Annotated in this window: 104 protein-coding genes, 1 pseudogene and 2 riboswitches (2 of these 107 running past the window's edge); of the genes and pseudogenes, 46 read left to right on the plus strand and 59 right to left on the minus strand. The window is 71.2% G+C overall.

Annotated elements, in window-relative coordinates:
- Positions 1–343: the beginning of a hypothetical protein gene (locus ACFQVC_RS24280; protein WP_381834101.1), read on the minus strand. 509 nt of this gene lie to the left of the window's left edge; the window shows 343 of its 852 coding nt (coding positions 1–343); the start codon lies at positions 341–343; its stop codon lies off the left edge, out of view.
- A 222-nt stretch (positions 344–565) separates the two neighbouring features.
- On the opposite strand from ACFQVC_RS24280, the gene ACFQVC_RS24285 reads away from it, so the two are divergent.
- Entirely contained in the window at positions 566–3,430 is a 2,865-nt protein-coding gene (locus ACFQVC_RS24285) for an FG-GAP-like repeat-containing protein (RefSeq protein WP_381834104.1), read from the plus strand.
- Positions 3,431–3,637: 207 nt separating this feature from the next.
- Entirely contained in the window at positions 3,638–4,024 is a 387-nt protein-coding gene (locus ACFQVC_RS24290) for a hypothetical protein (RefSeq protein WP_381834107.1), read from the plus strand.
- A 51-nt stretch (positions 4,025–4,075) separates the two neighbouring features.
- On the opposite strand, the gene ACFQVC_RS24295 is transcribed toward ACFQVC_RS24290, so the two are convergent.
- The 5 genes from ACFQVC_RS24295 to ACFQVC_RS24315 all read right to left on the minus strand — a co-directional run bounded on the left by ACFQVC_RS24295 (position 4,076) and on the right by ACFQVC_RS24315 (position 7,955).
- The gene (locus tag ACFQVC_RS24295) at positions 4,076–4,597 is read right to left on the minus strand and encodes a hypothetical protein (RefSeq protein WP_381834110.1); all 522 of its coding nucleotides are present in this window, start codon (positions 4,595–4,597) and stop codon (positions 4,076–4,078) included.
- A gap of 62 nt (positions 4,598–4,659) precedes the next feature.
- Complete coding sequence (locus ACFQVC_RS24300) at positions 4,660–5,157, minus strand: hypothetical protein (protein ID WP_381834112.1); 498 nt, start codon at positions 5,155–5,157, stop codon at positions 4,660–4,662.
- A 114-nt stretch (positions 5,158–5,271) separates the two neighbouring features.
- Positions 5,272–5,958: a DUF4328 domain-containing protein gene (locus ACFQVC_RS24305; RefSeq protein ID WP_381834115.1), complete on the minus strand. Its 687-nt coding sequence runs from the start codon at positions 5,956–5,958 to the stop codon at positions 5,272–5,274.
- A 213-nt stretch (positions 5,959–6,171) separates the two neighbouring features.
- The gene (locus ACFQVC_RS24310; protein WP_381834730.1) at positions 6,172–7,749 is read right to left on the minus strand and encodes a beta-N-acetylhexosaminidase; all 1,578 of its coding nucleotides are present in this window, start codon (positions 7,747–7,749) and stop codon (positions 6,172–6,174) included.
- A 62-nt stretch (positions 7,750–7,811) separates the two neighbouring features.
- Entirely contained in the window at positions 7,812–7,955 is a 144-nt protein-coding gene (locus ACFQVC_RS24315) for a hypothetical protein (RefSeq protein ID WP_381834118.1), read from the minus strand.
- A gap of 313 nt (positions 7,956–8,268) precedes the next feature.
- On the opposite strand from ACFQVC_RS24315, the gene ACFQVC_RS24320 reads away from it, so the two are divergent.
- The 9 genes from ACFQVC_RS24320 (at position 8,269) to ACFQVC_RS24360 (ending at position 14,837) form a co-directional block, all read left to right on the plus strand.
- Positions 8,269–8,817, plus strand: coding sequence for a 2-oxo-4-hydroxy-4-carboxy-5-ureidoimidazoline decarboxylase (locus ACFQVC_RS24320; protein WP_381834121.1), 549 nt, complete (start codon positions 8,269–8,271; stop codon positions 8,815–8,817).
- Between the two features lie 135 nt (positions 8,818–8,952).
- Positions 8,953–9,333: a succinate dehydrogenase, cytochrome b556 subunit gene (gene sdhC, locus ACFQVC_RS24325; RefSeq protein ID WP_381834124.1), complete on the plus strand. Its 381-nt coding sequence runs from the start codon at positions 8,953–8,955 to the stop codon at positions 9,331–9,333.
- Between the two features lie 6 nt (positions 9,334–9,339).
- Positions 9,340–9,825 (plus strand): succinate dehydrogenase hydrophobic membrane anchor subunit, encoded by a 486-nt coding sequence (locus tag ACFQVC_RS24330; protein ID WP_381834126.1) that lies wholly within the window; start codon positions 9,340–9,342, stop codon positions 9,823–9,825.
- Between the two features lie 24 nt (positions 9,826–9,849).
- The gene (gene sdhA / locus ACFQVC_RS24335; protein ID WP_381834129.1) at positions 9,850–11,604 is read left to right on the plus strand and encodes a succinate dehydrogenase flavoprotein subunit; all 1,755 of its coding nucleotides are present in this window, start codon (positions 9,850–9,852) and stop codon (positions 11,602–11,604) included.
- A complete protein-coding gene (locus ACFQVC_RS24340; protein WP_381834132.1) occupies positions 11,604–12,362 on the plus strand; it encodes a succinate dehydrogenase iron-sulfur subunit in 759 nt (252 codons plus the stop codon). Before sdhA ends, ACFQVC_RS24340 begins: the two co-directional genes overlap by 1 nt.
- A 236-nt stretch (positions 12,363–12,598) precedes the next feature.
- Positions 12,599–13,012, plus strand: coding sequence for a VOC family protein (locus ACFQVC_RS24345; RefSeq protein ID WP_381834135.1), 414 nt, complete (start codon positions 12,599–12,601; stop codon positions 13,010–13,012).
- Between the two features lie 80 nt (positions 13,013–13,092).
- Complete coding sequence (locus ACFQVC_RS24350) at positions 13,093–13,518, plus strand: hypothetical protein (protein ID WP_381834138.1); 426 nt, start codon at positions 13,093–13,095, stop codon at positions 13,516–13,518.
- Between the two features lie 3 nt (positions 13,519–13,521).
- Positions 13,522–14,040: a thiol-disulfide oxidoreductase DCC family protein gene (locus tag ACFQVC_RS24355; RefSeq protein ID WP_381834141.1), complete on the plus strand. Its 519-nt coding sequence runs from the start codon at positions 13,522–13,524 to the stop codon at positions 14,038–14,040.
- A gap of 11 nt (positions 14,041–14,051) precedes the next feature.
- Positions 14,052–14,837 carry a TetR/AcrR family transcriptional regulator gene (locus ACFQVC_RS24360; protein ID WP_381834143.1) on the plus strand — a complete coding sequence of 262 codons (786 nt, stop codon included), beginning with the start codon at positions 14,052–14,054 and terminating at the stop codon, positions 14,835–14,837.
- 26 nt (positions 14,838–14,863) lie between these two features.
- Here the strand turns inward: ACFQVC_RS24360 and ACFQVC_RS24365 are convergent, their stop codons facing one another.
- The 5 genes from ACFQVC_RS24365 to ACFQVC_RS24385 all read right to left on the minus strand — a co-directional run bounded on the left by ACFQVC_RS24365 (position 14,864) and on the right by ACFQVC_RS24385 (position 21,390).
- Positions 14,864–17,431 carry an MMPL family transporter gene (locus tag ACFQVC_RS24365; protein WP_381834732.1) on the minus strand — a complete coding sequence of 856 codons (2,568 nt, stop codon included), beginning with the start codon at positions 17,429–17,431 and terminating at the stop codon, positions 14,864–14,866.
- Between the two features lie 123 nt (positions 17,432–17,554).
- Positions 17,555–17,998, minus strand: coding sequence for an ATP-binding protein (locus tag ACFQVC_RS24370; RefSeq protein ID WP_381834146.1), 444 nt, complete (start codon positions 17,996–17,998; stop codon positions 17,555–17,557).
- A gap of 126 nt (positions 17,999–18,124) precedes the next feature.
- Complete coding sequence (locus ACFQVC_RS24375) at positions 18,125–19,678, minus strand: ABC transporter substrate-binding protein (protein ID WP_381834149.1); 1,554 nt, start codon at positions 19,676–19,678, stop codon at positions 18,125–18,127.
- Between the two features lie 131 nt (positions 19,679–19,809).
- Entirely contained in the window at positions 19,810–21,135 is a 1,326-nt protein-coding gene (locus tag ACFQVC_RS24380; protein ID WP_381834152.1) for a metallophosphoesterase, read from the minus strand.
- 12 nt (positions 21,136–21,147) lie between these two features.
- A complete protein-coding gene (locus tag ACFQVC_RS24385; protein ID WP_381834154.1) occupies positions 21,148–21,390 on the minus strand; it encodes an SCO4848 family membrane protein in 243 nt (80 codons plus the stop codon).
- Between the two features lie 178 nt (positions 21,391–21,568).
- On the opposite strand from ACFQVC_RS24385, the gene ACFQVC_RS24390 reads away from it, so the two are divergent.
- Positions 21,569–22,750, plus strand: a complete 1,182-nt coding sequence (locus tag ACFQVC_RS24390) for a D-alanyl-D-alanine carboxypeptidase family protein (RefSeq protein ID WP_381834157.1) — start codon at positions 21,569–21,571, stop codon at positions 22,748–22,750.
- Here the strand turns inward: ACFQVC_RS24390 and ACFQVC_RS24395 are convergent.
- From ACFQVC_RS24395 to ACFQVC_RS24410, 4 genes are all read right to left on the minus strand, one after another.
- Complete coding sequence (locus ACFQVC_RS24395; RefSeq protein ID WP_381834160.1) at positions 22,698–23,687, minus strand: YihY/virulence factor BrkB family protein; 990 nt, start codon at positions 23,685–23,687, stop codon at positions 22,698–22,700. The genes ACFQVC_RS24390 and ACFQVC_RS24395 overlap by 53 nt on opposite strands.
- Positions 23,675–24,145 carry a GtrA family protein gene (locus tag ACFQVC_RS24400; protein WP_381834734.1) on the minus strand — a complete coding sequence of 157 codons (471 nt, stop codon included), beginning with the start codon at positions 24,143–24,145 and terminating at the stop codon, positions 23,675–23,677. Before ACFQVC_RS24400 ends, ACFQVC_RS24395 begins: the two co-directional genes overlap by 13 nt.
- An 89-nt stretch (positions 24,146–24,234) precedes the next feature.
- On the minus strand, positions 24,235–25,248 hold the full coding sequence (locus tag ACFQVC_RS24405; RefSeq protein WP_381834162.1) for a decaprenyl-phosphate phosphoribosyltransferase: 1,014 nt from the start codon (positions 25,246–25,248) through the stop codon (positions 24,235–24,237).
- On the minus strand, positions 25,241–25,750 hold the full coding sequence (locus ACFQVC_RS24410) for a phosphatase PAP2 family protein (protein WP_381834165.1): 510 nt from the start codon (positions 25,748–25,750) through the stop codon (positions 25,241–25,243). The genes ACFQVC_RS24405 and ACFQVC_RS24410 overlap by 8 nt, the downstream gene beginning before the upstream one ends.
- Before the next feature lie 180 nt (positions 25,751–25,930).
- On the opposite strand from ACFQVC_RS24410, the gene ACFQVC_RS24415 reads away from it, so the two are divergent.
- Together ACFQVC_RS24415 and ACFQVC_RS24420 are read left to right on the plus strand one after the other, a co-directional pair.
- Positions 25,931–27,424: an FAD-binding protein gene (locus ACFQVC_RS24415; protein ID WP_381834167.1), complete on the plus strand. Its 1,494-nt coding sequence runs from the start codon at positions 25,931–25,933 to the stop codon at positions 27,422–27,424.
- A gap of 11 nt (positions 27,425–27,435) precedes the next feature.
- Complete coding sequence (locus tag ACFQVC_RS24420) at positions 27,436–28,191, plus strand: decaprenylphospho-beta-D-erythro-pentofuranosid-2-ulose 2-reductase (protein WP_381834170.1); 756 nt, start codon at positions 27,436–27,438, stop codon at positions 28,189–28,191.
- A gap of 68 nt (positions 28,192–28,259) precedes the next feature.
- Here ACFQVC_RS24420 and ACFQVC_RS24425 read toward each other — a convergent pair whose 3' ends face one another.
- Together ACFQVC_RS24425 and trpS are read right to left on the minus strand one after the other, a co-directional pair.
- On the minus strand, positions 28,260–28,841 hold the full coding sequence (locus ACFQVC_RS24425) for a 2'-5' RNA ligase family protein (protein WP_381834172.1): 582 nt from the start codon (positions 28,839–28,841) through the stop codon (positions 28,260–28,262).
- Positions 28,842–28,999: 158 nt separating this feature from the next.
- Complete coding sequence (trpS, locus tag ACFQVC_RS24430; RefSeq protein ID WP_381834175.1) at positions 29,000–30,013, minus strand: tryptophan--tRNA ligase; 1,014 nt, start codon at positions 30,011–30,013, stop codon at positions 29,000–29,002.
- Positions 30,014–30,232: 219 nt separating this feature from the next.
- Between trpS and ACFQVC_RS24435 the strand changes: the two genes are divergently transcribed.
- The 3 genes from ACFQVC_RS24435 (at position 30,233) to ACFQVC_RS24445 (ending at position 32,972) form a co-directional block, all read left to right on the plus strand.
- Positions 30,233–30,835, plus strand: coding sequence for an RNA polymerase sigma factor (locus ACFQVC_RS24435; RefSeq protein ID WP_381834178.1), 603 nt, complete (start codon positions 30,233–30,235; stop codon positions 30,833–30,835).
- A 421-nt stretch (positions 30,836–31,256) separates the two neighbouring features.
- A complete protein-coding gene (locus ACFQVC_RS24440; protein WP_381834181.1) occupies positions 31,257–32,108 on the plus strand; it encodes a hypothetical protein in 852 nt (283 codons plus the stop codon).
- Between the two features lie 81 nt (positions 32,109–32,189).
- Positions 32,190–32,972, plus strand: coding sequence for a hypothetical protein (locus ACFQVC_RS24445; protein WP_381834183.1), 783 nt, complete (start codon positions 32,190–32,192; stop codon positions 32,970–32,972).
- A gap of 60 nt (positions 32,973–33,032) precedes the next feature.
- Here ACFQVC_RS24445 and ACFQVC_RS24450 read toward each other — a convergent pair whose 3' ends face one another.
- Positions 33,033–34,496: a glycine hydroxymethyltransferase gene (locus tag ACFQVC_RS24450; RefSeq protein WP_381834186.1), complete on the minus strand. Its 1,464-nt coding sequence runs from the start codon at positions 34,494–34,496 to the stop codon at positions 33,033–33,035.
- Between the two features lie 32 nt (positions 34,497–34,528).
- Positions 34,529–34,615, minus strand: a riboswitch (ZMP/ZTP riboswitch).
- A gap of 111 nt (positions 34,616–34,726) precedes the next feature.
- Here ACFQVC_RS24450 and rocD point away from each other — a divergent pair.
- Positions 34,727–35,932 (plus strand): ornithine--oxo-acid transaminase, encoded by a 1,206-nt coding sequence (gene rocD, locus ACFQVC_RS24455; protein ID WP_381834189.1) that lies wholly within the window; start codon positions 34,727–34,729, stop codon positions 35,930–35,932.
- 21 nt (positions 35,933–35,953) lie between these two features.
- On the opposite strand, the gene ACFQVC_RS24460 is transcribed toward rocD, so the two are convergent.
- Together ACFQVC_RS24460 and ACFQVC_RS24465 are read right to left on the minus strand one after the other, a co-directional pair.
- On the minus strand, positions 35,954–37,141 hold the full coding sequence (locus ACFQVC_RS24460) for a glutathionylspermidine synthase family protein (RefSeq protein ID WP_381834191.1): 1,188 nt from the start codon (positions 37,139–37,141) through the stop codon (positions 35,954–35,956).
- A 17-nt stretch (positions 37,142–37,158) separates the two neighbouring features.
- Positions 37,159–37,386: a hypothetical protein gene (locus ACFQVC_RS24465; protein ID WP_381834736.1), complete on the minus strand. Its 228-nt coding sequence runs from the start codon at positions 37,384–37,386 to the stop codon at positions 37,159–37,161.
- Between the two features lie 320 nt (positions 37,387–37,706).
- Here ACFQVC_RS24465 and ACFQVC_RS24470 point away from each other — a divergent pair, with 320 nt between their 5' ends.
- The gene (locus ACFQVC_RS24470; RefSeq protein WP_381834738.1) at positions 37,707–38,555 is read left to right on the plus strand and encodes a DMT family protein; all 849 of its coding nucleotides are present in this window, start codon (positions 37,707–37,709) and stop codon (positions 38,553–38,555) included.
- Between the two features lie 47 nt (positions 38,556–38,602).
- On the opposite strand, the gene pdxR is transcribed toward ACFQVC_RS24470, so the two are convergent.
- Positions 38,603–40,027 (minus strand): MocR-like pyridoxine biosynthesis transcription factor PdxR, encoded by a 1,425-nt coding sequence (gene pdxR / locus ACFQVC_RS24475; protein WP_381834194.1) that lies wholly within the window; start codon positions 40,025–40,027, stop codon positions 38,603–38,605.
- A gap of 134 nt (positions 40,028–40,161) precedes the next feature.
- Between pdxR and ACFQVC_RS24480 the strand changes: the two genes are divergently transcribed.
- The 9 genes from ACFQVC_RS24480 (at position 40,162) to ACFQVC_RS24520 (ending at position 45,741) form a co-directional block, all read left to right on the plus strand.
- Positions 40,162–40,614 carry a carboxymuconolactone decarboxylase family protein gene (locus ACFQVC_RS24480; protein ID WP_381834740.1) on the plus strand — a complete coding sequence of 151 codons (453 nt, stop codon included), beginning with the start codon at positions 40,162–40,164 and terminating at the stop codon, positions 40,612–40,614.
- 35 nt (positions 40,615–40,649) lie between these two features.
- Positions 40,650–41,147, plus strand: coding sequence for a carboxymuconolactone decarboxylase family protein (locus ACFQVC_RS24485; protein WP_381834197.1), 498 nt, complete (start codon positions 40,650–40,652; stop codon positions 41,145–41,147).
- Positions 41,138–41,860 carry an isocitrate lyase/PEP mutase family protein gene (locus ACFQVC_RS24490; protein ID WP_381834200.1) on the plus strand — a complete coding sequence of 241 codons (723 nt, stop codon included), beginning with the start codon at positions 41,138–41,140 and terminating at the stop codon, positions 41,858–41,860. Before ACFQVC_RS24485 ends, ACFQVC_RS24490 begins: the two co-directional genes overlap by 10 nt.
- A gap of 173 nt (positions 41,861–42,033) precedes the next feature.
- On the plus strand, positions 42,034–42,363 hold the full coding sequence (locus ACFQVC_RS24495) for a hypothetical protein (protein WP_381834203.1): 330 nt from the start codon (positions 42,034–42,036) through the stop codon (positions 42,361–42,363).
- The gene (locus ACFQVC_RS24500) at positions 42,363–43,601 is read left to right on the plus strand and encodes a putative T7SS-secreted protein (protein WP_381834206.1); all 1,239 of its coding nucleotides are present in this window, start codon (positions 42,363–42,365) and stop codon (positions 43,599–43,601) included. The genes ACFQVC_RS24495 and ACFQVC_RS24500 overlap by 1 nt, the downstream gene beginning before the upstream one ends.
- A 34-nt stretch (positions 43,602–43,635) precedes the next feature.
- Positions 43,636–44,337, plus strand: a complete 702-nt coding sequence (locus ACFQVC_RS24505) for a hypothetical protein (RefSeq protein WP_381834209.1) — start codon at positions 43,636–43,638, stop codon at positions 44,335–44,337.
- A 33-nt stretch (positions 44,338–44,370) separates the two neighbouring features.
- On the plus strand, positions 44,371–45,027 hold the full coding sequence (locus ACFQVC_RS24510; RefSeq protein WP_381834211.1) for a hypothetical protein: 657 nt from the start codon (positions 44,371–44,373) through the stop codon (positions 45,025–45,027).
- A gap of 132 nt (positions 45,028–45,159) precedes the next feature.
- The gene (locus ACFQVC_RS24515) at positions 45,160–45,372 is read left to right on the plus strand and encodes a hypothetical protein (RefSeq protein ID WP_381834214.1); all 213 of its coding nucleotides are present in this window, start codon (positions 45,160–45,162) and stop codon (positions 45,370–45,372) included.
- A gap of 18 nt (positions 45,373–45,390) precedes the next feature.
- Positions 45,391–45,741 (plus strand): hypothetical protein, encoded by a 351-nt coding sequence (locus ACFQVC_RS24520; RefSeq protein WP_381834217.1) that lies wholly within the window; start codon positions 45,391–45,393, stop codon positions 45,739–45,741.
- Positions 45,742–45,922: 181 nt separating this feature from the next.
- On the opposite strand, the gene ACFQVC_RS24525 is transcribed toward ACFQVC_RS24520, so the two are convergent.
- From ACFQVC_RS24525 to ACFQVC_RS24565, 9 genes are all read right to left on the minus strand, one after another.
- A complete protein-coding gene (locus ACFQVC_RS24525; protein WP_381834742.1) occupies positions 45,923–46,828 on the minus strand; it encodes an ABC transporter substrate-binding protein in 906 nt (301 codons plus the stop codon).
- Between the two features lie 129 nt (positions 46,829–46,957).
- Entirely contained in the window at positions 46,958–49,000 is a 2,043-nt protein-coding gene (locus ACFQVC_RS24530) for an ABC transporter permease (RefSeq protein WP_381834220.1), read from the minus strand.
- 43 nt (positions 49,001–49,043) lie between these two features.
- A complete protein-coding gene (locus ACFQVC_RS24535) occupies positions 49,044–50,168 on the minus strand; it encodes a quaternary amine ABC transporter ATP-binding protein (RefSeq protein ID WP_381834223.1) in 1,125 nt (374 codons plus the stop codon).
- Positions 50,165–51,694, minus strand: a complete 1,530-nt coding sequence (locus ACFQVC_RS24540) for a GMC family oxidoreductase (protein WP_381834226.1) — start codon at positions 51,692–51,694, stop codon at positions 50,165–50,167. The genes ACFQVC_RS24535 and ACFQVC_RS24540 overlap by 4 nt, the downstream gene beginning before the upstream one ends.
- Before the next feature lie 125 nt (positions 51,695–51,819).
- On the minus strand, positions 51,820–53,322 hold the full coding sequence (locus ACFQVC_RS24545) for an aldehyde dehydrogenase family protein (RefSeq protein ID WP_381834229.1): 1,503 nt from the start codon (positions 53,320–53,322) through the stop codon (positions 51,820–51,822).
- A gap of 266 nt (positions 53,323–53,588) precedes the next feature.
- Positions 53,589–54,542 carry a hypothetical protein gene (locus tag ACFQVC_RS24550; protein WP_381834231.1) on the minus strand — a complete coding sequence of 318 codons (954 nt, stop codon included), beginning with the start codon at positions 54,540–54,542 and terminating at the stop codon, positions 53,589–53,591.
- 2 nt (positions 54,543–54,544) lie between these two features.
- Positions 54,545–54,946, minus strand: a complete 402-nt coding sequence (locus ACFQVC_RS24555; protein WP_381834234.1) for a hypothetical protein — start codon at positions 54,944–54,946, stop codon at positions 54,545–54,547.
- Positions 54,927–56,723 carry a hypothetical protein gene (locus ACFQVC_RS24560; RefSeq protein ID WP_381834237.1) on the minus strand — a complete coding sequence of 599 codons (1,797 nt, stop codon included), beginning with the start codon at positions 56,721–56,723 and terminating at the stop codon, positions 54,927–54,929. The genes ACFQVC_RS24555 and ACFQVC_RS24560 overlap by 20 nt, the downstream gene beginning before the upstream one ends.
- A gap of 148 nt (positions 56,724–56,871) precedes the next feature.
- Positions 56,872–57,285 (minus strand): hypothetical protein, encoded by a 414-nt coding sequence (locus tag ACFQVC_RS24565; protein WP_381834240.1) that lies wholly within the window; start codon positions 57,283–57,285, stop codon positions 56,872–56,874.
- A 342-nt stretch (positions 57,286–57,627) separates the two neighbouring features.
- Here ACFQVC_RS24565 and ACFQVC_RS24570 point away from each other — a divergent pair, with 342 nt between their 5' ends.
- The 3 genes from ACFQVC_RS24570 to ACFQVC_RS24580 all read left to right on the plus strand — a co-directional run bounded on the left by ACFQVC_RS24570 (position 57,628) and on the right by ACFQVC_RS24580 (position 59,512).
- Positions 57,628–58,092 (plus strand): hypothetical protein, encoded by a 465-nt coding sequence (locus tag ACFQVC_RS24570; RefSeq protein ID WP_381834243.1) that lies wholly within the window; start codon positions 57,628–57,630, stop codon positions 58,090–58,092.
- Between the two features lie 242 nt (positions 58,093–58,334).
- Positions 58,335–58,631, plus strand: a complete 297-nt coding sequence (locus tag ACFQVC_RS24575; protein WP_381834246.1) for a hypothetical protein — start codon at positions 58,335–58,337, stop codon at positions 58,629–58,631.
- Positions 58,632–58,756: 125 nt separating this feature from the next.
- Positions 58,757–59,512, plus strand: coding sequence for a hypothetical protein (locus ACFQVC_RS24580; RefSeq protein ID WP_381834249.1), 756 nt, complete (start codon positions 58,757–58,759; stop codon positions 59,510–59,512).
- A gap of 160 nt (positions 59,513–59,672) precedes the next feature.
- On the opposite strand, the gene ACFQVC_RS24585 is transcribed toward ACFQVC_RS24580, so the two are convergent.
- The 4 genes from ACFQVC_RS24585 to ACFQVC_RS24600 all read right to left on the minus strand — a co-directional run bounded on the left by ACFQVC_RS24585 (position 59,673) and on the right by ACFQVC_RS24600 (position 64,697).
- Complete coding sequence (locus ACFQVC_RS24585) at positions 59,673–60,662, minus strand: malate dehydrogenase (protein WP_381834252.1); 990 nt, start codon at positions 60,660–60,662, stop codon at positions 59,673–59,675.
- A gap of 509 nt (positions 60,663–61,171) precedes the next feature.
- Positions 61,172–62,287: a helix-turn-helix domain-containing protein gene (locus tag ACFQVC_RS24590; protein WP_381834255.1), complete on the minus strand. Its 1,116-nt coding sequence runs from the start codon at positions 62,285–62,287 to the stop codon at positions 61,172–61,174.
- A 602-nt stretch (positions 62,288–62,889) separates the two neighbouring features.
- Positions 62,890–63,864: a helix-turn-helix domain-containing protein gene (locus ACFQVC_RS24595; protein WP_381834258.1), complete on the minus strand. Its 975-nt coding sequence runs from the start codon at positions 63,862–63,864 to the stop codon at positions 62,890–62,892.
- Entirely contained in the window at positions 63,861–64,697 is an 837-nt protein-coding gene (locus ACFQVC_RS24600; RefSeq protein ID WP_381834261.1) for a helix-turn-helix domain-containing protein, read from the minus strand. Before ACFQVC_RS24600 ends, ACFQVC_RS24595 begins: the two co-directional genes overlap by 4 nt.
- Before the next feature lie 373 nt (positions 64,698–65,070).
- Here ACFQVC_RS24600 and ACFQVC_RS24605 point away from each other — a divergent pair, with 373 nt between their 5' ends.
- A complete protein-coding gene (locus ACFQVC_RS24605) occupies positions 65,071–65,535 on the plus strand; it encodes a peptidoglycan-binding domain-containing protein (RefSeq protein ID WP_381834264.1) in 465 nt (154 codons plus the stop codon).
- Between the two features lie 161 nt (positions 65,536–65,696).
- Here the strand turns inward: ACFQVC_RS24605 and ACFQVC_RS24610 are convergent, their stop codons facing one another.
- The 4 genes from ACFQVC_RS24610 to ACFQVC_RS24625 form a co-directional block, all read right to left on the minus strand.
- Positions 65,697–66,380 (minus strand): response regulator, encoded by a 684-nt coding sequence (locus ACFQVC_RS24610; protein ID WP_381834267.1) that lies wholly within the window; start codon positions 66,378–66,380, stop codon positions 65,697–65,699.
- Complete coding sequence (locus ACFQVC_RS24615) at positions 66,377–67,546, minus strand: sensor histidine kinase (RefSeq protein WP_381834270.1); 1,170 nt, start codon at positions 67,544–67,546, stop codon at positions 66,377–66,379. Before ACFQVC_RS24615 ends, ACFQVC_RS24610 begins: the two co-directional genes overlap by 4 nt.
- A gap of 294 nt (positions 67,547–67,840) precedes the next feature.
- Positions 67,841–68,437, minus strand: a complete 597-nt coding sequence (locus tag ACFQVC_RS24620) for a DUF3017 domain-containing protein (RefSeq protein WP_381834273.1) — start codon at positions 68,435–68,437, stop codon at positions 67,841–67,843.
- A 1-nt stretch (position 68,438) separates the two neighbouring features.
- Positions 68,439–69,299 carry a bifunctional methylenetetrahydrofolate dehydrogenase/methenyltetrahydrofolate cyclohydrolase gene (locus ACFQVC_RS24625; protein ID WP_381834276.1) on the minus strand — a complete coding sequence of 287 codons (861 nt, stop codon included), beginning with the start codon at positions 69,297–69,299 and terminating at the stop codon, positions 68,439–68,441.
- Between the two features lie 261 nt (positions 69,300–69,560).
- On the opposite strand from ACFQVC_RS24625, the gene ACFQVC_RS24630 reads away from it, so the two are divergent.
- A complete protein-coding gene (locus ACFQVC_RS24630; RefSeq protein WP_381834278.1) occupies positions 69,561–70,091 on the plus strand; it encodes a hypothetical protein in 531 nt (176 codons plus the stop codon).
- A 57-nt stretch (positions 70,092–70,148) separates the two neighbouring features.
- The gene (locus ACFQVC_RS24635; protein WP_381834281.1) at positions 70,149–70,946 is read left to right on the plus strand and encodes an RDD family protein; all 798 of its coding nucleotides are present in this window, start codon (positions 70,149–70,151) and stop codon (positions 70,944–70,946) included.
- 96 nt (positions 70,947–71,042) lie between these two features.
- On the opposite strand, the gene purH is transcribed toward ACFQVC_RS24635, so the two are convergent.
- Positions 71,043–72,605: a bifunctional phosphoribosylaminoimidazolecarboxamide formyltransferase/IMP cyclohydrolase gene (purH, locus tag ACFQVC_RS24640; protein WP_381834284.1), complete on the minus strand. Its 1,563-nt coding sequence runs from the start codon at positions 72,603–72,605 to the stop codon at positions 71,043–71,045.
- Positions 72,602–73,234 (minus strand): phosphoribosylglycinamide formyltransferase, encoded by a 633-nt coding sequence (gene purN / locus ACFQVC_RS24645; protein ID WP_381834286.1) that lies wholly within the window; start codon positions 73,232–73,234, stop codon positions 72,602–72,604. The genes purH and purN overlap by 4 nt, the downstream gene beginning before the upstream one ends.
- Before the next feature lie 217 nt (positions 73,235–73,451).
- Here purN and ACFQVC_RS24650 point away from each other — a divergent pair, with 217 nt between their 5' ends.
- Entirely contained in the window at positions 73,452–74,276 is an 825-nt protein-coding gene (locus tag ACFQVC_RS24650) for a hypothetical protein (RefSeq protein WP_381834288.1), read from the plus strand.
- A 30-nt stretch (positions 74,277–74,306) separates the two neighbouring features.
- On the opposite strand, the gene ACFQVC_RS24655 is transcribed toward ACFQVC_RS24650, so the two are convergent.
- Positions 74,307–76,073 carry a cell division protein PerM gene (locus tag ACFQVC_RS24655; RefSeq protein WP_381834291.1) on the minus strand — a complete coding sequence of 589 codons (1,767 nt, stop codon included), beginning with the start codon at positions 76,071–76,073 and terminating at the stop codon, positions 74,307–74,309.
- Positions 76,074–76,232: 159 nt separating this feature from the next.
- Here ACFQVC_RS24655 and ACFQVC_RS42555 point away from each other — a divergent pair.
- A pseudogene (locus tag ACFQVC_RS42555) lies at positions 76,233–76,358 on the plus strand (helix-turn-helix transcriptional regulator); the annotation flags it as partial.
- Positions 76,359–77,075: 717 nt separating this feature from the next.
- Positions 77,076–78,143 (plus strand): RNA polymerase sigma factor, encoded by a 1,068-nt coding sequence (locus ACFQVC_RS42560; RefSeq protein ID WP_417851988.1) that lies wholly within the window; start codon positions 77,076–77,078, stop codon positions 78,141–78,143.
- Between the two features lie 81 nt (positions 78,144–78,224).
- Here the strand turns inward: ACFQVC_RS42560 and sucD are convergent, their stop codons facing one another.
- The 8 genes from sucD to ACFQVC_RS24700 form a co-directional block, all read right to left on the minus strand.
- On the minus strand, positions 78,225–79,109 hold the full coding sequence (sucD, locus tag ACFQVC_RS24665) for a succinate--CoA ligase subunit alpha (RefSeq protein ID WP_381834296.1): 885 nt from the start codon (positions 79,107–79,109) through the stop codon (positions 78,225–78,227).
- Positions 79,110–79,130: 21 nt separating this feature from the next.
- The gene (gene sucC / locus ACFQVC_RS24670; RefSeq protein WP_381834299.1) at positions 79,131–80,309 is read right to left on the minus strand and encodes an ADP-forming succinate--CoA ligase subunit beta; all 1,179 of its coding nucleotides are present in this window, start codon (positions 80,307–80,309) and stop codon (positions 79,131–79,133) included.
- Between the two features lie 357 nt (positions 80,310–80,666).
- On the minus strand, positions 80,667–81,947 hold the full coding sequence (locus ACFQVC_RS24675; RefSeq protein ID WP_381834302.1) for a hypothetical protein: 1,281 nt from the start codon (positions 81,945–81,947) through the stop codon (positions 80,667–80,669).
- Positions 81,948–82,068: 121 nt separating this feature from the next.
- On the minus strand, positions 82,069–83,079 hold the full coding sequence (locus ACFQVC_RS24680; protein ID WP_381834305.1) for a hypothetical protein: 1,011 nt from the start codon (positions 83,077–83,079) through the stop codon (positions 82,069–82,071).
- Positions 83,080–83,189: 110 nt separating this feature from the next.
- Positions 83,190–84,467: a vWA domain-containing protein gene (locus tag ACFQVC_RS24685; RefSeq protein WP_381834308.1), complete on the minus strand. Its 1,278-nt coding sequence runs from the start codon at positions 84,465–84,467 to the stop codon at positions 83,190–83,192.
- A complete protein-coding gene (locus ACFQVC_RS24690) occupies positions 84,464–87,205 on the minus strand; it encodes a DUF5682 family protein (RefSeq protein ID WP_381834744.1) in 2,742 nt (913 codons plus the stop codon). Before ACFQVC_RS24690 ends, ACFQVC_RS24685 begins: the two co-directional genes overlap by 4 nt.
- Before the next feature lie 119 nt (positions 87,206–87,324).
- Positions 87,325–88,440: an ATP-binding protein gene (locus ACFQVC_RS24695; protein WP_381834310.1), complete on the minus strand. Its 1,116-nt coding sequence runs from the start codon at positions 88,438–88,440 to the stop codon at positions 87,325–87,327.
- Between the two features lie 312 nt (positions 88,441–88,752).
- Positions 88,753–89,181: an MmpS family transport accessory protein gene (locus tag ACFQVC_RS24700; RefSeq protein ID WP_381834313.1), complete on the minus strand. Its 429-nt coding sequence runs from the start codon at positions 89,179–89,181 to the stop codon at positions 88,753–88,755.
- Positions 89,182–89,319: 138 nt separating this feature from the next.
- Here ACFQVC_RS24700 and ACFQVC_RS24705 point away from each other — a divergent pair, with 138 nt between their 5' ends.
- Positions 89,320–90,723, plus strand: a complete 1,404-nt coding sequence (locus ACFQVC_RS24705; RefSeq protein WP_381834316.1) for an SWIM zinc finger family protein — start codon at positions 89,320–89,322, stop codon at positions 90,721–90,723.
- Positions 90,724–90,825: 102 nt separating this feature from the next.
- Complete coding sequence (locus tag ACFQVC_RS24710) at positions 90,826–92,523, plus strand: DUF5691 domain-containing protein (RefSeq protein WP_381834318.1); 1,698 nt, start codon at positions 90,826–90,828, stop codon at positions 92,521–92,523.
- Positions 92,524–92,613: 90 nt separating this feature from the next.
- On the opposite strand, the gene ACFQVC_RS24715 is transcribed toward ACFQVC_RS24710, so the two are convergent.
- Entirely contained in the window at positions 92,614–93,030 is a 417-nt protein-coding gene (locus tag ACFQVC_RS24715; RefSeq protein ID WP_381834321.1) for a cobalamin B12-binding domain-containing protein, read from the minus strand.
- A 409-nt stretch (positions 93,031–93,439) separates the two neighbouring features.
- Between ACFQVC_RS24715 and ACFQVC_RS24720 the strand changes: the two genes are divergently transcribed.
- Together ACFQVC_RS24720 and ACFQVC_RS24725 are read left to right on the plus strand one after the other, a co-directional pair.
- Complete coding sequence (locus ACFQVC_RS24720) at positions 93,440–94,417, plus strand: esterase/lipase family protein (RefSeq protein ID WP_381834324.1); 978 nt, start codon at positions 93,440–93,442, stop codon at positions 94,415–94,417.
- Between the two features lie 444 nt (positions 94,418–94,861).
- Positions 94,862–96,385 (plus strand): M23 family metallopeptidase, encoded by a 1,524-nt coding sequence (locus tag ACFQVC_RS24725; RefSeq protein WP_381834327.1) that lies wholly within the window; start codon positions 94,862–94,864, stop codon positions 96,383–96,385.
- A 242-nt stretch (positions 96,386–96,627) separates the two neighbouring features.
- Here ACFQVC_RS24725 and pcrA read toward each other — a convergent pair whose 3' ends face one another.
- Complete coding sequence (gene pcrA, locus ACFQVC_RS24730) at positions 96,628–99,132, minus strand: DNA helicase PcrA (protein WP_381834330.1); 2,505 nt, start codon at positions 99,130–99,132, stop codon at positions 96,628–96,630.
- 207 nt (positions 99,133–99,339) lie between these two features.
- Positions 99,340–99,504: riboswitch (cyclic di-AMP (ydaO/yuaA leader) on the plus strand.
- 6 nt (positions 99,505–99,510) lie between these two features.
- Here pcrA and ACFQVC_RS24735 point away from each other — a divergent pair.
- On the plus strand, positions 99,511–100,677 hold the full coding sequence (locus tag ACFQVC_RS24735) for a C40 family peptidase (RefSeq protein WP_381834332.1): 1,167 nt from the start codon (positions 99,511–99,513) through the stop codon (positions 100,675–100,677).
- 126 nt (positions 100,678–100,803) lie between these two features.
- Here the strand turns inward: ACFQVC_RS24735 and ACFQVC_RS24740 are convergent, their stop codons facing one another.
- Positions 100,804–101,157: a hypothetical protein gene (locus tag ACFQVC_RS24740; RefSeq protein WP_381834335.1), complete on the minus strand. Its 354-nt coding sequence runs from the start codon at positions 101,155–101,157 to the stop codon at positions 100,804–100,806.
- A 325-nt stretch (positions 101,158–101,482) separates the two neighbouring features.
- Between ACFQVC_RS24740 and ACFQVC_RS24745 the strand changes: the two genes are divergently transcribed.
- Positions 101,483–102,541 (plus strand): C40 family peptidase, encoded by a 1,059-nt coding sequence (locus tag ACFQVC_RS24745; protein WP_381834338.1) that lies wholly within the window; start codon positions 101,483–101,485, stop codon positions 102,539–102,541.
- 112 nt (positions 102,542–102,653) lie between these two features.
- Here ACFQVC_RS24745 and ACFQVC_RS24750 read toward each other — a convergent pair whose 3' ends face one another.
- The 3 genes from ACFQVC_RS24750 to ACFQVC_RS24760 are packed head-to-tail and all read right to left on the minus strand — an operon-like array spanning position 102,654 to position 105,375.
- Positions 102,654–103,304, minus strand: coding sequence for a GNAT family N-acetyltransferase (locus tag ACFQVC_RS24750; protein ID WP_381834341.1), 651 nt, complete (start codon positions 103,302–103,304; stop codon positions 102,654–102,656).
- 56 nt (positions 103,305–103,360) lie between these two features.
- Positions 103,361–104,095 carry a LuxR C-terminal-related transcriptional regulator gene (locus tag ACFQVC_RS24755; RefSeq protein WP_381834344.1) on the minus strand — a complete coding sequence of 245 codons (735 nt, stop codon included), beginning with the start codon at positions 104,093–104,095 and terminating at the stop codon, positions 103,361–103,363.
- Positions 104,092–105,375: an ATP-binding protein gene (locus ACFQVC_RS24760; protein ID WP_381834347.1), complete on the minus strand. Its 1,284-nt coding sequence runs from the start codon at positions 105,373–105,375 to the stop codon at positions 104,092–104,094. The genes ACFQVC_RS24755 and ACFQVC_RS24760 overlap by 4 nt, the downstream gene beginning before the upstream one ends.
- A 218-nt stretch (positions 105,376–105,593) precedes the next feature.
- Here ACFQVC_RS24760 and ACFQVC_RS24765 point away from each other — a divergent pair, with 218 nt between their 5' ends.
- Together ACFQVC_RS24765 and ACFQVC_RS24770 are read left to right on the plus strand one after the other, a co-directional pair.
- Positions 105,594–106,982 (plus strand): PspC domain-containing protein, encoded by a 1,389-nt coding sequence (locus tag ACFQVC_RS24765; RefSeq protein ID WP_381834350.1) that lies wholly within the window; start codon positions 105,594–105,596, stop codon positions 106,980–106,982.
- 497 nt (positions 106,983–107,479) lie between these two features.
- Entirely contained in the window at positions 107,480–107,743 is a 264-nt protein-coding gene (locus ACFQVC_RS24770) for a hypothetical protein (RefSeq protein WP_381834353.1), read from the plus strand.
- On the opposite strand, the gene ACFQVC_RS24775 is transcribed toward ACFQVC_RS24770, so the two are convergent.
- The 4 genes from ACFQVC_RS24775 to ACFQVC_RS24790 all read right to left on the minus strand — a co-directional run bounded on the left by ACFQVC_RS24775 (position 107,650) and on the right by ACFQVC_RS24790 (position 111,818).
- Positions 107,650–108,171, minus strand: coding sequence for a DoxX family protein (locus ACFQVC_RS24775; RefSeq protein WP_381834356.1), 522 nt, complete (start codon positions 108,169–108,171; stop codon positions 107,650–107,652). The genes ACFQVC_RS24770 and ACFQVC_RS24775 overlap by 94 nt on opposite strands.
- Positions 108,172–108,365: 194 nt before the next feature.
- On the minus strand, positions 108,366–109,631 hold the full coding sequence (locus ACFQVC_RS24780; protein WP_381834359.1) for a hypothetical protein: 1,266 nt from the start codon (positions 109,629–109,631) through the stop codon (positions 108,366–108,368).
- A gap of 94 nt (positions 109,632–109,725) precedes the next feature.
- Positions 109,726–110,880 (minus strand): hypothetical protein, encoded by a 1,155-nt coding sequence (locus ACFQVC_RS24785; protein ID WP_381834362.1) that lies wholly within the window; start codon positions 110,878–110,880, stop codon positions 109,726–109,728.
- Positions 110,881–111,020: 140 nt separating this feature from the next.
- Complete coding sequence (locus ACFQVC_RS24790; protein ID WP_381834365.1) at positions 111,021–111,818, minus strand: class II aldolase/adducin family protein; 798 nt, start codon at positions 111,816–111,818, stop codon at positions 111,021–111,023.
- A gap of 160 nt (positions 111,819–111,978) precedes the next feature.
- Here ACFQVC_RS24790 and ACFQVC_RS24795 point away from each other — a divergent pair, with 160 nt between their 5' ends.
- On the plus strand, positions 111,979–112,518 hold the beginning of the coding sequence (locus tag ACFQVC_RS24795; RefSeq protein WP_381834368.1) for an FG-GAP and VCBS repeat-containing protein. 867 nt of this gene lie beyond the right edge of the window; 540 of the gene's 1,407 nt are visible here — the first part of the coding sequence; the start codon lies at positions 111,979–111,981; its stop codon lies off the right edge, out of view.

Genomic DNA, 112,518 nt, shown 5'->3' on the forward strand with positions numbered 1-112,518 from the left:
TCGGCCCCGCATCGACCGAACCGGTGCAGTTGCCCTCCCGGTCCAGATGCAGCGTGGTGCGCTGCTCGCCGTCCGGCGCCTCCAGGACGGCCGTCATCCGCACCGAGGTGGTTTCGGCGAGCAGGCCGAAGGACTCCTCGACGAGACGCGCGGCCGACCCAGCCCCCTGAGAAGCGGCCCTCTGCGAACCGCCCTTCCCCACCGCCTTCTCGGCCCCTCGCTCCACCGGAAACGCACCGAAGCCACCGCCACCGCCACCGCCGCAGGAAGCAAGCAGCCCCACCACCGCGCAAACTCCCGCCGCGCGGACCCACTTCGGCCGTACGACCCGTACGCCCCCCATGCTCCGTCCCCTCCCCCTCGCCCCCGTCGGCCGCACACACGGCCCCAGCGATTTCAGCGCGGCGCACACCCCCCGTGTCACCGCCTGGCGCTGCGAAGAAAGTCACCCCCGGTTTCGTACAACCATTCGGTGCCGCGACGGGTCATAGGTGCTCGTCCAGTTCTGCGCGCCCTGGGGCGGCAGTGGCGACCGAGACGGCAACTCTCCCAAGGGGTGGGGCAATTGAGCCTGAGAGGCACGAAAAGGACACGAAGAGCCAAGGGTGGAGGTGACGGAACCGCACGGGGCACCACAGGCCATGCCTACAAGCCGCTGAGCCTGAAGCGCCGCGCCTGGCTGACCGTCGGCGCGGTGGTACTGGGGGGCACCGGCGCCGTCACGTACGCCATGGCGGGAACGGGCGAGCAGGCCGCCGATGACCTCACCCGCACCAAGCGTCCCGCCGAGGTGCACGACATCGCCCTGAAGCCGGACGGCTCGGGCGAGGCCGGCGAGCGCGAGCTGCCGCGCACGGGCACCGAGCCGTTCTCGCTGCTCGGCGTCTCCTGGCAGGGCCCGCGCACCACCATCGACGGCAGCGCACAGGTCCGCACCCGTGCCGCCGGCACCGGCACCTGGTCCGACTGGCAGCCCCTGGGCCTCGATCCGCATATCAGCGAGGACGTGGAGCCCGGCATGCGGGGCGCGTCCGAGCCGCTGTGGGTCGGCCCTTCGGACGGCGTCGAGGTCCGGGTCGTCGCCGCCGACGGCAGCTCGACATCCGGTCTCCCCAAGGGACTTGAGGTCAATCTGGTCGACCCGGGCGTGACCGCGAAGGAGGCGAAGAACCCCGCGCTCACCGGGCAGGACCTCGCCCCGGCCGCGTACACCGCAGACAGCGCCGTCACCGCGTACGCCGCCGATGAGACCGTGCCCCCCGTCGAGCCGACGGGCGACGAGTCCTCGGGCCCCACCGACGAGCCGAGCGAGCCGGGCACTCCCGGGCCCACCGCCCCCACGGGCGCGCCGGACCCGACGGACACACCGGACCCGACGGCCACACCGGGCCCGACCGGCACGGAGTCCCCGACCGCCTCCCCCGACCCGACCCCTACGAAGCCGCCCGCGCCGCCGTCCACCGTCAAGCGTCCGCCGATCACCGGCCGGGCCGCGTGGGGCGCCGACGAGTCGAAGGTGAAGGACCCGGCCGAGTACATCGAGAGGATCCAGGCGGTCTTCGTCCACCACACGGTCGGCGGGAACAACTACAGCTGCGCCGAGTCCGCCGCGCTGGTGCGCGGCATCATGACGTACCACGTGGACGTCGAGGGCTGGAACGACCTGGGCTACAACTTCCTGGTCGACAAGTGCGGCCAGATCTTCGAGGGCCGCGGCGGCGGCGCCGACCTGCCGGTCAAGGGCGCGCACACCTACGGCTACAACAAGTACTCCACGGGCATCGCCTTCCTCGGCGACTTCGAGGGCTATGTCGACCCCGTCGACTCCTCCAAGAACCGCCCGGCGGGCAAGCCGACGCGTGCCGCGCTCGAAGCGGCGTCCCGCGTCGCGGCCTGGAAGCTCGGCCAGTACGGCGGCAACCCGGGCGGCACGGTCACGCTGCAGCAGATCCTGACCAAGCCCGACGGCACCGAATACAACGGCGTGCTCAAGGACTTCAACGTCATCTCGGGCCACAAGGACGGCTTCAACACCGCGTGCCCCGGCAAGAACCTCTACCCGAAGCTCGCCGAGATCCGCCGCTACGCCGCGAGCGCGGGCCGCAACTCGGCGCTCCCCACGGCCGACTTCAACCGTGACGGCATCCCCGACCTGGTGGCCGGAACACCCCAGGCGTCCGGCGGCGTGGGCGCCCTCACGGTCGTACCCGGCGGCGTGGACGGGCCGGTCGCGACCGCGAAGAAGACCCTCACCCAGTCGAGCCCCGGCGTCCCCGGAGCCTCCGAGTCCGGTGACAACTGGGGTGCGTCCAACGCCTGGGGCGACATCAACGGCGACGGCTACGCGGACCTCGTGGTGGGTGCGCCCGGCGAGGACGACACCAGCGGCCACAAGGACCGCGGCGCGGTCACGGTCCTCTACGGCCCGGCCCTGAACACCGGCACGTCCTTCACGACGGACGAGGGCGACTACGCGACCGGAGCGAAGTTCGGCAGCGCGGTGGCGGCCGGGGACTTCAACGCCGACGGCAAGGCCGATGTGTTCACCGCCTCGACCGGCACCGGCGGCACCTGGTTCGCCCGCACCGGCGACTCCAGCGGCATGGGCGGCGACCTGACGACCGGCTCGGGCGCGCTCGCCTACGCGGACGCCGCCTCCGGCGACTTCAACCGGGACGGCTACGCGGACGTGGCCCTCAACTACCGCGACCAGTCCGGCACCGGACGCGTCGTCTGGTTCAAGGGCACACGCACGGGCCTGACGAAGGTCGGCGCCCTGTCGGTGAAGGGCGGCCGCTCGATCGCGGCGGGCGACTTCAACGGCAACGGCTACGACGACATCGCCGTCGGCCAGCCGTACACGGCGGAGTCGGGCGCGCACGCGGGCGGCCAGATCACCATGGTGCCCGGCACCTCCACCGGCTTCACGACCACGGGCCTGCGCACGATCCACCAGGCCACGTCGGGAGTCCCCGGCGCCGCGGAGTCGGGCGACGCCATGGGCTGGTCGGTCGCGGCGGGCGATGTGAACGGCGACGGCTACGCGGACGTCCTGGCCGGCGCTCCCCATGAGGACATCACGCGGGACGGCACCGCCCGTAAGGACGCGGGCACTTCGCTGCTCGTACCGGGCTCGTCCACCGGCCTGACCGGCGCGGGCACGCTCGCGGTCTCGCAGGACGAAGCGGGCGTCCCCGGCGCCACGGAGTCCGGCGACCGGCTCGGCTCGGCCGTGGTCCTGAACGACCTGTCCGGCTACGGCCGCGCGGACCTCGCCATCGGCGTCGACGGCGAGGACGCGGGCAACGGCACAATCCTGCAGCTGGACAGCGGCAGCAAGGGAGTGTCCCTGTCCGGCGCCGTGTACTACGGCGTGACCCAACTGGGCACACCGGCGGGCGCGCGCCTGGGCCAGACCCTGGCCCCGTAGCACCACGCGCAGCGCTGTGGCCCCTCGTTCACGACCGGCGAGGGGCCACAGTCACGTACGGACGGACGGGCGGACGCGCATCAGCCGGACGCGAATCGGCGCCACCCGTGATGATTGAGCAAACCCCTTGCGACGTGCCTGTGAGAGTTCGAAGGAACCGCCCCACAACCCGTAATGGTCCCTGCTCTCCGTGCGCTGTACCCGTACATGACCGCACCACAAGCCATACCCACAGCCACCAAGCCCGTGAAGCCCGCGCGTTGGGCCGCGGACACCGTCTCGATGCTCCGTGAGGGCGCCCGGCTCCGCCTCGACCACTCACCGCAGAGCCTGTGGGGCCTGGACCGCGTGATCGCGGAACTCCGCCGTGAACACCCGCCGTACGAGGCCGTCGCCCAGACGCTGCGCGGCTTCGGGGCGTACGCGGGCGAAGTCCTGGTCCGCGCGGGCGGCGCGACCTGGGAGGAGCACAACGGCGACCACTGGATCCGCACCCCCGACGGCCGCCTCTGGGACCCCATCGCCGAGGCCCGCCGCGGCTTCGAGTCGGACGGCTCCCTGCGCCTCCTGTGCAGGGACGCCCTGGGCGTCTGAAGGGCCCGCCCCGGCCCCCGCACCCTCCTGCGCCCGCCCCCTCGGGCCCTCCTACACCCGCCCCCGCGCCCGCCGCGACACCGCCGCGCGCAGGACCCTGCGGCCCTCCGTCGACACCTCGAAGGCCCGGCGCAGGCCGCCCGCCGACGTGTCGTGGGTGGCGGCGAGGAGCTCCAGGATCCTTACCTGGCGGCGGAGTTCGCCCGCGGCCAGCGGCCCGTCCCCGCCCGGCGCGTGCGCCGTGTCGAGCAGCCGGTGCACCTGCAGGGCCGCCACCGAGCAGGCGTCGGCCCAAGCGCGCACCCCCTCGGCGGACGGGGTTTCGGGGGCGGCGCCCAGCATGCGCAGGACCAGGTCGGTCGCCTCGTCGTCGGTGTCGGCGATCGGGTAGGCGGCCCGCGCCCGCGCCAGGCACGCGCCCCAGTCGGCGCCCTGCTCAAGGCTCGCCCACAGCGGCCTGAGCACTTCCTCGTCCCGTCCGCCGAGCAACGGCAGGCACCGGTCGAGGCAGGCCAGGCCACTGGCGGCCAAGTCACGTTCATCGGCCTGAGCGATCAGTTCCACCAGGCTCATAGGGGTCGCCTCCCGTTGCGGACGCATCACTTCCTGTTACTGCGTTCCGATGGCTGGAAACGTCACTCGCCCGGGATGCCGAGCCGGTCGAGGAACCGGAAGAAGAGGAGTTCCGCCGAGGGTTCGGCGGGCCCGGTGAGAACGGCGACCAGATCCGCGGCCGCCGCGGGAACGCACCCCGCCTCCTGCGCCCAGTCCACCGCCCGCTCGGCCGCGTCCCTCGGCGGCAGGAACAGGTCGTCCGGCTCCTTGTCGTCGCCGGCGAGAAATCCGGCCATGGCATCGCGCGCCAGGCACGCGTTCCACGCCCCGCTCTCCGGACCCGCCGCCTCCACGGCCACGCACTCGCTGTTCATCACGAACCCGAACAGCGCGGGCGCCCCCGTGTCCTGCGCGAGCTTGCTCATGGAGCCGACCTCCGGCACGGCGGCCTCCCAGATCTGCCAGCCGCCCGGCCGCCGTTCATGAAGGGAGAGCCCTTCGCGTACGCCGCTCAACGCGTCGAGATCGGCCAGCTGCCGGTCACTGCGCGCGACGATGTAATACCCCCAGAAGCCCATGTCCGCTTCCCCCTTGCCCCCTAGACGGCTCTCGGCTCTCCGAGTGAATCCAACACATCTGCAAGGGAGTTCGCCACCCATAACGCGCAGATCATGGCCGTGAAGCACCAGAGGTCAGACGGCGCCCGGCACGGGCTCCTGCTCCGCGAGGCGCCGCACCTTGTCCTCCTGCATCCGCACGAGACGCCGCACCCACAGCACGGCGAGGGCGGCGGCGACGAGATCGAGGGCGTCGGTGGCCATGATGACGGCGAGGGAGAACCGCATTTCGCCCAGGGTCATGACTTCCAGATACGGAGTCCTGCCGTACCTGGACACGAGGAAGCTCAGCAGCCACGCCGCCCACCACCAGTTGATCAGCGCGGCGGAGATCCGGCGGGATCCGACGGTGCTCGCCTCCCAGATGTCGAGGGCGATACGGCGCGGGAACCAGAGGTTGACCACCGGCACGATCCAGCTCCACACCACCCAGGCGCGCTTCTTCGCGTGGTACTCGGGCGCGAAGAGCTCGGCGTTGACCCGGACGCGGTGCAACCAGATCACGAACACGACGGCGGTCGCGAGGAGGAGGTACAGCTGCGCCATGCCGACCACCGTGTACACCGTGCCGGTCCCGTCCACCTCACTGGCGGAGGCGGAGGCGGAGGCGGCGTCGAGCCGGGTCGCCACTTCGTACATCCGGAAACCCGACCACAGCGCGAACAGATCGACGCAGACGTGCACGCACAGCATCACGACGACGGCCGTCGAAAGCCCCGCCGACGAGCGATACGACGACAGCGACGGTGGTGCCACAGGCATGACGGACACAGGAAACCCCCCACGGGTTCGGACAACGCGATGGTTCGCCGTCGGCTGCGCAGAACACGCGGGCGGGCCGTCCCTCCCCAGGACGGCCCGCCCGCAAGCAGCTCGGCCAGCGGAACTTATGCGCTTGCGGCCCGGACGTCCACAGCATTTCGGCCATTCACCGAACAGTCCGAAGTGTCCGCCCGCACCGGAAGGCGCATCCGCTCAGCCCAGCTTCTTCGCCAGATCCTCGAACTCCCGCCAGGACAGCGCCGGTTTCCGCTCGTCCCACACCTTCTGCGCCAGCGCCCGCAACGGCAGCCTGATGCCGGCCGCCACCTGGTCCTGGGTCTGCGAACCCGCCAGGTCGCACCACACCGCGAGCCGCCCGCCCAGGATCTGCGCGTCGTACTTCTCCGGGACCGGCTTGCTGCCGCGTACGACGAGCGGCGTCCACTCCTCGTAGATGCGCTGGCCCGTGGGGTAGCGGAAGGTGTTGGGCTGGCCGAGGACGTAGTAGAGGTACTCGTCGTTGAGGTTCACCAGCTTGCGGCCCGCGCTCAGATACTCCACGGGCTCACGCGCCGAGTACTCCTTGCCGGTCCAGTACTCGATCTCGATGTCCTCGTCCGCCTTGACGGTGCCGCCGCGGAAGAACCCGTCGTTCCAGGCCTTCAGCTTCTTGCCGGTCGGACGGACCGTCTCCGCCCGGTCGTTGAGCCACCCGGTCGCGAGGTCCTGCACCTTCGCCGCGCCCCCGTACTTCTGCTGCGCGGCCCGGACGAGCTGGGGGTACGAGGCCTCCGGGTCCGGCACCATCAGGGCGCGGTACTCATCGGCGCCCAGATGCCAGTAACGGCCGGGGAAGAGCTCCGCGTACTCCTCCAGGAGCTCGTCGACGATCCGTGCCGCACCCGGCTTGGAGATGTCGACGGCACCGCGCGACGGCACCCCGCGCGTGTCCCGCAGCTGCAGATCGGGATGCGCCTTGATCACCGCGCCCAAGTGGCCCGGCGAGTCAATCTCCGGCACGACGGTGATGTGCAGCTGCCCGGCCAGCTTCACGATCCGCCGCACCTCCGCCTTCGACAGGCGCTCCTGCGACACCACTTCGGGGTGCGAGTCGGACTCGATACGGAAGCCCTGGTCGTCGGAGAAGTGCAGGCCCAGCTGGTTGTACTTGAGGTCGGCGAGCTCACGCACCCGCTCCTCGATCCACTCGGCCGAGAAGTGCTTGCGCGCGGTGTCGAGCATGAACCCGCGCTGCGGCTTGGCGGGCGCGTCCCGCACGACACCCTCGGGCGCCGTGCCGTCGGCGCGCACCATCTGCTTGAGCGTGCGGGTGCCGTAGAAGACCCCGGCGTCGTCGGTGGCCGCGATGCGTACGCGCCGGTCGCTCACATCCAGCGAGTACGCCTCGGCACCCGCCTTGCCCGAGGTGAGGGCCAGCTCCACATCACCCGCCTTCGCCTTCGCGCCCTGCGCGTACCGCAGCTCCAGCTCACCGGCGAGCAGCCGCGCCTCGTCGGCCAGTACGTCCGCGTCCTGGCGGGCGACGACGACCCGGCCCTCGGGCGAGGGCTGCCAGCCGGGACCGCGGGCCGCCCTGTGCTCGGCGACCGCCGGAATCGTCCGCGGCGCCTTGGACAGGGGGTAGCTCCGGCTCGGGCTCGGCTCGGCGGAGGTCGCGGGCGGACTGTCGTCGGCGCGGTCCGCACCGCCGCCGCCCGGCCCGCCGCCGGGCCAGAGCGCCACGGCGAGCACCACGGCCCCGCCGGCCACGACGCCGCCGGCGGCGATCATCCCCTTGCGCCCGGCGCGGCCGTCGCCCCCGCCGCCCCCGGCCGTGGACCCGTGCCGCCCGGTCACCGTCCCACCGCCCCGGCCACTGCCTCGGCCCGCCGCCGCCGCGCCGTCACCGCACGCACCGTCGCCACCGTCACACCCGCACTGGGTTCGGCCGCGGCCACGTCACCGGGGACGCCCACGCCGAAGATCATCCGCATCACGGCAGCAACCTCCCACGCGGAACGGAGTTTTGGCCTCGCATTCGTCCCCGTCGTCCACCACACGTTCCGAAACTCTCCCGTCCGGGTGAAATTCGTGCATCCGTCGGACAGCTCCCATCACGCGTCGATAGCGTGACGTCACTCCCCCACCTTCTTCCTCCGCTCTCCCTGTCGTCACGCCGTCGGCCACAGTCGTCGGAACAGCCTCACCGAGGAGCGCACGCTGCCCACGCCCCTGCCACCCCGAGCCCCGCGACCGCCCGAGCATGTCGCCATACCGGTCCAGGGGCGCGGCCCCGCCGCCGCACCCACCGTGCACCGCGGGCTCGAGCTCTTCAACCGCGCACCGGCGGCCACCGCGCGCGGCCACCTGCTGACCTGCTGCGCCGCACACCAGTGGGCCGGGCGGCTCACCACCCACCGCCCGTACCCCGACCTGGACTCCGCCCTCGCCGCCGCCGACGAGGCGAGTTACGACCTGGCGCCCACCGATCTCGTCGAGGCCCTCGCCGCCGAGCAGCCGCACGGCCCGCACCCGCTGGGCGTCCCGCCCGCCGCGCTCACCGCACTGCGGGCCGCGCACGCCGCGTACGAAAGCCGCTTCGGCCATGTCTTCGTCATCGCCCTCGACGGCTACCGCCCGGACGAACATCTCGACCAGACCCTCGCGGGACTGCGCGGCCGCCTCGGCAACGCGCCCGAGGAGGAACGCGTCATCGCCGCCGACGAACTGCGCCGCGTGGCCCGCGCCCGCCTGGCCCAGCTCCTCGCGCGGCTGGGTGAGCCGGCCGCCGAGAAAGCCGAGAAATCGCGGGAATTTCCGGATTCCGGCCCCACTGATAGCCCGTACGTGCCTGTTTGATCACACCTGACGACCCCGCGCGGGCGTACCGACACTTGGTCGATACGATGACGGACGGCCGGTGGACCGTACCCGGCCGGGCCTGACCGACAACAAGCCGGCCGGCCCCAATCCCCGCTCCCGGAGGGTTCTTCCGTGCCGGCTGGAACGCTGTACCGCGGCCGGGAAGGAATGTGGTCCTGGGTGGCTCACCGAGTCACCGGCGTCCTCATCTTCTTCTTCCTGTTCGTACACGTCCTCGACACCGCTCTCGTCCGCGTCTCCCCCGAGGCGTACGACGACGTCGTGGCCACCTACAAGACGCCCCTTGTCGCACTCCTCGAGTACGGCCTGGTCGCGGCCATCCTCTTCCACGCGCTCAATGGCCTGCGCGTCGTCGCCGTCGACTTCTGGTCGAAGGGCGCGCGCTACCAGAAGCAGATGCTGTGGACCGTCATGGCCGTCTGGTTCGTCCTGATGGTCGGCGCCCTCTACCCCGTGCTCGGCCACGCCGTCCGCGCAGTCTTCGGGAGCTGACGCCCTATGTCCGCTGAGACCACTTCCGCCAGCACCGCCGGCACCTCCGTCGACGAGGTGACGCTCTACGACGTGGACAACCCCGCTCCCGTCATCGAGCCGCCGCGCAAGCGCACCAAGAAGACGCCGAAGGCGACCCGCGGCAACTTCGAGATGTACGGCTGGCTGTTCATGCGCCTGTCCGGCATCGTCCTGGTCGTCCTCGTCCTCGGCCACCTGCTGATCCAGCTGGTGCTCGACGGCGGCGTCAGCAAGATCGGCTTCGCGTTCGTGGCCGGCCGCTGGGCCTCGCCGTTCTGGCAGGCCTGGGACCTGATCATGCTCTGGCTCGCCATGCTGCACGGCGCCAACGGCCTGCGCACGATCATCAACGACTACGCGGAACGGGACAACACCCGCTTCTGGCTCAAGATGCTGCTGTACACCGCCACGGTGTTCACCGTCCTTCTGGGCACGCTGGTGATCTTCACCTTCGACCCGAACATCCGCTAGGCCCCGGGGCTGAGGTAACCACTCATGAAGATCCACAAGTACGACACCGTCATCGTCGGCGCCGGCGGCGCCGGCATGCGCGCCGCCATCGAGGCGACGAAGCGCAGCCGCACCGCGGTGCTCACCAAGCTCTACCCCACGCGTTCCCACACGGGCGCGGCGCAGGGCGGCATGGCCGCCGCGCTCGCCAACGTGGAGGAGGACAACTGGGAGTGGCACACCTTCGACACGATCAAGGGCGGCGACTACCTGGTCGACCAGGACGCCGCCGAGATCCTCGCGAAGGAAGCCATCGACGCGGTCCTGGACCTCGAGAAGATGGGCCTGCCGTTCGGCCGTACGCCCAAGGGCGAGATCGACCAGCGACGTTTCGGCGGTCACTCCCGCAACCACGGCGAGGCTCCGGTCCGCCGTGCGTGCTACTCGGGCGACCGCACCGGCCACATGATCCTCCAGACGCTGTACCAGAACTGCATCAAGGAAGGCGTGGAGTTCTTCAACGAGTTCTACGTCCTCGACCAGCTCATCGTCGAGGAGGACGGCGTCAAGAAGAGCGCCGGCGTCGTCGCGTACGAGCTGGCCACCGGCGAGATCCATGTCTTCCAGGCGAAGGCCGTGATCTACGCGTCCGGCGGCACCGGCAAGTTCTTCAAGGTGACCTCCAACGCGCACACCCTCACCGGTGACGGCCAGGCGGCCTGCTACCGGCGCGGACTGCCGCTGGAGGACATGGAGTTCTTCCAGTTCCACCCGACCGGCATCTGGCGCATGGGCATCCTTCTCACGGAAGGCGCCCGTGGTGAGGGCGGCATCCTCCGTAACAAGGACGGCGAGCGCTTCATGGAGAAGTACGCGCCGGTCATGAAGGACCTCGCGTCCCGTGACGTCGTCTCCCGCGCCATCTACACCGAGATCCGTGAGGGCCGCGGCTGCGGTCCCGAGGGCGACCACGTCTACCTCGACCTGACGCACCTGCCGCCGGAGCAGCTGGACGCCAAGCTCCCGGACATCACCGAGTTCGCGCGTACGTACCTCGGCATCGAGCCCTACACGGACCCGATCCCGATCCAGCCCACCGCGCACTACGCCATGGGCGGCATCCCGACCAACGTCGAGGGTGAGGTCCTCGCGGACAACACCACCGTCGTGCCCGGCCTGTACGCGGCGGGCGAGGTGGCCTGTGTCTCCGTCCACGGCGCCAACCGCCTGGGCACCAACTCGCTGCTCGACATCAATGTCTTCGGCAAGCGCTCCGGCATCGCCGCCGCCGAGTACTCCGCGAAGTCCGACTTCGTCGAACTCCCGGAGAACCCGGCCCAGTTGGTGCAGGAGCAGGTCGAGCGCCTGCGTGACTCCACGGGCACCGAGAGCGTGTCGGTGATCCGCAAGGAGCTGCAGGACACCATGGACGCCAACGTCATGGTGTTCCGCACCGAGCAGACCATCAAGACGGCGGTCGAGAAGATCGGCGAGCTGCGCGCCCGCTACAAGAACGTGTCCGTCCAGGACAAGGGCAAGCGCTTCAACACCGACCTCCTGGAGGCCATCGAGCTGGGCAACCTGCTCGACCTGGCCGAGGTCATGGCCGTGTCCGCGCTCGCCCGCAAGGAGTCCCGCGGCGGTCACTACCGCGAGGACTTCCCCAACCGCGACGACGTGAACTTCATGCGCCACACCATGGCGTACCGCGAGGTCACCGACGACGGCCAGGACCAGATCCGGCTCGACTACAAGCCGGTCGTCCAGACCCGCTACCAGCCGATGGAGCGTAAGTACTGATGGCAACCCCCGTACTGGACAAGGTCGAGGCCGAATCCGCCGCCTCGCCGTACATCACGGCCACGTTCCGGATCCGCCGCTTCAACCCGGAGATCTCGGACGAGGCGACCTGGGAAGACTTCCAGGTGGAGATCGACCCGAAGGAGCGCGTCCTCGACGCCCTCCACAAGATCAAGTGGGACCTGGACGGTTCGCTGACCTTCCGGCGCTCCTGCGCGCACGGCATCTGCGGCTCCGACGCGATGCGGATCAACGGCCGGAACAGGCTCGCCTGCAAGACGCTGATCAAGGACATCAACCCGGAGAAGCCCATCACGGTCGAGGCCATCAAGGGCCTGACGGTCCTCAAGGACCTGGTCGTGGACATGGAACCGTTCTTCCAGGCGTACCGCGACGTGATGCCGTTCCTCATCACCGAGGGCAACGAGCCGACGCGTGAGCGTCTGCAGTCCCCCGAGGACCGCGAGCGCTTCGACGACACGACCAAGTGCATCCTGTGCGCCGCGTGCACGTCCTCGTGCCCGGTGTTCTGGAACGACGGGCAGTACTTCGGCCCGGCCGCGATCGTCAACGCGCACCGCTTCATCTTCGACTCGCGCGACGAGGCCGGCGAGCAGCGCCTGGAGATCCTCAACGACCGTGACGGCGTGTGGCGTTGCCGCACCACCTTCAACTGCACGGACGCCTGCCCGCGCGGTATCGAGGTCACGAAGGCGATCCAGGAAGTCAAGCGCGCCCTGATCACGCGCCGCTTCTGAGGCACACGTACGTCTCTGTACGTACCTGTACGCACACCAAGGCCCCGTCTCCCCTCCGGGAGGCGGGGCCTTGTGCGTGCCCGGGTTTCACCGTGCCCGGGTTTCACCGTGCCCGGGTTTCACCGGGCTCGGGTTTCACCGTGCCCGGGCTTCGCTGTGCCCGGGTTTCACCGTGCCCGGGCTTCGCTGTGCCCGGCCTCCGGAAGTATGGCGTCTTTGGCGCTTAATCTGACGGTATGTCACTTTCACTGCTCGGCTTCGACAACATCCTGCTCCCCGTGGGCGACCTGGGCGAGGCCGTGGACTTCTACGAGCGGGCGGGATTCCCGCTCGCCTTCCGTCTCGACGAGGCGGGTATCGCCATCCTGAAGGTGGGCGACGAGACACCCGGCGTGCTCCTTCGCCAGGAGGACGGCCTCTCCCCGCGCCCGCCCGGCGCCTGGTCGCCGCGCATCTGGCTGGAGGTCGAGGACGCCCGCGCCACCGCCGGGCACCTCGCCGGCGCCGGCTTCGCACCCGACCCGCCGTTCTCCGTCTCGACGGGCTGGACCGTCGAACTGGCCGACCCCTGGGGGAACATCGTCGGCTTCACGGACTACCTGAAGCGCCCCTCCCTCGCCCGGAAGGCGACCGCCGCCACTTCGGCTTGAACGCGTTCAAAAATAAGTCTACAGTCCATGACAACAGCTTTTGAACACGTTCAAAGAACGGTTCGAGAAGGGGCGGGATCATGGACCTCACAGTCCTCGCGTACGTCGTCTACCTGGCCGTCAGCATCGGCCTCACCGTCTGGGTCGCACGCACCCTCAGCCGCAACGGCCGGATCTTCCTCGCCGACGTCCTGCACGGCAACGAGAAGCTCGCGGACGCCGTCAACCACCTCCTGGTCGTCGGCTTCTACCTGGTCAACCTCGGCTTCGTCGCGCTGTACCTGAGCGGCGACGAGGAGATCGGCAACGCCCGCGCGGTGTTCGAGGCCCTGTCGGTGAAGCTCGGCGTCGTCCTGCTCGTCCTCGGCGTGATGCACCTCGGCAACGTCTGGGTGCTCAACAAGATCCGCCGCCGGGGCATCATGGAGCGCGAGCAGGTGCCGCCGGTGCCGGCCCAGGGATTCAGCGGTGAGCAGGGCGCGTGGGCCACGCCCACCGGGGCCTGAGACATGACCGCCGCCACCGCCGCCGGCCGGGACGCGCACCGCGTCCCGGTCCGCCGGCTCACCGTCCTGTACGACCCCGACTGTCCGCTGTGCGCCCACATACGCCAGTGGCTCGGCCGGCAGCGCCAGTTGGTGCCGCTCGACCTGGTACCGGCCGACCGCGATGAGGCCCGCCGGCGCTTCCCCGGCCTCGATCACGCGGCCACCCTCGACGAGATCACCGTCGTCGGCGACGGCGGGCAGATCTACCGCGGCCCCGCCGCCTGGGTCGTGGTCCTCTGGGCGCTCGCCGAGCACCGGCCCCTCGCCCACCGGCTCTCCACCCCGGCCGGGGCGCGGCTCGCCCGCGGCGCGGCCCTCGCCGCCGCCAAGTGGCGCACGGGGCACAAGTCCGTCGGCTGGGGCGGCGGGGTCTACCGCACGGCGGACGGCTGGACGTACGACCCGCAGCAGGGCTGGAGACGGGATATGGCGCAGGGCTCCTCGCCGGCCTGTACCGACGGCGCCTGCGGCAGTCGTTAGGCTCTGTCATCGTGCCAGCGACGAACGACGAAGGACCGCCGCCCTCCGACGGCCGGTCCCCCGCCCCCGCCAAGAGCGAGCAGACCCGCACCCTGATCCTGGAGACGGCGATGCGCCTGTTCCAGGAGCGGGGCTACGACAAGACCACGATGCGGGCCATCGCCAAGGAGGCGGGGGTGTCCGTCGGCAACGCGTACTACTACTTCGCCGGCAAGGAACACCTCATCCAGGGGTTCTACGACCGGATCGCCACCGAGCACCAGGCGGCGGTCCGGCCGGTCCTGGACCGTGAGACCGATCTGGAGGCACGGCTCGCCGGGGTGCTTCGCTGCTGGCTGGAGATCGCCGCGCCGTACCACGAGTTCGCGTCCCAGTTCTTCAAGAACGCCGCCGACCCGGAGTCGCCGCTCAGCCCGTTCTCTGCCGAGTCGGAGCACGCGCGCGAGGCGGCCATCGACATCCACCGGGAAGTGCTGTCCGGCTCCAAGGCCAAGGTGCCCGACGAACTGGCCCAGATCCTCCCGGAGTTGATGTGGCTCTCCCAGATGGGCCTCGTCCTGTACTGGGTCTTCGACCGCTCGGCCGGCAGCAGACGCAGCTACGGCCTCGCCGCGCGCGGCGCCCGGCTCACCGCGCGCGGTGTGGCGCTCGCCCGCTTCCGGGTGCTGCGCCCGCTGGTCCGTGAAGTGCACGAGCTGTTCTCCGACTTCCTGCCGGGGATGACCAACGCCGAACCCGCCGAACCCGCCGAACCCGCCGAGCCCGCCCGGCCCGCCGCCGCCGAGCGGAAGCCCTGAGAGCCGGGCCGGGCCCGTGTTTGCGGTCAGTTCACGGCGTCCACCTCGTCGTCGGCCAGCTCCAAGTCGAACGCCAGCGGCCGCTCACCGACCATGACATGACGGGCGCGCGGGGTGTGGTGGGGGGACGAGGCCGCCAGGAGGTACGAGCCGGGGGCCGGGGCCGCGAGGGCGTACGAGCCGTCGGCGCGTGAGGTCACCCGGTCCAGCTGGCGGCCGCCCTTGGAGACCAGCGTGAGCACCGCGCCCGCCACCGGCTCCCCGCGGGGGGTGCGGATGAAGCCGTGCACGGCCGAGGCGGCGGGAGCGGGGGCCGAGGCCGCGGGAGTGAGGGCCGAGGCCGCTGGGTGCGTGGCGGTCCGGGGCCCGGGCAGCTCGACGCCCGCGCCCTCGGGGGACGGCGCCACGGCGGCCTCTTCCGCGTGGTCCTTCGGCTCCACCGCCAGCTGCGGCAGCCACCGGTCGAGCCACCCCGGCAGCCACCAGTTGGAGCGGCCGAGAAGCTGCATCGCCGCCGGCACCAGGGCCGTACGCAGGATGAAGGCGTCGAGCGCCACCGCCGCGGCCAGGCCGATGCCCGCCATCGCGCCCTCCATGTCGCCGCTCAGGACGAACGCCGAGAAGACACAGATCATGATCAGGGCCGCGCAGTTGATGACCCGGCTGGTCTCGGCAAGGCCCACCCGGACCGCGCGCGCGTTGTCCTGCGTATGCACCCACTCCTCGTGCATACGGCTGACCAGGAACACCTGGTAGTCCATCGACAGGCCGAACAGCAGCGAGAGCATGATCACCGGCAGGAACGCCGTGATCGGGCCCTCCTTGCCGATGCCGAGCGCCTGCGCGCCCCAGCCCCACTGGAAGACCGCGACCAGGACGCCGAAGGACGCGGCCGCGGCGATCAGATTCATCAGGCCCGCCGTCAGCGGGACCACCACCGAACGGAAGGCGATCATCAGAAGCAGAAAGCCCAGGCCGATGATCGCGCCCACGAAGTACGGCAGACGCTCGCCCGTGACCGCCGCGAAGTCCTTGAAGACGGCGGTGATCCCGCCGACGTGGGTGTCCGTGCCGGCCGCCGGGATGACATCGGCGCGCAGGCGGTCGATCAGGTCGTCCGTCGCCTCGGACTGCGGTGAGCTGGTCGGCACGACCTGGATGAGGGAGATACGGGAGTCCGGCGGGGTCGGCAGTTCGGCAGCCCCGGCCACGCCGTCCGTGGCACGGACGCGCTTCAACAGGCCCTTGATGTCACCCTGTTGGCTGCCTTCACCGGCCTCACCGGCCTCTCTGGCCTCTCTGGCCTCTCTGGCCTCTCCGACTTTGCTGACCAGCTGCAGCGGGCCGTTGAAGCCCGGCCCGAAGCCCTCGGCGAGCAGGTCGTAGGCCTTCCTGGTCGTCGTCGACTCCTGGTGGTTGCCCTGGTCCGTGGCGCCGAGGCGGAGCGAGAGGACCGGCACCGCCAGGGCCGCCATCACCACGACGGCGAGCAGCGCGACCGGCCTCGGCCGCTTCTGGACGTACGCCGACCAGCGCGCCGCCGCGCCGCCCGCCTCCGCCGGCTCGGGTCCCTGCGCGGCCAGGCGGCGCCGCTGCCGGCGGCTCAGGACGCGCATACCGAGCAGTCCGAGCAGCGCGGGCAGGAGGGTGATCGCGGCGAGCACGCTGAGCACGACGGTCAGCGAGGTGGCGATCACCACGCCGTCCAGGAACCGCATGTTCATCACGAGCATCCCGGCGAGCGCGATACAGACCGTGCCGCCCGCGAACAGCACCGCGCGGCCCGAGGTGTTGAGGGAGACCTCCGCCGACTCCTCGGGGTCCACGCCGCGCAGGATGGTGCGGCGGTGCCGGGTCACGATGAACAGCGCGTAGTCGATGCCGACGCCGAGGCCGATCAACGAGCCGAGCAGCGGCGCGACTTCGGGCACATCGGTGACATGGCTGAGCAGCGCGGTGCCCGTCATGCCGAGACCCACGCCGAACACCGCGACGACGATCGGCAGAAGCATCGCGAAGAACGAGCCGAACGCCAGGAACAGCACCACGGCGGCCGCCGCGACCCCGACCAGCTCCGCGATCCCGGCCGGCGGCTCCTGCGCACGGGAGATCGCCTGGCCGCCCAACTCCACCTGCAGATCGTCCCGTTCGGCCGCCTTCGCGATGTCGACGACCTTCGCGACGAGCTCCTGCTCCACGCCGTTGGCCTGCTCGCCGAAGGTCATCCGGGCATAGGCGATCCGCCCGTCCTCGCTGATCTGGGCGGCGCCGCCCTTCGCGTAGGGCGAGGAGACATCGCCCACGCCCTTGAGGTCCGCGATCTCCTTCAGTGCGGGCCCGATGCGCTCGCGGACGTCCTCGGCGCGCACGGACCCCTCGTCCCCGACCCGCCACACCACGGTGTCCTGGTCCCCGGCGCTCTCCGGGAAGGCCGCGGCCATCCGGTCGTAGGCACGCCTGGAGTCGGTGTCCGGGAGACTGAACACGTTCGCGTAGTCCGTGCCCGCCGCGCTGCCCGCGGCGCCCGCCCCGAGCAGCGCACCCACCCACAGCAACAGGACCACGATGCGGTGCCGGCAGCACCACCGTGCCAATGCGGCCACGATCTCCGCCCCCTTCGTCGGTACGCCCGTACAACGAGCGCCCCGATGCCGAGGACATGAGTGCCGCGGGTCCCGGTCACGAAGAAGGGGAGGTACGGGCCGCGGCCGCCGCCGTCACCTCCCTGCCGCCCCGCCCCCCACAAGGACCCACACCGTCTTGCCGTACCGGCCCCGCTGCCACACCCCCCAGGCGTTCGCCACGGACTCGACCAGGCGCAGGCCGCGGCCGTCGTCGTGACCCGCGGTGGTGGCGCCGCCGAGCCCGACCAACAGGCCCGGTCCCGCCCGCAGTTCGGGCCCCGCGCCGGACTCGTCGGAGACCTCGATGAAGCACGAACCGTCCGCGAGCACCGTCACGGCGACCTCGAACTCCCGCTCCGTCAAAGGCCCGCCCCGTACGAGCAGCGTGGCGAGCTCCGACACGAGCAGCACGGCGTCGGCGACCGTACCGCCGGCGTCCGTGTGCCCCCAGGCCACCATGTGGTCGCGTACCCGAAGCCGGGCAAGGCCCACGGACGCCGGATGCCGCGGCAGCCGGAAGGCTTCGCGTCTGAGCACCGCCCCGCCACCTCCCCCGGATCCCCGCAGTTGCACACGCGTTCGGCACACGATGCTGCGGTGTGGAGGCGAGTGATGCCAATGGGACGGGTGCGCGGCGACGGCTTCCGGCCGCTCCCTGTGGCGTCAGATCCAGCCGAGTTCCCAGACCCGGAAGGCGCCCGTGCCGTCCGACAGATACTGGCCGCCCGAGATGTCCTGGCCGCTGAGCACGTACTCCTTGCGCTGCCACAGCGGCACCAGCGGCACATCGCGGGCCACGATGTCCTGCAGCCTGCGGAAGTCTTCGGTCGACCTGCCGCGGTCGTCGTAGCGCTGACTGGCCAGAATGAGACGGTCCACGTCCGGGTTCCGGTAGCCGTTCTTGAGTGTGCCGCCGGAGCCCACGAGCGGCGCGGCGTAGGTATCGGGGTCCGGGAAGTCGGGGAACCAGCCGACGGCGTACGCGTCGAAGTCGCCCTTGGCGTACCCCGCCTGGAACGCCGACCACTCGTAGTACGCGGTGTCCACCTCGAAGAGACCCGACTTCTCCAGCTGCTTCTTCAGGAGCGCGGCCTCGGCCGTGGTCGCCGAGCCCCGCGAGTACGCGAAGGAGAGCCGGACCGGAAGCCGCGCCCCCGCCTCCCGCAGCAGCCGCTCCGCGCGGGCGCGGTCGGGCTGCGGGTAGGTGTCGAAGAAGGACACGGTGTGCCCCGTGATCCCGCTCGGCACCAGCGAGTACAGCGGCTCCACCGTCCCGTGGTAGGTCCGTTCGGCCAGCTCCCCGCGGTCGACGAGCGCGGCGACGGCCTGCCGCACCCGCCGGTCGTGCAGCGGCGAACCCTTGCGGGTGTTGAGCACGAGGTTGCGGATCTCCGCGCTGCCGACCTCGGTGACCCGGATGTCCTTGCTCGCCGGTGACAGGCTCGCGACCAGGGCGGGCGGCAGCTGCCGCGCGGCGACGTCGAGCCGGCCCGCATCCCAGGCCTCGGCGAGCGCCGCGGAGTCCTTGTAGTAACGCAGCACGGCGGGGCTCGCGTTCCCGCGGTCGGCGCCCCGGTAGCGGGAGTTGGGCCGCAGCTCGGCGCGCTCGCCCTTGCTGTAGGAGGCCAGGGTGTACGGGCCCGTGCCGTCGACGCGGGTGCCGGTGCGCAGCGCGTCGTCCGGGTACTTGGTGCGGTCCACGATGGACGCGGCGCCGGTGGCGAGCTTGTGCGGGAAGGTCGCGTCGGGGGCGGCCAGGCGGAAGGTGACGGTGCGCCCCGCGGCCTCGACGGTGCGAAGGCCGCCGAACAGCGGGGCCGGGCCGACCTCGGCGTGGATCTTGCGCAGCCGGTCGAAGGAGTGCTTCACGTCCCGCGCGGTGACGGCCCGTCCGCTCGGGAAGGACAGACCGGTGCGCAACGTGCAGCGGTACGTCATGGCCTTCGGGCCGATGAACCCGCAGCGCTCGGCCGCGTCGGGCACCGGCTCGACCCCGCCCGGCTCGAAGGTGAGCAGTGTCTGGAACACATTGCTGTAGAGCGCCCAGGACCCGGCGTCGTACGCACCGGCCGGGTCTAGCGACGTCACCGCGTCCGTCGTCCCCACCGTGATCGTCCGCTCCGCGTCACCGCCCGCGGGAAGCAGTTGCCAGGCACCCGCTCCCGCCGTCGCGAGCACCACGAGCATCGCAAGGATCCGCCAGCCCACCGACCGCATGTGTCCCTCCCCAGTGACGCACGTCACCCAATCAGAGACGGTCCAGAGGAGGAAGTAGGGAGGCAAGAGACGATAAGAAAGACGGTTTCCGGACCGATCCGTTCAGACCCGGTCGGGCAGGGAACGTGGGTTCAGGCCTGCTTCGAGGCCAGGGTCACCACGGTGATGTCGGACTCCGCCCCCACCCGCACCGGCGGCCCCCAGGCACCGGCGCCCCGCGTCACGTACAGCTGGGTGTCGCCGTACTGCTCAAGCCCGGCGAGGGTCGGATTGGCCAGGCCCGCGATGATGTTGCCCGGCCACATCTGGCCGCCGTGGGTGTGCCCGGACAGCTGCAGGCCGACGCCGTGCCGTACCGCGTCGTGGATCACTACGGGCTGGTGGGCGAGCAGCACCGAGGCCCGTGCCGGATCCCGGTCGCCGAGCGCCCTGCCGAAGTCGGGGCCCTGCCCCTCGCTCTCCCCCTGCACGTCGTTGACGCCGGCGAGATCGAAGCCGGCGATCTCCACCCGCTCGTTCTGCAGCGGCCTGAGCCCCAACTCCCTTACGTGGTCGATCCACTGCTCGGCGCCGGAGAAGTACTCGTGGTTGCCGGTGACGAAGAACGACCCGTGCCGCGCCCTGAGCTGCGCGAGCGGCTCGGCGGCGACCCCGAGGTCCGCGACGCTGCCGTCGACCAGATCCCCGACCACGGCGACGAGATCCGGCTGTGCGCCGTTGATCGCGTCCACGATCCGCTGGGTGTGCCCGCGCCCCAGGATCGGCCCGAGGTGGATATCGCTGACGACGGCGATCCGGAAGCCGTGCGCACCGCGCGGCAGCTTGGCCAGCGGCACGGTCACGGCCTTGACCTGAGGACCGCGCAGCACGCCGTAAGTGCCGTATCCGACGGTGGCGAGCGCGGCCGTGGCGGCGGCGCCGCCGACGATCCGGGAGACGAAGAGGCGTCGCGAAGGGGCCGGTTCGCCCTCGCCGGGGCCGGTCTCCGGCACCGTCGCACCACCCCGCGCGGGACCGGCGCCCTCGGCGCCGCCGCGTGCACCGTCCGCACCGCCGACGGTCACGGGCTCGGCCACGGGCTCGGGCTCGGCCTCCGGCACGACCGCCGCCTGCGCCGCCCCTGGCGCCGCCGCGTCCCGCCGGGCGAGCAGCCGCCGCAGCACGGGGCGCACGAACTCCCCCGCCAGCAGCGCGAGGACCAGATAGATGCTGATCGCCAGCCACATGTAGCCGGGCCAGGCGAGCACCTGCTGCACCGGGAACGGCGCCCCCGCACGCCCGCTGACGAACGCCGCCACCATCAGCAGCGGACCGGCCACGAACACCACGGTCCCGGCCCGCCTGGCACGCCCTCGCGGCGCGGTCGTGTCCCGTACGACCCGGCGCCACGCGTACCACTGCAGCCCTGCGAACGCGGCGACGACGCCGAGCGCCACCAGGACGAAGACCACGACCACGGCAGCAGCTCCCTATGACGTACGGCGCAGTGCACGCACTCCGCGGAACCCGATGACCCCTACAACCGTCCCCAAGACAAAGGACACCACCGCGAGCAGCAGATGAACCCAGAAGTACCCGGTCGGGTCACCGGCGTCGTCGAAGGCGAGCCCGCTTCCGTCCTTCCAGAGGTTCTTGACGAAAGTGATCCAGATGACCCAGCTCCAGACCCCGAAGGCGAGCAGGAACCAGGAGACAGGGCGGCTGAGCTTCATACGCTCAGTATCCCGACTCCCCCATCCGCACCGTCGCCGGGGTGGTGAGAGTGATGGTCTGAAGACACAGTCGGGCCCGCGGCGCGAGGGTGGCCGAAACCCCTGTACTTTCCTGACCGTGCCTGCCTTGACTGCATCTCTTCAGAGAGCGACCGCGGTAGCGGTTGTTTCCGCCACTTTGCTGACCATTTCTGCCACGGCGCCCGCCCTTGCCGATGACAAACCCGGCGGCAAGCCGGACAAGCCGAAGCCGCCCGCCTCGATGTCGACGGTCGGCGGCACCCAGCTCGGCAAGGCGGGCACCCAGGTCGATCTCAAGAACGGCGCCCCCGTCCTGCCCAAGGACGTCTCGGCCCGCTCGTGGATCGTGACGGACGCCGAGTCCGGTGATGTGCTCGCCGCGCACAACGCGCACTGGCGGCTGCCCCCGGCGAGCACCATGAAGATGCTCTTCGCAGATACGGTTCTGCCGAAGTTCCCGAAGACCCTGGAGCACAAGGTCGAGGACGCCGAGCTGAGGGGCATCGGCGCGGGCAGCAGCCTCGTCGGCGTCAAGGAGAACCAGACCTACTCGGTGCACGATCTCTGGCTCGGCGTCTTCCTGTGCTCCGGCAACGACGCCGTGCACGTCCTGTCCCATATGAACGGCGGCGTCGACAAGACCGTCAAGGACATGCAGCAGCACGCCGAGGAGCTGCAGGCACTCGACACCCATGTGGTCAGCCCGGACGGCTACGACGCCGCGGGCCAGGTCTCCTCGGCGTACGACCTCACGCTGTTCGCGCGCTCGGGCATGCAGAAGAAGGACTTCCGGGAGTACGCCGGCACCGCGACGGCCAAGTTCCCCGGCGAGCGCAAGGGCAAGAAGCGCGAGTCCTTCGACATCCAGAGCACCAACCGGCTCCTCACTGGCGCCGACGGCGTCACCCCGTACAAGGGCATCGCGGGCGTCAAGAACGGCTCCACCACCAACGCGGGCACCACCTTCACCGGGGTCGCCGAGCGCAACGGCAAGGTGCTGCTCGTCACCGTCATGAACCCCGACTCGGACGAGCACATGGCCGTCTACAAGGAGACGGCACGGCTGCTCGACTGGGGCTTCGCGGCCTCGGGCAAGGTCGCCCCGGTCGGTGAGCTGGTGCCGCCGAAGGGCCACGGCAGCGACGCCAAGGGCGCCCCGGCGCCCGCCAAGAGCGGCGGCGCCGCGCTGCAGAAGGCCGCCGCCGACGAGGAGTCGAGCGGTATCGGCATCGCCCTCGCGATCACCGGTGCGGCCCTCGCGCTGATCGGCGCCGGGGTGTTCCTCGTCAACCGCCGCTGGCCGCTGCCCGGCCTGGTGCGGCGGCTGCCCCGCCGCTGAGACCGCCGGTCCCGCCCTTTTCCTCCGAGGGGGCCGTGAAGTCGCCAGCCGGCTCCGCGGCCCCCTCGGCCGTATCCGCCGTCTCCGCGTCCTTGCTGGGCGTGGCCGTCCACGCGGCGCAGAACAGCAGCAGTTTCGCGGTGAAGTTGATCCACAGGAGCAACGCCACCGGGACCCCGAAGGCGCCGTACATCGACTTCGCGGCGACGCCCTTCATATAGCCGCCGAGCAGTGCCTTCAGCAGCTCGAAACCGACGGCGCCGATCAGTGCGGCGACCACCAGACGGCGCCGCTGCGGATGGACGCCGGGCAGCAGCGTGAGGACGTAGAGCAGGATCAGGAAGTCGGCGAGTACGGCGAGCGAGAACACCGCGGCGAGCAGCGGCCAGCCGACCCAGCTCTCCTCGGCGATGCCCAGCTGCCGGGTCAGCCAGACGACGGCGGTGTTGCCGACGGCCGAGGCCGCGAGCGAGGCCAGACCGATCGCGCCGAGCCCGAGGAGCACCCCGGCGTCCTTGAGCTTGCGCAGGAAGGGGTTCTCCTCCTCCTCTTCCTTCTCCCAGACGACCCGCAGGCACTCCCTTATCGAGCCGACCCAGCTGATACCGGTGAACAGCAGCAGGGCGCCCGCGACCAGGCCGACCGTGCCGGCGTTCTGCACCAGGGCGTTGAGGTCGAGCTGGTCGGAGATCCCCGGTACCTGCTTGCTGATCCGCTCCTGGAGATCATGCTGCTGTTGCTTGCTCAGCGTCGCCGCGGCCACGGCGGCGGCGACGGTCAGCAGCGGGAAGAGCGCCAGGAAGCTGGTGAAGGTCATGGCCGCGGCGAGGCGTGACCAGTGCGCGCCGTCGAGCCTCTCGTAGGAACGCCAGGCGTGCGTGGTCATCAGGCGAGTGACGAGCGGCCCGATGACGGGCAGTTTCTTCAGCCAGTCCATGATCTTTGTCTGCCCTTGTTAGAGGAGAAATCCTCCGTGACGAAAGTCCCCTCCCTGGTCTTCGGCGCTTCACCCGTCCCCCTGAAGACCAGGGTTCGAGTACCCCAGAAGCGCAGGGCAGTCGCGAGCACCATGCCCACTCCCGCCCCTGACACGGTGTCGGCGCGCTGGGAGGTGAGGCCGAGGCCGTAGTGGGAGAAGGCAAGACACAGCAGCTGGACCAGGGCACCCGCGATGTTCACCGCGAAGAACACCGCGTACTGCCGCAGCCGGGACACCTCGGCGGTCCTGCTCCGGTAGGTGCCGAGCGCGTTGCCCGCGTACGCCACGGTGCAACCCGCCACGAAACCGGCCGCCTTGGCGGTCAGCGGGTCCCAGTCCATGGGGCCGCGCAGCCATACGAAGAGGGCCAGGTCGGCGGCGTAGGCACACAGGCCCGCGGCGGCGAAGCCGGTCAGCTCGGAGCGGGTGACGCGGGTGGCGGAGGTACCGCGAGTGGCGGAGGTGCCGTGGGTGCCGTGGGTGCCATGGGTGCCGCGGGTGGCGCTCACAGGTCGGCGACCGCTAGGCCGTACATCGCGAGCCACACCAGGGCGATCAGCGCGAGGGGCCGGTCCTTGAGTACGACGTCCTCCGGCGCACCCGCGCTGCCCCGGTCGGCGAAGACCGCGTAGCGCAGCACCGTGAGGATGAAGGCCACCATCGACAGCTGCCGCCACGGCAGCAGCGCCGCGTCCGCGACACCCCCGGACTCCATCGCCCACAGGCAGTACGCGAGTACCGCGACGCCGGCCGCGAGCTGCCAGACGAACCGGAGGTAGCCGGTGGTGTATTCCGTGAGCAACGCGCGCGTGGCGCCGTTTTTGCCCTCCATGTGCACGGCTTCCGAGTAGCGCTTGGCCGCCACCATGAACAGCGCGCCGAAGCCGGTGGTGATCAGGAACCAGCGGGACAGCGGGATCCCGAGCGCCACGCCGCCGATCATCGCCCGCATCAGGAAGCCGGTGGTGACCACGACGAGGTCGACGACGAGGACGTGCTTGAGGCTGATGCAGTACGCGAGTTGCATGCCGACGTACCCGGTCAGGAGGGCCGAGGTCATCGGGGTGCACAGGAACGCCGCGGCGGTCGGGGCGAGGACCGCGAGAAGGCCTCCGGCGGCGTAGGCGACGGGCACCGGGACCTGTCCTGCGGCGACCGGGCGGTGACACTTCTGCGGATGGGCGCGGTCGGCCTCGGCGTCCCGGGCGTCGTTGATCAGGTAGACCGCGGCCGCGGCGGCCGTGAACAGCGCGAACACCACGGCCAGTTGGGCGAAGGTGTCACGCGCGAAGAGCTCCCCCGCGGCCGCCGGAGCGGCCACCACCAGGACGTTCTTGACCCACTGCCGGGGCCGCGCGGTCTTGAGCAGACCGAGCGGCAGGCTGATCGGGCCCGGGCCCTTGCCCCCGGTGGCGGAACGGGCCTTTCCCTGCCTCTGTTCCTGCCCCTGCCCCTGGTCCTGTCCCTGCCCCTGGTCCTTTCCCTGTCCCTGGTCCAGAAGTGCGGTGCGCTCAGCCATGGTTGCCTCCGTTGATCGCCCAGGGGGTGCCCAGACGGGCGGTGAGCGCGCCGAGTGCGGCGCCGGCCGCGACATCGCTCGGGTAGTGCACGCCCACAACCAGGCGCGATACACACATCGCAGCCGCGAGCGGCGGTACGAGACGGGCTCCGGCCGGGCGCAGGGCGCCGTAGACGACGGCGGCAGCCGCGGCCGACGTGGCGTGTGAGCTGGGGAAGGAGTGCCGGCCCGCGGTGCGCACCAGGGGCTCGGCGTCCGGGCGCGGGCGACGCACCACGCGCTTGACGCCCATGCTGGCCAGATGGGCCGCCGCGGTCAGGGCGGTGGCGCGCAGCCAGGCGCCGCGCCGCTCACGGTCGAGCATGGCCCCGGTGAGCCCGGCGGCGAGCCACAGGGCGCCGTGTTCGCCGCTGAAGGACAAGGCGCGGGCGGCGGCCGCCACGCGCCGGTCGCCGCCGCAGTCCCGCATCGCCGCCAGCAGTCTGCGGTCCATGTCGTGCATGTGGTCTCCCATGCCTGTGACCGGTTTTTCCCTTATGCCGCAAATAACTCTTCTGGCAAATAAGGCAAGAACTACGGCAATATTGGGCGACACTCCCTCAATCACCCATTCTGGTGAGGGGATTCATCGCGCTTTCCGGGGTCCCCGAATACGGCCATATGGGGAGATACCGTCGCCGACATGGCTGTCGACTCCGCTTCCGGTCCTGTTTCCGGCTCCAGTTCCGGTCCTGCGGCCGGCCCCGCTGCCGGTCCTGATTCCGCCCCTGCTGCCACCGCCGCCCCGGGCGCTGGTTCCGCCCCGGATTCCGGTGCGGCCCCGGATTCCGGTGCGGCCCTGGCCTTCGTCACCGGCTGGGGCGGCACCGCGCCGACCACGGCCCGTCTGGTTCGCCCTCGTTCGTATGAGGAGGCGGCCGCGGCCGTCCGTGACTGCGGGGCGCGCGGCGGCATCGCCCGCGGGCTGGGGCGTGCCTATGGGGATGCGGCGCAGAACGCGGGTGGTGCTGTCTGGGACATGACCGGGCTGGACCGGATCCGCAGTATCGATGTGGTCGCGGGCACGGTGGTCTGTGATGCGGGTGTGAGTCTGCACCGGCTCATGGAAGTGCTGCTTCCGCTGGGCTGGTTCGTGCCGGTGACCCCCGGCACCCGCTATGTGACGGTCGGCGGCGCGATCGGCGCGGACATCCACGGCAAGAACCACCACGTCTCGGGGGCGTTCTCCCGGCATGTGGCCTCCCTGGAGCTGCTGACCGCGGACGGGGCGGTGCGCACGGTGGCCCGCGGCACTCCGCTGTTCGACGCGACCGCGGGCGGTATGGGCCTGACCGGAGTGATCCTGTCCGCGACCGTTGAACTGCTGCCCGTGGAGACCTCGTTGATGACGGTCGACACCGAACGCGCCACCGACCTGGACGACTTGATGGCCCGCCTGACCGCCACCGATCACCACTACCGCTACTCGGTCGCCTGGATCGATCTGCTCGCCCGCGGCCGCGCCATGGGCCGCTCGGTCCTCACCCGCGGCGACCACGCACCCCTGGACGCCCTGCCCGCACGCGCGCGCAGGACCCCGCTGCGGTTCCGGCCCGGCCAACTGCCGCCCGCGCCCGCCTTCGTCCCCGAAGGCCTGCTCGGCCGCCACTCGGTCGGCCTGTTCAACGAACTCTGGTACCGCAAGGCACCCCGCGCGCGTGCCGGGGAACTGCAGAAGATCTCCACCTTCTTCCACCCCCTGGACGGCGTACCGCACTGGAACCGCATCTACGGCCGCAGCGGCTTCGTGCAATACCAATTCGCCCTCGGCTACGGCCAAGAAGAGGCCCTGCGCCGCATCGTGCGCCGTATCTCCACACGGCGCTGCCCCTCCTTCCTCGCCGTACTCAAACGCTTCGGCCCCGGCGACTCCGGCTGGCTCTCCTTCCCGGTGCCGGGCTGGACCCTCGCCCTGGACATCCCCGCGAACCTGCCGGGCCTTGGCCCCTTTCTCGACGAACTCGACGAAGAAGTAGCCGCGGCCGACGGCCGGATCTACCTCGCCAAAGACTCCCGGCTACGGCCCGAACTGCTCGCCGCCATGTATCCCCGCCTCGATGAATTCCGCGCCCTGCGCGCCGAGTTGGACCCCCACACCGTGTTCACCTCGGACCTCGCCCGCCGCCTGAACCTCTAGGAGACAGCACCATGAAGGACGCCTTCGGCACCCCGCAGTCCCTGCTCGTCCTCGGCGGCAGCTCCGAGATCGGCCTCGCCACCGCCCGCCGCCTCGTCGCCCGCCGCACCCGCACCGTCTGGCTCGCGGGCCGCCCCTCACCGGCCCTCGAAGCGGCCGCCGCGCAGCTGCGCGACATGGGCGCCGACGCCCGCACCGTCGCCTTCGACGCCCTCGACTCCGCCACCCACGAGATGGCCCTGGGCAAGGTCTTCGCCGAAGGCGACATCGACATGGTCCTGCTCGCCTTCGGCATCCTCGGCGACCAGCAACACGACGAGGACCAGCCACTGGCCGCGGTACGGGTCGCGCAGACCAACTACACCGGCGCGGTCTCCGCCGGCCTGGTATGCGCCAACGCCCTGAAAAACCAGGGCCACGGCTCCCTCGTCGTCCTGTCCTCCGTCGCCGGCGAACGCGCCCGACGCGCCAACTACATCTACGGCTCCAGCAAAGCCGGCCTCGACGCCTTCGCCCAGGGCCTCGGCGACGCCCTGCACACCACCGGCGTCCATGTGATGGTGGTCCGCCCCGGCTTCGTCCGCTCCAAAATGACCGCCGGAATGACCGAGGCCCCCCTCGCCACCACCCCCGACGCGGTCGCCGCGGCCATCGAGACGGGCCTGCGGCGCCGCTCGGAGACCGTGTGGGTACCGGGCGCCCTGCGCATCGTCATGTCCGCCCTACGGCATGTGCCGCGGCCGGTGTTCCGCAAACTGCCGGTATAAGTGCGCCGGTATAAGTCGCCGCTATAGGTCGGGGGTTGCCCGGGAGTGGGCACGCGCGGAGAGGGGGCTCAGCGCGTGGGCAGCGTGCCCCGGGACTCCTGCGCCCCGGCCTGCGGCGGCACGGTCGTCGAACCGAAGGCGAACTCGCGCAGCTTGCGCCAGATGCCGTCCGCGCCCTGCTCATAGAGCGCGAATCCGGTGCAGGACCACTCGGCGGCGTACTCCCGCAGCTCTTCGTACGCCCGGTCCATCGCCGCGTCGGAGATGCCGTGCGCCACCGTGACATGCGGGTGGTACGGGAACTGCAGCTCCCGCGCGACGGGGCCGGAGGCGTCCCGCACCTGCTTCTGCAGCCACGTACAGGCCTCGGCGCCCTCGGCCACCCGCACGAACACGACGGGCGACAGCGGACGGAACGTACCGGTGCCGGAGAGGCGCATGGGGAACGGGCGGCCCGCGGCCGCGACCTCCGCCAGATGCGCCTCGATCGCGGGCAGCAGGGCCGAGTCGACCTCGGTCGGCGGCAGCAGCGTGACGTGCGTGGGAATTCCGTGCGCCGCGGTGTCGCCGAAGCCCGCGCGCCGCTCCTGGAGCAGGCTGCCGTGAGGCTCCGGGACCGCGATCGAAACGCCGAGCGTTACGGTCCCCACGTCGTTCTCCTCCGTCATGTGACCGGCAGGGGCTGCCAGTGTGTCGGGCGCATCGCCCGCCCGGCCAGGGTCCTTCGTCCGTGGCTCGGGCGACCGCTGCTCATCGGCTCGGTCCTCGTCCTGTCCGGCGCCGGCCGATGCGCCGGACAGTGCGCCGGTCAGTGCTTCGCGGGGACGAAGCCGACCTTGTCGTACGCGGCGGCGAGCGTCTCCGCCGCGACGGACCGGGCCTTCTCCGCGCCCTTGGCCAGGATCGAGTCCAGCGTCTCCGGGTCGTCGAGGTACGCCTGCGTACGCTCACGGAACGGAGTCACGAACTCGACCATGACCTCGGCCAGGTCGGTCTTCAGCGCACCGTAGCCCTTGCCGGCGTACTTCTCCTCCAGTTCCGGAATTCCCGTTCCGGTCAGCGTGGAGTAGATCGACAGCAGGTTGCTGACACCCGGTTTGGCCTGCGCGTCGTACCGGATCACCGTGTCGGTGTCGGTGACGGCGCTCTTGACCTTCTTGGCCGTCGCCTTGGGCTCGTCGAGCAGATTGATCAAGCCCTTCGGCGTGGAGGCCGACTTGCTCATCTTGATCGACGGGTCCTGCAGATCGAAGATCTTCGCCGTCTCCTTGAGGATGTACGGCTTCGGGACCGTGAACGTCGCGCCCAGGCGGCTGTTGAAGCGCTCGGCGAGGTCACGGGTGAGCTCGATGTGCTGGCGCTGGTCCTCGCCGACCGGAACCTCGTTGGCCTGGTACAGGAGGATGTCGGCGACCTGCAGGATCGGGTACGTGAACAGGCCGACGGAGGCCCGGTCCGCACCCTGCTTCGCGGACTTGTCCTTGAACTGGGTCATGCGGGACGCCTCGCCGAAGCCGGTGAGGCAGTTCATGATCCAGGCGAGCTGGGCGTGCTCGGGTACATGGCTCTGGACGAACAGCGTGCAGCGCTCCGGATCGAGACCGGCGGCGAGCAGCTGGGCGGCCGCGAGCCTGGTGTTGGCGCGCAGCTCGGCGGGGTCCTGCGGAACGGTGATCGCGTGCAGGTCGACGACCATGTAGAAGGCGTCGTGGGTCTCCTGCAGGGCCACCCACTGGCGGACGGCGCCGAGGTAGTTGCCGAGGTGGAACGAGCCGGCGGTCGGCTGGATTCCGGAGAGTACGCGAGGACGGTCAGAGGCCATGTCCCTCATTCTCTCAGGTGCGGCACACAAGTCAGGAACAGGTCAGGAACAGGTCAGTACGGGGCTGGATCGGGAGGGTATCGGGAGGGTGGGCGGACGGGCAGGGCCCGGCCGTGATCCGGGGGAGAGAGCCCGGCCGTGATCCGGGGGGAGAGAGCCCGGCCGTGATCCGGGGGAGAGAAGTGGGAACCCGGCGGCGGCGAGCGGTGTATCAAAGGTGTGAGGACGCGGGAGGGGGACACCGTCGTCGACGATGCCGCGGTGATCGAGCGCGTGCGCTCCGGGGAGGCGGAGGCGTACGCGGAGCTGGTGCGCGCCCACACCCCGGTCGCGCTGCGGGCCGCGGTGGCGCTCGGCGCGGGGGCGGACGCGGAGGACGTGGTGCAGCAGGCCTTCTTCAAGGCGTACCGCACCTTGGAGCGGTTCAGGGACGGTGCGTCGTTCCGGCCCTGGCTGCTGCAGATCGTCGCCAATGAGACGAGGAACACAGTGCGATCGGCCGGCCGCCTGAGAGCGGCCGCCGGCCGTGAGGCCGGCCTGCTCGGTGCCGAGCCGCTGATACCGGAGTCGGCGGACCCGGCGGTCGCAGCCCTGGCGGAGGAGCGGCGCGCGGCCCTGCTGACCGCCCTCGCCCGGCTGAGCGAGGACCACCGCCTGGTCGTCACGTACCGCTATCTCCTGGAGATGGGCGAGGCGGAGACGGCCGAGGCCCTCGGCTGGCCGCGCGGCACGGTGAAGTCCCGCCTCAACCGCGCACTGAAGAAGCTCGGACGCCTGCTGCCCGGGCCCGGAGAGGAGGAGGGAGGTGGACGACATGAGTGACGACCGGGAGGAAGAGGAACGGAGCGAGCCGGGCGGGGGCGGCCCCGGCAGCGGGGACGACTCCGGTGACGGCCGGGGCCCTGGTGGTGGAGGCGAGCGCGGCTCCGGCTGCCGGGGGCGCGGCTCCGATGGCTGGGGACGCGGCTCCGATGGCCGGGGCGGCGCAGGCGGTGCGGCCGGCGGAGAGTCGGACGAAGGCGCTCGGGTGAGCAAGGACTCTTGGTCCAGCGGGGACGCCCGGTCCGGCGGAGACGCTCGGGCCAGTGAGGACGCTCGGGCCAACGAGCACGCTCGGGCCGGCGGAGATGCTCGGTCCAGCGAGCACACTCGGTCCAGTGAGGACGGTCGCGCGCGCGACGATGCGCGGCCCGGAGCAGGCGAACGGCCGTGCGGGGACGCGCACTTGGGCGAGGACACGCAGGTGACCGAAGACACGCAGGTGACCGATGACGCACGGCTGGCCGAGGAGCTGCGGGAACTGGGCCGGAGCCTGCGGATGCCGGACGTGGACGGCGAGACGATGGCCGAGCGGGTCATCGGGCAGCTGCTCGCCGAGGCCACGGCGCCCCCCGCCCCCGCTCCTCCCCGTCGGCGCGAGCGGCTGCGCCTCTGGGTGCGGCGGCACTGGCGGAGGCTGGTCGCCGCCGCCTGCGGGACGCTGACGGTCCTGGCACTCACTCCCCCGGTACGCGCCGCGGTGATCGACTTCTTCGGCTTCGGCGGCGTCGAGGTGCGCTACGACCCGCAGGCCCCTGCGCCACCCCGCAGCCCCGTGCCCGGCTGCGGTACGCCAGTGGGGCTTGCGGACGCGGCCCGCCGGGCCGGTTTCACCCCGGTCTTCCCGGCTCGGCTCGGCTCCCCCGACAGCATCTCGGTCACGACGGGCCCGGCCGGCCGTTCCGTGATCAGCCTGTGCTGGCGCGAGCGCGGCGGGGTGATACGCATGGACGAGTTCCCGGCCCGCCTGGACCCCGCCTTCGGCAAGACGGTCCGCGTCTACCCCGAGTACCTCACGCTCGACGGCGGCGCCGAAGGCACTGCCCTGTGGTTCGCCGAACCGCACCGGCTGACGTTCTGGATGACCGACGACAGCGGCGAGCGCTGGCAGCGGGCGGAACGCCCGGCGGGCCCGACCCTGCTGTGGTCACCGCGCCCCGAGCTGACGGCACGCCTCGAGGGCGAGGCCTCACGCGAGCGAGCGGTCGGCATCGCCAGGTCCACCCGCACCGCACCGGCCACGGATTCCGGGCAATCCAGAGATTCTTCGGGCTAGTTGGGAACCCGGGCGGGCCGAGCGGTGTACCAGGAGTGAATCGGTACGGAGGAGCCGTACCGCCGACGACTGGGGGAACGGATGCGCACGGAAAGAAAAGTCGCCGCACTCCTCGGAGCATCAGCGGCACTGCTCGCCCTGTCCCTGCCCGGCGCCCCGGCCGCCGTGGCCGGCGGATCCACCAGCGTGCTGATCGCCTCACCGACAAGCCGGCAGGCAGCAGCCCTGTACAGCACCGACGACCGCTATACCGAACTGGAGGATTTGCTGCGCGGCTTGACCGAGGGGAGCAACCGGGAGCCCCCGGGCCTGGAGCGGGCCATGGAGAGCTCCCACATGATCAATGTGACCTGGCTGGCTCATGACACGGTTCCCTGGCGCCACAACCAGATCTACACGACCCCGCCGGACGAGAAGGCCGACAAGAAGGCGGACAAGAAGGCGGCCGAAGAGGCCGGCCCGGTCTGGATCCACACCCGGAACAACCCCGAACGCGACACCACAGGCTTCTGGCACAAAGCCGAAGAACCCGAAGAACTGCTCCTGGTGCTGAAGGACCTCGGCGTCATGGGCAGGGCGAAGGCAGGCACGGGCAGCACCAACACCGGCACGGGCACCAACACCGGCACCGGCACCGGCACCGAGGAACAGGACAGCTCACCGACGACGGCCATGGACACGACCACCACCGCGGGCGATGACTTCCCCGCCTGGTGGTGGGCGATAGGCGGTCTCGGCGGCGGAGTCGCCCTGACCCTCGGCCTCGCCCCGGCCTTCCGCCAACTCCCGCACATACCCGCGAGGTTGCGCTCCCGGGCGGAGACAAAGGAGCCGGGCCCGCGTCAGGAACTGATCGACTCCTGACACGGGGCCACGGCCATCGGTATCGGTTACCGGTTACCGGTTACCGGGTATCGGGGACGCTCAGGTGAGGTCGATGCCCGGGTAGAGCGGGAAGCCGCTGAGCAGGTCGTTCGCCCGCTGAGCGACCTCGTCCGCGGTCTTGTCGTCCAGGACGTGCTGGGCCTTGGAAGGAGTGCCCTTGCTGGTCGTGCCCGGCTTGGTGGAGGTGAGCACCGTGTCGATGAGACCGGCGATCTCGTCCATCTCCCGCGTCCCGAGACCACGGGTGGTCAGGGCGGGGGTGCCGATGCGAATGCCGGAGGTGTACCAAGCGCCGTTCGGGTCGGCCGGGATGGCGTTGCGGTTGGTGACGACACCCGAGGCAAGGAGCGCGGCCTCGGCCTGACGGCCGGTGAGGCCATAGGAGGAGGCGACATCGATCAGATTGAGGTGGTTGTCGCTGCCGCCGGTGACCAGCGTGGCGCCACGGCGCATCAACCCCTCCGCCAGGGCACGGGAGTTGTCGACGACCTGGTGCGCGTACTCACGGAAGGAGGGACGGCCGGCCTCGGCGAGCGCCACCGCCTTGGCCGCCATGACATGGGGAAGGGGGCCGCCGAGCACCATCGGGCAGCCACGGTCGACCTGGTCCTTGAGGGAGTCGTCACACAGGACCATGCCGCCGCGAGGTCCGCGCAGCGACTTATGGGTGGTGGTGGTCACGATCTGGGCGTGCGGCACCGGGTCGAAGTCGCCGGTCAGCACCTTGCCCGCGACCAGACCCGCGAAGTGCGCCATATCGACCATCAAGGTCGCGCCCACCTCATCGGCGATCTCCCGCATCAGCCGGAAGTTCACCAGCCGCGGATAGGCGGAGTAACCGGCCACGATCACCAGAGGCTTGAACTCACGGGCGGTGGCGCGCAGGGCGTCATAGTCGAGCAGGCCGGTGGCCGGGTCGGTGCCATAGCTGCGCTGGTCGAACATCTTGCCCGAGATATTGGGCCGGAAGCCGTGGGTGAGGTGGCCGCCCGCGTCCAGGGACATACCGAGCATGCGCTGATTGCCCAGGTCGCGCCGGAGCTGGGCCCAGTCGGCCTCGGACAGGTCGTTGACCTGGCGGGCACCGGCCTTCTCCAGGGCGGGGGCCTCCACACGCTGGGCGAGGACGGCCCAGAAGGCGACCAGATTGGCGTCGATACCGGAGTGCGGCTGGGCGTAGGCGTGCCGGGCACCGAAGAGTTCGCGGGCGTGCTCGGCGGCGAGTGCCTCGACCGTGTCGACATTGCGGCAGCCGGCATAGAAGCGGCGGCCGATGGTGCCCTCGGCGTACTTGTCGCTGAACCAGTTGCCCATGGCGAGGAGGGTCGCCGGGGAGGCGTAGTTCTCGCTGGCGATCAGCTTGAGCATCTCGCGCTGGTCGGCGAGCTCCTGGCCGATCGCGTCCGCGACCCGGGGCTCGACCTCACGGATCACATCAAGAGCACTACGAAAGGCGGTGGAAGCGGTGGCGGCAGTGGAAGCGGTGGACGAAGACTCTGGCATGGGGACCTCCGGACGAGTTCACGTGTCGTTCTCGGTACGGCCCAGGCGCACGGCACACAGTTCACGAGCCGCTCCCCGATGGTTGACCCCATCTCAGCGCGCCAGTCACGGCCCGCTGCTCACCTTACCGGCGTGTGTGACGGGCGAGGTTTCTCCGTCCGGCATGCGAGCGACGATAGGCATGGGGGGTGACACCCCGCCGCCCATGCTTCACGACGAACGGAGATCCCGTGTCCCGTACAGAAGAGGCCATCACCTCCGCGGACGCCCACAGCGCGCACAACTACCACCCGCTGCCCGTGGTGGTCGCCACCGCTGAGGGCGCCTGGATGACCGATGTCGAGGGCCGCCGCTATCTCGACATGCTCGCCGGATACTCGGCGCTCAACTTCGGGCACGGCAACCGCCGCCTGATCGACGCCGCGAAAGCCCAGCTGGAGCGGGTGACGCTGACCTCACGGGCCTTCCACCACGACCGCTTCGCCGACTTCTGCACCCAGCTCGCCGAGCTGTGCGGCAAGGAGATGGTGCTGCCGATGAACACCGGGGCGGAGGCGGTGGAGACCGCCGTGAAGACCGCCAGGAAGTGGGGTTACCGCGTCAAGGGCGTCCCCGACGGCCTGGCGAAGATCGTGGTCGCGGCGGACAACTTCCACGGCCGTACCACCACGATCGTGAGCTTCTCGACGGACCAGGAGGCACGGGCCGACTTCGGTCCATACACACCGGGCTTCGAGATCGTTCCGTACGGCGATCTGGAGGCGATGCGGGCCGCGGTCGACGAGCACACCGTGGCGGTGCTCATCGAGCCGATCCAGGGCGAGGCCGGGGTACTCGTGCCGCCGCCGGGCTATCTGGCGGGGGTGCGGGAGCTGACCCGGGAGCGGGGTGTGCTGTTCATCGCGGACGAGATCCAGTCCGGCCTCGGCCGTACCGGAAAGACCTTCGCGTGTGAGCACGAGGGCGTCGTGCCCGATATGTACGTCCTGGGGAAGGCGCTCGGCGGCGGCGTCGTGCCGGTGTCGGCGGTGGTCGCCTCGGCGGATGTGCTCGGGGTCTACCGACCGGGTGAGCACGGTTCGACATTCGGCGGCAACCCCCTGGCCTGTGCGGTCGCGCTCGAGGTCATCGCGATGCTGAAGACCGGTGAATACCAGCAGCGGGCCACGGAGTTGGGTGAGCATCTGCACCATGAGCTCGGCCTCCTCACGGGCGGCGGCAGCGTCCGTGAGGTGCGCGGGCGCGGCCTGTGGGCGGGCGTCGACATCGACCCGTCGTTCGGCTCGGGACGGGAGATCTCCGAGAAGCTGATGGACCGGGGCGTCCTCGTGAAGGACACCCACGGCTCGACCATCCGTATCGCCCCGCCCCTGGTGATCAGCAAGGAGGATCTGGACTGGGGCCTCGACCAGCTCCGGGAAGTCCTCGGGGCGTAGCCGCTCCCCCAGACCCAGGGGTCAGAGGATCACATGCGGGAGGAAGCGGGCGTATTCATCGGTGATGAGGCCCGCCGACTCCCGGATGCCCAGGCCCGCCGCCTCGTCCTCCACCACCCAGGCGCCAAGGACGACACGGTTGCCGTCGAAGTCGGGCAGCGGGGCGAGCTCCTGATAGCAGCAGGGCTCGTCGTCGCGGACGACCGGCTCCGCGCCCGGCTCGTGCACCGTGACGCCGGCGCCCTCGCGGCCGAGCAGGGGCTTGGCGACATAGCCGGTGGTCGCGGCCAGTTCGCGGGGGCCGTCGAGGTAGGCGGGCAGGAGATTCGGGTGGCCCGGGTGCAGTTCCCAGAGGATGGCCAGGAGCGCCTTGTTGGAAAGGAGCATCTTCCAGGCAGGTTCGATCCAGAGGGTGGAGCCGGTGCCGCCGCCGTTGTCGAGGGTCTCCTGGACATGCGGTCCGAAGCGGTCGCTCGCAAGCCACTCCCACGGATAGAGCTTGAAGCAGCTGCGGATGAAGCGGAGTTTCTCGTCGACGAAGCGGCCGGTGAGGCTGTCCCAGCCGATGTCCTCCATGGCGATGGCCTCGGTGTCGAGACCGGCCTGCTCGGCGGTCTCGCGCAGATAGGCGACCGTCATCAGGTCCTCGCCGAGTTCATCGCCCGTGGAGTGCGCGAAGTACAGCGGACTGCCCAGCGGGAGCAGCGCGGCCTGCTTCTTCCAGGCGTCGACCAGACGCTCGTGCAGTGAGTTCCACTGGTCGGCGCCGGGGAAGCGCTCCTCCATCCAGAACCACTGCGGGCTGGCGGCCTCGACGAGGGAGGTGGGGGTGTCGGCGTTGTACTCGAGCATCTTCGCCGGGCCGGTGCCGTCGTAGCGCAGATCGAACCGGCCGTAGACAGAAGGGAGTTCGGCGCGGCGCCGCCAGGACTCGGCGACCAGAGCGGCCAGCCGCGGATCGGTGATGCCGAGATCGGCGAAGCGGTTGTGCTCGACGATATGCGCGGCCGCGGCCAGGCACATGGCGTGCAGTTCCTCGACGACCTCTTCGAGCGCCTCGACCTCGGGAAGGGAGAAGACATAGTGGGCGGACTCGTCCCAGTAGGGGCGCAGGGAGTCGTCCGGGTAGCGGGTGAGGGGGTAGATGAGGCCCTGTTCCTCGACGGTTGCCTGCCAGCCGTCGCGGGGCTCGATGGTGCGGCGTTCCATGACAGTCGGACCGCCGCTCAGCCGCCGCTGGAGGACGAGCAGCCGAAGCCGCCCCGGTCCACGGACGACTTGTTGAAGCTGCCGCCTTCGACCCGGCCGCCCTTGGAGCTGCCCCCGTAGTAGTACGAGCCGCTGCCGCCGCTCCTGCACTCACGGCTGGGCAGGTTCTTCTGTGTCAGCGGGTCCACGCAGCGCTTGTCGGGCTCGGAGCCACAGGCGCTGAGGGCCGCGGCGAGCACACCCATGCCGCCGAGGATCACGGTGCTGGAGCGCAGCCGCCGTGCTGTGCGCCCCGACGCTTGCGCCGACGCCGGGCTGGCGGCGGCGGGTCCGGCTGTCGCTGTGGGCTCGGCTGTCGCCGCGGGCTCGGTCGCGCTGGCTGATTCGGCTGCCGTCGTCGTCATGTTCCGGCCACTCCCCCGTATGTACGTCCGTGTTGTGTCTCTGTGCATCTGTCGATCGGCTGTCGTCGGCGATCGGCGTTCAGCGTAGAGAAGGACACCCGCGAAGGCGCAAGCGGATCCCGCGTACTGACGTGACCTACAGTCAGTTCGTGGTCATTGGGATGATTTGCGCGCTCGGTTCCGCGGTCTGCTTCGGTACGGCCTCCGTCCTGCAGGCGGCGGCCACCCGCGCCATCGCGCCCGGCACCGGGTCCGGAGTCGACCCCGGGCTGCTTCTTCGCGCCCTGCGGCAGTGGCGATATCTGGTCGGTCTGGCGCTCGACGGTTGCGGATTCCTGCTGCAGATCGTCGCGTTGAGGTCGATTCCGATCTACGCCGTGGGGGCGGCGCTCGCCGCCAGCCTCGCCGTGACCGCGGTGGTCGCCGCGCGTCTGCTGCACGTACGGCTGAGCCGGGTCGAGTGGAGCGCGGTCGGGGTGGTCGTCGCCGGGCTCGCGATGCTCGGACTCGCCTCCGGCGCCGAGGGCGACAGGGCCGGGTCGACGGCGCTCAAGTACGCCATGCTCGGCACCGCCGTGGCCGTGCTCCTGGCCGGCGCGGTCGGCGGCCGGCTGCCGGACAAGCCGCGGGCGCTGCTGCTCGGGCTCGGGGCGGGCTGTGGTTTCGGTGTGGTCGAGGTCGCCGTCCGGCTCATCGACGACATCGCACCGAAGGCGCTGTTCACCAACCCGGCGGCGTACGCCCTGCTGCTCGGCGGCGGCGCCGCTTTCCTGCTGCTCACCTCGGCACTGCAGCGCGGTTCGGTGACGACGGCGACCGCGGGCCTGGTGCTCGGCGAGACCATCGGCCCGGCCCTGGTCGGTGTCGCCTGGCTCGGCGACCGTACGCGCGAGGGCCTGGAGTGGCTGGCGATCGTGGGGTTCGCGGTGGCGGTCGCGGGGGCGTTGGCGCTCGCGCGGTTCGGGGAGGCGCCGGTCACCGAGGACCTGGAGCACGCGACCACCCCCTAGCCGAGGGACTCAGCAGCTGAGGGCCCGGCAGCCGAGGGCCCCGGCGGCTAAGGGCTCAGCGCCCCGCACAGTGCGTCGAGCGCCCCCGCCCAGGCGTGGTCCGGCGGTGTCCCGTACCCCACCACCAGGGCGTCGGACCTGCGGGTGACCGCGTCCGGGTGGCGGAAGCCGCTGAGTCCCGCCACGGACAGGCCGTGCCAGGCGGCGGCGCGGATCGCGGACTGCTCGGTGCCGTCGGGGAGTTCGACCACGGCGTGCAGCCCGGCGGCGATCCCGCTGACCGTCACCCCGGGCGCGCGCTCGGCCAGGGCGGCCACCAGCTGGTCGCGGCGGCGCCGGTAGCGGAGCCGGGCGGCGCGCACATGGCGGTCGTACGCCCCCGAGTTGAGGAACTCGGCGAGCGTCAGCTGGTCCGTCACCCCGCACGCCCAGTCCGACTCCCCCTTGGCCTCGGCCACTTGGGCCGCGAGCCAGGAGGGCAGCACCATCCAGCCGAGCCGGAGCCCCGGTGCGAGGGACTTGCTGGCGGTGCCCAGGTAGACGACGCGGTCGGGGTCGAGGCCCTGCAGGGCGCCGACGGTCTGGCGGTCGTAGCGGAACTCGCCGTCGTAGTCGTCCTCGATGATCAGGCCGTCGCCCGCCCGCGCCCAGGCGACGGCCGCCGCCCGCCGTCCGGGGGACAGCGGCACGCCGGTGGGGAACTGATGGGCGGGCGTGAGCAGCACGGCGCCCACCCGTTTCGCCGCCAGCTCCCCGGTGTCGGCGCCGAGTTCGTCGACCGGCAGGGCCGAAAGGCGCAGGCCCGCCTCGGTGAGACGGGGCCACTGCACATGCAGCCCGTACGACTCCACGGCGATCTCCCGTACGCGCCGGGCGCGCAGCACCTTCGCGAGCAGCATGAGCCCGTGCACGACGCCGGAGCAGATGACGATGCGGTCCGGTTCCGCGTAGACGCCGCGGGCCCGTGCCAGATAGCCGGCGAGCGCGGTGCGCAGTTCGACGCGGCCCTGCGGGTCGCCGTATCCGAAGGCCTCGTTGGGCGCGTCGGCCAGGGCGCGGCGGGCGGCCTTGAGCCACTCGGCGCGCGGGAAGGAGCCGAGGTCGGGGCTGCCGGGTCTCAGGCTGTACGCGGCCGGTCCGGGCCGGCGGCGGGGTGTGGGGGCGGCCACCGGGCTCGGCACGGCGCGTTCGGCGACCCGGGTCCCCGAGCCCTGCCGGGCGGTGAGCCAGCCCTCGGCGACCAGATCGGCGTAGGCGTCGGCGACGGTGTTGCGGGCGATGCCGAGGTCCACGGCGAGGGTGCGCGAGGAGGGCAGGCGGGTGCCCGGGGTGAGGCGGCCGCTGCGGACCGCTTCGCGCAGCGCGTCGGTGAGGCCCTTGCGTACGCCCGATGTGCCGCCGACCTCCACATGCAGGTCGACGCCGCTGCCCGTGGGATCGCCGGCCGGCAAAGTGGCCCAAGTTCTCGCCATGCCAATGGACCATACATCTGGGTTACTTCGCTCGTAGGGTCGAGACCATGACGAACAACGACAACACCTCCGGCAACGCCACGGACAGCGCCGCCACCGTCAGCAGGACATACGCGCCCGAGCAGGCCCCGCGCATGGAGTGGGCCAAGCACGCACCCGAGGTCTACAAGGCGATGCTCCAGCTGGAGAAGGCCGCCAAGAAGGGCGTCGACCCGGTCGTCTACGAGCTGGTCAAGATCCGCGCCTCGCAGCTCAACCACTGCGCGTTCTGCCTCGACATGCACACCAAGGACGCGCTCGCGGCCGGCGAGTCCGTCGAGCGGATCGTGCAGCTCAGCGCGTGGGAGGAGTCGCGGCACTTCTACACGGAGCGGGAACTCGCGGCGATCGAGCTGACCGAGGCGGTCACGGTCCTCACGGATGGCTTCGTCCCGGACGCGGTGTACGAGAAGGCCGCCGCGCACTTCGACGAGGCGGAACTCGCCCAGCTGATCGCGTCGATCACCACGATCAACGCCTGGAACCGGTTCGGCGTGACGACCCGTATGACCCCGGGCCACTACAAGCCGACCGGTCACCAGCACTGAGGATCCGCCCATGACCAAGCACTGAGGATCCACCCATGACCACGACCCGCACCACCCGAATCACCCGTACCACCAGGCTCTCCGCCGAGGTGCGCGACGCGATGCGCGCGGTCGGCGCCGCCGCCAGGAAGGGCCTCGGTGACCCGGCGCTCGCCGAACTCGTCATGATCCGCGCCTCGCAGCTCAACCGCTGCGCGTTCTGCCTCGACATGCACCTGGAACTGGCGCGCAAGAACGGCGAGACGGAGGCCCGCCTCGACCAGCTGCCCGCCTGGGAGGAGGCGCCGGACCGCTTCACCGGACGGGAGCGGGCGGCGCTCGCGCTCACCGAGGCGGTCACGGTCCTGACCGGGGGCACCTCCCGGACGGAGTCCGGGGGAGGCTTCGTCCCGGACGCGGTGTACGAGGAGGCGGCGCGGCACTTCACCGAGCCCGAACTCGCCCATCTCATCGGCGTGATCACCACTGTCAACGGCTGGAACCGGATCATGGTCAGCCGCCGTATCGAGCCAGGAGGCCCAGCGTGGACGTGACGACTTTCCGGGCGCTGCACCAGAACCGCGCCCCCGGTGACCCGCTGGTCCTTCCCGGCCCCTGGGACGCGGCCAGCGCCCGGGTGTTCGCGGAGGCCGGCTTCGCGGCCCTCGCGACGCCGAGCGCGGGGGTCTCGGCGTCGCTCGGGTACGCGGACGGCGAGGCTCCCGCGGACGAGATGTTCGCCGCGGTCACGCGTATCGTCCGCGCGGTGACGGAGTTCGGAGTCCCCGTCTCCGCGGACCTGGAGGGCGGCTACGGCCTCTCCCCCAAGGACCTGGTGGCCCGTGTCCAGGACACCGGCGCGGTCGGCGTGAACCTGGAGGACTCCACCGCCGACGGCCTCAAGGACCCGCACCGGCACGCGGACTGGCTGGCGGAGGTGCGGGCGGCGGCGGGCCCCGCGCTGTTCGTGAACGCGCGGGTCGACACGTACGTACGAGGCATGAAGGACCCGGACGAAACGATCGGGCGAGCCCGTCTCTACGTCGAGGCCGGCGCCGACGGCATCTACCCGATCATGGCCCCGCCGGAGCACCTCCCCACCCTGGCCGCAGCCATCCCGTCCCCCCTCAACGCACTCGCCCTCCCCGGCTCCCCGCCACCACGGGAACTGGGCGAACTCGGCGCGACGCGGGTCACGTTCGGGCCGGGACTCCAGCGGCGGGCGATGGCGGCGGTACGGGACATCGCCCGGGACCTCCTGACGTAGCAATCCGGTCCGGATCAGGTAGCGGCTCCGTGTCGATTCCCGTCCGGATCCGGCCCCCTCGGGCACCCGGACGGGAGGCTTCCACATCGCATGTATGGTGCGGATGAGGCTCCAGACGGCCCGTACATCTGCGTGTGATGCATCGGTAGCGGACACAGGGGAGAAACCGATCCATGGGGGATCACTTCAAGACGGACATCGGGCAACTTCAGCAGTTCCTGACAAATCTGGAGAGATGCGTCGACGAGCTGAACGAGGCCCGGTCCGCTCTGGATCACGTCCGCGCCGACCAGATAGGCACCCCCCGGCTCGACGAGGCCTGTGACAAGTTCCAGGACGAGTGGAAGTACGGGTCCGAAAAGACCAAGGAACTGATCGACGAGATCAAAGAGGGCGTGAAGGCCAACAAGAAGGGCTACGAAGAGGTCGAGGAGGCCTTGGAGAAGGCTCTCAAGCAGATCGCGGAGAAAAGCACTTCCGGTGGCGACGGGGGCGGTAAGTAATGGCCGCGAACCCGTACCCCAACATCGGCTTCAACCCCGTACCGGGCATACCCTCCGAGGTCGCGCAGCTGCAGAAGAAGGTGTCCGCGGCCTCGACGGCGCTCGAGAACACCCACCGGCAGCTGACGAAACTCACCGCCGAGAGCAGCTACTGGCAGGGGGACGCGGCGGAGGAGTTCCGCAAGAACCTTGAGGGCGACCTGCCGAAGTACCTCAAGAAGGCCGCCTCGGCGCTGCGCAGCGCCGCGGCCCAACTGCACAACTGGGACGGCCATCTGACGTCCAACCGCGAACTGGCGCAGAAGTACGACGCGGTGGTCGGCGAGAAGAAGGCCGCGGCGGACAAGGCGCGGAGCGAGTACAACCAGGCCGCGGACCACCCGGACCTGCGGCCCGCGCCGGAGTACCCCAGCCAGGCGGAAGCGGACGCCGCCACGGCCCGGATGCGGGCCGCCGAGCGGAGCCTCAACGAGGCGTCCGCGGCCGTGACCAAGGCCAACGCCGAGTACTCGGACATCAACCGCAAGATCAAGGAACTGGAGTCCCAGCACTCGGACGACGCCGAGATCGTCGCCAAGGCGCTGGAGAGCACGGCCGAGAAGGCTCCCGACAAGGGCTTCTGGGAGAGCGTCGGCGACGTCCTCGCCTCGGTCGGCAAATTCCTGGCGGACCACGCGGGCACCATTGGTGCCATCGCCGGACTGCTCGCACTCTTTCCCGTCCTGACCCCGATCATGGCGCCCATCGCGCTTGCTGCGAGCGCCGTGTCCATGGGCAAGAACCTCATGGACGACGAGTTCAGAAAGAACTTGATGTTCCAGGGCAGCGGAATGGAGATCTTCTCCGCCTACGCGTCCCTCGCCGGTGACGCGGTCGGCATGATTCCGGGCGGAAAGGCCTTGGGCCTCGCGGCCAAGGAGGGCTTCGAAGGCGCGGCCGACGGGGCCAACCTCGCCGCGAAGACCTGGGACGGCGTCAAGGGCGGGTTCTCCGGGATCGGCCGCTCGGCCCTCGACGAGGCCAACGACGCCTGGCGGGTCGCCGGTGAGTCCGCCAAGGGTTCCGCGGTGCTGATGGGAGACATCAGCGTCAACGGCCTCAACGTCGCCGCGAACGTCGTCTCCTCGGCGGAGACCTTCGGCGCCGTGGACGATGACGGCACCGAGCACAACACGGCCGAGGGCACCAAGGCCGCCGCGACAGCACACGGCATCGCCGGACTGCTGGGCCTGGTGTGAACGGCCACTGCGAGAGCGAAGGCACCGCATAACCGTGAACGAACTGATCACCGCACCACGGGACGACCGCAAGCCGTCCTTCTGGTACGGGCTGCCCGTCGGATATGTCTCCCTGGACCTGAATCCGCTGCCCGAGCAGCTCATGGAAGTCGTCAGTCAACTCCGTGGGCTGCACGGGCAGGAACGGGACGAGGCGGACCGGGCGCTGCGCCTGTACGCGGGCATCGTCGGCCTGTTGAACGCCAACCGGGTGCAGGAGTGCGCGCTCGGGGTCCATCCCGGCGAATCCGGTGGCTTCACGACGTCGGTGTTCACCGTGTCGACGCTGCCGACATCGGGGAGTCCGAAGCTTGTGGTGGCCGGGCTCGCGGGCAGCGCCGCGGACGGCGCCGACGAAGGCCTGCGCCCCCTTGAGCTGCCCTGCGGGCTCGGTTACCTCGCCGAGCAGCGCTCCCCCGCCCCGCGGTCGACCCGGCGGCCGGAGGTGAACGACTCGGCCCCGAGTCACCTCTGGCAGGGCACCGTCGCAGTGGCGGCCCAGAGCACCCCTGAGCTCATCGTGCTCCAGATGGTCACCCCGGATCTCGACTCCGCCGACGACTACCGGAACATATTGCTCGGCATCGCCCGCACCTTGACCTTCACCGACCCCACGCGAGCCGGGGCTGCCGACGAGGGCCGGAAGCCGGAAGAGCCGACCGGTGCCGCCGCCGCCATGCGGAACGACTTTGGATAGCACCAGTCACACTGGGCGACTGCAGGAGAATTGATGTCGGAGAACACTCAAAGTGCCCACGCGACGGGGGCGTTGGACACGGCCGCGCTGCGCCGGAAGCTGACCAACGGGATGTGGTGGGCCGGTACCCGCAACACCGCGGTCTACGCACTCATGGCGTTCGGAGGACCGGCAGCGGGTTCCGCGGCCAATCGCGCCGGCATGTCCTGGGTGTTCGTCATCGGAGGGCCGTGCATCCTCATCGGCATCTTCGGTCTGATCGGGTCGCTCAAGAGCATCCCCGTCGCGATCGTCCTCACCAAGAGCTGCCGCAGAACGCTCGCGCAGTACTCCTTCGACACGTTCTGCCCGCGGATCACCAAGGTGGCCGGCGCCGAGGCGACCAAGGGCCGGCCGAAGAGCATGACGCTCACGCTGCACACCGCCGACGGCCAGGAGTCGCCGCTGATGCGGATGAATCCGGTGCCCCGGCGCGGCCCGTGGCGCAACCCGTGGCCCGAAGGCATCGAGAACGGCGTGTACATCGCGGGAGATCTGCACTTCGGCGCGGTCGGCTATGTTCCGAGCAGCGGGGCGTTCTTCCTCATGCAGCCCGACGACTGGGAAGCGACCGAGCCGGGCCGCAAGCAGGCCGGCCCCGACCGCGTCGCCCGCGCGGAGCGGGCCGACCTCACGCGCAGGATCATCTAGGCCTCCACGGAGAGCCCGCCACCCGCGCGCAGACGACCGACCGGCGACCGGCACATACGACAGGAATGACGTCGCGTGACGCGAACTCCCCCGGAACCGGATGCAGCCCAAGTCCTCCAGAACAACCGGAGCATGCGCAACCGGCGCATCGCGGCCCGCGTGGTCCTCGGCGCCGCTCTGATCGCCGTGCCCTTCGCACTGCACTCGGCCGGGCTGCCCGTCTCCTTCTTCACGACGGTGTGGATCGTCCCTGGTCTGCTTGTGCTGGTGTTCCTGCTGCTGCGGCTGTCGCACGGACACCGTCTCAAGGTGTGCGAGAGAGTTCTCGGGACCTATCCGCTCTAGTACCGCACCCGCGTGGACATGCGCCGGAGCAGCACGTTCCTGGTCCTCGGCGAGGTGTACGTCGTGAAGCTGTCCTCCCGGGGGCAGCACGGCGCGAGACGTATGCGGGCCTTGAACGCGTCCACAAGGCGCCGCTGGCCCAAGGGCGCCGAGAACGACGGCGCCTGGTTCGCGGGCGACCCCGCCTTCGGGGGCGTCATGGTGGTGCCGGGCACCAACAACATGCTGTTCCTGCAGCCGGCCGGGTGGGAAAAGTACGCCAGGGAGCGCGCCGAGGCCGATCCGCAGCGCCAGGCACGGGCCGAACAGGCCGGTATTTCCAGGCTGTTGGAGAAGGAGCCGAACGTGATGATCGGCCTCGGCAACTAGGGCCGGCCTCACCGACCTCACGTGGCGAGAACAGCGCTCGTAGCGCATACGACGGTGCCGGCCGCCCCCAAGGAAGGGGTGGCCGGCACCGTCGTCATCGCAGGGCGTCAGCCCGGAGAACCGAGGGATCCGAAGGATCCGCAGGACCCGAAGGACCCGAAGGACCCGAAGGACCCGAAGGTCACTTCTTCGGCAGCCACGCCTGCCACACGTCCTTGTTCTCCTTGACCCACTTCTTCGCGGCTTCCTCGCCGGACATCTTGTCCTTGGCGATCCACTTGGCGACGACGTTCTGCTGCTCGGTGGTCCACTTGAAGTTCTTCAGGAACTGGGCGGCGTCACCGCCGTCCTTCGCGAAGTCCTTGTTGAAGTACTTCTGGAGCGGAGTGTTGGCGTAGCCGCACTCCGTCTTCTCCTTGGGCTCGTTGCAGCCTTCCTTGTACTCGGGGAGCTTGACCTCGACCAGGTCGACGTCCGAGTTGAGCCACTGCGGCTCCCACCAGTAGGTGATGAAGGGCTGCTTGTTCTTGTACTTCTGCTGGATCTCCTTGATCTGAGCGGCCTCGTTGCCGGTCTCCTTGACCTTGAAGTCCAGGTTGTGGTTCTTGATCAGGTACTCGTCGTACGTGGTGTACGAGGGGGCCGCGCCCAGGAACTCGCCCTTGTCGCCGGACTCGGAGGACTTGAAGTCCTTGGCCAGCTTGTTCAGGCCCTCCCAGGTCTTCGCCTCGGGGTGCTTGTCGGCGTAGTACTTCGGGATGAACCAGCCGATGTGGCCGGTCACGCCGAGGTCGCCGCCCTTGACGACGCTCTTCTTCTGGTCGATGTAGAGCTTCTGCTTCTCGGGCTGGCCGTCCCAGTCCTCGAGGATCGCGTCGGCCTCGCCGTTGTTGAGGGCGTCCCAGGCGATGGGCTCGTCCATCGTCTTGAGGTTGACCTTCTTGACGTCCAGCTCCTCTTCGAGGATCACCTTGGCGACCTCGGCGTTGGCCTGGGCGCCGACCCACGACGGGACGGTGATGGTGACCTCGTCGGAGCCACCGGACTTGCCGGTCTCGGCGGCACCGCAGCCGCTGAGGGCGACCATGCCGAGGACACCGGCACCGGCGAACAGAGTGCTTGATATGCGCTTACTGGGCTTCACTTGACGTTCCTTACTTGGCAGGAGATGCGGGAGATGTGAGACGGCGTGGGGGGCGCCAGGGAGTTGGCGGAGTCAGGAAGTGAGGACTCCGCGCTTGGCCGGTTCGCGGAGCTTGGCTGTCTCCGCGGCCGGCTGCGAGATCCGGTCGAGCAGGATGCCGAGGCACACGATCGCGACACCGGCGGTCATGCCGAGCCCGAGGTCACCCTTGGCCAGGCCCTTGACGACATCCACGCCGAGCGCGCCGCCGCCGATCATGCCCGCGATGACGACCATGGAAAGGACGAGGACGACACCCTGGTTCACCGCGAGCAGCAGCGCCTTGCGGGCCAGCGGCAGCTGGACCTGGCGCAGTTGCTGGCCCGTGGTGGCGCCGAGGGAGCGGGAGGCCTCCAGGGCCGCCGGGTCGATGGAGCGGATGCCCTGGTTGGTGATGCGGACGACCGCGGGCAGCGCGTAGATCACCGCAGCCGCGATACCGGCGAAGCGGCCGCCGAGGAACAGCGCCACCATCGGGATGAGATAGATGAACTGCGGCAGCGTCTGCATGGTGTCGAGCACCGGGCGGATCATGCGCTCCACCCAGTCGACGCGGGCGGCGAGAATGCCGATCGCGAAGCCCAGGACGAGGGTCACGACGAGGGCTGCGATGACCTGCGACAGCGTGTCCATGGAACGCGTCCACAGACCCATGCCGCCGACCAGGCCGAGGGCGAGCACCGTGGTGAGCGCCGCGCGCCAGCGGCCCGCCAGATAGGCGAGGACTCCGCCCACGAGCAGCAGCGCCCACCACGGGGTGCCCTGCAGCGCGTCGCGCGTCGGGTTGATGACGTAGTTCGCGAATCCCTGGGCCCAGGTGAGGGTGCCGCCGATGACCGGGATGCCGGAGCCGAGCTCGTTCTCGATCCACTCGGCGACCGTGTTGATCGGGCCCGAGACGGGCAGCACCCAGTTCTCCGGCCACTCCTGCTTGCCGAGGGCCTGGCCCGCCACCGTCGCCACCGCCACCGCGGCCACCAGGGCCCCGTAGCGGATCCAGGCGAACAGCGGGCGGCGGCCGGTCTTCGGCACATCGAGGCCCTCGCCGGCGGCGGCCGTCGTGCGGTCCAGCCAGATGGCCATCAGGACGATCGCGATACCCGCGGACGCGGCCTGGCCGGTGTCGAGGATGGAGAGCGCCTTGAAGATCAGCTCACCGAGTCCGGCGGCGCCGATCATCGCGGCGAGCACGACCATCGAAAGGCACATCATGATCGTCTGGTTGAGGCCCAGCAGCATGTGCTTGCGGGCGAGCGGCAGACGCGCGGTGATGAGCTGCTGCCAGGACGTGGCGCCGAGCGACCGGGACGCCTCCAGGGCGGCCGCGTCCGCGCTGCGCAGGCCGAGCGCGGTGAGCCGGGCCATCGGCGGGGCGGCGTAGATCACCGTGGCGGCGAAGGCCGACGGCACATCGGTGCCGAAGATCAGCACGAAGGGCAGCAGATACGAGAACGCCGGCAGCACCTGCATGGTGTCGAGGACCGGGCGCAGGATGCGCTCGCCGCGGTCCGAAAGCCCGGCGATCAGTCCGAGCAGCACACCGATGAGCGCGGCCACGGCGACGCTGACCACCATCAGGGAGAGCGTCTCCATGGCGCCTTCCCACACGCCGAGCACACCGATGACGGCGAACGTGACGAGCGCCGTGGCCGCGGTGCGCAGCGCGCGGCGGCCCAGGTCGGCGCCGCCCGCGAGCCAGCCGATGGCGACGGCGGCGACCGTGACGCCGATGAAGCCGAGGCTCTCCAGGACTGCGGTCACACCGTCCACCGCGGATGTGGCGGTGTTGCTGATGTGCAGCAGGAAGTACAGGAAGATCCAGTGCCTGTCGCGGTTTTCGACCAGCCACTCGTTGAAGTCCGTCAGCGGTGCCTTCAGGTCGAAGGTCAGGTCGGCGGGCCAGATGCCGCTGCCGCTGACGGCCGCGCTGACGACCGCGACCAGGAGGACCGCGATCAGGAGCAGTGCCTTGGGGTGGGCGGCGATGCGGGCGAGGACACCGGGCGTCTGCGGGACGACCGGGGTGCTCTCGGGCACATCGGCCTTGTCCAGTACGGGAGTCGGGGCGGTACTCATCGGCGGCCCCCTTCCGTACGGGAACGGCTCATATGGTCGGTACTCATACGGCCGCCACCTCCTTGCCCTCGGTGTCGGTGGTGTCGGGCCCCTCGTCGATACCGGCGACCACCGCGAGCAGCCGCGAGTGGTCGACGACGCCGAGGGTGCGGCCGTTCTCGACGACCCGGCAGTGCTCGCCGCTGCGCGCGACGGCCTCGATGGCGTCGACGACCAGGGTGTCGGGGGCGAGCGCGGCGCCCGATTCGGCCTCGTCGGAGTCGGCGGGGCGCATCGCGCGGCGCACCGAGATGACCTGCTCGCGCGGGACGTCACGGACGAAGTCACGGACGTACTCGTCGGCCGGGTTGGCGACGATCTCCTCGGGGGTGCCGAGCTGCACGACGCCGCCGTCCCGCATCAGCATGATGCGGTCGCCGAGGCGCAGGGCCTCGCTGAGGTCGTGGGTGATGAAGACCATCGTGCGGCCCTCTTCGCGGTGCAGCCGGACGACCTCTTCCTGCATGTCCCGGCGGATCAGCGGGTCGAGGGCGCTGAACGGCTCGTCGAAGAGCAGTACTTCGGGGTCGACGGCGAGGGCGCGGGCCAGGCCCACACGCTGCTGCTGACCGCCGGAGAGCTGGGTGGGGCGGCGCTCCTCCAGGCCCTGCAGGCCGACCTTCTCGACGATCTGCAGCGCCTTGGCGCGGCGCTCGGCCTTGCCCATGCCCTGGATCTCCAGGCCGTACGCGACGTTGTCGAGGACGGAGCGGTGCGGCAGCAGGCCGAAGTTCTGGAAGACCATCGCGGTCTGGCGGCGGCGCAGTTCGCGCAGCCGGTTCTTGTCCATGGCGAGGACGTCCTCGCCGTCGATGGCGATGGTGCCGCTGGTCGGCTCGATCAGCCGGGTCAGGGTGCGCACGAGGGTGGACTTGCCGGAGCCGGACAGGCCCATGACGACGAACACCTCGCCGCGCTTCACCTCGAAGCTCACGTCCCGCACGGCGGCGGTGCAGCCGGTGCGCTCACGCAGCTCGGCGCCGGACAGGGCGGCGTACTCCTTGTTGCCCGGTATTCGGTCGGCCTTGGGGCCGAACACCTTCCACAGGTCGCGGACGGCGAACACGGGCGCGGCGGGGTCCTTCGCGGCCTCGGGACTCCCGTGGGTCTTCTCAGTGGCGGCGGTCATCGGACATCACTCCCGGTCAGCAGTTCCGCGCACTTCTCCCCCACCATCAGCACACCGATCATCGGGTTCACGGCGGGCATCGTGGGGAAGACGGACGCATCGGCGATACGGATGCCATCGAGGCCGCGGACCGTCAAGTCCGGGGACACTACGGCAAGTTCATCAGCGGAGGAACCCATTCGGCAGGTGCCCGCAGGGTGGTAGACGGTGTGCGCGACCTTTCGCGCGTACTCGCTCAGCTCTTCGTCGCCGGTGACCTCGGGCCCGGGGCACACCTCACGCTTGAGCCAGTGCGCGAGCGGCTCGGACTTGGCGATCTCACGGGCGATCTTGATGCCGTCGACGAGCGTACGGCCGTCGTAGTCGTCCTCGTCCGTGAAGTAACGGAAGTCCAACGCGGGCTTTACTTCCGGGTCCTTGCTGGTCAGGTAGACACGGCCGCGGCTCTTCGGCTTGGGGATGTTGGGCGTCATGGACACACCGTGCTCGGGGCGCTCGTAGCCGAGGCGCTCCGGGTTGTCCGTGAACGGGATCTGGTAGAAGTGGAACATCAGGTCGGGCCCCTGGAACTCGGGGTCCCGCTGCACGAACAGACCCGCATCCGAGTCCATCGCGGAGTTCTCGGGGATCGGCCCGTTGGTCTCCCACACGATGACCGACTCGGGGTGGTCGAGCAGATTCTCGCCGACGCCCGGCAGATCGTGTACGACCTCGATGCCCAGGGCCTCCAGGTCCTTACGGGGACCGATGCCGGAGTGCATCAGCAGGCGCGGGGTGTCCACGGCGCCCGCGCAGACGAGGACTTCGCGGCCGGCCTCGACCAGCAGCTCCTCGCCGTCCTTGGTGCGCACGTGGACGCCGCGGGCGCGGGTGCCGTCGAGCTCCAGCTTGTACGCCCAGGTCTCCAGCATCAGCGTGAGGTTGGGGCGGTCGCCGGCCTCGATGTGCGGGTGCAGATAGGCGACCGAGGCGCTGGAGCGCTTGTTGTTCTCGGGGTGGTAGGCCAGGTCGAAGAAGCCGACACCGTCCTTGAAGGGCTTCTTGTTGAAGCCCTCCACGCGCGGGACGCCGAGCGCGGCCTGCGCGGCGTCCACGAAGTCGCGGGCGATGGCGTTGCGGTCCTTCTCGTCGACGGCCACGACGTTGTTGCGCAGCTTCGCGAAGTACGGCTCCATGGACGCCGCGTCCCAGCCCTCCGCGCCGTTCGCCGCCCACTCGTCCCAGTCGGACGGCAGCGGCTTGAAGGCGATGAGGGTGTTGTGCGAGGAGCAGCCGCCGAGGACCTTGGCGCGGCTGTGCCGGATGTGCGAGTTGCCGCGCGGCTGCTCGGTCGTCGGGTAGTCGTAGTCGAGGTCCCCGCCGAGCAGGCCCATCCAGCGGCGCAGGGTCAGGACGTCATCGCGGTCGATGTCGCTGGGGCCGCCCTCGATGACGGCGACGGTGACGTCGGGGTTCTCGGTGAGACGGGATGCGATCACCGAACCTGCGGTGCCGCCGCCGATCACGACGTAGTCGTACTGAGGCATGTCTGTCTGCTCCACTTCGTGCAAAAGTGCTTCGCGTAATGGGTGCTTGCGGGGGTGCTTCTTACGTGAGGGGGGGGGTGCCCGGCCCGCGCGGGGCCGGGCTCAGCCCGTGCGCGGGGCCGTGCTCAGCCCGCGAACCAGCGGACCGGCTTCGGGTCCAGGTTCTGGTAGATGTGCTTGGCCTCGCGATACTCGGCGAGCCCCGCGGGGCCCAGTTCACGGCCGACACCCGACTTCCCGAAGCCGCCCCACTCCGCCTGCGGCAGGTAGGGGTGGAAGTCATTGATCCACACGGTGCCGTGGCGCAGACGCGCGGCGACGCGGCGGGCGCGGCCCGGGTCCTGGGTCCACACGGCGCCGGCGAGGCCGTACTCGGTGTCGTTGGCGAGGGCCACGGCCTCGTCCTCGGTGGTGAAGGTCTCCACGGAGAGCACAGGACCGAAGACCTCTTCGCGTACGACACGCATCTCGCGGTGGCAGCCGTCGAGGACGGTCGGCTCGTAGAAGTAGCCCTCGGCGGGCCGTACTTCGCTGGGCTCGGGCCGCTTGCCGCCGGTCAGGAGCTTGGCGCCCTCTTCCAGCGCGGAGGCGACATAGCCCTCGGTCTTGTCCAGCTGCTGCTGCGAGACGAGCGGGCCGCACTCGACGCCGTCCTCGGTGCCGCGGCCGAGCTTGATCTTCGCGGCGCGGCGGGCGAGTTCGGTGACGAAGCGCTCGCGCACCGACTCCTCGATGATGAGGCGGCCGCCGGCCGAGCAGACCTGGCCGCTGTGGATGAACGCGGCGTTCAGGGCCTGGTCGACGGCGGTGTCGAAGTCCTCGTCGGTGGCGCAGGCGTCGGCGAAGACGACGTTGGGGTTCTTGCCGCCGAGTTCGAGGGCGACCTTCTTGACGCTCACGGCGGCGGCCTGGGCGACCTTGGTGCCGCTGACGAGTCCGCCGGTGAAGGAGATCAGGTCGACGTCGGGGTGCTCGGCGAAGCGGGCGCCGACGGTGTGGCCCGGGCCGGTCACGATATTCGCGACGCCGGCCGGGAGTCCGGCCTCGACGAGCAGCTCGATCAGGGCCACCGTGGTCAGCGGGGTGACCTCGCTGGGCTTGATGACGAAGGTGTTGCCGGCGGCGAGCGCCGGGGCGATCTTCCAACTGGCCTGCAGGAGCGGGTAGTTCCAGGGCGTGATCATCGCGCAGACACCGATGGGCTCGTGCACGACGACGCTGTGCACCGTGTCCGTGCCCGCGTCCACGACCCGGCCCGCGCCTTCGCCGATGACGAGGTCGGCGAAGTAGCGGAAGGCGTCGGCGACGCAGTCGACGTCGACACGGCCCTCTTCGACGGTCTTGCCCGCGTCCCGGCTCTCCAGGAGGCCGATCTCCTCGCGGTCACGGACCAGGAGGTCCGCGACCCGGCGCAGGAGCGCGGCCCGCTCGGCGACCGGGGTGTGCCGCCACGGGCCCTGGTCGAACGCCTTGCGTGCGGCGGAGATCGCGGCGTCCGCGTCCTCGGTGCCGCCCTCCGCCACCACGGCGAACGGCTTGGCATCCGCGGGGTCGAGGATCTCGCGCGTGGCTCCGGAGGCGGCGTTACGCCACTCTCCGTCCACGTGGATGGTCTGTTGTGCCGACACTTCGCGTCTTGCCTTCCGTTTACCGATTTGTTCACTGCGAGTCACGCCAGTGATCCGATGCCCCTGCCCTGGGGCCTGAAAAGCATGTCGGTTCCCGTGTGGAAAGTGCCATGAGTCACGCCACATGCGGGCGAAAGGCCCTGGTCATGTGGGTAAGACTGGTTTGTCCGGGCGGTGCGGCGGCGAGATACGTGACACATAAGGCCACTTTCAGCACTCTTGTCGTCACTCTCCGTGCGAGGGCCTCGGCCGGAAGGCGCCGCCGGTCAGAAGTCACCGGGTGTTACGGCGAACGACGTCGCCGCCTCCTCGATGGCCTGGCGCTGTTGCGGCCACTCGTCCGCCGGGCCGATGCTGAGGACCGCGTACAGCGTCGCGGGACTGTCGGACGTCGCCGGGATGATGCGGTCCAGGGTGCGAAGACGCATGTCCCACTGCTCGCTGTCGTAGGAGTAGTCGAGCTCCGCGGCCTCGCCCCGCTCGTCGGAGACCGGGCCCAGGCTTGTGCGTTCGTAGCCGGGCAGCCGCTTGAGGTCCTTCTCAGCCAGCCTCAGGGTGCTCATCGGGGTCGCGTCCGGCTCGGTGACCTGGAAGACCTGGATCCGCTCGGGGCCGTCGGGCGCCTCGTAGTAATAGAGCGTGACGCCGTTCTTGCCGGATTCCGTACGGCGCTGCCAGCCCTGCGGGACCACCAGGGCGAAGCCGTCCTCGGTGACCGTCTCGTAGCCGGGCGGAGGCGGGGTCGGCGAGGGGCTCGCGGTGGGAGTGGTGTCCGAGGGATCCGAGGAGGCGGAGTCCGACGGCGTGGACCCCGGCGAGGACTCGACGGCGCTCGGTGCGGGCTTCGCGTCCGCGGGGGTGTCGTCGCCGCGGCCCCACAGCAGATAGCCGCCGACGCCGGCCGCGACCACGGCCACCACCACGGCGGCCACCACCGCGTTGCCGCGGAACCACGGGCGCCGCGCGGAGCCTGGCTGTCCGTACCGGCCTGACTGTCCGTACTGGCCTGGCTGTCCGTACTGGCCGGGCCCGCCGTACTGCCCTGCGTGCCCCGGCTCTGGCTGCCCCGGCTGCCCAGCCTGTGTCTCGAACTCCACGCCGCCCGGGGCGTGTTCGGGGCGCGGCGGGGGCGGTGGTGTGTACGGCGCCCGGTCGTTCCGGCCGCCGGTCTCCCAGCTCTGTGTGTCGGGGTTCCAGCGGACCTGGCCCTCGTCGGCCACGCTCAGCTCCCCAGGAGCGCGCCGACGGCCTGGCCGACGGCGGCCGCCGAGGCCACGAGCCCGGTCACCGCGCCCGCGTCGGCGAGCGCCTGCCGCAGCCGCACGAGCCTGCCGTCGGCGGCCCGGCCGGTGCGCTCGATCTCGCCCTCGGCACGCTCCAGTTCGGCATCGAGAGTGAGCGTCTGGTCGTTGCGCACAAGCCGGGCGAGGTCGGCCCGGAGCTCCCGCACCGCCCGCAGGAGCTCCTCCTGGTCCGGGTCACGGCGGTCCGCGCCCGGCTGGTGGACCACGCTGTTGCCGTCACCGATGGCGAACGCGCCCTGCACGTTGTGGATATGGATACCGGAAGAGCCCCGCACGGGCCCCTGCCCGTCCTTGCCGCTGTCACCCATGGCCGCTGCCATCCGCGTCTCCCCCGTCCTTGGTGAACGGTGCGCCGGAGGCGGGCTGTGCGCCCGGACTCCCCGTCGCCGCCGCCTGGTTGGTGATGGTGTTGTGGTCGCCCACGGCGAAGGCGCCGCTCGCGTGCTCGATGAGGGTGCCGCCGCCGCTGACGTTCACGATCTTCTGCGCGAACTCGTCGGTGCGGTAGCCCGCGTCCTTGAGCGCGCTGCGGACGCCGTTGGCCACACGGTCCTGGACGGACTTCAGATAGCGGCGTACGTCCATCTCCTGGAAGAGCGAGGCGTCCCCGTCCGAGCCCAGCTCGCGCACCGACACCGCGGGCCCGTCCGGCAGCGCCGCGCCCTGGCCGCCGGTCAGGATGCGCCAGCTGAACGCCAACCCGCGGCCCAGGGTGGCCAGGGCGTCCACGAGCGAGCGCGGGGTGCGGGCGAGCGCCCAGACACCCTTGCCGAACAGGCTGTTGTGGCGGTACTGGTGGGCGATCCGGTCGGCGTTCCCGAAGTCCTTGCGGACCGGGAGCAGCACATGCGGGGCGATCTCCAGCATCAGCATGCCGCCCTGCGTGTGCACCCGTACGAAGACCGTGGTGACGACCTCCTCCTCCCAGCCGCCCACCCTGATCCGCAGGAAGTGCCGCCGGGTCTCGCCGCCCTCCTCCACCGCCTCGGCCCGGTGGACCAGGAAGTCCTGCTCTCCGTAAGGCGCGAGGTCGCGCCGCGGCAGCCCGGCCACCGGCAGGAACACACACTCGTCGACCTGCAGTTGGCGCAGCCGGTCGCGCACCCTGGCCCCGGCGTGCGGTGCGGGCACCCGCAGATCGGCCAGGAGCGGGCGGATGGCGTCCAGGATCACGCGGTTGCCGAGCGGCTTCTGCTCATCGGCCGTCTCTTCGGGCCGCAGTTCGACGGCGAGCGTCCAGGAGTCGTACGGCGTGCCCGCGCCGCAGAACGGGTGCGCCGAGTGGTACATCACCAGCGGAGCGTGCTGTTCGGTCCTGATCCGCCCGCGAAGCCGCTGGAACCGGCCGCCCTCGGCCGCCTCGGCCGGGTCGGCCGCCACGTCGGGGAACCTGCCCGGGTGCAGCTCGGCCGCCAGGGCCCGCGCGAACTGCCCGCGCTTGGCCGCCACACACACCGTCACGAGCAGCAGCGCCGCCAGCGCCGCCCAGGCATGGAAGGGCCTGACCTCGCCTGCGCCGGACGAGCCGGTTTCCAGGAGCAGTTCGTCCAGCGCGTCGGGCAGAAAGGCGCCGGCGACCGAGACGGCGCTCTCGCCCCCGCTCCCGCCGGTGACCACCCGGCCCAGGGCGAGGAGCGCGTAGATCATCAGGATCCGGCCCCACCAGCGCACCCACCAGGCGGGCACCCGGCGCCAGACCGGCGGGCGCTCCTGGGTGCCGCGGATCTTCGCGGCGAGGAACAGCACCACGGACGGCATCAGAAAGACGAAGAGCAGATACTCGCTGAGCACGAAGCCGAGGACCCAGAACAGCAGGATGAGCGCGGACCAGCCGAGTTCGAGACGGCGGGCACGCAGCGCGTGGGCGAGCACCCGGGCGGCGTCGAAGCCGAGCGAGGGCGCGACGATGCGCTCCTCGTGGACGTACAGCTCCTCGATGACCGCGTCCCGGTAGGCCTCGTCGAGATAGCCGCCCGCGCACAGCAGCCGGGTCGCCTCGCTGGCCTCGGGGGGTGCGGGAGGCAGGGCGGCCGGGACTCCCTGGGCCTCCGTCCGCGCCGGACCGGCCTGCGCCGGCACCTGGGTGTGCTGCGTCAACGCTCCCCCTGTGACTCCAACTGCCTTATGAGGCGCATGTGTTGGGACGGAATGTGTGCCGCGTCACAGCATAGGGGAAGCAGTGCCGCCCGGGCGCCCCCCACAGGCACCCGGGCAGCGGTCCCGCCGGACCTCTTTGGGGGTTCTCTCAGAGCTTGATGGCGGGCGTGTTCCCGACGCCCTTGATCTGCGTATAGACCTTGGTCTTGTCGGGGAAGGTCCGGGGCGACGACTTGTAGTCCCACGAGACCCGGTAGACGTTGCTGATCTCGCCCACGAACTTGGCCCGCAGCCACTTGCCGAGCTGCGGCTTCTTGCCGGGCTTCACCACCACGCTGCGCAGGAAGTAGGTCCCCTTCTTCGGGGCGGTGTAGTCGCCCATCAGGTAGTGCAGCTTGTTGGCCTTCTTGTCGGCGACCACGGCCGTGGTGCGGGTGTGGTGGTGACTGTCCGCAACGTAGTGCTTCTTGGCCGCGAACGCCGGTGAGGCGGACAGGAGAACCGCGGCTGCCACACCGGCTGCCAGGGCGCCGGTCGTGGAGGCCTTGCTCAGGGTGCGCATCAGGGGCTCTTTCGTCGCTGGTTGGCGGGTTGCGGATCGCCTGGCCGGAATACGTACGACAGGACCAGGCCGACGCTGGCCGCTCCGACGAGGAGCAGCACTTCGACGGTATTGCTCATGGCATACGGATCCTGCTCCTTCGCGCAGCGGCGGCGCCATTGGCTCTTCGGGCAGTTGCCCGGAGGGGCGTGGTCTCTTCGGGTCATGCCCCAACTGCCAATTGTGAGCGTGCAGTCGAGCGGATTAGAAATGTTCTCGCCAGGCCAACTGCGGCCTTGCTCCCGGGAGTTGTTCGGATCCCCATCCTTTTCCGGGATATCCGCTCAAGAAAGGCTGCATTCCGTGAACCGGAAACTGCGCATAACCGCCGCATCCCTCGTTGCCGCCGTCGCCCTCGGTGTGGCCGCGCCGGCCGCGTCGGCCGCGACCCAGGAGTCCGCCCCCCGCGTCGCCGTGACCCAGACCGCCGGTGGCAACCAGGCCGGTGCCGCCACGCTGTCCCCGAGCATGGCCAAGCTGGTCTCCGAGGCCCAGGCCGCTTCGGCGAACGCCGACACCAAGTCCGGCTCGAACCAGGTCGCCCCCAAGGGCTGGTGGGACAAGCTGAAGAAGAAGGCCCTGAAGAAGGCCTTCAGCAAGCTGCCGAAGAAGTGGCAGAAGAAGATCAAGTCGTGGGCGAAGAAGGGCTACAAGTACCTTCGTGCGCAGCTCGCCAAGCTGCCCAAGCCGGTTCGCTGGGCGATCACCCTCGGTGGCTCGATCACCCTCAAGAACGCTGCCGAGTGGCTGATCGACATCCTGTTCTGATCCCTTCCCTTCGGGGAGCCGGTCGGACGGAATGCTGTGCGCCCCTGGGTCCGCTGCTGCGGCCAGGGGCGCACAGCCGTCTCCGCCGCCACTTCTTTCGCTCCCGAGGCAACGGCCGCGGACCTTCCGGCGTCCCTCAGGGTGCTGACGTGTCCCGGCCACATGGCAGGATGCGCACCTGGCCTTGCGGCGGCGTGGCCAGGCACAACTCTGTTATGAGCACACCGAATTGAGGAGTAGCAATGGTTGACGGAACCTCCGGGACCGCGACGGGCGCCAAGTCCAAGGGAGCGGTGGACCACGCCTGGCCGCCGATCCTTCTGTTCATCGTGGCGAGCATCGGCACCGGAACGCTCTCGGACCGGCCCACCATGTTCTGGATCAATGCGGCCATTGTCGCGGTCGGCCTCGTCTCCGCCGTCGTGAAAATTCCCAAGGTGTGGAAGCTGCGCCGCGAGCAGGGCATCGCCTACCTCCTCATCGTGCTCGTTCTGGGAACTGCGGCATTCGCCGTCGACCGGGTACTCGGCAATATTTAGTGAGCGCAGTATTCAGTGAGCCCTGGCCGCCCCTTGCCCATTGGGGCGGTGCCTGAAAGTCCAATATCGCGTAACTCCCCTTTTCCCTAGGGTGATTGACACGTCCCCCCGGAAAAGGAGTAGCGGTGCACAACGGATTTCCCATGCGGCGCATCGGATCGGCCGCCGTCGCGGGCGCGGCGGCCCTCGCGGTCCTGGCCCCGGCGGCATCGGCCGTCGACCACGCTCCCGTCCGGCAGCAGACGGCGGCCGCCCAAGAGCACGTATCCGCGCAGGAAGGCGCGAAGAAGCGGCTGACCGTCAAGGGATACGTCGGCTATCTGGAGGCCAAGGGCACGCCCGCCGCCAAGGCCACCCTGCGGTCCTTCCGCAAGCTGTCCCCGGCCCAGCAGACCAAGTTCGTGGGCTACTTGCAGAGCCGCGAGGTCTACTCGGCGTTCCTCGGCGCGCTCAAGGGCAGCACGAGCACTCCGCATCTGCGCAAGCCGGTCGCGTACAACAGCGATGTGCGGTTCGTGCGGGACGCCCGTATCACCAAGAAGTCGAGCAGCAGCAGGACCAACACCAGGATCACCTACACGATGACGGAGCAGATCTACGGCATCGCGGTCACCAGCGAGCAGCTCTGGGTCTCGTACCAGACCAAGAGCGGCAAGGTCACCAAGGTCCTGGGCGCCGGCGCCTCGGTGTCCAATGTGAACGCCGCGCTCGCCATCCGCCACGGCAAGGTCGAGCGCCGCAAGCAGGGTCCGGGGGTGTTCGCCGAGACGACCGTGCACGCCTCGCCGCGCTACCCGGGCTTCGGCTCCAGGATCGTCAAGGAGCAGCGGGTGGACGCCGGCTGGAAGGGCACCTGGAAGGCCGTCCTGCGCAACGCCTGACCCGCCGCACTCACCTGTGGCCCACCGCCCCGTCCCCACGGGAAAAGCACTCCGCCCCGGCCGCCGTCTCGTAACGGCCGCCGGGGCGGAGCCAGTTGCGCGTCCGGTACGTACGGACGGCGATGCGTGCGTACGTACCGGAGGACCGGACCGGACCTGCTCAGATCAGGCCGAGGCCCTTGACCGCGTCGCGCTCCTCGGCGAGCTCCTTGACGGAGGCGTCGATACGGGCGCGCGAGAACTCGTTGACGTCCAGGCCCTGGACGATCTCGTACGAGCCGTTCTTCGTGGTGACCGGGAAGGACGAGATCAGGCCCTCCGGGACGCCGTAGGAGCCGTCCGACGGGATACCCATGGAGGTCCAGTCGCCCTCGGCGGTGCCGTTGACCCACGTGTGGACGTGGTCGATCGCGGCGTTGGCGGCGGAGGCGGCCGAGGAGGCGCCACGGGCCTCGATGATCGCGGCACCGCGCTTGGCGACGGTCGGGATGAACTCGTCGGCCAGCCACTTCTCGTCGTTCACGACCTCGGCGGCGTTCTTGCCGCCGACCGTGGCGTGGAAGATGTCCGGGTACTGGGTCGCGGAGTGGTTGCCCCAGATGGTGAGGCGCTTGATGTCCGCGACCGGGGTGCCGGTCTTCTTCGACAGCTGCGACAGGGCGCGGTTGTGGTCGAGGCGGGTCATCGCGGTGAAGCGCTCGGCCGGTACGTCCGGGGCGGCGGCCTGGGCGATCAGGGCGTTGGTGTTGGCCGGGTTGCCCACGACCAGAACCTTCACGTCGTCCGCGGCGTGGTCGTTGATGGCCTTGCCCTGCGGCTTGAAGATGCCGCCGTTGGCCTCGAGCAGGTCACCGCGCTCCATGCCCTTGGTGCGCGGGCGGGCGCCGACGAGCAGGGCGACGTTGGCACCGTCGAAGGCGACGTTCGGGTCGTCGCTGATCTCGATGCCCTGAAGCAGCGGGAAGGCGCAGTCGTCGAGCTCCATGGCGGTGCCCTCGGCGGCGCCGAGGGCCGGCGTGATCTCCAGGAGACGCAGCTTGACCGGCACATCCGGGCCGAGCAGATGGCCGGAGGCGATACGGAAGAGCAGTGCGTAGCCGATCTGGCCGGCCGCGCCGGTGACGGTGACATTCACGGGAGTGCGGGTCATGGCGATCTCCGTAGACAGCTGGCAGTAGCAGTGGGGTGATCGAAACTCGGCGTCCCGATGATCGATCACGGGTGATCGATCCCTTGACGTCAAGAGAGATCCACCGGTCAGGCTATCGCGCCCGGGCCGCCGCTCACCCCCGCACCCATGTGGCCAGGACCACAACCGGCGCGACCGCCCGAGGGGCCACCGGAACCACGACCGGCGCCACAACTACGGCGGCGGCCGCCGGCTCGGGAGAGGAGACGCGGGCGGCCGCCGTCCGGGTGCCGGGGGCCTGGGGCTCGCGTCCCAGTAGACCCGTACTCCCGTGGGGGTACGGTGCGCCTGCCCCGCTGTGAGGCAGGCATTCCCCTTCACCGCCGATTAGTTCAAGTCCCCCGGCGCACCGCACGGTTCACCCTGCTCAGGCCGTCGCGGCCGCACGGTCACGCCGTGCGCTCAGGCCGTCGCGGCGCACGGTCACGCCGTGCGCTCGGGCCGTCGCGGCGCACGGTCACGCCGTGCGCTCAGCCCGTGCAGCCCGTCTGGCCGGACTGCAACGTCGCGCAGGCCTTCGCCGCCGTGGCGCTCTTCGCGGTCACCATCGGGGTGTACGCGTCGCCGTCGGCGTTCACCTTGCCGCTCTCGCGCCCACCCGCCTGCGAGCCGCTGATCTGCACGGTGTCGCCGGGTTGCGCCCCGGTGATACGGGCCCAGGAGGCGCCGCACGTCTTGCTGTAGCGGACCTCCACCAGGGCCGTGCCGACGGTGACGCTGGTGCTGGTCCGCGCGAGCTCACCGCCGCAGCGCATCCGCTCCGGGTCCTTGCCCGCGCAGTCCGTGCCGACGCACTTGACGCCCTTGGGCAGCTCGCGCTCGCTGGTGGTCGGTGACGCGGACGGCTTGGCCTCCGGCTCGTCCTCGCCCGGCAGGCCGGTGAGGAAGATCGCGACCGCGATCACGACGAGGGCACCGACGACACCCGCGAGGAACATCGTCAGCTTCCGGCGCTGCCGTTGCCGGTCGGGAGAGCGGTCGGACGGCGCCGAACCGGGCGTACCGGACTGACCGGGCGGGCCCGGTGGCTGCGCCATCCCCGCGACGGGCGGCCCCGGGGGCGCGGCGACGGACGCCCCGGCACTGCCGGCACCGCCACCGGCCATCGCGCCGCCGGCACCGTCACCGGCCACCGCGCCGCCGGCCGCCGCACCGGGCTGCTGCACCTGGGGCCCGGCAGGACCCGCCTGCGCGGAACCGCCGCGCGCACCGCTCTTCTTGCCCTTGGTGTTCGCCGGCGCCGTGCCCAACTCCCCCAGAGCGGCACGCGCCTGGGATATCCGGATCGCCTCCATGGTCATGTCGTGCCGCATCTCGGAACGGCTCCAGGCGCGCTCCGCGAGCTCCCACATGGTGGTGAGGTGCATCGGATTGGTGCCGGTGACCTCGGCCAGGGCGACGATGGCGCCCTTGGGTGCGAGCAGCCGGCCGTTCAGATACCGCTCCCACGACGTCTTGCTGTAGCCGGTGCGGTCCGCCACCGCGGCGATGCTCAGCCCGCTGCGGTCCACGAGCCTGCGCAACTGGCTCGCGAACTCGCGCACCTGCGGGTCGAGTTCCTCCGGTAGCGCCCTCCAACGAGGCATTGCCTCCCCCTTGTCCCCCCGTGTACGTGCCTGCCGACTCCCCGCGTGATGCCCTGCCTTGCCCGCGTTCTGACTACCCACAGGGATGCTTCGATCCGGGACGTCAGTTCCCCCGACGGGGGCGCACAGGTGCACTTGTGGCCCAGGCCACGCCCCTTCGCGCGGCCACGGAGCCGCGGCCAGTCTCCCATCGCCACCCCGTTCCGCGATACGGAACCCCCCTCAAGGATCTTCAACACTGCACCGTTATGGGTGAGTTAACGGTGAATAGCCTGAGTTGCCGCGTTGCCGCTCCGTGAAGATCGTTGCGCCCCTCGGACACCGTGCCGGAATGGTCACCTCCGCGTCACAGGCCCCAGGCGGCACTTGATCCACCGTTGTCGCGTCCATGACTCTGGAACCCGAGCGGGACACCCGGCCCCACGGGTCGGGCGCCCCGCCCGGCACACCGACGGCGCCCGTCCTCCCTCGGGGGAGAGGACGGGCGCCGTTGTCCCGCCCCGTGTCTCTGCCGTGGACAGGTGCTGAGAGGTACTGCCCTGCCGTGGACAGGTGCTGAGAGGTACTGCCCTGCCGTGGACAGGTTCCGTCACGACTTCCGCTCAGGAGGCCGCCGGGAAGCAGGTCCTCTCCTGTGACCGCACCAGGCAGGCCCGTACATCGGGATGGTCGGCGGCAGCGGCCGCCGCCATCGGCGTCGACAGGGAGCCCTCCTCGTCGAACCGGTCCCGGACCTCGGTCTGCTGGGCCGCGATGCCCGGTGCGGTGATCTCGACGCGGTCGCCCGTCAGGCCCCGGTCGATACGGGCCCACACCGTGCCGCACCTGGCGGAGCGGCGCACCTTGACCACCGTGCCCGAGCCGAAGCGCCGCTCCGCGAGGGTGCTCGGCGGGAACGCGGCACCCGAACAGCGGGTCGCCTCCGGGTCCTTGCCGGTACAGGTCTCTCCCGAGCAGCCGGGCCCCGGCGCGGTGCCGCGCGGCGGTCTCGTCCCTTCCGCGCCGTTTCCGCTGCCGTCGATGCCCCAGACGATCAGGAGCACCCCGGCGGCGACCGCGGCGAGCCCGCCGAGCGCCCCGGCGAAGAATCCCGCGGAGCGAAGGCGCCGGTGCGCGGGGACGCGCGCGTTCGTCCCGTCCCTCTGCCCGTCCGTCGCACCGTCCCCCGGTCCGTCCTTCGGTCCGTCCCTCTGCCCGTCTCCCTGTCCGCCCCTCTGTGTGCCGGCGGGCCCGGCCGGAGCGGGCGCCACGCCCGCGCCCGCATGGCCACTCCCGCCCGCGCGGCCGCTCCAGGTGGGCTCGGCCAGCTCCCACAACGCCAGGGGCCGTCCCGGGCGTTCACCGGCGAGCTTGCACAGCTGCTCCACGGCCTGCCGGGGCGGCAGCACCTTGCCGTTGAGATAGCGCTCCCAAGAGGACTTGCTGTACGGCGTCTTCGCCGCGAGCGCGGCCAGGCTGAGGCCCGTCGCGGTCCGCAGCTCGCGCAGCGCGGCGGCGAGCCGTGCGCACTCCACGGGCAGCGCGGGCTCCGGGCGCCCGCCGCGGCGCCCCTCCTCGACGCGTTCCCGGTGGTTCACTTCCTCAGCACCTTCCAGGTGTCGGGCCCGACCTTGCCGTCGACCGCGATGTTCCCCTGGTCCTGGATCCGCTTGACCGCACGCTCGGTGGCGTTGCCGAACGCGCCGTCGGCCACACCGAGGTTCTGTCCGCGGTACAGCAGCAGGCACTGGGCCTCGACCACGGACCAGCGCGTGGAGAGCCGCTCGATCAGCTCCGTGCGCGTGCGGCTGTAGCCCGCGTACAGCCGGCCGTCGTCGTCACGGCGCACCTCGCAGTCGTAACGCTTGCCCGGTTCGTAGGTGAACTCCCCGTATTCCGGGTGGGGTTCACCGGTGTACGGCTTGTCGGCGTCCGCACTCCCCTCGTCGTCCTCCCAAGGCGCGATCAGGACGAGGGCGCCCAGGATCACCGCGGCGGTGGTGAGGCTCGACACCACGACGGCCACCCAAGGGACCCGCCGCAGACGGCCCGCGGCCGCCCGCGGCTCCACACCGCTTTCACCGGACCGTTCTTCCCGGTCGGTCTCCTGGTCGATCTCTTGGTCGGTCTCCTGCTCGCTCTCCTGGCCGCTCTCCTGGCCGGTGGTCCCCCAGGCCTCCGCCGCCACTTCGCGCTGGGCGAGCAGCCGGGCCGGGTCGGCGGCGCAGGCGCGGGCGAGTGCTTCGACCGCCTCGGCCGGCGGCAGCGCCTTTCCGTTGAGATAGCGGTCCCAGGACGAGCGGCTGTACGCCGTCCTCGCAGCGAGGGTCGCAAGTCCCAGGCCGCTGTGGTCCTTGATCCTGCGCAGTTGCACGACGAACTGCCGCACCCGCGGGTCGAGCGAGTCGGGCAGCTCCTTCCACCGAGACATGTTCCACCCCACGTCTTGGAAGCCCCCGGAAGAAGTCCCGGCCGGAACTTCCCCCACAGGGAGAGGATGCCCCGCTCACCGCGTGCGGTTCCGCGCTTTACGGGGAGCCGCACCCGAACGAGAACCGTCCCAGCGTCCCACCGAAGCCGCCAGGACCCCAAGGTCTGCGCAGGTCAACGTGGAAGGCGTCCCATGCGCGCCGCAACCTGCCGGCGAACCTGGCGGGAGGTGGCCGCGGCCCTTCAGTCTCAGTGGTGCACAACGGGCGGCGCGGTCCACCCCGCGCCGCCCCCACACGCCCCCCGAACGCGGCTCGTCCTCCCCGGGGGAGAGGACGAGCCGTCAGGGGGGGCCGACCGAAGGGGGAATCAGCATGCGCACTCTGACGAGGACACTGGTCGGACTCGGCGCCGCCGCCGGGATCGCCGCGGGCACTCTCGCCACCACGGGCGCGGGCGTCGCGACGGCCGCGCCGGACGTGAAGCCCGCGGCCGCGGTGAGCGTCAAGGACGTCGCGCCGCTCGCGGTGGTCAACCTCGGCCTGAGCAAGCGGGAGGCCGGCTGGGTCCAGTGCTGGCTGCACGACTACTGGGGCTACAACGGCGCGATCGACGGACAGCTCGGCACCAACAGCTGGAAGTCGATGCAGCGCAACCTCAAGGCGCACTGGGGGTACACGGGCGCGATCGACGGCATCGTCGGCAGCGGCACGATCAAGGGACTGCAGCGCAGCCTGAAGGCGCACCAGGACTACAACGGGCCGATCGACGGCATCGCCGGGTCGGGAACCAAGGCCGCGTTCAAGCGGTTCGCCGCGGACAGCAGGCCGTACTGCTGAACCGGTAGGCGCGCGTTCGTAACCGCGAGTTCGTAACCGCGCGTTCGTAACCGCGAGTTCGTAACCGCGCACTCGTAACCGCGAGTTCGTAACCACACACTCGTAACCGCGGGTTCGTGCCGCGAAAGTGCCCTCTCCGGAGGGCACTTTTCGCTTGCGGACTACGCCCCGCCCGGCACCACGAGCCCCGTCTCGTACGCCACCACGACCGCCTGCGCCCGGCTGTCCAGGCGGAGTTTGGTCATGGTGCGGTTGAGATGGGTCTTCACCGTCGCCTCGCTGATGAAGAGCCGCTCGGCGATCTCCGGGTTGGACAGGCCGCGTCCGGTCAGCTCCAGGACCTCCCGCTCGCGCGCGGTCAGCGCGTCGAGTGCGGGCGGCACGCTGCCGCCCTCGGCGGGCACGCCCGGCTGCCGGGCGAAGGCCTCGACCAGACGGCGGGTGACACTCGGCGCGAACAGCGCGTCACCGCCGCCGACGGCGGCCACCGCGGCGAGCAGCCGGTCGGGCCCCGAGTCCTTGAGCAGAAACCCGGAGGCACCCGCGCGCAGCGCCCCGTACACGTACTCGTCGAGGTCGAAGGTGGTCAACACCAGGACGCGCGGGGCGGGTTCGGAGGCAGCCGAGAGAATCTTCTCGGTGGCCGTGATACCGCTCATTCCGGGCATACGGATATCCATCAGGACCACATCGGGCCGGGTGCGGGCCGCGAGCGCCACCGCCTCCGCGCCGTCGCCCGCCTCGCCGACCACCTCGATACCGGGGGCGGCGCGCAGCAGACCGACCAGGCCCGCGCGGATCAGGAACTGGTCGTCGACGACGAGCACCCTGGTGCTTTCGGTCATGCCGAAGTGTCGTCCCCCCGCCGTACGGACCGCGCGGAGGTCGGCAGGTCGAGCCGTACGGCGAATCCGCCGTTCTTGCCACGCGGGCCGATGCTGATCGTCCCGCCGTAGAGCTTGGCCCTCTCCCGCATCCCAATCAAGCCATGGCCGCCACCTCCCTGGACTCTGTCCGGAATCACCCCCTCTCCGTCATCGGTGACGGAGACCGTCACATGGTCCTGTCCATAACGGAGTTCGACCTCGGCGCGGGTCGCGGACCGGGCGTGTTTCAGCACGTTGGTCAGCGCCTCCTGCACCACGCGGTACGCGCACAGGTCGACGCCCGGCGCGAGCGGACGCGGCGTCCCCTCGACGCGCAGCTCGACCGGCAGTCCGCCGGCGCCGACCCGCTCCACCATCTCGCCGAGGCGGCCGAGGCCCGGCATCGGGGCGTCGGGGGCGTCGTCCCCGTCCTCCGCGCGCAGCAGCCGCAGCATCCGGCGCAGCTCCTCGAGGGCCTCGGCACTCGTGCCGGAGATGGTGCTGAGCGCGCCGCGGGCGGTGTCCTTGTCGGACTCGAAGACAAAGCTCGCCAGACCGGCCTGCACGGAGATCACCGACATGTGGTGGGCGACCACGTCGTGCAGTTCACGGGCGATCCGGCCGCGTTCCTCGGCGACCTCGCGTTTGGCGCGTTCCGCCTGTTCCTTGCGGAGCTGGCGGGCGAGTTCGGCCGAGCGGCGCGCCACGTACCCGAAGCGCCAGATCACCGCGGGGAAGACCAGGGCCTGGCCGATGACGGCGGGCATGGAGCCGGTGCCGCTGACCACGCCCGCGTAGATCCACACGGCGGCCATCAGGCCCGCGCAGGCCACGGAGAGCCGGGGCCCGCGCAGCGAGGCCACGGTGTAGACGGCGAGCATCGGGCCGAAGGAGTTGACCACCGGCCAGTATCCGGCGGTGACATACACCAGCCACACGGCGTGCACGGACAGACAGACGGCGACGGGCCACCGGCTGCGCAGCGCCCCGGACAGATTGACCACGGCCACCAGCACATAGCCGTAGAGGTCGAGTTCCGGCCACCCCTGGGCCCTCGACTCCTGGCCGAGCAGCACGGCCACACTGGTCTGCGCGAGCGCGATCAGCGCGTCGGCGACGAGGGAACGAGACGGCCGGATCCGCATCGCCGCAGCGTAACCGGCCCTCGGCGTGGCGGCGTCAAACCCTCGGGGTACAGCGGAAGTTGCAGGAACCGGACAGCTACCACGGGAGTTGCGCCCAGACTCCACCGCTGAGCTGACGACGCAGCCGCCCCAGGTCCGTAGCGTCGTCCCCCGTACCGTGAGCCCGCCGGTTTGGTCACCGGTCGCGGTGCGGCCGGCCGCGGACCCGCGGGGGATTCAGACGGGGGACATGGGGGTCCGCGGCCACGAACCCCCGGCCGGTCCGGGATACCGCCAACTGCTGCCGGAACAGCGCTAACTGCTGATGGTGAAGTGCAGGGTCTCGTCGAGGAACGGGATCTCGAGCCACGGCTCGGGCTGCGCCATCATCGCGAGCAGCGCGATGGCCACCCCCAGGACGCCGTACGTCACCATGTCCGTGAAGCGCGAGCGCACCGCGAGCATCCCCACCGAGGGCAGCACCCGGCGCAGCACCGCCCCGGCGATCAGGGACAGGCCGATGAGAAGCGTGCCGACCCGGAACACGTCGAACGCGGTGAGCAGCAGGCCGAGCCCGGTGCCCCCGAGCACGGCGAGCATCGGCCACTGCCGTGCGGGTGCGGGGGCGTCGCCGCCGGCCGCGCGCCCGCCGCCCTCGGGCCGTGCGGTGTCCTTCGTGATGGACGGGAAGCGCCGGGTCTTCTTCGACATCGCCCCGTCGTGCTCGGACGCCCCGTCGTGCCCGGACGCCCCACCGTGCTCGGACGCCCCACCGTGCTCCGCCGTCTCGACAGACTCCGCCGTCTCGAAAGACTCCGTCGTCTCGCCCGTCTCGCCCGTCTCGCCCGTCTCGGCCACCTCGGCCGCCTCGTTCGCGTTCTTCGCGGGCCCGCTGTTCACCGGCTCACCCATGTCAGCTCACCGCGGCGGTGCGCTCGGCCGCCTCGACCACGTTGACCAGGAGCTGGGCCCGGGTCATCGGGCCCACGCCGCCGGGGTTCGGGGAGATCCAGCCCGCGACCTCCGCGACACCGGGGTGCACATCGCCGACGATCTTGCCGTGCTCGTCACGGCTGACCCCCACGTCGAGCACGGCGGCGCCCGCCCTGACGTCCTCGGGCTTGATCAGATGCGGGGAGCCGGCGGCGGCCACGATGATGTCGGCCTGGCGAAGGTGCCCGGCCAGGTCACGGGTGCCGGTGTGGCACTGCGTCACCGTCGCGTTCTCGGACTTACGGGTCAGAAGCAGCGGGATCGAGCGGCCGATGGTGACACCGCGGCCGACGACCACCACATGCGCGCCGTTGATCTCCACGCCGTACTGCCGCAGGAGCTGGATGACGCCGTACGGAGTGCACGGCAGCGGCGCCGGTTCGTTCAGGACGAGCCGCCCGAGGTTCGTCGGGTGCAGTCCGTCCGCGTCCTTGGCCGGGTCGATCAGCTCCAGGATGCGGTTCTCGTCGATGCCCTTGGGCAAGGGCAGCTGCACGATGTAACCGGTGCACTCCGGATCTTCGTTGAGCTCGCGCACGACCGCCTCGATCTCCTCCTGCGAGGCGGTGGCGGGCAGCTCGCGCTGGATGGAGGCGATGCCCACCTGTGCGCAGTCGCGGTGCTTGCCCGCGACGTACTTCTGGCTGCCGGGGTCCTCCCCGACCAGCACGGTGCCGAGGCCGGGCGTGCTGCCACGGGCCTTGAGCGCCTCCACACGCCGTACGAGATCGGCCTTGATCGCTGCTGCGGTGGCCTTGCCATCGAGAATCTGGGCGGTCATGCCCCCATCCTCGCGGATGAACCGTCCCGGGCTCCAATCCGCGCGCGGCAACGGGTCCCGTATCGCTCCCCCGCAAAGATCGGCCGATGTTGCACTTGCACAACTCATGTGGAACGCGGCTGGACAAATATGCCCGGCTTTTAGAACGATGAGCGGCGCAGTGCCGCGGGCAGTGCACGGGGGGACGGACCGCAATTCAGCTCGACCTCCTCCGTACCACCGCGTCGTCCCCAGCATTTTCACAACGGAGGAAGAACCGCCATGAGCTTCGGCGACCCGAACAACCCCTACGGGCAGCAGCCCGGTCAGGGCTATCCCCAGGCCCCGCCCGTGCAGCAGCCCTACGGCGGGGGTTACCAGGGCGGACCGATGACGATGCCGGGCGGCGTGACAGGCGCCCGCGTGATGCTCTTCGTCATCGCGGGGCTCCAGGTCGTCGGAGCGATACTCATCGGCCTGACCGCCGCGGGGATATCGGCGGCCAAGAACAACGCCGACCTGCAGAACGACGTGCAGTTCCAGCAGCTGCAGGATTACCCGGTCGGCGCCGTCTGGGCCATGGCCGTATTCGCCCTCCTGTGGGGCGGGTTCGCGGTCTTCCTGGGTGCCAAGCTCGGCAGCGGCGGAAACGGCATCCGCATCACCACGATGGTCTTCGGCATCATCACGGCGATTCTCGGCATCTACCCCTTCATCATCGTGGGCCTTGTGCACACCGTGCTCGCCATCCTGATCACGGTCTTCGTCGGCAAGTCCGACGGCAACGCCTGGTTCAACCGCGCCCGTTACTGAGCACTGCCCGACCGCAACGCCGCGCCGTCCCCGCACTCCAACAGAGGAAGAACCGCCATGAGCTTCGGCGACCCGAACAACCCCTACGGCCAGCAGCCCCAGCAGCCCCAACAGCCCCCGCAGGGCAGCCAGCAGCCGTACGGCTACCCCCAGCAGCCGCAGGGGCAGCCCGGCTACGGCTACCCGCAGCAGGCCCCCCAGGGCGTGCCCCCGCAGCAGGGCTACGGCTACCCGCAGCAGCAGCCCCAGCAGCCCGGCTACCCGCAGCAGCAGGCCGGTTACCCCGGCTACCCGCAGCAGCCCGGCACCGTCCAGGCCAACAACGGCTACGTGAACATCCCGGCGCTCGGCACCGTCCAGATCGCCAGCATGGGCGTCCGCTTCGGCGCCCGTGTCATCGACGGCCTCGTCATCGGCGTCATCTACGCGATCTTCATGTTCGCCGGTGTGCTCGGCGCCATGGGTCTGGTGAAGAGCGCCGACGACTGCGGCGACTACCTGGACCCGGGCTACCAGGCCTGCGTGAACGACGCCGCTTCCGGCGTCGTCGCCGTCTTCTTCGGCGCCATCGCGGCGCTCGCCATCATCACGCTGCTCTACGAGTGGCTGATGATCTCCTTCCTCGGCGCGACCCTCGGCAAGATGGCCGTCGGTGTGAAGGTCGTCAAGGAAGAGACCGGCCAGGCCCCCGGCGCCGGCGCCGGCTTCATCCGCTGGATCCTGCCGCAGGTCGGCAGCCTCCTGTGCGGTATCGGCGCGCTGCTCGTCTACCTGTCGCCGCTGTTCGACAACTCCGGCAAGTCGCAGGGCTGGCACGACCGTGCCGCGCACACCCTGGTGATCAAGAAGCCGTAACGCACGGCCCGCGCATACGACTGGCCCCGGTGTCGAAGGACGACACCGGGGCCAGTCGTATGCGGCGACACCTGAGGTGACACCTGCGGTGACACCTCAGTGGAAGAAGTGCCGCGTCCCCGTGAGGTACATCGTGATGCCCGCCTTCTTCGCGGCCTCGATGACCAGCTCGTCACGGACCGAACCGCCCGGCTGCACCACGGCCTTGACCCCGGCGGCGGTCAGGATCTCCAGGCCGTCGGGGAAGGGGAAGAAGGCGTCGGACGCGGCGTACGAACCGGCCGCGCGCTCGGCGCCCGCCCGCTCGACGGCGAGCTTCGCGGAGTCGACACGGTTGACCTGGCCCATGCCGACGCCGACCGAGGCGCTGTCCTTGGCGAGCAGGATCGCGTTGGACTTCACGGCCCGGCAGGCCCGCCAGGCGAAGGCCAGCTCCGCCAACTCCGCGTCGGAGAGGGCTTCTCCGGTGGTCAGGGTCCAGTTCGCCGGGTCGTCGCCCGCGGCCTGGAGGCGGTCCGTGACCTGAAGCAGCGCACCGCCGTCGATGGCCTTGACCTCGACCGTGTCCGCGGGGCCTTCGGCACAGCGCAGGACGCGGATGTTCTTCTTCTTGGTGAGGGCTTCCAGCGCGCCGTCCTCGTAGCCGGGCGCCACGATGACCTCGGTGAAGATCTCCGCGACCTGCTCGGCCAGTTCCTTGGACACCGGCCGGTTCACGGCGATCACACCGCCGTACGCGGACACCGGGTCGCAGGCGTGTGCCTTGCGGTGCGCCTCGGCGACATCCGCGCCGATCGCGATGCCGCACGGATTGGCGTGCTTGATGATCGCGACGCAGGGCTCTGAGTGGTCGTACGCGGCCCGGCGCGCGGCGTCGGTGTCCGTGTAGTTGTTGTACGACATCTCCTTGCCGTGCAGCTGCTCGGCCTCGGCGAGACCGCCCTCGCCGTTCACGTACAGCGCCGCGCCCTGGTGCGGATTCTCGCCGTAGCGCAGGACGTTGGCACGCTCGTACGTCGAGCCGATGAAGTCGGGGAAGTCGCTCTCGTCCACCGCGGCGTACTCGTCCGCGAACCAGCCGGCCACCGCGACGTCGTACGCCGCCGTGTGCCGGAACGCCGCCGCGGCGAACCGCTTGCGCAGCGCCAGCGTGAAGCCGCCCTCCTGCACCGCCTGCAGCACCGCGGCGTACGAGTCCGGGTCCGTGACCACGGCCACCGACGGGTGGTTCTTGGCGGCGGCGCGCACCATCGACGGACCGCCGATGTCGATCTGCTCCACGCACTCGTCGGGCGTCGCCCCCGAGGCGACGGTCTGCTTGAACGGGTACAGGTTCACGACCACCAGGTCGAACGGCTCGACGCCGAGCTCGGCCAGCTGCCGCCGGTGGTCCTCGAGCCGCAGGTCGGCCAGGATGCCCGCGTGCACCTTCGGGTGCAGGGTCTTGACCCGGCCGTCGAGGCACTCGGGGAACCCGGTGAGCTCCTCGACCTTGGTCACCGGCACACCCGCGGCGGCGATCCGGCCGGCCGTGGAGCCGGTCGAAACGAGCTCGACGCCGGCCTCGTGCAGGCCGCGGGCGAGCTCCTCCAGGCCGGTCTTGTCATAGACGCTGATCAGGGCGCGGCGGATGGGCCGCTGGGTACCTTCGGCGGTCACGGGATGGAAACCTTTCGTCCCTCAATGCGGTAGCCGTGCCGGGCCAGACGCCCCACGACCTCGACGAGCAGCGAGCGCTCGACTTCCTTGATGCGCTCATGGAGCGCGGATTCGTCGTCCTCGTCCCGGATGTCGACCACGCCCTGCGCGATGATCGGCCCGGTGTCGACGCCGTCGTCGACGAAGTGGACGGTGCAACCGGTGACCTTCGCGCCGTACGCGAGTGCGTCACGTACGCCATGGGCACCGGGAAAACTGGGCAGCAGAGCAGGGTGGGTGTTCACGAACCGGCCGCCGAACCGTGCGAGGAATTCCTTCCCCACGATCTTCATGAACCCGGCCGAGACGACCAGGTCGGGCTCGTGCGCGGCGGTGGCCTCGGCGAGCGCCCGGTCCCACTCCTCGCGCGAGGCATGGTCCTTCACCCGGCACACGAAGGTCGCGAGGCCCGCGCGCTCGGCCCGCTCAAGGCCGGCGATCCCGGTCCGGTCCGCGCCCACGGCGACGACTTCGGCGCCGTACGCGTCGGCCCCTGCGGCCTCGATCTCGTCGAGCAGGGCCTGCAGATTCGTCCCGGATCCGGAGACGAGCACGACGAGGCGCTTGGGGGCGGCGGCAGATGAGGCCACGACGGGGCCCTTTCATGACTTGCTCGGCTTTGTGCGGTCATACGAATGCTTCATGGTCCCCGATACGGGGAACTCTACGAAGCGCCCGACCGTCAGCAACGATACCGGCACACGCAGCGGCCCCCACGGGACGGGGACGTAGCCGGAAGGTAGCGTCTGGGGAGCAAGCGCTACGCAAGCCCACATCGGGCCTCAACTAGGGGAAGACGCACACCTGATGCCGGACCGACTGCCCACGCCCCCGTCCTCGTCACAGCAGGACCCGAACCAGCAGGGTCCGCGACAGACCACGGACGCGGACTCGCACGCACAGCGAGCCGAGGGCGCGGACCAGGCACGGGAGGAACAGGTGCCGGAGGACCGGACGCCCGGGACGGACAACCCCTTCGCCCCGCCGCCCGAGGGCAGCCCCGACCGCCCGTGGCAGCCGCGCCGCCCCGAGGACGGTGCCGGACAGGAGGACCAGAGCCGCGGCCGCGGTCGCTGGAGCCCCCGCCAGCCCGGCCGCTCATCGGGCCCCTTCGGCCAGCGCCTCGGCGGCGACCAGGAGAAGGACAACCTGGGCGGCGGGCCCGGCGGCCCCGGCTCCGGCCTGCGCTGGGACCCCACCGACCCGGCCCAGCGCCGCGCTCGGTACGCCCTGCTCAGCGGCATGTGGGCGTTCTTCTTCGCGCTGTTCAGCTGGCCTTACGTCGCGCTGCTGCTCGGCGCGCTCGCGGTCTACTGGTCGATCAGCGCCCTGCGCGCCCGCCCCGCCCCCGCCGACCCCACGGCCACGGCCACGCCCCCGGTCCGGACGGAGCCCGAGGCGCAGGCCGCGGCCAAGGCCGCCCAGCCCAAGCCGCAGACGACGGCGGCGGTCAGCGGTCTGGTCACCGCGTGCCTGGCCCTCGCCATGGTCGCCGCCACCTTCACGGCCCAGATCGTGTACCGCGACTACTACACCTGCGTGAGCGACGCCCTGACCACGACCGCCCAGAAGTCCTGCGAGGACAAACTCCCCGAGCAGCTGCGGCCGTTCCTCAGCACGCCGGCGGAGTAGCGGAGCAGCGTTACGGGCGGCCGGGGAACGTCAGGCTGAAGCGGGGGGCTGCGGGTTCGGGTCCGGATTCGGGTCCGGATTCGGGTCCGGCTCCGCCTCCGTTTCCGCTCCCGTTTCCTTCCCCGTCAGGCCTTGAGCCTGCTCCTGCTCCTGCTTCGGGTCACGGTCCCGGCCCTGGTCCCGGCCCTGGTCCCGGTCCTGATCTTGGTCCCGGTCCTCCGGTGCGGAGGTCTCCGCCGTGACCTCGCGCAGCTCCGCCCAGCGCTGCGCGCGGGAGGCCCGTCCGTCCGCCCCCGCCCCGGCCGTCCCGACGGAGAAGTCGTACGGCTCGAAGGCAGCGGCCGAAGCCCCTTCCGCCGGAACGGACCGGCGCCGCCACGGCCACCACCGCCGGGCCCGGCCCCCCGGCTCCTCACCGGCCGGCCGCACCGGGGCGACCGGATCGCGTACCTCACGCTCAAGGACCTCACGCTCACGGACCTCACGTACCCGCACCTCGCGTACGCGCCAGGCCCGTAGTCCAAGGGCTCCCGGCACCCCGACAAGCGCGGACCAGGCGAACGCCGCCCCGCCGGTCGCCCACCACACCGGGCCGAAGTCCGCGAGTTCCGCGTTCCCCAGCGGACCGCCGGCCAGCGCCGCGAGCGCCGCGAGCGCGAGCCCGCACAGGACCGCCGCGAGACCCGCCGTCAGCGCCGTCTCGCCCCGCGACCAGGCCGCGTCCCGCTCCCCGTCCACCGGCGCCGCGGCCCGCACCGTGAACCACGCGACGGCCACGCCCGCGGCCACCGCCACCCCGGCCGCCGACCAGGTGAGCGGCGAACCAGGACCGGCGTCCGGCACCGCGGCGAGCAGCGGGAACGGCGGCAGGAACGGCTCCGAAGGGGCACCGAGCGGCCAGGCGACACTGCCCGTGCCGAGCGCGAACCCGGGCCCGAGCCCGTACGAGGCGCCCCACACCGCGGAGTTGGGCACCAGCGCGAGCGCGAGCAGGAGCACCGCGAACCGCCCCGACCACACCTCCGTGAGCTGCAGATACGCCGACTGCGCGGCCTGCGCGTGCACCACGAGGGACAGCCCGACAAGGAGCGCTCCCCCGCCGAGCAGCACCACGACCCCCGCCGCGGCGGCCCGTGCGGCCGCACCGATCCGGGGCCGTACGGCGAAGCGGCGTACCGCACCGGCGTCGAGGAGACGGCGCAGCACCGCGGGCAGCGGGCCGCGCGGCCGCCCGTACGCGGTCCACACCCCGGCCGCAGCGCCCAGGACCGCCACCACGGGCAGATGCAGGGCCGCGCTCACCGGGTCGGCGGAGAGGGAACCGCCGGCGGCGTACAGCGTCGCGCACCCGCCCACCAGGAGGTAGCCGGCGACCACGCCCCACAGCGCGGAGCGCGCCCCGTCCGCCGAGTCGACGGCGTCACGGGCGGCACGGTGCAGCAGCAGTGCGGGCAGCGCGACGAGGAGCAGCGGCGTGACACCGAGCGGTGCGGCGGCTCCTGACAGGGTGTCGGTCCTGATCAGCTCCGTACCGTGGGCGAGCAGCCAGAGCCCGGCCGCGACCTGCAGCGCACCGCCGGGCCCGCTGTCCGGATACGGCGAACTGATCCACGCCACCATCACCAGGACCGCGAGCGAGCCGAGCCCGAGACCCGCGGCGATCGCGCCGCCGAGCAGACAGGTGGCGAGCGCGGACGTTCTGCGGCGGCTGCTGCGCGCGAGCCCGATGAGCAGGGACGCCGGTGTCGACGGGGCGGACGACGGGCTGCGGTCGGTCATGTGCGTCACGCCCGACATGCTCCCAACGACACGCGCTCCCCACGCGTAACAGGCGAATGCCCGAAGTGTCGCTCAATATACGTTTATGTACTTTTTCGTACGGCGTAGGGCTGCCCGCACCACGGCGGCCTGCCCGGCGAAAGACGGTCCCAAGGCCCACGGTGTGGAGAGTCCGACATGACCCAGAGCCCCGCCACCCCGCTGCCGCCCCCGGAGGAGCGCCGACAGCTGCGCGAGGCGAAGGAGCTGACGCAGGCGCAGGTCGCCGCGAAGGTGGGCGTCACCCGTGAGACGGTCCGGTCCTGGGAGACCGGCCGCACGAATCCACGGGGCCGCAAGCGCGAGGCGTACGCACGGCTCCTCGCCGATATCGCGGCGGAGATACAGCGCCAGTCCACCGAGGGCGCGCCCGCCCCGCAGCGGCCGGCGCCCGACCCCGAGCGGCCGACCCCCGCACTCCTCGCGCGCCTGGCCAAGCGCGCCCCCGCCCGCCCCGCCCCCGAAGAGACGAGGCCCGTGCGCACCCCGTCTTCCCCACCTCAACCGCCCGCCCTCGTCGAGCAGTTGGGGACCACGGAGGCCACGACCGAGAAGACCGTGGTCGAGAAGTCCGTGGCCGAGGTCCCGGTGACCGAGGTCGAGGAGACGGCGGCCGAGGAGCCGGTGACCCAGGAGCCGGTGGCCGAAGTGGCCGAGCCCAGTAAGACCGAAGCCGAAGCCCAGGTGGTGCGGCCCCAGCCGCCCCAGGCCGAGACCGAGACCGAGACCGAAGCCGAGACCGAAGCCGAAGCCCAGGTCGCGCAGCCCCAGCCGCCCGAGGCCGAGACCGAGACCAAGGCGCGGCCCGTGACCGAAGCAGTCGCGGAGCGGCCCGCGCGGGGCGAAGCCGGATCCGAGGAGACCCGCGCCTCGACCCCCCGCACCGGCACCGGCAGCACCAGCTCCAGCAGCAGCACCAGCAACACCAGCAACAGCAACAACCGAGCCCCCAAGCCCCAGCCGTACGTCGAGGCGCGGGTCGTGAAGGGGGCTCCCGCCGCCGCGCGGCCTCTGCCGCTCAAGCCGGCGGCTCGGCAGACGCGGCCCAGGGCCGCGGCCAAGCGGGCCGCGAAACCGCCGGCCGCCATGGCCGTACGGCATGAGTACGGGCCCGCCGCCGTGCCCGCGGGCGCGGGCGCGTGGGGCGGAAAGGGCGGCGGCAAGGGTGACTCGGCCGCCGGTGCCGTACCGGCCGCCCTGTCCGGGGGTGACGGCGGCACCGGCGAGCCCGGGAGCCGGGCCGCCGGCAGCGGCCTGACGCCCGATCAGGCCTTCGACGCGCTGTACGCGTTCAGCGCCCCCGGCCTCGTACGCCAGACGTATCTGCTCACCGGGCGGCGCGCGCTCGCCAAGGAAGCGGTGGAGCGGGCCTTTCAGCAGGCCTGGGAGCGCTGGCCCGAAGTGGCCGTGGACCGGGACCCGGTGGGCTGGGTGCGGGCCGCGGCCTACGAGTACGCGCTCTCGCCCTGGCACCGGCTGCGCCGCAGCCACCGGCAGCCGGACGCGCCGCCCGCCGAGCCCGAGGACCGCAAGCTGCTCGACACGCTGCTCAGCCTCCCGGCCGCGTACCGCAGGACGCTGGTCCTCTACGACGGGGTCGGACTCGATCTGCCCGAGACCGCCGCCGAGACGGAGGCCTCGACCCCGGCCGCGGCGAACCGGCTCCTGCACGCCCGCCAAGCCGTCGCCGAGCAGCTGCCCGAGCTGTCCGAACCCGGTGAACTGCACCGCAGACTCGATGAGTTGGCGCGGGCCGAGAAGCTGAGCGCGGGCAAGGCCACCGTCGTACGGCAGGGCGGAGAACACCGCTCACGGTTCTGGACGCGGGCCGCCATCGCCTTCACCGCGCTCATCATCGGCGCATCGGCCCTGGCCCTCGCCACCTCGCCGACGCACTACGAGCCCGAGCACGCGCCCGGCGAGACGGTCCGCGGGGTGCCGCCGCGGATGGGTCCCGGCAAGCTCACCAAGAAGGAGAAGGTGCTGCGCAAGAAGCTGCGGGAGGAGCCGGCCGCCGGCCCTGAGCGGCTGGTTCCGATGACCGGCTGAGAGCACCCGTACACGCGTGTGGGCCCGCACCCCCGGCAGGAGGGGTACGGGCCCACACGCGGTGAAAAGGCGCGAGGAACCTCAGCCGTTGAGGATGGCGCGCGCCAGCTTGGCGGTCTCGGTCGGGGTCTTGCCGACCTTGACGCCCGCGGCCTCGAGGGCCTCCTTCTTGGCCTGCGCGGTGCCGGAGGAGCCGGAGACGATGGCGCCGGCGTGGCCCATGGTCTTGCCCTCGGGCGCCGTGAAGCCCGCGACGTAGCCGACGACCGGCTTCGTCACATTGGCCTTGATGAAGTCCGCCGCGCGCTCCTCCGCGTCGCCGCCGATCTCGCCGATCATCACGATCAGGTCGGTGTCGGGGTCGGCCTCGAAGGCCTCGAGCGCGTCGATGTGCGTGGTGCCGATGACCGGGTCGCCACCGATACCGACGGCCGACGAGAAGCCGATGTCACGGAGCTCGTACATCATCTGGTACGTCAGCGTGCCGGACTTCGAGACCAGGCCGATACGGCCCGGCTTCGTGATGTCGCCCGGGATGATGCCGGCGTTGGACTGGCCCGGGGTGATGAGACCGGGGCAGTTCGGGCCGATGATGCGGGTCTTGTTGCCCTGCGACTTCGCGTACGCCCAGAAGGCGGCGGAGTCGTGGACGGCGATGCCCTCGGTGATGACGACGGCGAGGGGGATCTCGGCGTCGATGGCCTCGACGACGGCGGCCTTCGAGAAGGCCGGGGGCACGAAGAGGACGGAGACGTTGGCGCCCGTCTTCTCCATGGCCTCCTTGACCGTGCCGAAGACCGGTACGGAGGTGCCGTCGAAGTCGACCTCGGTGCCCGCCTTGCGGGGGTTCACGCCGCCGACGATGTTGGTGCCGTCACCGAGCATCAGCTTGGTGTGCTTCATGCCCGTGGCACCGGTCATGCCCTGGACGATGACCTTGCTGTCCTTGTTGAGGAAGATAGCCATGGCTGTTCTTTCCCTCGTCCCTTACTTCGCGGCCGCGAGCTCGGCGGCCTTGTCGGCCGCGCCGTCCATGGTGTCCACGCGCTGCACGAGCGGGTGGTTGGCGTCGCTCAGGATCTTGCGACCCAGCTCCGCGTTGTTGCCGTCGAGGCGCACGACCAGCGGCTTGGTGACCTCTTCGCCCTTGGACTTGAGCAGCTCCAGGGCCTGGACGATGCCGTTGGCGACCTCGTCGCAGGCGGTGATGCCGCCGAAGACGTTGACGAAGACGGACTTGACGTCCGGGTCACCGAGGATGATCTCCAGGCCGTTCGCCATCACCTCGGCGGAGGCGCCGCCACCGATGTCGAGGAAGTTGGCGGGCTTCACGTTGCTGTGCGCCTCACCGGCGTACGCGACGACGTCGAGGGTCGACATGACCAGACCCGCGCCGTTGCCGATGATGCCGACCTCGCCGTCGAGCTTCACGTAGTTGAGGCCCTTGGCCTTGGCGGCAGCCTCGAGCGGGTTGGCTGCGGCCTTGTCCTCGAGCGCGTCGTGCTCCGGCTGGCGGAAGTCGGCGTTGGCGTCCAGGGACACCTTGCCGTCCAGGGCCAGGATGTCGCCGTTCGCGATCTTGGCGAGCGGGTTGACCTCGACCAGGAGGGCGTCCTCCTTGACGAAGGTGTCCCACAGCGTGACGAGGACCTCGGCGACCTTCTCGGCGACATCGGCCGGGAACTTGGCGGCCGCGACGATCTCGCGCGCCTTCTCGATGGTCACGCCCTCGTTGGAGTCCACCGGCACCTTGGCCAGGGCCTCGGGGGTCTTCTCCGCGACCTCCTCGATGTCCATGCCGCCCTGCACGGAGGCCATGGCGAGGAAGGTGCGGTTGGTGCGGTCGAGGAGGTACGAGACGTAGTACTCCTCGGCGATCTCGGGGGCCATCTCGGCGAGCATCACCTTGTGGACCGTGTGGCCCTTGATGTCCATGCCGAGGATCTGCTGGGCCTTCTCGACCGCGTCCTCAGGGTTGTCGGCGAGCTTGACGCCACCGGCCTTACCGCGGCCGCCGACCTTCACCTGCGCCTTGACGACGGACTTGCCGCCGAGACGCTCGGTCACCTCGCGCGCCGCCTCAGGCGTGTCGATGACTTCACCGGCCAGCACCGGTACACCGTGCTTGGCGAAGAGGTCCCTCGCCTGGTACTCGAACAGGTCCACGCGCGTCCGTCCCTTTTCAGTGGTATCGCGTTCAGTCGCGATCGCGTTCATCGCGTTCGTTGTCTGCGTGGGCGTGCCGCGAAGGGCAACGTGACTGCGCTGTCACTGAGGGAGGCGTGCACGGTGTCCGTGGACGCGGCATGTCCGTCTCGCAGGTTATCGCCGTGGGACGTAGGTCCCTAAATCGCAGATCACACTGCGGCGGTGATTACGGTCACAGACAGCGGGCCGGGCGGCGCTTCGCGTTGCTTCCGGGTCCCCACCGGTCGCGGTGCGTATGCGTCTGCCGCCCGGCCCGAGTCCTGGGGGTGACCGTGTCGGGTACGGCCGGTGGCTCCGGCCGTACCGACGGCGGGATCAGATGCCGGTGACGTAACCCGGCGTGACGGACGCGGCGGTGTCCTGGACCCCGGCCACGGCGTTGCCCGCCAGCGGCCCCGCGTCCTCGGTGACCGAGCCCGTCAGGTCCTGGGCGAACGGCCGGACATCGGCCGTCACGTCCTGGGTGAGGCCGGTGGCGCTGCCGCCGACGCCCTGCGCGAGGGTCTTCACCTCACCGGTCACGTTCCGCACGGCCGGCTCGGCGTCCTCGACGACCGCGCCCGCGAACGGCTGCACGTCGTCGCTCACCACGCCCGCCGCGAAGGGCTGGACATCGGCGTGCACGTCCTGGACGAGCACGCCCGCGTCACCCGCGGCCTGCTGCGCGACCGGAAGGACCGACTCCACCGCGGTGGCGGCGACCGGCGGAAGGACGGACTTGGAGGTCTCGTCGACGATCGGCGCGGCCTGGCCGAGCGCACCCTGCGCCTGGGCCGGAGCCTGCGCGGCCAGGCCCTGGACCTGGCCCTGCGCCTCGGCGACGCCACCCTGCACCTGCTGCGCCTGCTGCTGCGTCTGCTGCTTCGCGTGGTCCGTGGCCTGGTCCGCACGGTCCGTGGCCTGGTCGGCGAAGCCGGGCGCGAAGGCGGAGAGCGGACCGAAGAGGTAGTCGATCTGGTCCTGCGCCTGGCCGAGCCGGTCCTGGGCCTGACCGATCCGGTCCTGCGCCTGGCCGAGGTCCGGGTTGGCCGGGAGCTCGCCGTCGATGTACTGGCGGGCGGCCTGGTCGGCGGCGGCCTGCACGTCACCGGCCTGGACGTCCTTGAGGTCACCGACCTTGCCCTTGACCTGCCCTGCGGCGCCCTTGAGCTGTCCTGCGGCGCCCTTGACCTTGCCGGTCGCGGACTCGGCCTTGCCGGTGAGACTGTGCGCCTTGCCCTTGAGGCCCTGGGCGTGGGCGGTGACGTCCTGCTGGACGTGGCCGGTGACGCCCGCGAGGCTCTCGGCGCCCGAAGTGACGCTCCCGGCCTTCGCCTTGGCGTCGGCGACGGTGGACCCGGCCTTGCCGGTGAGGCCGCCGACGGCGCCCTTGTCGAGGTCGGTGGCGTCGACACCGGTGGCGTCGGCGACCTTGTCCTGGGCGCCCGCGACCGCGTCGACGTCCAGGTCGGGCGTACTGATCGGGGTGGAGGCGGGGAGCTCGGCGGCACCCGCACCCGCCGCGCCCATCGCGAGCATGCCGGTGGCGCCGGCCGCTATGACGATGGAACGGCGGATGGACTTGCTGCTCGTGCTCGGCTTGCTGTGCTTGCTCATGCTGGTGTCGGTTCCTTCGAATTCGAGGGTGCGGAGGCGCACGGGATGAGGCGCTCTCCGTCGGCGGGCAGACCTGTCCCGCCCCCGCGCGGCAGGTCTCAGGCGGGGGGAACGGCCTGCCCTAGCCGGGGAATTCGAGGATGTCGCGGTGTCTGTCGCGGACCGGGTAGTACGCCGTGGCCGCACCGCCTGCGGCCACGAGCCGGAAGGCCGCACCGCCGGAGAACGCCACGGCACCCGGGTCACCGTGCCGCTGCGAACCACAGTCGGAGGCCGAGTGGCCCGCGATGCCGTACGGCGGCGCCGGGGCGTCGGAGGGCAGCGGCGGCTGGTGATGGCGGGCGGCACGCGCGAAGCCGCCGTCCTGTGCGATGTGCCGCGTGACGGCGATGCCCGCGCTCCAACTGCGCTGCTTGTACGTGGAGTCGGGGCGCGGCTTGTGAGGCTTGTGGATGGTGTGGGCGCCGCCGTCGGCACCCGGGCGCACTGTGTGACCGCCGTCGCCGGTGCCCGGCGCGGTGCCCGGAAGAACCGGCTCCGGGAGCGGGATACCGGTGCCCGGCAGTGCCGGCCGGGGGAAGTCCTCCGGCTTCGGCAGCGCTTCGGCGGCACCCTCGGTGAGGTTCCTGAGGGACTCTTCGGCCGTGCGGACCGTGCGGACCGTGCGGGTCACTGTCGTGGCCGTGGAGCGGATGGGCTCGGCGGTGCCGGTGCCGGTGCCGGTCTTGTCGGCGGCCGTGCCGGTTGCGTCGGCGGCGATGCCGGTTGCGTTGGAGGCCGTGTCGGCCGTCGTACCGGTGGTGTCGGCGGCTGTCCGTACAGCCTTACGTACCGGCTCGACGTCGACGGCCTTACGTACCGGCTCGACGTCGACGGCCTTGCGTACCGGCTCGGCCGCGTCTGCGGGTTCGACAGCGTCTGCGGGTTCGGCCGGGGCCGACGCCGATGCCGATGCCGATGTGAGGTCCGCGGGGACCTCCGGAGCCACCTCCGCCGCCTGCGCCCTTCCACCGAACAGCAGCCCGAGGGCGAGGAGTCCGCCGAGGAACAGCGTCACCTGCAGCGCACGCCGCGCGGCCGCCGAGCGCACCAGGCGCTGGGCGGCTACGGGAAACGCGGCTGCGGCAGTCAAGTTCGGGGGCCCTCCTAGTAGGCGGCACTCGATCCTTGCATGTGACGCCTGGCGTTGCGCAAGTCCCCTGTGACTGATGGGTAGCCATGTCCGGAATGGGCCGACCGGCTTCAGGCCGCCTCCGGAATCGGCAGGGGCCGCTTCTCGATCGCCGCGGCCATCACCTCGGGGAAGAGATCGGGCGTACAGGCGAACGCCGGTGCGCCGAGCCCCGCCAGCGCCGCCGCGTGCTCCCGGTCGTACGAGGGCGCCCCTTCGTCCGAGAGCGCGAGCAGCGTCACGAACTGCACGCCGGAGGCCTTCATCGCCGCGACCCGCTTCAGCATCTCGTTACGTATGCCGCCTTCGTACAGGTCCGAGATGAGAACCACCACGGTGTCGGCGGGGCGGGTGATCTGCGACTGGCAGTACGCGAGCGCGCGGTTGATGTCCGTGCCGCCGCCGAGCTGCGTACCGAACAACACATCCACCGGATCGTCGAGTTGGTCGGTGAGGTCGACAACGGCCGTGTCGAAGACGACGAGCCGGGTGGCGATCGACCGCATGGACGCCAGGACCGCGCCGAACACCGAGGCGTACACGACGGACGCGGCCATCGACCCCGACTGGTCGATGCAGAGCACCACTTCCTTCTTCACGGACTGCGACGCCCGGCCGTATCCGATCAGCCGCTCGGGCACGACGGTCCGGTGGTCCGGCAGGTAGTTCTTGAGGTTGGCCGCGATCGTGCGGTTCCAGTCGATGTCGTGGTGGCGCGGCCTGCTGATCCGGGCACTGCGGTCGAGGGCCCCGGTGAGTGTCGCGCGCGTGCGGGTGGCGAGGCGCTTCTCCAGGTCGTCGACGACCTTGCGCACCACCGCTCTCGCGGTCTCCTTCGTGGTCTCCGGCATCGCTTTGTTGAGGGAGAGCAAGGTGCCGACCAGGTGGACGTCCGCCTCGACCGCCGTCAACATCTCCGGTTCGAGAAGCAGCGCGGACAGACCGAGCCGGTCGATGGCGTCACGCTGCATGACCTGCACGACGGAGGACGGGAAGTACGTCCTGATGTCGCCGAGCCACCGCGCGACGGACGGCGCCGACGCGCCGAGCCCGGCGGAACGGTCCCGGCCCGCCGCCCTTTTGTCGCCCTTTCCGTACAGCGAACCGAGCGCGCCGTCCATCGCGGCGTCCTTGCCCTGCAGTTGGCAGCCGGTGCCGTCGGCCGCGTCACCGCCGAGGAAGAGCCGCCAGCGCCGCAGCCGCTCGTCGCTGCCGGTTCCGGTGCCGGTGTTGGTGTTCGCTTTCGGGTCGGTGCCGGTGTTGGTGTTCGCTTTCGGGTCGGTGCCGGTGTTCGCGGTCGTGTCCGTGTCCGTGTCCGCCGTCGAGTCCGTGTACGCGTCGGCCGTCATGTGCCCGCCCCCACAAGGTCGTTGTCGTCGAGGCCGAGCAGCAGGCTCAGCACCGGCAGTACGGCGTCGGCGCGCTCGGTGTCCAGGTCCGGTGCGAAACCGGGGATGCCCGCCGAGCCGGGCGCGGTGGCGGGTGTGCCCGCGGGGCCGCGGCGGACCAGCTCACCCAGGGTGCGGCGCACTCCTGGTTCGTACGCCGAGAACGTGCGCCGCAGCAGTGGCAGTACGTCTGTGAAGGCGGTGTCCGTGACTCCGGTCAGCCAGGTGTCGACCAGGCCGAGGAGGCGCTCGTCATGCACCAGGAGCATGCCGCCGCCCGAGCCTCCCCCGACGAAGCCCTCGATCCAGGCCGCGGCATCGGCCGGCGGTGTGCCCGGCGAGAGGGCGAGGCCCATGAGCCGGGCGGTCTCCGCCTCCTCCAACTCGCCCTCGTCGAGCAGCAGTCGCACCGCGCGGCCGCGGATCTCCCCCGGGACGGTGTCCCGCGCGGTGAGCACGCGCAGGACGGCGTACCAGCGCTTGCGCATACCGGACGGCGGGCTTCCGTCCACTGCGGCGGGCTCGGCGAGCAGGCCCACCGCCGTGTGCACGGCGTCCACATGGCCGCGCAAATCGGCCGCGCCTTCGGCGTCGAGGGCGGCGCATGCGGGCGGCAGGCCGACGAAGACCCGCTCGGCGAGACCCGCGGCGACCTCGGCGAGTGCTCCGGTGCCGGTGCCGCGTACGTCGCCGTAGCGCAGCGAGCGGACCAGGGCGGGCAGGGCTCTGGCGAGATGGCCGACGTCCGCGTCCAGGGCGGCGCGGTCGGAGAGCACGCGCATCACCGTCGGCAGCGCGTCGGGCAGTTCGGCGAGCAGGCAGCGCTCGGCGAGTGCGGTGACATCGGCGAGGGCCGGGGCGCCGATCGCGTCCGTCTCGGCCTTCGCGGTGGCGGCGGCGAGCACCGTGGTGCCCCAGACTCCGGCTTCGGCGACGCGTACCGCGAGCTCGGGCTCCCAGCGCAGGCTCCAGGTCTCCCGGAAGGTGCCGGTGGACCCGCGGGAGGCCGCCGCCGGCTCGCCCCAGGCGATACCGAGCAGCCGCAGCCGGTGCAGGAGGCGGCTGCGCGCCGCGTCGGTGTCCTTGCGCAGATCGAGCTCCAACTCCCGCTCGTGCGCCTCGGGTTTGAGACGCAGGCTCCGCTGGAGCCGGGTCAGGTCGCGCTGCAGTGGTACGGCGGGCGCCGTGGCCGGCACCTCGCCGAGCACATCGCCGACGACGAGCCGGTCCTGCACAAGCGCCAAGGGGACGTCCGAGCCCTCGCACATCACCGCGCGGATCGCGTCGGTCGTCTCCGTGAGGCCGGGCAGCGGGCGGCCGCGCATCGTGGCGAGAGTGTCGGCGAGGCGGACGGCCTCGATGACGTGGGCGGACGAGACCGTCCTGTCCTCGTCCCTGAGGAGGCCCGCGACCTTGGTCATCCAGCGCGTCACGGGCCGGTCGGGGGCACGGAACAGATGCGCGTACCAGCCGGGCGAGGCGATGCCCGCTCCGTATCCGCTCGCACGAGCGAGGCGGCGGTGGGTCCAGGGCACCCAGGTCATGTCGACCTTGGCCTTGGGCAGGCCCTTGAGCAGCGCACGGTCGGCGGAGACGGCGGCCCCGGCGCGCAGGGCGGGCACGTGCCAGGCACCGCAGACGACGGCCACCTCGTCCCCGAACTCCCTTCGTGCGGCGCGCAGTTGAAGACGCATATACGCCTCGCGCACCGCATCGCGCGCGTGCCCGCCGTCGCCGTACGTCTCACGCAGCGCCCCCATGGCGTCGGCCAGCGCGGCAAAGGGAGCGAGCGCGTCCGCGACGGCACCGCGATGCTCCACCACGTCCTCCCACCAGCGCTCGGGATCGTCGTAACCGGCGGTTTCGGCGAGTACGGCGAGGGGGTCGATACGGAGGTCCTCCGGCTCACCACCCACTCCGGAACCCGGACCGCCGCCCGGATCGGCATCCGTTTGAGCAGCGGCGGGCTCGGCATCCGCTTGAGCACCGGGCGCGGCATCCGGCTCGGCGCCCGCTTGAGCAGCGACGGGCTCGGCATCCGCTTGACCACCGGGCGCGGCATCCGGCTCGGCATCCGCTTGAGCACCGGGCGCGGCATCCGGCTCGGCGCCCGCTTGAGCAGCGACGGGCTCGGCATCCGCTTGAGCACCGGGCGCGGCATCCGGCCCGGCGCCCGGCTCGGCGCCCGTCCCGGCACCCGGCCCGGCACCCGGCTCCGCGTCCGTCCCGGCACCCGGCTCCGCGGGGCCGGCTTCGGGACCGGGGGCCGGCGCATCCGCGCCACGAGGGCCGGTCACCGCCCCCGGCGCGCGGGGTGCCTCCAACTCCTCGTCCCGGTCCGGCCTTTCGGCCAGGGTGTGGGACGCGGGCAGGTCGATGAAGCGGGCCGGTACGCCGTGCTCCACGGCCCAGCGCAACGCGACCCACTCCGGCGAGAACTCGGCGAGCGGCCAGAACGCCGAGCGCGCCGGGTCGTCCGTGACATGGGCGAGCAGCGCGACCGGCGGGCTCATTCCCGGGTCACCTACGAGCCCCACCAGCGCGTCGGCCTCGGGCGGCCCTTCGATCAGGACGGCGCGCGGGGCGAGCGCATCGAGGGCGGCCCGCACGGCCCGCGCGGATCCTGGCCCGTGGTGACGCACCCCCAACAGCCAGGGTCCGTCGTCCCGTTCGGCCCCCGCGCCGCTCGCACTCGGCATGCCCTCCGCACCCCCTGCATCCCCCGAGTAATGCAGGGCGCCGCCCTCACCCCCGTGCAGGGCGGCGCCCTGGTTCGCGGGCCGGGAGGGGGGTCCCGGCTCGGCCGCCGCGAGGCCGCTCACGCGGTCACCTCGCGACAGGCGCGGTAGAAGTCCTTCCAGCCGTCACGCTCGCGGACGACCGCTTCGAGGTATTCCTGCCAGACGACGCGGTCGGCGGCCGGGTCGCGTACGACCGCGCCGAGGATTCCTGCGGCCACGTCGCCGGGCCGCAGCACTCCGTCACCGAAGTGGGCCGCCAGGGCCAGGCCGCTGGTGACGACCGAGATCGCTTCGGCGGTGGACAGGGTGCCGCTGGGCGACTTCACCTTCGTACGGCCGTCGCTCGTCACGCCGTCGCGCAGTTCACGGAAGACCGTGACGACCCGGCGGATCTCGTCGATGCCGTCCGGGCCCGCGGGCAGATCGAGGGAGCGGCCGACCTGGTCGACACGGCGCGAGACGATCTCGACCTCCGCCTCGGGGCTCTCCGGCAGCGGCAGCACCACCGTGTTGAAGCGGCGGCGCAGGGCGCTCGACAGCTCGTTCACCCCCCGGTCGCGGTCATTGGCCGTCGCGATCAGGTTGAAGCCGCGGACGGCCTGCACCTCCTGGCCCAACTCCGGGATGGGCAGGGTCTTTTCGGACAGGATCGTGATCAGTGAGTCCTGCACGTCGGCCGGGATGCGCGTGAGTTCCTCGACCCGCGCGGTCATGCCCTCGGCCATGGCCCGCATGACAGGGCTGGGCACGAGGGCGTCCCGGCTGGGTCCGTGGGCGAGGAGCTGGGCGTAGTTCCAGCCGTACCGGATCGCCTCTTCGGGCGTGCCCGCCGTGCCCTGCACGAGCAGCGTGGAGTCACCGCTGACGGCCGCGGCCAGATGCTCGGACACCCAGGTCTTCGCGGTGCCGGGGACGCCGAGAAGGAGCAGGGCGCGGTCGGTGGCGAGGGTGGTGACGGCGACCTCGACGATCCGGCGCGGGCCCACGTACTTCGGCGTGATCACGGTGCCGTCGGGCAGGGTGCCGCCGAGCAGATACGTCGCCACGGCCCACGGCGAGAGCCGCCAACGGGCCGGGCGCGTCCGGTCGTCGGCGGCCGCGAGCGCCTTGAGCTCCGCCGCGAACGCGTCCTCGGCGTGCGGCCGCAGGGCCTCGGTCGGCTCGGCCCCGGCGGTGGTGTCGGGCACGGTCATGGATCCCCCTCCAGATGCGCAGGACGAACAGCGCGGAAGATGTCCGGGAGTTCGCCCGGGCCGTCCTCCGGCTGTGGATCCCACCGTGCACCACGCCACTGACAATCGACCGTCGCCGCAGGTCGGAGCAGCTTGGAGCAAGCCGACGCGGACCGGCGGCAAGCCGACGCGGACCGGCGGCAAGCCGGCGCGGACCGGCGGCGAGCCACGGCGGGCCGGGGACCAAAGCCGGGAACCAGAGCCGGGAACCAAAAACGTGGGCGGCCAAGGCGGTTGAACCGCCTTGGCCGCCCGCGGGGCCGGTGGTGGCGCCTACTGCTCCACGATCGGCGACACCGCGACGCAGCCACCGCCGGAGATCACGCCCTCGCCGGACGCCTCCTTGATCACCTTGCCCTTGTAGGTGATCTTGCACGTCACGTCGGTGCCCTTGATGTCGGCCGCGATGGGCAGGACGGTCGGCGGCTCGATGCCGCGCAGGGTCACCGTCTTCTTCCACGGCAGCTCGGGCTTGGTGATCTTCTCGATCTTCGGGTCGGTGGCCGACTTGCCCCCGCCGCCGTTGAACTGGATCTCGTCGACGCCGTTACCGGTGACCTCGTACGTGACGTCGTACTTCTCATTTACGGCCTTGTCGACGGCGCCGTCCGCGACCTTCTGGGCCTCGGAGCAGGCGGTCAGACCGAAGGCGAGCCCGGCGGCCGCGAACGCGCAGACAGCCGTGCGGAAGGTGCGATTCATGAGTCGTCTCCCAGTTTCGGATGAGAGATACACCCAAACGTAAAGAAACGTTAAAGTCAAATCGTCCGGCGACCCCGGCGAGCGTCAAGAAGCCCCAGGTCAGGGCGATTGTCAGTGGGGGGACCTAACGTCGCAGACATGACTCAGCAGGGGGTGCGCTGGACGGCGGACCAGGTGCTTGCACTGGCTCCTGACGCCTCGTCACGCAAAGCGGGAAGCAAGCTCGGCGCGGCCGGTCCGTGGTCCGAGGCGGGGAGTTCGGGAGAGGGGGCGGTGTGGGGTCTGTGCAAGGGCAGCGGCAGCAAGCCGTATCGGACGGTGGTGGACACCACCGGGCCCGCGTACAAGTGCAGTTGCCCGAGCCGGAAGTTCCCGTGCAAGCACGCGCTCGGCCTGCTGCTCCTCTGGGCGGGCTCCGACGACACGGTCGGCCCCATCGGCACGGAGCCGGACGCCTCGGCACCCCCGTGGGCACAGGAGTGGCTGGCCGGCCGCCGCCGGCGCGCGGAGCAGCAGGACCGGCCAGCTCCGGTCGCGGGCAAGGGCGGTGACACCGAGGCGGCCCGGCGCAGGGCCGAGCGCCGCGCCGAGCGCGCCACCGCAGGTGTCACCGAGCTCGAACAGCGCCTGACCGACCTCCTGCGCGGCGGCCTCGCGGGCGCCGAGCAGGCGGGGTACGCACTGTGGGAGGAGACGGCGCGGCGCATGGTGGACGCGCAGGTTCCGGGACTCGCCGCGCGCGTGCAGGAGTTGGGCGCCATCCCGGCCTCGGGCCCCGGCTGGCCCGTGCGCCTCCTCGAAGAGTGCGCGCTGATCCATCTGCTCGACCTGGCCTGGCTGCGCCGCGAGCGGCTGCCCGGGCCGCTGGCCGCCACGGTCCGCGCCCGGATCGGGCTGCCCGTGTCGGCCGACGGAGCGCCGATGCGCGACCGCTGGCAGGTCCTCGCCCAGTACGACACGGCGGACACCAAGCTGACCACGCGCCGTATATGGGTGCATGGCGCGGAGACGGACCGCACCGCGCTGCTCCTCTCCTTCGGCGCGGCCGGCCGTGCACCCGAACTCGCCCTGCCGGTAGGCCTCTCCATAGACGCCGAGCTGTCCGCGTACCCGGGCGCGGGCCAGCTGCGCGCCGCCCTCGGCGAGCGTCACTCGGCTCCGGAGCCGACGTCCGCGAGGCCGCGCGGAGTGCGCACCCATGAGGCCGCCGCGGCCTATGGCACGGCGCTGCGCGACGACCCCTGGCTCGACTCCTGGCCGGTCACCCTGCGCGAGGTGATACCCGTGCCCGCCCCTGAGGGCCGGGGCGGCTGGCAGCTCGCCGACGCGGACGGCCGCTGTGCCCTGCCCCTCACCGCCGCTGCCACCGCGCGCCCCGGCCTGTGGAAACTCGCCGCGCTCTCCGGCGGCGCGCCGGTCACGGTGTTCGGCGAGTGCGGCCACCGCGGCTTCACCCCGCTCACGGCCTGGCCCGCGGCCCCCGAGGGCACCGGCGCCGCCGACGCTTCGGACGCGGCGCCCCAAGCAACGGCACTGGCCTGAGCGGCCCCACGCGGCGCACGGCTCACGGCGCACGGCACGGCCACAACTCGGGCACCAGACATCTCCTACGCGATACGCCAATCCCTGTACGGGAGGCCCCTCATGGACCACGCCACCGACACGGCGGACGCCACGACAACGACAACGACCAGCACCTCCACCACCGACTCCGCCTCCACGGCCACCTCCGCCGCCTGGGAAGAGCTCGTCACCTGCGCCCTCCTCGGCACCGACCGCCGCAGGCCACCGCTCGCCCCGCTCGGCAAGAACGCCGACAGGAACGCCGGAGAGGTCGCCGGCAAGGACGCCCCCGCCGCCCTCCTCGACGCGGCCGCCGCCGCGACCGTGCGGCGCCGCGCGGGACTGCGCCCCGCTGCCGCCGCACCGCTGCCCGAGCCGTCCGCGCCCGACCCCAGACCGGCCCTCCCGGCGGCGGCCAGGCGGCGCCTCGCCCTGCTCCTGGCCGACCGCCCCGGCCCGGGCGGCGGCCGCCGCGGCACCGCACCCGACCTCACCGAGCTCCTGCCCCAGTGGCTGACCGCCGCGAACGACCGGGGGTACGCGGCACCGCCCGAGCTGCTGCCCGCCCTCCTGGACGCGGCCCGCGGCCGCACCGACCTGCGGCCGCAGGCACTCCGTTTCGCCGGGCCGCGCGCCCTGTGGCTCGCGGGGCTCAACCCGGACTGGAAGTTCGCCCTGCGCAGCGCTCCCGGCGGCACCGCGCTGCCCGCACCCGACGACACCGAAGGTGCCCAACGCCTGTGGCAGGAGGGCCTGTTCGCGGAGCGCGTCACCCTCCTCGCGACCCTGCGCGGGCACGATCCGGAGGCCGCCCGCGAGCTGCTGTCCGGCACCTGGGCCACGGAGCGCGCGGAGGACCGTCTGATGTTCCTCGACTCACTGCGCGCCCGGCTCTCCGACGCCGACGAGCCCTTCCTCGAACAGGCCCTGGGCGACCGCAGCCGCAATGTAAGGGCGACGGCGGCGGAACTCCTCTCGTCCCTGCCCGCCTCGGCCCTCGCCGCCCGCATGGCGCAGCGCGCCGTCTCCTGTGTGGCGTACGACAGGGAGCGCGCCGGCATCGTCGTAGAGGCTCCGTACGAGTGCGATGCCGCGATGGAGCGGGACGGCGTGGTGGCGAACGCCCCGGCGGGCCGTGGTCAACGCTCCTGGTGGCTCGGCCAGTTGGTGGAGGCGGCGCCCCTGTCCGCGTGGTCCGCGCGGCTCGGCGGACGTGACCCCCGGCAGATCGCGGCGCTGCCCGTCCTGGACGACTGGCAGCTCGAACTGCACGCCGCGTGGTGCCGGGCGGCGGTGCGCCAGCGCGACACCGCCTGGTCCCGGGCCCTGCTCGGCTCGCCGTCCTCGCCCGGGGCCGGTGGCCCCGGAGTGGTCTCCCTCGCCGAGCGCGCCAAGCTCCTCGGCACGCTGCCCGCCGCCGACCGCGCGGAGTGGGTCGCCGGATTCATCGCCGCGCACGGCCTGTCCGAGGCCTTCCAGCTGCTCGGCGTGTGCGCGGTGCCCTGGTCGCAGCCGCTGGGCCACGCGGTGGTCGACGCGCTCAACATCGCGCGGGACGCGGGCAGTTACCCCTGGAGCTTCAGCGGAGTGATGGGCCTCGCGGAGCGCTGCCTCGACCCCGCCGAGACGACCCGCCTCGAATCCCTCACAGCGATCCCCGACGAGCCCGAGGACGGCGCGCCGGGGGCGGTGGGGTACTGGTCGGAGGCGTTCCAGCGCCTCGTGGGTACGTTGCGCCTGCGCGCGGCGATGGCGGGCGAACTGGTGCCGGAACCATGAGGCGCACCGCGGTCGACAGCCGGACGCTCAAGCGGAGCGCCGTACGCGCAGGCAGAGCGCCGTACGCACAAGCGGAGCGCCGTACGCGGGCTACGCCCCTGCGGGCTGGCGTACGTTCGCCTTCACCCACTCCACGATCGCCGTCGTCGTCGCACCCGGGGTGAAGATCTCCGCCACGCCCTGCTCCTTGAGGGGCGCGATGTCCTCTTCCGGGATGATGCCGCCGCCGAACACCTTGATGTCCTGCGCGTCCCGCTCCTTGAGGAGCTCGATGACCTTCGCGAAGAGCGTGTTGTGCGCACCCGAGAGGATGGACAGACCGATCGCGTCGGCGTCCTCCTGGATGGCCGTGTCCACGATCTGCTCGGGCGTCTGATGCAGGCCTGTGTAGATGACCTCCATGCCCGCGTCGCGCAGCGCCCGCGCGATCACCTTGGCGCCGCGGTCGTGACCGTCGAGACCCGGCTTGGCGACCACCACGCGAATCGGCCCGGCTGCCACACTCATTGCTGCCTCCATGTAGCGATTTGTCTCAGGCTTCCCTCCGCGAGCGCCCCAGACTCCTCGCGAGGTGAACGAACGTTATCTCCAGCATCTCGCAACCCGCCGTTTCGCGGTGCGGAGCGAGGGGGAAATCACACGGTGGGACACGTTCGCGATGCGCTTCGCCCTACCCAGGCTCTGTGACAGCCGGGCCGGGCCGAGCGCAAAGGGGAGCCGCTACGAGATCACCGTCCCACCGCGCCGTCAGCCGCACGGCGCGGTGGGACGGTGCATCGGCACCGGTGTCAGCGACGGCTCGCCTGCGAGCGGTCGAAGGCATCCCTGCCGCAGATCCGCCGATCTCCGCCACGGCGACCCGTGAGAGCACACGGGGGACAGAGCCGGCTCCCGCGTGCCGTTCGGGAGGTCGGCCATGAAGGTTCTGCCCTTAGTACCGCTGGTACCGCTGCTCCTGCGCCGAGCAGGGCACCTTCTTCCAGTGCACCTCCTTCCAGCACTCTTTCCTCCAGCGCGCTTCCTCCCGGACCGATTCCTCCCGGACCGCCTTCTGCCCGCGCACCATCTGCGGCTCTCCGCCGAGCTCCTGAAGGCCACGGCACTCGAACTCGCCGTACTCGCCGGGCATGTGCTCCTGTATCCCTCGGGCATCGCGCAGGAGCGCCGGCCCGTGCCGGCCCGGCTCGACCCCTCCGGCAGCTCCCTGGACGCGCCGCCGCGCCGGCAGCTCGACCCGCCGCGTCTGCCGACCGCGACGGGCCACCGCCCGGTCGTCCTGCTGCACGGCTTCATCGACAACCGCTCGGTGTTCGTGCTGCTGCGCCGCACCCTGGCCAAGGAGGGCAGGCAGCATGTCGAGTCCCTCAACTACTCGCCGTTCACCGGCGACATCCGCGCCGCCGCCGAGCAGTTGGGCCGCCATATAGAGGACCTCTGTGAGCGCACCGGCCAGCCGGAGGTGGATGTCGTCGGGCACAGCCTCGGCGGACTGATCGCCCGCTATTACGCGCAGCGCCTCGGCGGTGACACCCGTGTCCGCACCCTCGTCACCCTCGGCACTCCACACGGCGGCACCAGCGTCGTACCGCTGATGAGCGCACATCCGATCGTGCGGCAGATGCGGCCGGACTCCGACGTGATCGCGGAGCTGCGGGAGCCCGCCCCCGGCTGCCGTACGCGGTTCGTGAGTTTCTGGAGCGACCTCGACCATGTGATGGCACCGCTGGAGACCGCCTGCGTCGACCACCCCGATCTGCTCGCGCACAACGTGCAGGTGAGCGGCATCGGGCATCTCGCCCTGCCCGTGCACCCGGCGGTCACCGCAGGAATCCGCCAGGCCATCGACTCCGACGAGGCGACGCGGCCCATGGCGGGCTCGGCATCAGTGGCCTGAGGACCGGCACCGGTCAACCCACCGGCGGCGACCCGGCTTCGCCCGGACCGCGGGCCGCACCGACTACAGGTCGTCGCGACTGCAGATCGTCGCGACTCCGGCATGTCGGGGCGCCCGGACGCCGCGACTTCGGCAGGTCGCGACCCCCGGGGGCGTCGGCGCTCCGGGCGGCTCGGTCACGTTCCGCGACCGGCACGTCGCCTTCCGATCACGCGGATCGCAGTCGAGACCTACGGCCGGTGTCCACACATCGCGGAGAATCGCCGAAATTCGTCGAACGCTTGTCGAACGCAGGGCCAAAGCTCTGCCCACAGTCCGCCGAAAGGCGGCCGATTGCCCGTTTCCTGAAGCCGGGAAACCTCCCGAAGATTGTCGGCGTCGCGTACCGCCGGGTACAGTCACCGCACTGCTCTGCCCCCTGCTGTCGAGGCGAAAGAGAAGTTGGTGAACGACCAGCACGGCCATGCCGCCGGTTACGACGGCTATTCCACCGGTGCCTTCGACACCACCTCTTTCGACGCCGACCCGCTCTTCGGCACGATGCCGGGGGCCGACACCGCGTACGACGCGGGGCACAGCGGCCAGTGGGACAACGGCCAGTGGAACGGCGGCCAGTGGTCGGCCGGGACGCACGAGACCTACGCGACCGGCGCGCACACCACACTCGGCCAGGACCCCTACGGCCAGTACGAGACCGGTGCCTACGACACGACCGCCATGTGGGCGACCGCCGGGTACCAGCAGCTCGCCGACATCCCGGCTCAGCCGGGACCGCAGTCCGCCGAGCAGTGGGACGCCACCGGCCAGTGGCAGACACAGAGCTTCGAGCAGCCCACGGGCCTCGAGCACGGCCAGTCCCTCCTCGAGACCGGCGCGTACGACGCCACCGCCTGGAACTTCGACGGCAGCGCGGCGACCGGCGCCACGGACACCACGGGTGCGTACGACACTGCCGGTGCGTACGACGCGTACGACACGACCGGCTCGTACGACACGACCGGCGCCTACGAGACCTACGGCGCGACGGCCTTCGACACCCCGGCCTTCGGCACGACGGTGTTCGAGCAGCCGGGCGGCGAAACCCCGCAGGCCGAGCCCGCGCAGGGCGAACAGCCGCACGCCGACGGCCGGTTCAGCGAGAGCGAGTTCGCCGGCGCCTCCGCGCCCGGGGACGACGGCCCGTTCCCGGACGAGGCCGACGGCGCGTTCGCCGCGGCCGGTCCGCGCGGCCGCAGCCGCCGCCGCGCCCCCGCCAAGCGCTCCGCGCTGCTCACCGTGGCCGTGCCGTCGGTGTGCGCGCTCGGTGTCGCGGGCGTCGCCGCCGCGTCGGTGGCCGGTGGCTTCGGCAGCGACCAGGGCGAGACGACGACGCAGGCCGCGCCCGACCCCGGCGCCGTCAAACCGGCCGCCGCCAACAACAAGCTGGACACCCAGCTCGCGAATCTCTCCGCGGACGCCGATGACTTCGCCGACCGCGCGAGCCGCACCCAGGAGCGGATCGACCTCAAGGAGCGCCAGGAGGCCGAGCGCAAGCGCAAGGCCGCGGAGGCGGCGCGCAAGGAGGCGATGCGGCCCAAGTTCGCGCTGCCGGTGAAGCAGCACGGGCTGAGCGCCTACTACGGCCAGGCCGGCATCAACTGGATGTCCGTGCACTCCGGGATCGACTTCCCGGTCTCCTACGGCACGCCGGTCCTCGCCGCGACCGACGGCACCGTACGCACCCAGTGGAACAGCGCCTACGGCAACATGGCGATCGTGACCGCCCCCGACGGCACGGAGACGTGGTACTGCCACCTCTCCAGCACGAAGATCCGCAGCGGGTCCGTGAAGGCGGGCGACACGATCGCGTACTCCGGTAACTCGGGCAACTCCACCGGCCCGCACCTGCACTTCGAGGTGCGCCCCGGCGGTGGCTCGGCCATCGACCCGCTGCCCTGGCTGCGCGGCCACGGCCTCGACCCGAACTAAGCGCTCCGCGGCAAGTTCGTTACGGCACCTGCGGGTGCGTCGTGGCTGGTCGCTCCCCCAAGCTCTCGGCTCCGCTCGAGCAGGGGGGACCCCCATCGCGGCGGAGCCGCATATCGACACAGCCCCGCGCCCCTTCGGGGCACGACTGACCGCACCGCACTTCCCCCGAGCCGAACCCGAACCCGCCGGAACCAGGGAGCGCCTCCCGCCTGGGCACGCCCCCTCGCTCGCCGACGGACAGGTCAGAGCTTCTCGACCGGTGCGTACCGCAGCAGCAGCACCTTCGGCTTGGGCTCGCCGAAGTCGATCGTCGCCCTCGCCTTGTCTCCCGCGCCCTCGACCGAGACGACCGTGCCGAGGCCGAACTGGTCGTGTGTGACCCGGTCTCCGACCGCGAGCGACACCACCGGCTTGTCGCCGGCGCGCCGGGTCGCGAAGCCCGAGGGGCCGCCGCGGGAGCGGGAGGAGGACAGCGAAGAGACCACGCCGGCCGCGGGGCCGCTCGCGCTCCTGGACGGCGGCGGGGCCATCGGGCCCGTGCGCTTCCAGTCCAGGTGCTGCTCCGGGATCTCCTCCAGGAAGCGGGACGGCGGGTTGTACGACGGCTGGCCCCAGGCCGAGCGCATCGTCGAACGGGTCAGATAGAGGCGCTCGCGGGCGCGGGTGATGCCGACGTACGCCAGACGGCGCTCCTCCTCCAGCTCCTTGACCTGGCCGAGCGCGCGCATGTGCGGGAAGACGCCGTCCTCCATGCCGGTCAGGAACACCACCGGGAACTCCAAACCCTTCGCGGTGTGCAGGGTCATCAGCGTGATGACTCCGCCGCCGTCGTCCTCGTCCGGGATCTGGTCCGAGTCGGCGACCAGCGCGACCTGCTCCAGGAAGTCCGCGAGGGTGCCTGTCGTGCCGGCCCCTTCGCCGTCGTCCCCGTGCTCCTGCTCGAATTCCAGGGCCACGGCGGCGAGTTCCTGGAGGTTCTCGATGCGGGTCTCGTCCTGCGGGTCGGTGGAGGCCTGCAACTCGGCGAGATATCCGGTGCGTTCGAGCACGGCCTCCAGGACCGTGGCCGGGCCCGCGCCGGACTCGACGATGGTGCGGAGCTCTTCCATCAGGGTGTTGAACCGCTTGACCGCGTTCGCCGAGCGGGCCGCCATTCCGTAGGCCTCGTCGACGCGCTTGAGTGCCTGCGGGAAGCTGATCTTCTCGCGCAGCGACAGCGCGTCGATCATCGCTTCCGCGCGGTCGCCGATGCCCCGCTTCGGGACGTTGAGAATCCGGCGCAGCGGGACCGCGTCCTCGGGGTTGGCGAGGACGCGCAGATACGCGAGGACGTCCCTGACTTCCTTGCGTTCGTAGAAGCGGACGCCGCCGACCACTTTGTAGGGCAGGCCGACGCGGATGAAGATCTCTTCGAAGACACGGGACTGGGCGTTCGTGCGGTAGAAGACCGCGACGTCTCCGGCCTTGGCGTCGCGCGCGTCCGTGAGGCGGTCGATCTCCTCGGCGACGAACTGCGCTTCGTCGTGCTCGGTGTCCGCGACGTAACCCGTGATGCGGGCGCCGTCGCCGGCGTTCGTCCACAGGTTCTTGGGGCGGCGGCTCTCGTTGCGCTCGATGACCGCGTTGGCCGCGCTCAGGATGGTCTGTGTGGAGCGGTAGTTCTGCTCCAGGAGGATCGTCGTCGCGTCGCCGTAGTCCTCCTCGAACTGGAGGATGTTACGGATGGTGGCGCCGCGGAAGGCGTAGATCGACTGGTCCGCGTCACCGACGACGCACAGCTCGGCGGGCTCGACCGCGGGCGATCCGTCCGGCAGCGGCGCACCGGTGCCGACCAGCTCCCGCACCAGTGCGTACTGCGCGTGGTTGGTGTCCTGGTACTCGTCGACCATCACGTGGCGGAAGCGGCGGCGGTAGTGCTCGGCGACGTCGGGGAACGCCTGGAGCAGATGGACCGTCGTCATGATCAGGTCGTCGAAGTCCAGGGCGTTGGCCTCGCGCAGCCGCTGCTGGTACATCGTGTACGCCTGGGCGAGGGTCTTCTCGAAGCCTCCCCCAGACTCCGTCTGGGAGGTGCCCCCAGCGGCCTGGCCGACGAAGGTCTCGTCGTCGATCAGTTCGTTCTTGAGATTGGAGACCTTGGCGCTGAAGGACTTCGGCGGGAACTTCTTCGGGTCCAGATCGAGGTCGCGGCAGACCAGGGCCATCAGGCGCTTGGAGTCGGCGGCGTCGTAGATCGAGAACGAGGAGGTGAAGCCGAGCTTCTTCGACTCGCGGCGCAGGATGCGCACGCACGCACTGTGGAAGGTCATCACCCACATCGCGTTCGCCCGCGGGCCCACGAGTTCGGCGACGCGCTCCTTCATCTCGCCCGCGGCCTTGTTCGTGAAGGTGATCGCCAGGATCTGGCCCGGGTGGACATTGCGCTCGGCGAGCAGATACGCGATGCGGTGCGTCAGGACACGGGTCTTGCCCGAGCCGGCGCCGGCGACGATGAGCAGGGGGGCGCCGGAGTGCACGACGGCCGCGCGCTGGTTGTCATTGAGCCCGTCGAGGAGAGCGGCCGGGTCCACCGCGGGGCGGGGGGCGCCGTCGCGGTAGTAGGCGTCGCGCGGCGGGGGCGCGTCGAAGCGCCCGCCGAAGAGGTCGTCCGAAATCTCCTCCGGAGCGTGCTCCTCGGGGGGTGGCGGGGGTCCCTCGGCCTTGGGCTGCAGGTCCGCCAGGAAGCTGTCGTCAAAGAGGCTGCTCATCGCCTACCGAGTCTAGGGCGCCCCACCGACAGTGGGTTCCGGGTTATCAAGACGGTATCCGCATGCTCACTCAGCGCTAAAGTCACGAAAATGTATCGGGCATATCGACCATCAACCTTCCCAGCGGCCACAGCGGTTGGCTAGCGTGCTCCGCGGGCTGCTCGTACCCCCACCGGCGAACCACGCCGGGAACGGGCGGCCTGCGCCGAGTCCGGAGCGCCCAGACGGCAACCCGGAGCCGGGGACCCACCTTGAACCTTGGGGTGAATCGGTCCCGTACAAGAGCACAACGTACGAGACCGTAGGGCAGCCCTTCCGAACCACCCGCCCGAACCCGACAGCTAACCCGGTAGGCGGCCAACGGAAGGAGCGCCTCCTTTGGCGTCGCACCGCAAGCCGCGGTCCAGGTCGGGTCTCATACGTACCTCCCAGGCCGTCGGCATCACCACCGCCGCACTCACCTCCGTGGCCCTGCTGTCACAGACCGCGGGCGCAGCCCCGGCCGAGCCGAAGCCCACGCTCGAAGAGGTCCAGAAGAAGGTCGACGACCTCTACCGGCAGGCCGGCGTGGCCACGCAGAAGTACAACGCCGCCAAGGAGCGCACCGACCAGCAGCGCGGCGAGGTGGACGGTCTGCTCGATCAGGTCGCCAAGCGCACCGACAAGCTCAACGACGCGCGCCGTGAGCTCGGTTCGCTCGCCGCCGCCCAGTACCGCAACGGCGGCACCTCCGAGACCGCGAGCCTGCTGCTCGCCGACGACCCGCAGCAGATGTTCGACCAGCGGCAGCTGATGAGCCGCCTCAGCGACCGGCAGAAGCGTGCCGTCGACGACTTCGAGGCGCTGCAGAACGAGGCCACCGAGAAGCGCGGCGAGGCGCAGAAGAGCCTGGAGACGCTGACCGAGGCGCAGAGCGACCTCAAGGAGAGCAAGCGGGCCGTGCAGTCCAAGCTCTCCGAGGCGCGGGAGCTGCTTTCGAAGCTGACCGCCGAGGAGAAGGCGCGGCTCGCGGCGATCGAGAAGAAGAAGGAAGAAGAGGCCAAGCGCAAGGCCGAGGAACTGGCCCGCAAGCAGGCCGAGGAGGAGCGGCAGCGCAAGGCCGAGGAGGCCGCGCGCCAGGAGCAGGAGGACCAGAACTCCGGCGGCTCCGACAGCGGCTCGGGCTCGGACTCCGGCTCCACCGACACCTCGTACGCCGCCAAGGCCGAGAAGGTGATCAGCTTCGCCGAGGCCCAGATCGGCAAGCCGTATGTGTGGGGCGCCACCGGCCCCGACTCCTACGACTGCTCGGGCCTGACCCAGGACGCCTGGAAGACCGCGGGCATTTCGCTGCCGCGCACCACCTGGGACCAGGTCGAGGTCGGCACCACGGTCAAGACCGCCGACGCCAAGCCGGGTGACCTGGTCTTCTTCTACGACGACATCAGCCACGTCGGCATCTACATCGGCGGCGGCAAGATGATCCACGCCCCGAAGCCGGGCGCGAATGTGCGCGTCGAGTCGATCTACTACATGCCGATCCACAGTGTGGTGCGGCCCGCGTAGAGCGCGCCCTCAGGACACTGAAATCGCGCCCTTAAGACGCGGAAATCGCGCCCTTGAGACGCGCAAATGACGAGGGGCCCGGACCGCTGCGGCGGTCCGGGCCCCTTCTCACGCGGTGGCCGCGGGCTATGTCCAGAGCGTCGCGATGAAGATGTTCACCGTGGTCAGCGCGCCGACCGCGATGAACATCCCCTTGTCCACCCGCTCCTCGTCACGCTTCACATAGACGAGGGCCAGGACGACGATCAGCACCGCCAGCTTGACGCCGATCTTGATGTTGTCGACCGTCTGGCCGTCGGCCTGGTTGAGGCCGACCAGGGCCACGCCCGTGATCAGCATCGTCAGCGCGCCGTGCAGCATCGGGGGCGTGAACCGCGCCGTGCCGTCGCCCATCGCCTTCACCTGCGTCAGGAACCCGCCCAGGAGCGAGGCGATCCCGACGATGTGCAGGGCGACGAAGACATTGATGAGTACGTCCATGAGGCCGGAGCCTAGCCGGGGCCGTACCACCTCCCTGTAGGCAGGTGGGGCACAACAGCCGCATCGGTCGCAGGCCTACGTCGACAGGGCTCCGTGTCCCATCAGTTCAGTCACATACGGTCACCACACTGTGCGCTTGCGCCAGTTACGCACATTCCGTCACCAAGTCGTGACGCTCAGGTTTAGCGTCCTTGCTCAGGTGACCGGCGCCCCATCGCCGCCCCGCCCCGTAGGGCGGCTGCCGGCCACCACCGCCGAGAAGAGGTCCGGCGGCGGCCCGCTCCCCCTGTGCGGGCCGCCGCCGGACGCGTAAGGAAGTGGACGCGTGGCCGCTCACCGAAAGCCCAGACAGCGCTCGCTCAGTGGCCATACGGCCCGCACCGCCGCCACTCTGGCACTCGCCGGAGCAGCGTCGGGTGCGGCCCTCGAAGGAACCGGACACGCGGAGCCACGTCTCACACCGGCCCAGGTGAAGGCCAAGGTCGACCGGCTCTACCACGACGCGGAGATCGCCACCGAGAAGTACAACGGCGCCAAGGAGAAGGCCGAGGCGGCCGAGGACCGCATCGACGCCCTGCAGGACGAGGCCGCCCGCAAGACCCAGCGGCTCGACTCCGCCCGCACCGCGCTCGGTTCGGCCGCCACCGCCCAGTACCGCACCGGCGGCATCGCCCCCGCCGTCCAGCTCGCCCTCGCCTCCGACCCGGACGACTATCTGGAGCGGGCCACGCTCGCCGACCGGGCGAACAGCCGCCAGGCCGCCGCCGTCGAAGGGGTGCGGGAGCAGCTGCGCGAGCTCGACCGGCTGCGCGCGGAGGCCGGCCACGAGCGCGATGAACTCGACGACCAGCGGGCGCGGTTGCGGTCCCACAAGAAGAACATCACCGGCAAACTCGCCTCCGCCGAGCGGCTCCTGAAGCGGCTGACCGCCGAGCAGCAGACCCGGATCACCGAAGGTCTGCACGGCGGGTCCGGTGACGACAGTGCTTCCCGGAGCTCCCGCGATCTGCCGCGCGGCGCCGTCAAGGCCCCCAACGCCCGTGCGGCACAGGCGGTTTCCTTCGCGCACGGCGCCCTCGGCAGCCCTTATGTGTGGGGCGCCGCGGGGCCCGACGCCTTCGACTGCTCCGGCCTCACGCAGGCGGCGTACCGCGCGGCGGGCATCTCCCTGCCCCGTACGACGTATACGCAGATCAATGCGGGCCGGCGCGTCTCACGGGCCGAACTCGCCCCCGGTGACCTGGTGTTCTTCTACTCCGGGCTCAGCCATGTGGGAATGTACGTGGGCAATGGGCAGATGATCCACGCCCCCAATCCCAGCGCGCCGGTACGGCTGGCGCCGGTGGACTCGATGCCGTTCGCGGGGGCCACGCGGGTCTCCTGAGGCCCGGTCCGCTCAGGGCTCAGACGTCCGGTCCGCTCAGGCTCAGACGTCCGGTCCCGCTCAGGCTCAGACGTCCGGTCCGCCCAGGCTCAGACGTCCGGTCCGCCCAGGCTCAGACGTCCGGTCCGCTCAAGGCTCGGACGTCCTGCCCCGACGGCCTGAGGTCGTCCCGCCCCGACGGCCTGAGGTCGCCGAGCGGCAGCCACATCTTCACGTCGTCGAAGCGCTCGTCACCCACCGCGATCCCGCCCGGAAGGCGCCCCCACTCGCGGAACCCGAGCCCCGAATAGAGCTCGATGGCCGCCTGGTTGTTGCCGCGCACACCCAGCGTGAGCAGCTCGAGGCCCGCCGATCGCGCGTCCTCGAGCAGGCCCGAGACGATGGCGGCGCCGAGGCCGAGCCCGCGGGCCGCGGGGTGCGTCATGATCTGCCGGAGCTCCGCGCTGTGCCGGTACGTCGGCACGGCGCCGCGCCGCTGCCACAGGCCGCAGCCGGCCACCTGCCCGTCGGCCGCGGCCACCACGAACCCCGCGTCACCGGCCCGCACATCGGCGAGCACGGCGCCGAGCCAGGCATCGGTCTCGTCCCTCGTGGGCGGGGTGACATAGCCGATGGCGCCGCCGTCCAGGGTGACCTCGGCTATCAACTGGCTGATGCCGGAGCACAGTTGCTCACTCTCCACGCTCGGCCGGCGGAGTTCGAGATGCGGACGCGGGGAGTGCTCGGTGCGGGGTGCCGTACGGGCGCCGGGAGGGGTGCTCATGGCCAGTCATGCTAGGCGCTGGACCCCGGGTGCGCGCCGCCCGCCCGGCTGCCGGCTCACACCAGTCGGCGGGCCGTCGCCCAGCGGGTCAGCTCATGCCGGTTCGACAGCTGCAACTTCCGCAGGACCGCGGAGACATGGGACTCCACCGTCTTCACGGAGATGAAGAGCTGCTTGGCGATTTCCTTGTACGCATACCCGCGGGCGATCAGGCGCAGCACCTCGCGCTCACGCTGGGTGAGGCGGTCCAGGTCCTCGTCCACCGGAGGTGCGTCCGTCGACGCGAAGGCGTCGAGGACGAAGCCCGCGAGCCGGGGCGAGAACACCGCGTCCCCGTCCTGCACACGGAAGATGGAGTCCACGAGGTCGGTGCCCGTGATGGTCTTGGTGACATAGCCGCGCGCACCGCCGCGGATCACACCGATCACATCCTCCGCGGCGTCGGAGACCGAAAGGGCCAGAAAACGCACCGGGTTCTCGGCGTCCGCCATCATGCTCGCGCTGCGGCGCAGCACCTCCACGCCGCCGCCGCCCGGCAGATGCACATCGAGCAGCACCACTTCGGGGCGGGTGGCGGTGATGACCGTGACGGCCTGCTCGACGTCCGCGGCCTCTCCGACGACCTCGACGCCGGTGGTCTCCGTGCGGCCGATCTCCGCCTGGACGCCGGTACGGAACATCCGGTGGTCGTCGACGAGCACGACGCGCACCCGGCGCCCGCCCTTGCCGGCCCCGGGCTCCTCCGGGCCCTCGGCCCCCGCCTGTCCGGTCGCGTCCGTCGCGTCACTCATGACGTCTCCGCCCTCTCCATCTCCAGCTCGACTTCCATGCCGCCGCCGGGCACCGCGCGCAGCCGCGCCGTGCCGCCGTTGCGCTGCATCCGGCCGATGATCGATTCTCGTACGCCCATCCGGTCGGCGGGCACCGCGTCCAGATCGAAACCCGGGCCGCGGTCCCGCACCGACACGAAGACCGTCTTGCCCTCGACCTCGGCGAAGACCTGGACCGCACCGCCCTCGCCACCGTACTTGGCGGCATTCACCATCGCTTCCCTCGCGGCTTGCATCTGGGCGGACAACTTGTCGTCGAGCGGGCAGTCGCCGACGACGACCACCTCGATGGGGACACCGTGCTTGTCCTCGACCTCGGCCGCGCTCCGGCGCACCGCGTCCGCGAGGTTCTCCGGCTCGTCGGACTCGTCCTTGCCGGTGCCCTCCGGCTTGTACAGCCAGGTGCGCAGATCGCGCTCCTGGGCACGGGCGAGACGGCGGACCTCCCCCGGGCTCTCGGCATTGCGCTGGATCAGGGTCAGGGTGTGCAGGACCGAGTCATGGACATGGGCGGCGACCTCGGCGCGCTCCTGGGCGCGGATACGCATCAGCCGCTCCTCGGAGAGGTCCTGCGTCATGCGCACGAGATAGGGGCCCGCGAGGAGCGCGATACCGACCAGGACGGCGAGGGCCGCCTGCAGCACGGCACCCAGGTCACGGATCGAGCCCTGCAGCACGAAGATCGCCGCGACTCCGGTGCCGACCAGGGCGACGCCCGCTCCGGAACGCGCGATGTTCAGGGTGCGCCGGCGGCGGCCGACCTCCATCCAGCGGGCCCTGCGGGCGTTGTCCGCCTGGCGCCAGACCAGGGCCACACCCGCGGCCATCAGCAGGGTCGGCCACAGATAGGCCTTGGCGGTGCCGCTCATGTCGACCGTGCCGACGAAGACCATCGCCACGACGACCATCGCGAGGAGCGCGATCAGCTGCCCCTTGTCGACCTTGCGGACGATCAGCCTGCGGCGGCCGTCGGGGCCCGTCTCCGTGGTGACCGCATGCTGCCTGCCGTCCCCCACACCGCCCACGCCGAGGGGGACGAAGAACCAGAACGCGGCATACAGCAGCGCCCCCAGGCCGTTCGCCAGGAACAGGCCGACGAAGACGAGACGCACCCAGATCACGGGCAGCCCGAGATGCCCGGCCAGTCCGCGCGCGACCCCACCGAGCCAGCGGCCTTCACCGCTTCGGTAGAGCTTGCGCAGCGGCGGCGGTTCTTCGGTGGGGAGCGCGGCGCCTTGCATGCCACTGATGGTCACACGGGCGGGGGCGCCAGGGCATCAGGGTCGGCCCCCTAGACACCCCTGATCTCCGGGCCCGCCGTGCCCCCGGCCAGGACCGGAGCCTCCCCGGTCCCGGCCCGGGTCCGACCCCGGCCCGGCTGCCCCTCAGGGTACGAATCAGGGTTCAGCCAGGGTCGTCCCGCCTGCCGCAGCGGCCGTACGCCCGTCACCATGGAGGCATGAACGATCAGGACCGCGCCGCGCCGGCCGCAGCCCGCCGCGGGGCGCCCGGCGAAGCGCCCCGCGAGGCACCCGGCGCCGCGGCACCCGGCGAGACCGCCACGGCCGGGCCCCGGGCACCGCGCAAGCTGCGCCGCGAGCGCCGGCACAAGATGCTGGGCGGCATCTGCTCCGGCCTCGGCCGGCACTGCGACATGGACCCGGTGATCTTCCGCGTCGGCCTCGCCGTGCTCGCCGTCACCGGCGGCCTCGGCCTGATCATCTACGGCTTCGCATGGCTCCTGCTCCCCCTGGACGGGGACGAGGAGACGGAGGGCCGCAAGCTCCTCACCGGCCGGGTCTCCGGCGCGGGCCTGACGGCACTGATCTGCGCCCTAGTCGGCTGTGCCCTGTTCCTGTCGATGCTGAACAACGGCGGGGTGCTCACCTTCGCCGCCGTCCTCACCCTGCTCCTCGCGGGCGCGGGGTACTGGTCGCAGCAGCGCGCCGCCACCGACCCCGACCCGGTCACGGCACAGACGGTCGCCGACGCACCGCCGGAGACCCGCGCCCCGCCGGTCGCCAGTGCGCCGTCCTGGTGGCGTGACCGCATCGTCAAGGACGGCACGCACGACGGGGAGACGGGTTACTTCTGGGGTCCGCCCGATCTCAAGGGCATCGAATTCACCCTGGACCCGGGGTACTGGCAGTACGACGACTCCAAGGGCACCGGCTACAAGCGCCACACCCCCGCGCCCAAGCCGCGCGGCCCGCGCTGGATCGGCGGCTGGGTGTTTCTGCTCGCCCTGCTCGCGGGCGCCCTCGCCACCGGCCTGAGCTGGGACGACCGGAGCGGTGGCTCCCTCGGCACCAGCCTGCAGGCCGGACTCGCCTGCGCGCTCGCCGTGTTGGGCCTCGGCATCGCGGTCAGCGCGTTCCTCGGGCGCACCGGCGCCGGCTCCATCGTCCTCGCGGTGATCACGGCCGGTCTGCTCGCCGCGGCGACGGCGCTGCCGGACAACATCAGCACGAAGTGGGTGCGCACGGAATGGAAGCCGGCCGCGGTGGCACAGGTGCGGCCCCTGTACGAACTGGGCTCGGGTGCCGGCACCCTCGACCTGAGCGGCGTGAAGCTCGGCAAGGGCGAGACCCTGACCACCTCCGCCGAGGTCGGCGCGGGCCGTATCAAGGTCGTCGTGCCGGACGACGTGACGGTGCAGCTGGACGTGGAAGTGGGCGTCGGCGACATCCGGCTGCCCACCGAGACACCGGGAGACGTCGACATCGCCCCCGGCCAGGACCGCACCACCACCCTCGCCCCACCGTCGGGCACCAAGGACGGCGGCACGATCGACCTCAGACTCGAAGTCGGCGTGGGCCAGGCGGAGGTGGCCCGTGCGGCACGGTGAGAAGCGGACGCCGGACTCTCACGCAGGCGCGAGCTGGGCGGCAGGCGGGACCTGGGCGGCGGATGAGAGCCGGGCCGCAGCCGAAAGCCGGGCGGCGGATGAGAGCCCGGCCGCAGCCGAAAGCCGGGCGGCACATGAGAGCCCGGCCGCAGCCGAAAGCCGGGCGGCACATGAGAGCCCGGCCGCAGCCGAAAGCCGGGCGGCACATGAGAGCCCGGCCGCAGCCGAAAGCCGGGCGGCACATGAGAGCCCGGCCGCAGCCGAAAGCCGGGCGGCACATGAGAGCCGGGCGGCGGATGAGAGCCCGGCCGCAGGCCAAGGCCCGACCACGGACACGAGCCCGGCCACAAGCCAGAGGCGGGCGGTAGACACGAGCCCGGCCACCGACCAGAGCCGGGCCGCAGACGCGACCCCGGCCGCAGGCCAGAGCCGGGCGGCAGACACGAGCCGGGCGGCAGGCCGGAGCCCGGCCGCAGGCGTCGTGAAGGAGGCAGCGCATGTTGCGGCATGAGTTCCAGCCCGGGAAGCTCGTCGCGGGCACCTTCCTCGCGGGCGCGGGCATCGCGTACGCGGGGGACGCGGGAGGCCTCTGGCACGTCGAGTGGTTCGTGGCGATCCCCGTGGTCTGCGCCGGACTGTTCCTCGCCACCGTGGCCGCGGCGACGGGCTACGGCATCCGCCGCCGTCGCGCGCGCAGCATGGCGTCCACGGAGAGCGACGAGGCCCCGGCGAGCACCAGCGGCAGCCACGCCATCAGATAGGCCAGGTCGTTGCCGTAGTAGTAGGGCTCGATGGCCCAGCTCACGGTCAGCCACAGGCTGAGCGAGATCAGCGCGCCGCCGAGCGCGGCGAGCCGGGCGAGCAGTCCGATCAACGTGCCGATACCGACGGCCAGTTCACCGAAGGCGATGGCATAGCCGAAGTTGACAGGGCTCTTCAGGGCCAGGTCGACGAGGGCGGGGACCGCCGCGGAGTCGCGCGCCCCGCGCATCAGCTCACCGATCGAGCCCGCGCCGGAGGCCGACATGAAGGCGGAGTCGGTGAGCTTGTCGAGGCCCGCGTAGATGAAGGTGACACCGAGGAAGATCCGCAGTGGCAGCAGGGCGTAATGGCCCGCGCTCTCCCTGAGTCCGCCGGCACCCCTGCCGGCGCGGTCGATATACGGATCGGTCCGCATGCTGTGCGCCATGGTGCCCGCCGCCTCTCTGTTGACCCGTCAACAGACCATACGTACGACGAGACCGCCGGGCTCACCAGCCGTGCGACGCAATCCGTGACATGAACGCGAGTGGCGGTACGTTCGCCGCGGTGCCACGGAAGACCACCCCAGCAGAAGCCCGGGCCACCCCGGCGCGAGCACTCGCCGCCCCGCCAGGGCTCCCCTCACTCCGTCACCTCGATCGCGCACCGGTTGCTCTCCACCCCCGCAGCCGTGACGACTTGGACCTCGACCCTGCCGAGCTCGACGTCCACGGGCACCGGCACCGTGAGGACCGAGTCGGTGGGGTTGGTGAAGCCGCCGGGCACCGGCACCAGCGGCACATGGACGTGCACGGCACCGATCCGCACGACCATCCGGGCGAGCCGGTCGGGTGCCCCGGCGCCCGGCGGCACGAACCCGGCGCCGCGGATCTCGATGTCGTCGCCGGTGCGGATCGGCGCGTCCAGGTCGCCGGCCTCCCGCGCCCGTACCACCGAGAGAATCACCGGGCGCCCGCCCTCGGCGTACTTCCCGGCCAGATAGGTCGCCCCCGAGACGAGCACCAGCAGGGCAAGTCCCCAGGGCAGATCGGGCAGTTGGTCGGGGCGGCGCGCGAGCCGTACCGCGGCGAAGAGCACCGCCACCCCGCTCACCAGGACGAACTGCGCGTCGGCGAAGCTGCCGCGGCCCGCGTCGTCGGTGAGCAGATCCGCCGCGCGCGGCCGGTCCGCCCGCACCTTCTGCAGCCGCTGCCCGAGCACCCGCAGGGCGACGATCCGGCGTACGAGTACGGCGATCCCGCACACCACCGCGACGACCGTCAACAGCCCGCCGCAGCGCGCGAGTTCAAGGCCCGCGAGCAGGGCGTCGCGCTCGCGCGGCGCGGCGGCGAAGGCCAGTTGCCAGGCGAGCACGAGGACGGCGTAGCCGGTCAGGAGCATCCAGGCGGCGGCGACGGCGCGCGAGGTGGAGAGCCGGTTGTCCTCGCCGATCACCGGCGCGAGCACCCCTCCGCGCGTGCGGTGCAGCCGCGCCACCCCGATGAGCGCCCCGCCCACGAGCAGCGCGGCCAGCACTCCGGCGGTCCGTGTCACCGTCCAGCCGGCGCCGATCGCGGTGAGGGCCTGCACGAGCAGCAGTACGGCGAAGGCGGAGCCGACCGTCAACAGGGTGCGGTTCCACAGGAGTCGGAGCCAGGCCTCGCCCTCGGCCCGGCCGCGCTCGGCGACCAGGGCAGCCGACTGGGTCAGCTCGTCCGAGACCCACTGCCGCGAGGCGCCCGCGGAGTGGGCGAGCGCGGCGGGCAGCCCGGCGCCGGCCGCCAGCTCGTCCCGCTTGGCGAGGAATGCGGCGACCGCCTGCCGGTGCCCCGCGCGCGCCCCGTGCGGACAGTCGCCGCACGTGCAGCCGCCCCCGTGCGTCCCCTGTCGCGCCACTTGCACTGCCACGTGAGCTCCCCGTCCCTGAGTCCCTGATCGTGAACTTCCTTACGATGAAAGGGAATTGTGCCGTATCGGAACGTAATCCGTCCCTACGGGCAGGTCAGAGCGGGTGACCGGGCGCTTCGCGGGTTGACGCGGCCGCGCCCCGGCCGAGCACGCCGAGCACCCACGCCAGGTGCGGCGCCGCGCAGGCGATCAGCACCGGTGTATCGCCGTCGCGGCACTCGGCGACCCGCCAGTCGTCGGGGACGCGGACGGTCTCGTCGCGGTACGGGACACGGACCCGCTCGACCACCAGGTGCAGCGGCACCTCCCGGCAGGCGAACACACCGGTCGGATCGGGAGTGGCGGCGAGCCGTCCCGGGGCGGCGAGGAGGTGGTCGTACCCGTGCGCGCTGTAGGGCACGTCGCCGCGTACGACGCCCGCGAACACCTCCTCACGGGCGGGGAGCCGCGGGCACAGCGACACCGTTCGGCCTGTGGGCGCGCGCCGGGCACGCCGCAGCCGCAGGGCCACGACCGGGACCAGCGGAACGGCACCCGCGGCGGTCAGGGCGAGCGCCCCCGACGGCCGGTCCGCGATCAGGCCCGCGCCGAGCCCCACCGCGGCCAGCCAGATCGCGGCGGTGGCGGGAACGGCGAGCTGCGGAGGGGTACGTGCGCGGGCCGCCCGGCGCGAGCCGGCCGGTGACCGCGTCCAGCATGCACCCCACAGGGCTAGCGCCCCCAACGGCGCGACGCCCAGGGCGATTCCGGTGAGCATCTTCGGGTCGCGCAGCGCGCGCAGCCTGGTGTCCTGCCGGTGCCCGGCCGCCGCGACCGCCCTGACCTCGCCGCGCCAGCGCCCCAGCCGCACCGGGTCGCCCGGGCCGACGGCGTCGAAGACGGGGCGGTCGCCGTCCATCCGCAGCGTCCGCGCGGGCCCGTCACCGGCCGACCGCACCGTCAGCCGGTAGCTGGTGGAACGGCCGTGGAACGTCGCCGCGTCCTCGACGGTGGCCGGGGTCCAGCGCACACAGTCCCGCGCGGCAACGGCACCCGCTGCTCCGGCCGGGCAGGAGGGCGCGGCCCGGTAGCCGTCACCGTCGGCGAGCGCCCGCGGCACGGCGACACCGAGCAGCAGCGCGGAGCCGAGCAGCGCGAGCACCCCGCACACCGCGCCCACGACGGCGCCCGCGCCCGCCATCCGCCGACGCCCCGCCACCGGCCGCGCACGGTCCGCCACGTCGCGTCCCGAGGTCCCCTGCTCACTCACCTCGCGAAGCTGTCCCCCGCAGAGCACCCCTACTCCGGGCCGAAAGCCCCTGATCCCCCGGACCAAGGTCCCGTCATGAGCGGCCAGGCAACAGCACCAGGGCTCCTACGACGGCCAGCCCTCTGCGAATGTCAGGCCCCTTACGACAGCAGATCCGGCTCTCCCCGGCTGATGTCCTGCCACAGCGGCTGGTAGTTGATCCACGCCACGAGGTCGGCGCCCAGCTGGTCCCGCATGGCCATGGCGTCCTTGTGCCCGATGAGCACGGGGCGGCCCGCGGCCCGCGCCTCCAGCTGCACCTGACAGCAGCGTTCCATCGCGATGAACCACCAGGCCGCCGCGTCCACGCTGTCGCCGACCGTGAGGAGCCCGTGGTTGCGCAGGATCATCGCCTTGTGCGGGCCGAGCGCGGTGGCGATCCGCCGGCCCTCCGCCTCGTCCACGGAGACCCCGGTAGCGGCGTCGTACAGCGCGTGGTCCTCGTAGAACGCACAGGCCTCCTGCGTGATCGGTTCGAGGAGCTCACCGAGCGCGGACAGCGCGCGGCCGCGCAGGGAGTGGCAGTGCGCGACGGCGACCGCGTCCGGGCGCGCGGCGTGCACCTGGGCGTGCACGGTGATCGCGGCCTGGTTGACGTGATAGCGGCCCTCCAGGACCTGCCCCTCGCCGTCGACCAGGATCAGATCGCTCACGGTGATGTGCTTGAAGGGCATCCCGAAGGGATTCACCCAGAAACAGTCGGTGAACTCCGGGTCCCGCGCGGTGATATGACCGGAAACACCGTCCTCGTACCCGAACCTCCCGAAGAGCCGCAGCGCCCCGGCGAGCCGTTCCTTGCGGTGCCTTCGCTCATCGGCGAGGGACTCGTGTACGGGCGGCAGGGCGAACTGCAGTTGCTCGGTGGGTATCGGCGTGGGCGCGGGCATGGGTCCCTCCATTCCTGGTTGTACGGGGCGGAAGTTACCGCCGGTCAACTCAAGTGAACAGGGCCGCCCTGTGAAGAGAGTGCGCAGCCTCACCCGGTCAGCGTGTACCGCACAACCGTCACCGGCTCCCGTGAGTCTGCCTGGGCAGATCTCACCGCCCACAGGAGGAACCGTGCGTCACCGCTCCCTCACCCTGGCCGCGGGCTGCGCCATGGCCGTGGCCCTGCTGACCGCCGCCGCCGTCGCCGCGCCTGGAGCGGCACCGGCTGCCGGACCGGCCGCCGCACCGACCGCCGCACCCGCCGCCCCCGTCGGCGTACCTCCGAAGGCCGACTTCGACCGTGACGGCCACACGGACGTGGTGACCGGTGCGCCCTCGGCCACGGTGGCGGGGCAGGAGCGGGCCGGGTATGCCGCGGTGGCGTACGGCGGGCCCGGCGGCCGTCACCAGACGCTCACGGCCGCCGCACCGGAGGCGGGCGCCGCCTTCGGCGGTGACAGCACCGCCCGTGACTTCGACGGCGACGGCTACACGGACCTCGCCGTGCAGAACAGGACGGCTGTGGCCGTCCATTGGGGCTCGGCCCAGGGTCTGGCCGCGAAGGCGACCCCGCTGCCCGAGGCGGCCGCCGCGGGCGGATTCCCGGTCACGGCGGGCGACTTCGACGGCGACGGCAGCGCCGACCTGGTCGCGGGCAAGCGGGGCGGCGAC

The organism is Streptomyces monticola (assembly GCF_042665355.1).
GTDB lineage: Bacteria > Actinomycetota > Actinomycetes > Streptomycetales > Streptomycetaceae > Streptomyces > Streptomyces monticola.

Coding starts and splice junctions, on each gene's coding strand:
- ACFQVC_RS24290 (WP_381834107.1), top strand. CDS start 3,638: ATGACCGCACCACAAGCCATACCCACAGCCACCAAGCCCGTGAAGCCC.
- ACFQVC_RS24295 (WP_381834110.1), bottom strand. CDS start 4,597: ATGAGCCTGGTGGAACTGATCGCTCAGGCCGATGAACGTGACTTGGCC.
- ACFQVC_RS24300 (WP_381834112.1), bottom strand. CDS start 5,157: ATGGGCTTCTGGGGGTATTACATCGTCGCGCGCAGTGACCGGCAGCTG.
- ACFQVC_RS24305 (WP_381834115.1), bottom strand. CDS start 5,958: ATGCCTGTGGCACCACCGTCGCTGTCGTCGTATCGCTCGTCGGCGGGG.
- ACFQVC_RS24310 (WP_381834730.1), bottom strand. CDS start 7,749: ATGATCGCCGCCGGCGGCGTCGTGGCCGGCGGGGCCGTGGTGCTCGCC.
- ACFQVC_RS24330 (WP_381834126.1), top strand. CDS start 9,340: ATGTCCGCTGAGACCACTTCCGCCAGCACCGCCGGCACCTCCGTCGAC.
- sdhA (WP_381834129.1), top strand. CDS start 9,850: ATGAAGATCCACAAGTACGACACCGTCATCGTCGGCGCCGGCGGCGCC.
- ACFQVC_RS24340 (WP_381834132.1), top strand. CDS start 11,604: ATGGCAACCCCCGTACTGGACAAGGTCGAGGCCGAATCCGCCGCCTCG.
- ACFQVC_RS24345 (WP_381834135.1), top strand. CDS start 12,599: ATGTCACTTTCACTGCTCGGCTTCGACAACATCCTGCTCCCCGTGGGC.
- ACFQVC_RS24350 (WP_381834138.1), top strand. CDS start 13,093: ATGGACCTCACAGTCCTCGCGTACGTCGTCTACCTGGCCGTCAGCATC.
- ACFQVC_RS24355 (WP_381834141.1), top strand. CDS start 13,522: ATGACCGCCGCCACCGCCGCCGGCCGGGACGCGCACCGCGTCCCGGTC.
- ACFQVC_RS24375 (WP_381834149.1), bottom strand. CDS start 19,678: ATGCGGTCGGTGGGCTGGCGGATCCTTGCGATGCTCGTGGTGCTCGCG.
- ACFQVC_RS24385 (WP_381834154.1), bottom strand. CDS start 21,390: ATGAAGCTCAGCCGCCCTGTCTCCTGGTTCCTGCTCGCCTTCGGGGTC.
- ACFQVC_RS24395 (WP_381834160.1), bottom strand. CDS start 23,687: ATGGACTGGCTGAAGAAACTGCCCGTCATCGGGCCGCTCGTCACTCGC.
- ACFQVC_RS24405 (WP_381834162.1), bottom strand. CDS start 25,248: ATGGCTGAGCGCACCGCACTTCTGGACCAGGGACAGGGAAAGGACCAG.
- ACFQVC_RS24410 (WP_381834165.1), bottom strand. CDS start 25,750: ATGCACGACATGGACCGCAGACTGCTGGCGGCGATGCGGGACTGCGGC.
- ACFQVC_RS24415 (WP_381834167.1), top strand. CDS start 25,931: ATGGCTGTCGACTCCGCTTCCGGTCCTGTTTCCGGCTCCAGTTCCGGT.
- ACFQVC_RS24420 (WP_381834170.1), top strand. CDS start 27,436: ATGAAGGACGCCTTCGGCACCCCGCAGTCCCTGCTCGTCCTCGGCGGC.
- trpS (WP_381834175.1), bottom strand. CDS start 30,013: ATGGCCTCTGACCGTCCTCGCGTACTCTCCGGAATCCAGCCGACCGCC.
- ACFQVC_RS24445 (WP_381834183.1), top strand. CDS start 32,190: ATGCGCACGGAAAGAAAAGTCGCCGCACTCCTCGGAGCATCAGCGGCA.
- ACFQVC_RS24450 (WP_381834186.1), bottom strand. CDS start 34,496: ATGCCAGAGTCTTCGTCCACCGCTTCCACTGCCGCCACCGCTTCCACC.
- ACFQVC_RS24460 (WP_381834191.1), bottom strand. CDS start 37,141: ATGGAACGCCGCACCATCGAGCCCCGCGACGGCTGGCAGGCAACCGTC.
- ACFQVC_RS24465 (WP_381834736.1), bottom strand. CDS start 37,386: ATGGGTGTGCTCGCCGCGGCCCTCAGCGCCTGTGGCTCCGAGCCCGAC.
- ACFQVC_RS24470 (WP_381834738.1), top strand. CDS start 37,707: ATGATTTGCGCGCTCGGTTCCGCGGTCTGCTTCGGTACGGCCTCCGTC.
- pdxR (WP_381834194.1), bottom strand. CDS start 40,027: ATGGCGAGAACTTGGGCCACTTTGCCGGCCGGCGATCCCACGGGCAGC.
- ACFQVC_RS24480 (WP_381834740.1), top strand. CDS start 40,162: ATGGAGTGGGCCAAGCACGCACCCGAGGTCTACAAGGCGATGCTCCAG.
- ACFQVC_RS24485 (WP_381834197.1), top strand. CDS start 40,650: ATGACCACGACCCGCACCACCCGAATCACCCGTACCACCAGGCTCTCC.
- ACFQVC_RS24495 (WP_381834203.1), top strand. CDS start 42,034: ATGGGGGATCACTTCAAGACGGACATCGGGCAACTTCAGCAGTTCCTG.
- ACFQVC_RS24500 (WP_381834206.1), top strand. CDS start 42,363: ATGGCCGCGAACCCGTACCCCAACATCGGCTTCAACCCCGTACCGGGC.
- ACFQVC_RS24510 (WP_381834211.1), top strand. CDS start 44,371: ATGTCGGAGAACACTCAAAGTGCCCACGCGACGGGGGCGTTGGACACG.
- ACFQVC_RS24515 (WP_381834214.1), top strand. CDS start 45,160: ATGCGCAACCGGCGCATCGCGGCCCGCGTGGTCCTCGGCGCCGCTCTG.
- ACFQVC_RS24520 (WP_381834217.1), top strand. CDS start 45,391: ATGCGCCGGAGCAGCACGTTCCTGGTCCTCGGCGAGGTGTACGTCGTG.
- ACFQVC_RS24525 (WP_381834742.1), bottom strand. CDS start 46,828: ATGGTCGCCCTCAGCGGCTGCGGTGCCGCCGAGACCGGCAAGTCCGGT.
- ACFQVC_RS24530 (WP_381834220.1), bottom strand. CDS start 49,000: ATGAGTACCGCCCCGACTCCCGTACTGGACAAGGCCGATGTGCCCGAG.
- ACFQVC_RS24535 (WP_381834223.1), bottom strand. CDS start 50,168: ATGACCGCCGCCACTGAGAAGACCCACGGGAGTCCCGAGGCCGCGAAG.
- ACFQVC_RS24540 (WP_381834226.1), bottom strand. CDS start 51,694: ATGCCTCAGTACGACTACGTCGTGATCGGCGGCGGCACCGCAGGTTCG.
- ACFQVC_RS24555 (WP_381834234.1), bottom strand. CDS start 54,946: ATGGCAGCGGCCATGGGTGACAGCGGCAAGGACGGGCAGGGGCCCGTG.
- ACFQVC_RS24565 (WP_381834240.1), bottom strand. CDS start 57,285: ATGCGCACCCTGAGCAAGGCCTCCACGACCGGCGCCCTGGCAGCCGGT.
- ACFQVC_RS24575 (WP_381834246.1), top strand. CDS start 58,335: ATGGTTGACGGAACCTCCGGGACCGCGACGGGCGCCAAGTCCAAGGGA.
- ACFQVC_RS24585 (WP_381834252.1), bottom strand. CDS start 60,662: ATGACCCGCACTCCCGTGAATGTCACCGTCACCGGCGCGGCCGGCCAG.
- ACFQVC_RS24590 (WP_381834255.1), bottom strand. CDS start 62,287: ATGCCTCGTTGGAGGGCGCTACCGGAGGAACTCGACCCGCAGGTGCGC.
- ACFQVC_RS24600 (WP_381834261.1), bottom strand. CDS start 64,697: ATGTCTCGGTGGAAGGAGCTGCCCGACTCGCTCGACCCGCGGGTGCGG.
- ACFQVC_RS24605 (WP_381834264.1), top strand. CDS start 65,071: ATGCGCACTCTGACGAGGACACTGGTCGGACTCGGCGCCGCCGCCGGG.
- ACFQVC_RS24610 (WP_381834267.1), bottom strand. CDS start 66,380: ATGACCGAAAGCACCAGGGTGCTCGTCGTCGACGACCAGTTCCTGATC.
- ACFQVC_RS24615 (WP_381834270.1), bottom strand. CDS start 67,546: ATGCGGATCCGGCCGTCTCGTTCCCTCGTCGCCGACGCGCTGATCGCG.
- ACFQVC_RS24620 (WP_381834273.1), bottom strand. CDS start 68,437: ATGGGTGAGCCGGTGAACAGCGGGCCCGCGAAGAACGCGAACGAGGCG.
- ACFQVC_RS24625 (WP_381834276.1), bottom strand. CDS start 69,299: ATGACCGCCCAGATTCTCGATGGCAAGGCCACCGCAGCAGCGATCAAG.
- ACFQVC_RS24630 (WP_381834278.1), top strand. CDS start 69,561: ATGAGCTTCGGCGACCCGAACAACCCCTACGGGCAGCAGCCCGGTCAG.
- ACFQVC_RS24635 (WP_381834281.1), top strand. CDS start 70,149: ATGAGCTTCGGCGACCCGAACAACCCCTACGGCCAGCAGCCCCAGCAG.
- ACFQVC_RS24650 (WP_381834288.1), top strand. CDS start 73,452: ATGCCGGACCGACTGCCCACGCCCCCGTCCTCGTCACAGCAGGACCCG.
- ACFQVC_RS24655 (WP_381834291.1), bottom strand. CDS start 76,073: ATGTCGGGCGTGACGCACATGACCGACCGCAGCCCGTCGTCCGCCCCG.
- sucD (WP_381834296.1), bottom strand. CDS start 79,109: ATGGCTATCTTCCTCAACAAGGACAGCAAGGTCATCGTCCAGGGCATG.
- ACFQVC_RS24675 (WP_381834302.1), bottom strand. CDS start 81,947: ATGAGCAAGCACAGCAAGCCGAGCACGAGCAGCAAGTCCATCCGCCGT.
- ACFQVC_RS24685 (WP_381834308.1), bottom strand. CDS start 84,467: ATGACGGCCGACGCGTACACGGACTCGACGGCGGACACGGACACGGAC.
- ACFQVC_RS24690 (WP_381834744.1), bottom strand. CDS start 87,205: ATGCCGAGTGCGAGCGGCGCGGGGGCCGAACGGGACGACGGACCCTGG.
- ACFQVC_RS24695 (WP_381834310.1), bottom strand. CDS start 88,440: ATGACCGTGCCCGACACCACCGCCGGGGCCGAGCCGACCGAGGCCCTG.
- ACFQVC_RS24700 (WP_381834313.1), bottom strand. CDS start 89,181: ATGAATCGCACCTTCCGCACGGCTGTCTGCGCGTTCGCGGCCGCCGGG.
- ACFQVC_RS24705 (WP_381834316.1), top strand. CDS start 89,320: ATGACTCAGCAGGGGGTGCGCTGGACGGCGGACCAGGTGCTTGCACTG.
- ACFQVC_RS24710 (WP_381834318.1), top strand. CDS start 90,826: ATGGACCACGCCACCGACACGGCGGACGCCACGACAACGACAACGACC.
- ACFQVC_RS24715 (WP_381834321.1), bottom strand. CDS start 93,030: ATGAGTGTGGCAGCCGGGCCGATTCGCGTGGTGGTCGCCAAGCCGGGT.
- ACFQVC_RS24720 (WP_381834324.1), top strand. CDS start 93,440: ATGAAGGTTCTGCCCTTAGTACCGCTGGTACCGCTGCTCCTGCGCCGA.
- pcrA (WP_381834330.1), bottom strand. CDS start 99,132: ATGAGCAGCCTCTTTGACGACAGCTTCCTGGCGGACCTGCAGCCCAAG.
- ACFQVC_RS24740 (WP_381834335.1), bottom strand. CDS start 101,157: ATGGACGTACTCATCAATGTCTTCGTCGCCCTGCACATCGTCGGGATC.
- ACFQVC_RS24750 (WP_381834341.1), bottom strand. CDS start 103,304: ATGAGCACCCCTCCCGGCGCCCGTACGGCACCCCGCACCGAGCACTCC.
- ACFQVC_RS24755 (WP_381834344.1), bottom strand. CDS start 104,095: ATGAGTGACGCGACGGACGCGACCGGACAGGCGGGGGCCGAGGGCCCG.
- ACFQVC_RS24760 (WP_381834347.1), bottom strand. CDS start 105,375: ATGCAAGGCGCCGCGCTCCCCACCGAAGAACCGCCGCCGCTGCGCAAG.
- ACFQVC_RS24765 (WP_381834350.1), top strand. CDS start 105,594: ATGAACGATCAGGACCGCGCCGCGCCGGCCGCAGCCCGCCGCGGGGCG.
- ACFQVC_RS24770 (WP_381834353.1), top strand. CDS start 107,480: ATGTTGCGGCATGAGTTCCAGCCCGGGAAGCTCGTCGCGGGCACCTTC.
- ACFQVC_RS24775 (WP_381834356.1), bottom strand. CDS start 108,171: ATGGCGCACAGCATGCGGACCGATCCGTATATCGACCGCGCCGGCAGG.
- ACFQVC_RS24790 (WP_381834365.1), bottom strand. CDS start 111,818: ATGGAGGGACCCATGCCCGCGCCCACGCCGATACCCACCGAGCAACTG.